Source organism: Cupriavidus sp. C3SS-1 (genome assembly GCF_057073755.1).
This window is the reverse complement of the sequence record NZ_CP172700.1, coordinates 2370480-2484083: the sequence shown is the minus strand read 5'-3', so window position 1 is coordinate 2484083 and position 113604 is coordinate 2370480. Positions and strand designations below refer to the sequence as shown.

The 113604-nt window shown below is 65.7% G+C and carries 106 protein-coding genes, 2 tRNA genes and 3 rRNA genes (2 of these 111 running past the window's edge); 75 read left to right on the top strand and 36 right to left on the bottom strand.

Going from position 1 to position 113604, the window contains the following annotated elements; all coding sequences use genetic code 11:
• On the bottom strand, positions 1-1649 hold the 5' portion of the coding sequence (fusA, locus tag ACIGJC_RS27440) for an elongation factor G (RefSeq protein WP_483712648.1). Its footprint begins 460 nt before the window's first position; 1649 of the gene's 2109 nt are visible here — the first part of the coding sequence; it begins with the start codon at positions 1647-1649; the stop codon falls past the left edge of the window.
• 343 nt (positions 1650-1992) lie between these two features.
• Between fusA and ACIGJC_RS27435 the strand changes: the two genes are divergently transcribed.
• Both ACIGJC_RS27435 and ACIGJC_RS27430 read left to right on the top strand, forming a co-directional pair.
• Positions 1993-2622, top strand: coding sequence for a response regulator (locus ACIGJC_RS27435; RefSeq protein ID WP_483712646.1), 630 nt, complete (start codon positions 1993-1995; stop codon positions 2620-2622).
• Between the two features lie 129 nt (positions 2623-2751).
• Positions 2752-3723, top strand: a complete 972-nt coding sequence (locus ACIGJC_RS27430) for a DedA family protein/thiosulfate sulfurtransferase GlpE (protein ID WP_483714412.1) — start codon at positions 2752-2754, stop codon at positions 3721-3723.
• A 32-nt stretch (positions 3724-3755) separates the two neighbouring features.
• Here the strand turns inward: ACIGJC_RS27430 and ACIGJC_RS27425 are convergent, their stop codons facing one another.
• From ACIGJC_RS27425 to ACIGJC_RS27400, 6 genes are all read right to left on the bottom strand, one after another.
• Complete coding sequence (locus ACIGJC_RS27425) at positions 3756-4712, bottom strand: DUF1177 domain-containing protein (RefSeq protein ID WP_483712645.1); 957 nt, start codon at positions 4710-4712, stop codon at positions 3756-3758.
• Positions 4713-4774: 62 nt separating this feature from the next.
• Positions 4775-5938: a porin gene (locus ACIGJC_RS27420; protein ID WP_483712643.1), complete on the bottom strand. Its 1164-nt coding sequence runs from the start codon at positions 5936-5938 to the stop codon at positions 4775-4777.
• 127 nt (positions 5939-6065) lie between these two features.
• A complete protein-coding gene (pepE, locus tag ACIGJC_RS27415; RefSeq protein WP_483712641.1) occupies positions 6066-6821 on the bottom strand; it encodes a dipeptidase PepE in 756 nt (251 codons plus the stop codon).
• A gap of 39 nt (positions 6822-6860) precedes the next feature.
• Positions 6861-8045, bottom strand: coding sequence for an aminotransferase class V-fold PLP-dependent enzyme (locus tag ACIGJC_RS27410; RefSeq protein ID WP_483712639.1), 1185 nt, complete (start codon positions 8043-8045; stop codon positions 6861-6863).
• Positions 8046-8076: 31 nt separating this feature from the next.
• Positions 8077-9687 (bottom strand): OPT/YSL family transporter, encoded by a 1611-nt coding sequence (locus ACIGJC_RS27405; protein ID WP_483712638.1) that lies wholly within the window; start codon positions 9685-9687, stop codon positions 8077-8079.
• Positions 9688-9760: 73 nt separating this feature from the next.
• Positions 9761-10486: an IclR family transcriptional regulator gene (locus ACIGJC_RS27400; RefSeq protein ID WP_483712637.1), complete on the bottom strand. Its 726-nt coding sequence runs from the start codon at positions 10484-10486 to the stop codon at positions 9761-9763.
• A 200-nt stretch (positions 10487-10686) separates the two neighbouring features.
• Here ACIGJC_RS27400 and ACIGJC_RS27395 point away from each other — a divergent pair, with 200 nt between their 5' ends.
• Positions 10687-13407: a hypothetical protein gene (locus tag ACIGJC_RS27395; RefSeq protein ID WP_483712635.1), complete on the top strand. Its 2721-nt coding sequence runs from the start codon at positions 10687-10689 to the stop codon at positions 13405-13407.
• 15 nt (positions 13408-13422) lie between these two features.
• Here the strand turns inward: ACIGJC_RS27395 and ACIGJC_RS27390 are convergent, their stop codons facing one another.
• Positions 13423-14178: an IclR family transcriptional regulator gene (locus tag ACIGJC_RS27390; protein WP_483712634.1), complete on the bottom strand. Its 756-nt coding sequence runs from the start codon at positions 14176-14178 to the stop codon at positions 13423-13425.
• Positions 14179-14409: 231 nt separating this feature from the next.
• Between ACIGJC_RS27390 and ACIGJC_RS27385 the strand changes: the two genes are divergently transcribed.
• The 7 genes from ACIGJC_RS27385 to ACIGJC_RS27355 all read left to right on the top strand — a co-directional run bounded on the left by ACIGJC_RS27385 (position 14410) and on the right by ACIGJC_RS27355 (position 22985).
• Positions 14410-15423, top strand: coding sequence for an LLM class flavin-dependent oxidoreductase (locus ACIGJC_RS27385; protein WP_483712633.1), 1014 nt, complete (start codon positions 14410-14412; stop codon positions 15421-15423).
• Positions 15424-15661: 238 nt separating this feature from the next.
• Positions 15662-17632: a sigma-54-dependent Fis family transcriptional regulator gene (locus ACIGJC_RS27380; RefSeq protein WP_483712631.1), complete on the top strand. Its 1971-nt coding sequence runs from the start codon at positions 15662-15664 to the stop codon at positions 17630-17632.
• Between the two features lie 227 nt (positions 17633-17859).
• Positions 17860-18933 (top strand): ATP-NAD kinase family protein, encoded by a 1074-nt coding sequence (locus ACIGJC_RS27375; RefSeq protein WP_483712629.1) that lies wholly within the window; start codon positions 17860-17862, stop codon positions 18931-18933.
• Between the two features lie 40 nt (positions 18934-18973).
• Positions 18974-19972, top strand: a complete 999-nt coding sequence (locus ACIGJC_RS27370) for a thiamine pyrophosphate-dependent dehydrogenase E1 component subunit alpha (protein WP_483712627.1) — start codon at positions 18974-18976, stop codon at positions 19970-19972.
• A gap of 42 nt (positions 19973-20014) precedes the next feature.
• The gene (locus ACIGJC_RS27365) at positions 20015-21031 is read left to right on the top strand and encodes an alpha-ketoacid dehydrogenase subunit beta (RefSeq protein WP_211950366.1); all 1017 of its coding nucleotides are present in this window, start codon (positions 20015-20017) and stop codon (positions 21029-21031) included.
• Complete coding sequence (locus tag ACIGJC_RS27360; RefSeq protein WP_483712626.1) at positions 21031-22143, top strand: acetoin dehydrogenase dihydrolipoyllysine-residue acetyltransferase subunit; 1113 nt, start codon at positions 21031-21033, stop codon at positions 22141-22143. Before ACIGJC_RS27365 ends, ACIGJC_RS27360 begins: the two co-directional genes overlap by 1 nt.
• A gap of 95 nt (positions 22144-22238) precedes the next feature.
• A complete protein-coding gene (locus tag ACIGJC_RS27355) occupies positions 22239-22985 on the top strand; it encodes a lipoyl protein ligase domain-containing protein (protein WP_483712625.1) in 747 nt (248 codons plus the stop codon).
• A gap of 3 nt (positions 22986-22988) precedes the next feature.
• Here the strand turns inward: ACIGJC_RS27355 and ACIGJC_RS27350 are convergent, their stop codons facing one another.
• The 3 genes from ACIGJC_RS27350 to ACIGJC_RS27340 all read right to left on the bottom strand — a co-directional run bounded on the left by ACIGJC_RS27350 (position 22989) and on the right by ACIGJC_RS27340 (position 25505).
• Positions 22989-23759: a DUF3047 domain-containing protein gene (locus ACIGJC_RS27350; protein WP_483712623.1), complete on the bottom strand. Its 771-nt coding sequence runs from the start codon at positions 23757-23759 to the stop codon at positions 22989-22991.
• A gap of 309 nt (positions 23760-24068) precedes the next feature.
• The gene (locus ACIGJC_RS27345; protein WP_483712622.1) at positions 24069-24890 is read right to left on the bottom strand and encodes a hypothetical protein; all 822 of its coding nucleotides are present in this window, start codon (positions 24888-24890) and stop codon (positions 24069-24071) included.
• A 222-nt stretch (positions 24891-25112) separates the two neighbouring features.
• Positions 25113-25505, bottom strand: coding sequence for an OsmC family protein (locus ACIGJC_RS27340; RefSeq protein ID WP_483712620.1), 393 nt, complete (start codon positions 25503-25505; stop codon positions 25113-25115).
• Between the two features lie 564 nt (positions 25506-26069).
• Between ACIGJC_RS27340 and ACIGJC_RS27335 the strand changes: the two genes are divergently transcribed.
• The 6 genes from ACIGJC_RS27335 (at position 26070) to ACIGJC_RS27310 (ending at position 31650) form a co-directional block, all read left to right on the top strand.
• Positions 26070-27601 (top strand): 16S ribosomal RNA (locus ACIGJC_RS27335).
• Positions 27602-27665: 64 nt separating this feature from the next.
• Positions 27666-27742, top strand: a tRNA-Ile gene (locus tag ACIGJC_RS27330).
• Positions 27743-27753: 11 nt separating this feature from the next.
• Positions 27754-27829, top strand: a tRNA-Ala gene (locus ACIGJC_RS27325).
• 307 nt (positions 27830-28136) lie between these two features.
• A 23S ribosomal RNA gene (locus ACIGJC_RS27320) occupies positions 28137-31017 on the top strand.
• Between the two features lie 126 nt (positions 31018-31143).
• Positions 31144-31257, top strand: a 5S ribosomal RNA gene (rrf, locus tag ACIGJC_RS27315).
• Together the 16S, 23S and 5S rRNA genes with 2 tRNA genes alongside form the textbook arrangement of a ribosomal RNA operon.
• Before the next feature lie 120 nt (positions 31258-31377).
• Positions 31378-31650 (top strand): GIY-YIG nuclease family protein, encoded by a 273-nt coding sequence (locus tag ACIGJC_RS27310; protein WP_483712618.1) that lies wholly within the window; start codon positions 31378-31380, stop codon positions 31648-31650.
• Between the two features lie 54 nt (positions 31651-31704).
• On the opposite strand, the gene ACIGJC_RS27305 is transcribed toward ACIGJC_RS27310, so the two are convergent.
• Both ACIGJC_RS27305 and ACIGJC_RS27300 read right to left on the bottom strand, forming a co-directional pair.
• Positions 31705-32127, bottom strand: coding sequence for an organic hydroperoxide resistance protein (locus ACIGJC_RS27305; RefSeq protein ID WP_483712617.1), 423 nt, complete (start codon positions 32125-32127; stop codon positions 31705-31707).
• The gene (locus ACIGJC_RS27300; RefSeq protein WP_483712616.1) at positions 32124-32660 is read right to left on the bottom strand and encodes a MarR family winged helix-turn-helix transcriptional regulator; all 537 of its coding nucleotides are present in this window, start codon (positions 32658-32660) and stop codon (positions 32124-32126) included. The genes ACIGJC_RS27305 and ACIGJC_RS27300 overlap by 4 nt, the downstream gene beginning before the upstream one ends.
• A gap of 178 nt (positions 32661-32838) precedes the next feature.
• Here ACIGJC_RS27300 and ACIGJC_RS27295 point away from each other — a divergent pair, with 178 nt between their 5' ends.
• Both ACIGJC_RS27295 and ACIGJC_RS27290 read left to right on the top strand, forming a co-directional pair.
• Positions 32839-34305 carry a DegQ family serine endoprotease gene (locus ACIGJC_RS27295; protein WP_483712614.1) on the top strand — a complete coding sequence of 489 codons (1467 nt, stop codon included), beginning with the start codon at positions 32839-32841 and terminating at the stop codon, positions 34303-34305.
• A 266-nt stretch (positions 34306-34571) separates the two neighbouring features.
• A complete protein-coding gene (locus ACIGJC_RS27290; protein WP_483712613.1) occupies positions 34572-34895 on the top strand; it encodes a hypothetical protein in 324 nt (107 codons plus the stop codon).
• Between the two features lie 52 nt (positions 34896-34947).
• Here ACIGJC_RS27290 and ACIGJC_RS27285 read toward each other — a convergent pair whose 3' ends face one another.
• The 5 genes from ACIGJC_RS27285 to ACIGJC_RS27265 form a co-directional block, all read right to left on the bottom strand.
• Complete coding sequence (locus ACIGJC_RS27285; RefSeq protein WP_483712611.1) at positions 34948-36531, bottom strand: MFS transporter; 1584 nt, start codon at positions 36529-36531, stop codon at positions 34948-34950.
• On the bottom strand, positions 36528-37016 hold the full coding sequence (locus ACIGJC_RS27280; RefSeq protein WP_483712610.1) for a MarR family winged helix-turn-helix transcriptional regulator: 489 nt from the start codon (positions 37014-37016) through the stop codon (positions 36528-36530). Before ACIGJC_RS27280 ends, ACIGJC_RS27285 begins: the two co-directional genes overlap by 4 nt.
• A gap of 73 nt (positions 37017-37089) precedes the next feature.
• Positions 37090-39120, bottom strand: a complete 2031-nt coding sequence (locus ACIGJC_RS27275; protein WP_483712608.1) for a transglutaminase TgpA family protein — start codon at positions 39118-39120, stop codon at positions 37090-37092.
• Positions 39117-40157, bottom strand: coding sequence for a DUF58 domain-containing protein (locus ACIGJC_RS27270; RefSeq protein ID WP_483714411.1), 1041 nt, complete (start codon positions 40155-40157; stop codon positions 39117-39119). The genes ACIGJC_RS27275 and ACIGJC_RS27270 overlap by 4 nt, the downstream gene beginning before the upstream one ends.
• A gap of 5 nt (positions 40158-40162) precedes the next feature.
• The gene (locus tag ACIGJC_RS27265; protein WP_483712607.1) at positions 40163-41080 is read right to left on the bottom strand and encodes an AAA family ATPase; all 918 of its coding nucleotides are present in this window, start codon (positions 41078-41080) and stop codon (positions 40163-40165) included.
• 189 nt (positions 41081-41269) lie between these two features.
• On the opposite strand from ACIGJC_RS27265, the gene ACIGJC_RS27260 reads away from it, so the two are divergent.
• Positions 41270-42082 (top strand): phytanoyl-CoA dioxygenase family protein, encoded by an 813-nt coding sequence (locus ACIGJC_RS27260; RefSeq protein ID WP_483712605.1) that lies wholly within the window; start codon positions 41270-41272, stop codon positions 42080-42082.
• A 28-nt stretch (positions 42083-42110) separates the two neighbouring features.
• On the opposite strand, the gene ACIGJC_RS27255 is transcribed toward ACIGJC_RS27260, so the two are convergent.
• A complete protein-coding gene (locus tag ACIGJC_RS27255) occupies positions 42111-42941 on the bottom strand; it encodes an IclR family transcriptional regulator (RefSeq protein ID WP_483712603.1) in 831 nt (276 codons plus the stop codon).
• A gap of 158 nt (positions 42942-43099) precedes the next feature.
• On the bottom strand, positions 43100-44635 hold the full coding sequence (locus ACIGJC_RS27250) for an MFS transporter (protein WP_483712602.1): 1536 nt from the start codon (positions 44633-44635) through the stop codon (positions 43100-43102).
• Between the two features lie 120 nt (positions 44636-44755).
• Between ACIGJC_RS27250 and ACIGJC_RS27245 the strand changes: the two genes are divergently transcribed.
• The gene (locus ACIGJC_RS27245; protein ID WP_483712601.1) at positions 44756-45682 is read left to right on the top strand and encodes a LysR family transcriptional regulator; all 927 of its coding nucleotides are present in this window, start codon (positions 44756-44758) and stop codon (positions 45680-45682) included.
• 40 nt (positions 45683-45722) lie between these two features.
• On the opposite strand, the gene ACIGJC_RS27240 is transcribed toward ACIGJC_RS27245, so the two are convergent.
• Both ACIGJC_RS27240 and ACIGJC_RS27235 read right to left on the bottom strand, forming a co-directional pair.
• Positions 45723-46046, bottom strand: coding sequence for a hypothetical protein (locus ACIGJC_RS27240; protein WP_483712600.1), 324 nt, complete (start codon positions 46044-46046; stop codon positions 45723-45725).
• A 159-nt stretch (positions 46047-46205) separates the two neighbouring features.
• Positions 46206-46769: a YggT family protein gene (locus ACIGJC_RS27235; RefSeq protein ID WP_483712599.1), complete on the bottom strand. Its 564-nt coding sequence runs from the start codon at positions 46767-46769 to the stop codon at positions 46206-46208.
• Between the two features lie 233 nt (positions 46770-47002).
• On the opposite strand from ACIGJC_RS27235, the gene ACIGJC_RS27230 reads away from it, so the two are divergent.
• Positions 47003-47458 (top strand): MarR family winged helix-turn-helix transcriptional regulator, encoded by a 456-nt coding sequence (locus ACIGJC_RS27230; protein ID WP_483712598.1) that lies wholly within the window; start codon positions 47003-47005, stop codon positions 47456-47458.
• 134 nt (positions 47459-47592) lie between these two features.
• Entirely contained in the window at positions 47593-48246 is a 654-nt protein-coding gene (locus tag ACIGJC_RS27225) for an outer membrane lipoprotein (protein ID WP_483712596.1), read from the top strand.
• A gap of 89 nt (positions 48247-48335) precedes the next feature.
• On the opposite strand, the gene ACIGJC_RS27220 is transcribed toward ACIGJC_RS27225, so the two are convergent.
• The 3 genes from ACIGJC_RS27220 to ACIGJC_RS27210 form a co-directional block, all read right to left on the bottom strand.
• Entirely contained in the window at positions 48336-49880 is a 1545-nt protein-coding gene (locus tag ACIGJC_RS27220; RefSeq protein WP_483712595.1) for an acyl-CoA synthetase, read from the bottom strand.
• Between the two features lie 114 nt (positions 49881-49994).
• Positions 49995-50708 carry a dienelactone hydrolase family protein gene (locus tag ACIGJC_RS27215; RefSeq protein WP_483712593.1) on the bottom strand — a complete coding sequence of 238 codons (714 nt, stop codon included), beginning with the start codon at positions 50706-50708 and terminating at the stop codon, positions 49995-49997.
• Positions 50709-50784: 76 nt separating this feature from the next.
• On the bottom strand, positions 50785-51453 hold the full coding sequence (locus tag ACIGJC_RS27210) for a phospholipase D family nuclease (protein ID WP_483712592.1): 669 nt from the start codon (positions 51451-51453) through the stop codon (positions 50785-50787).
• A gap of 205 nt (positions 51454-51658) precedes the next feature.
• Between ACIGJC_RS27210 and ACIGJC_RS27205 the strand changes: the two genes are divergently transcribed.
• Complete coding sequence (locus ACIGJC_RS27205; RefSeq protein ID WP_483712591.1) at positions 51659-51865, top strand: dodecin; 207 nt, start codon at positions 51659-51661, stop codon at positions 51863-51865.
• A 42-nt stretch (positions 51866-51907) separates the two neighbouring features.
• Here the strand turns inward: ACIGJC_RS27205 and ACIGJC_RS27200 are convergent, their stop codons facing one another.
• Both ACIGJC_RS27200 and ACIGJC_RS27195 read right to left on the bottom strand, forming a co-directional pair.
• Positions 51908-52150, bottom strand: coding sequence for a YgiW/YdeI family stress tolerance OB fold protein (locus ACIGJC_RS27200; protein WP_483714409.1), 243 nt, complete (start codon positions 52148-52150; stop codon positions 51908-51910).
• Positions 52151-52192: 42 nt separating this feature from the next.
• A complete protein-coding gene (locus ACIGJC_RS27195; protein WP_483712590.1) occupies positions 52193-52441 on the bottom strand; it encodes a hypothetical protein in 249 nt (82 codons plus the stop codon).
• On the opposite strand from ACIGJC_RS27195, the gene ACIGJC_RS27190 reads away from it, so the two are divergent.
• The 3 genes from ACIGJC_RS27190 to ACIGJC_RS27180 all read left to right on the top strand — a co-directional run bounded on the left by ACIGJC_RS27190 (position 52418) and on the right by ACIGJC_RS27180 (position 57919).
• Positions 52418-53608, top strand: a complete 1191-nt coding sequence (locus ACIGJC_RS27190) for an FIST signal transduction protein (RefSeq protein ID WP_483712589.1) — start codon at positions 52418-52420, stop codon at positions 53606-53608. The two genes, ACIGJC_RS27195 and ACIGJC_RS27190, sit on opposite strands and share 24 nt — an antisense overlap.
• Before the next feature lie 106 nt (positions 53609-53714).
• Positions 53715-54860 (top strand): exonuclease SbcCD subunit D, encoded by a 1146-nt coding sequence (locus ACIGJC_RS27185; protein WP_483712588.1) that lies wholly within the window; start codon positions 53715-53717, stop codon positions 54858-54860.
• Positions 54857-57919 (top strand): AAA family ATPase, encoded by a 3063-nt coding sequence (locus tag ACIGJC_RS27180; RefSeq protein ID WP_483712586.1) that lies wholly within the window; start codon positions 54857-54859, stop codon positions 57917-57919. The genes ACIGJC_RS27185 and ACIGJC_RS27180 overlap by 4 nt, the downstream gene beginning before the upstream one ends.
• 33 nt (positions 57920-57952) lie before the next feature.
• Here the strand turns inward: ACIGJC_RS27180 and ACIGJC_RS27175 are convergent, their stop codons facing one another.
• The gene (locus ACIGJC_RS27175; protein WP_483712584.1) at positions 57953-58183 is read right to left on the bottom strand and encodes a hypothetical protein; all 231 of its coding nucleotides are present in this window, start codon (positions 58181-58183) and stop codon (positions 57953-57955) included.
• A 505-nt stretch (positions 58184-58688) separates the two neighbouring features.
• On the opposite strand from ACIGJC_RS27175, the gene ACIGJC_RS27170 reads away from it, so the two are divergent.
• The 10 genes from ACIGJC_RS27170 to ACIGJC_RS27125 all read left to right on the top strand — a co-directional run bounded on the left by ACIGJC_RS27170 (position 58689) and on the right by ACIGJC_RS27125 (position 67782).
• Positions 58689-59348 (top strand): 3-oxoacid CoA-transferase subunit A, encoded by a 660-nt coding sequence (locus tag ACIGJC_RS27170; protein WP_483712583.1) that lies wholly within the window; start codon positions 58689-58691, stop codon positions 59346-59348.
• Between the two features lie 18 nt (positions 59349-59366).
• Entirely contained in the window at positions 59367-60005 is a 639-nt protein-coding gene (locus tag ACIGJC_RS27165; protein ID WP_483712581.1) for a 3-oxoacid CoA-transferase subunit B, read from the top strand.
• A 36-nt stretch (positions 60006-60041) separates the two neighbouring features.
• The gene (gene pcaF, locus ACIGJC_RS27160) at positions 60042-61244 is read left to right on the top strand and encodes a 3-oxoadipyl-CoA thiolase (protein WP_483712579.1); all 1203 of its coding nucleotides are present in this window, start codon (positions 60042-60044) and stop codon (positions 61242-61244) included.
• Between the two features lie 90 nt (positions 61245-61334).
• Positions 61335-62066, top strand: coding sequence for an SDR family NAD(P)-dependent oxidoreductase (locus ACIGJC_RS27155; protein ID WP_483712577.1), 732 nt, complete (start codon positions 61335-61337; stop codon positions 62064-62066).
• Between the two features lie 193 nt (positions 62067-62259).
• Complete coding sequence (locus tag ACIGJC_RS27150; protein ID WP_483712576.1) at positions 62260-63267, top strand: Bug family tripartite tricarboxylate transporter substrate binding protein; 1008 nt, start codon at positions 62260-62262, stop codon at positions 63265-63267.
• Between the two features lie 409 nt (positions 63268-63676).
• Positions 63677-63817 (top strand): hypothetical protein, encoded by a 141-nt coding sequence (locus tag ACIGJC_RS27145; protein ID WP_483712575.1) that lies wholly within the window; start codon positions 63677-63679, stop codon positions 63815-63817.
• Positions 63818-63879: 62 nt separating this feature from the next.
• Positions 63880-64626, top strand: a complete 747-nt coding sequence (locus ACIGJC_RS27140) for a radical SAM protein (protein ID WP_483712574.1) — start codon at positions 63880-63882, stop codon at positions 64624-64626.
• A 53-nt stretch (positions 64627-64679) separates the two neighbouring features.
• On the top strand, positions 64680-65141 hold the full coding sequence (locus ACIGJC_RS27135; RefSeq protein ID WP_483712573.1) for a hypothetical protein: 462 nt from the start codon (positions 64680-64682) through the stop codon (positions 65139-65141).
• Positions 65138-66373, top strand: coding sequence for an MFS transporter (locus tag ACIGJC_RS27130; RefSeq protein WP_483712571.1), 1236 nt, complete (start codon positions 65138-65140; stop codon positions 66371-66373). Before ACIGJC_RS27135 ends, ACIGJC_RS27130 begins: the two co-directional genes overlap by 4 nt.
• A gap of 344 nt (positions 66374-66717) precedes the next feature.
• A complete protein-coding gene (locus ACIGJC_RS27125) occupies positions 66718-67782 on the top strand; it encodes a LysR family transcriptional regulator (RefSeq protein ID WP_483712569.1) in 1065 nt (354 codons plus the stop codon).
• 39 nt (positions 67783-67821) lie between these two features.
• Here ACIGJC_RS27125 and ACIGJC_RS27120 read toward each other — a convergent pair whose 3' ends face one another.
• Positions 67822-68478, bottom strand: a complete 657-nt coding sequence (locus tag ACIGJC_RS27120; RefSeq protein ID WP_483712567.1) for a dienelactone hydrolase family protein — start codon at positions 68476-68478, stop codon at positions 67822-67824.
• A 181-nt stretch (positions 68479-68659) separates the two neighbouring features.
• Between ACIGJC_RS27120 and ACIGJC_RS27115 the strand changes: the two genes are divergently transcribed.
• On the top strand, positions 68660-69145 hold the full coding sequence (locus ACIGJC_RS27115) for a SixA phosphatase family protein (RefSeq protein WP_483712565.1): 486 nt from the start codon (positions 68660-68662) through the stop codon (positions 69143-69145).
• Positions 69146-69284: 139 nt separating this feature from the next.
• On the opposite strand, the gene ACIGJC_RS27110 is transcribed toward ACIGJC_RS27115, so the two are convergent.
• Complete coding sequence (locus ACIGJC_RS27110; RefSeq protein ID WP_483712564.1) at positions 69285-69509, bottom strand: hypothetical protein; 225 nt, start codon at positions 69507-69509, stop codon at positions 69285-69287.
• Positions 69510-69825: 316 nt separating this feature from the next.
• On the opposite strand from ACIGJC_RS27110, the gene ACIGJC_RS27105 reads away from it, so the two are divergent.
• Positions 69826-70416 carry a PadR family transcriptional regulator gene (locus ACIGJC_RS27105; protein WP_483712562.1) on the top strand — a complete coding sequence of 197 codons (591 nt, stop codon included), beginning with the start codon at positions 69826-69828 and terminating at the stop codon, positions 70414-70416.
• Between the two features lie 28 nt (positions 70417-70444).
• Here the strand turns inward: ACIGJC_RS27105 and ACIGJC_RS27100 are convergent, their stop codons facing one another.
• Both ACIGJC_RS27100 and ACIGJC_RS27095 read right to left on the bottom strand, forming a co-directional pair.
• Positions 70445-71443: an NAD(P)H-dependent flavin oxidoreductase gene (locus ACIGJC_RS27100; RefSeq protein WP_483712561.1), complete on the bottom strand. Its 999-nt coding sequence runs from the start codon at positions 71441-71443 to the stop codon at positions 70445-70447.
• Between the two features lie 37 nt (positions 71444-71480).
• Positions 71481-71915, bottom strand: a complete 435-nt coding sequence (locus ACIGJC_RS27095; protein WP_483712559.1) for a nuclear transport factor 2 family protein — start codon at positions 71913-71915, stop codon at positions 71481-71483.
• 199 nt (positions 71916-72114) lie between these two features.
• Between ACIGJC_RS27095 and ACIGJC_RS27090 the strand changes: the two genes are divergently transcribed.
• Both ACIGJC_RS27090 and galE read left to right on the top strand, forming a co-directional pair.
• The gene (locus ACIGJC_RS27090) at positions 72115-73137 is read left to right on the top strand and encodes a tyrosine-type recombinase/integrase (protein ID WP_483712558.1); all 1023 of its coding nucleotides are present in this window, start codon (positions 72115-72117) and stop codon (positions 73135-73137) included.
• A gap of 145 nt (positions 73138-73282) precedes the next feature.
• Positions 73283-74302: a UDP-glucose 4-epimerase GalE gene (gene galE / locus ACIGJC_RS27085; protein ID WP_483712556.1), complete on the top strand. Its 1020-nt coding sequence runs from the start codon at positions 73283-73285 to the stop codon at positions 74300-74302.
• Positions 74303-74410: 108 nt separating this feature from the next.
• Here galE and ACIGJC_RS27080 read toward each other — a convergent pair whose 3' ends face one another.
• A complete protein-coding gene (locus ACIGJC_RS27080; RefSeq protein WP_483712555.1) occupies positions 74411-74719 on the bottom strand; it encodes an H-NS histone family protein in 309 nt (102 codons plus the stop codon).
• 531 nt (positions 74720-75250) lie between these two features.
• Between ACIGJC_RS27080 and ACIGJC_RS27075 the strand changes: the two genes are divergently transcribed.
• The 25 genes from ACIGJC_RS27075 (at position 75251) to ACIGJC_RS26955 (ending at position 104013) form a co-directional block, all read left to right on the top strand.
• Positions 75251-76951, top strand: a complete 1701-nt coding sequence (locus ACIGJC_RS27075) for a methyl-accepting chemotaxis protein (RefSeq protein ID WP_483712554.1) — start codon at positions 75251-75253, stop codon at positions 76949-76951.
• Between the two features lie 110 nt (positions 76952-77061).
• On the top strand, positions 77062-79044 hold the full coding sequence (locus tag ACIGJC_RS27070) for a putative bifunctional diguanylate cyclase/phosphodiesterase (RefSeq protein WP_483712553.1): 1983 nt from the start codon (positions 77062-77064) through the stop codon (positions 79042-79044).
• Positions 79045-79257: 213 nt separating this feature from the next.
• Entirely contained in the window at positions 79258-79626 is a 369-nt protein-coding gene (locus ACIGJC_RS27065) for a response regulator (protein ID WP_483714408.1), read from the top strand.
• Positions 79627-79792: 166 nt separating this feature from the next.
• Positions 79793-80269, top strand: a complete 477-nt coding sequence (locus ACIGJC_RS27060; protein WP_483712552.1) for a chemotaxis protein CheW — start codon at positions 79793-79795, stop codon at positions 80267-80269.
• Positions 80270-80425: 156 nt separating this feature from the next.
• Complete coding sequence (locus tag ACIGJC_RS27055) at positions 80426-82072, top strand: methyl-accepting chemotaxis protein (protein WP_483714407.1); 1647 nt, start codon at positions 80426-80428, stop codon at positions 82070-82072.
• 48 nt (positions 82073-82120) lie between these two features.
• On the top strand, positions 82121-83950 hold the full coding sequence (locus tag ACIGJC_RS27050; RefSeq protein ID WP_483712550.1) for a methyl-accepting chemotaxis protein: 1830 nt from the start codon (positions 82121-82123) through the stop codon (positions 83948-83950).
• Between the two features lie 57 nt (positions 83951-84007).
• Positions 84008-84775 (top strand): DUF4088 family protein, encoded by a 768-nt coding sequence (locus ACIGJC_RS27045; protein WP_483712548.1) that lies wholly within the window; start codon positions 84008-84010, stop codon positions 84773-84775.
• A gap of 371 nt (positions 84776-85146) precedes the next feature.
• Positions 85147-85464, top strand: coding sequence for a flagellar transcriptional regulator FlhD (gene flhD / locus ACIGJC_RS27040; protein ID WP_211950543.1), 318 nt, complete (start codon positions 85147-85149; stop codon positions 85462-85464).
• Positions 85461-86069, top strand: coding sequence for a flagellar transcriptional regulator FlhC (gene flhC / locus ACIGJC_RS27035; RefSeq protein ID WP_483712546.1), 609 nt, complete (start codon positions 85461-85463; stop codon positions 86067-86069). The genes flhD and flhC overlap by 4 nt, the downstream gene beginning before the upstream one ends.
• 121 nt (positions 86070-86190) lie before the next feature.
• Positions 86191-87054: a flagellar motor stator protein MotA gene (gene motA, locus ACIGJC_RS27030; protein ID WP_483712544.1), complete on the top strand. Its 864-nt coding sequence runs from the start codon at positions 86191-86193 to the stop codon at positions 87052-87054.
• An 18-nt stretch (positions 87055-87072) separates the two neighbouring features.
• Positions 87073-88032 carry a flagellar motor protein MotB gene (gene motB, locus ACIGJC_RS27025; protein WP_483712542.1) on the top strand — a complete coding sequence of 320 codons (960 nt, stop codon included), beginning with the start codon at positions 87073-87075 and terminating at the stop codon, positions 88030-88032.
• 61 nt (positions 88033-88093) lie between these two features.
• Entirely contained in the window at positions 88094-90115 is a 2022-nt protein-coding gene (cheA, locus tag ACIGJC_RS27020) for a chemotaxis protein CheA (RefSeq protein ID WP_483712540.1), read from the top strand.
• Positions 90116-90143: 28 nt separating this feature from the next.
• Entirely contained in the window at positions 90144-90638 is a 495-nt protein-coding gene (locus ACIGJC_RS27015) for a chemotaxis protein CheW (protein ID WP_483712538.1), read from the top strand.
• Between the two features lie 62 nt (positions 90639-90700).
• A complete protein-coding gene (locus tag ACIGJC_RS27010; RefSeq protein WP_483712537.1) occupies positions 90701-91612 on the top strand; it encodes a CheR family methyltransferase in 912 nt (303 codons plus the stop codon).
• The gene (cheD, locus tag ACIGJC_RS27005; protein WP_483712535.1) at positions 91612-92265 is read left to right on the top strand and encodes a chemoreceptor glutamine deamidase CheD; all 654 of its coding nucleotides are present in this window, start codon (positions 91612-91614) and stop codon (positions 92263-92265) included. The genes ACIGJC_RS27010 and cheD overlap by 1 nt, the downstream gene beginning before the upstream one ends.
• Before the next feature lie 21 nt (positions 92266-92286).
• Positions 92287-93360: a protein-glutamate methylesterase/protein-glutamine glutaminase gene (locus ACIGJC_RS27000; RefSeq protein ID WP_483712534.1), complete on the top strand. Its 1074-nt coding sequence runs from the start codon at positions 92287-92289 to the stop codon at positions 93358-93360.
• A 129-nt stretch (positions 93361-93489) separates the two neighbouring features.
• On the top strand, positions 93490-93831 hold the full coding sequence (gene cheY / locus ACIGJC_RS26995) for a chemotaxis response regulator CheY (protein WP_483714406.1): 342 nt from the start codon (positions 93490-93492) through the stop codon (positions 93829-93831).
• A 17-nt stretch (positions 93832-93848) separates the two neighbouring features.
• Positions 93849-94481 (top strand): protein phosphatase CheZ, encoded by a 633-nt coding sequence (cheZ, locus tag ACIGJC_RS26990; protein WP_483712533.1) that lies wholly within the window; start codon positions 93849-93851, stop codon positions 94479-94481.
• Positions 94482-94780: 299 nt separating this feature from the next.
• A complete protein-coding gene (gene flhB / locus ACIGJC_RS26985; protein ID WP_483712532.1) occupies positions 94781-95923 on the top strand; it encodes a flagellar biosynthesis protein FlhB in 1143 nt (380 codons plus the stop codon).
• Entirely contained in the window at positions 95920-98001 is a 2082-nt protein-coding gene (flhA, locus tag ACIGJC_RS26980; protein WP_483712530.1) for a flagellar biosynthesis protein FlhA, read from the top strand. Before flhB ends, flhA begins: the two co-directional genes overlap by 4 nt.
• A gap of 10 nt (positions 98002-98011) precedes the next feature.
• The gene (flhF, locus tag ACIGJC_RS26975) at positions 98012-100447 is read left to right on the top strand and encodes a flagellar biosynthesis GTPase FlhF (RefSeq protein ID WP_483712529.1); all 2436 of its coding nucleotides are present in this window, start codon (positions 98012-98014) and stop codon (positions 100445-100447) included.
• 11 nt (positions 100448-100458) lie between these two features.
• Positions 100459-101250, top strand: a complete 792-nt coding sequence (locus ACIGJC_RS26970; RefSeq protein WP_483714405.1) for a MinD/ParA family ATP-binding protein — start codon at positions 100459-100461, stop codon at positions 101248-101250.
• Positions 101251-101348: 98 nt separating this feature from the next.
• Positions 101349-102065, top strand: coding sequence for an RNA polymerase sigma factor FliA (locus ACIGJC_RS26965; protein WP_483712528.1), 717 nt, complete (start codon positions 101349-101351; stop codon positions 102063-102065).
• Entirely contained in the window at positions 102065-102514 is a 450-nt protein-coding gene (locus tag ACIGJC_RS26960; protein WP_483712527.1) for a flagellar protein FlhE, read from the top strand. The genes ACIGJC_RS26965 and ACIGJC_RS26960 overlap by 1 nt, the downstream gene beginning before the upstream one ends.
• 269 nt (positions 102515-102783) lie before the next feature.
• Positions 102784-104013, top strand: a complete 1230-nt coding sequence (locus tag ACIGJC_RS26955) for an NAD(P)/FAD-dependent oxidoreductase (protein ID WP_483712526.1) — start codon at positions 102784-102786, stop codon at positions 104011-104013.
• A gap of 12 nt (positions 104014-104025) precedes the next feature.
• Here ACIGJC_RS26955 and ACIGJC_RS26950 read toward each other — a convergent pair whose 3' ends face one another.
• The 3 genes from ACIGJC_RS26950 to flgA form a co-directional block, all read right to left on the bottom strand.
• Complete coding sequence (locus tag ACIGJC_RS26950; protein WP_483712525.1) at positions 104026-104487, bottom strand: flagella synthesis protein FlgN; 462 nt, start codon at positions 104485-104487, stop codon at positions 104026-104028.
• Between the two features lie 11 nt (positions 104488-104498).
• A complete protein-coding gene (flgM, locus tag ACIGJC_RS26945) occupies positions 104499-104807 on the bottom strand; it encodes a flagellar biosynthesis anti-sigma factor FlgM (protein ID WP_483712523.1) in 309 nt (102 codons plus the stop codon).
• A gap of 146 nt (positions 104808-104953) precedes the next feature.
• Entirely contained in the window at positions 104954-105703 is a 750-nt protein-coding gene (gene flgA / locus ACIGJC_RS26940; RefSeq protein ID WP_483712522.1) for a flagellar basal body P-ring formation chaperone FlgA, read from the bottom strand.
• Positions 105704-105942: 239 nt separating this feature from the next.
• Between flgA and flgB the strand changes: the two genes are divergently transcribed.
• The 10 genes from flgB to flgK form a co-directional block, all read left to right on the top strand.
• The gene (gene flgB / locus ACIGJC_RS26935) at positions 105943-106350 is read left to right on the top strand and encodes a flagellar basal body rod protein FlgB (protein WP_483712520.1); all 408 of its coding nucleotides are present in this window, start codon (positions 105943-105945) and stop codon (positions 106348-106350) included.
• 15 nt (positions 106351-106365) lie between these two features.
• Complete coding sequence (gene flgC, locus ACIGJC_RS26930) at positions 106366-106773, top strand: flagellar basal body rod protein FlgC (RefSeq protein WP_483712518.1); 408 nt, start codon at positions 106366-106368, stop codon at positions 106771-106773.
• A 24-nt stretch (positions 106774-106797) separates the two neighbouring features.
• Entirely contained in the window at positions 106798-107478 is a 681-nt protein-coding gene (gene flgD / locus ACIGJC_RS26925) for a flagellar hook assembly protein FlgD (RefSeq protein WP_483712517.1), read from the top strand.
• A 67-nt stretch (positions 107479-107545) separates the two neighbouring features.
• Complete coding sequence (gene flgE / locus ACIGJC_RS26920) at positions 107546-108802, top strand: flagellar hook protein FlgE (RefSeq protein ID WP_483712516.1); 1257 nt, start codon at positions 107546-107548, stop codon at positions 108800-108802.
• Between the two features lie 28 nt (positions 108803-108830).
• Positions 108831-109574, top strand: coding sequence for a flagellar basal-body rod protein FlgF (gene flgF, locus ACIGJC_RS26915; RefSeq protein WP_483712515.1), 744 nt, complete (start codon positions 108831-108833; stop codon positions 109572-109574).
• Between the two features lie 75 nt (positions 109575-109649).
• A complete protein-coding gene (gene flgG / locus ACIGJC_RS26910; protein WP_483712513.1) occupies positions 109650-110435 on the top strand; it encodes a flagellar basal-body rod protein FlgG in 786 nt (261 codons plus the stop codon).
• A 10-nt stretch (positions 110436-110445) separates the two neighbouring features.
• On the top strand, positions 110446-111144 hold the full coding sequence (gene flgH, locus ACIGJC_RS26905; RefSeq protein WP_483714404.1) for a flagellar basal body L-ring protein FlgH: 699 nt from the start codon (positions 110446-110448) through the stop codon (positions 111142-111144).
• Complete coding sequence (locus tag ACIGJC_RS26900) at positions 111128-112297, top strand: flagellar basal body P-ring protein FlgI (RefSeq protein ID WP_483712511.1); 1170 nt, start codon at positions 111128-111130, stop codon at positions 112295-112297. Before flgH ends, ACIGJC_RS26900 begins: the two co-directional genes overlap by 17 nt.
• Complete coding sequence (flgJ, locus tag ACIGJC_RS26895) at positions 112297-113343, top strand: flagellar assembly peptidoglycan hydrolase FlgJ (protein ID WP_483712510.1); 1047 nt, start codon at positions 112297-112299, stop codon at positions 113341-113343. Before ACIGJC_RS26900 ends, flgJ begins: the two co-directional genes overlap by 1 nt.
• A 131-nt stretch (positions 113344-113474) precedes the next feature.
• Positions 113475-113604: the beginning of a flagellar hook-associated protein FlgK gene (gene flgK / locus ACIGJC_RS26890; RefSeq protein ID WP_483712509.1), read on the top strand. It continues 1766 nt past the right edge of the window; only the first 130 of its 1896 coding nucleotides appear in the window; the start codon lies at positions 113475-113477; its stop codon lies beyond the right edge, outside the window.

The following is a 113604-nucleotide window of genomic DNA, read 5'->3' as shown; positions in this document are numbered from 1 at the left end:
TTGTCAACCGCCGGGATGAACTCGCGCGGCACCACGCCACCCTTGATGGCGTCGACGAACTCGTAGCCGCCGCCGTGCGGCATCGGCTCGATGTTGAGCACCACGTGGCCGTACTGGCCGCGTCCGCCCGACTGCTTGATGAACTTGCCCTCGACATCCTTTGCCGCCTGGCGGATAGTCTCGCGGTACGCCACCTGCGGCTTGCCCACCGACGCTTCCACGCCGAACTCGCGCCGCATCCGGTCGACCAGGATCTCCAGGTGCAGCTCGCCCATGCCGGAAATGATGGTCTGCCCGGATTCCTCGTCGGTCGTCACGCGGAACGACGGGTCCTCCTGCGCCAGCCGGTTCAGGGCGACGCCCATCTTCTCCTGGTCCGCCTTGGTCTTCGGCTCCACGGCCTGCGAGATCACCGGTTCCGGGAAGCTCATGCGCTCCAGGATGATGACCTTGTTCGGGTCGCACAACGTGTCGCCGGTGGTGGCTTCCTTCAGCCCCACCGCCGCGGCGATATCGCCTGCGCGCACTTCCTTGATTTCCTGGCGCACGTTGGCGTGCATCTGCAGGATGCGCCCCAGCCGCTCGCGCTTGGACTTGACCGGGTTGTAAACCGTGTCGCCGGAATGGACCACCCCCGAATACACGCGGAAGAAGATCAGCTGGCCGACGAACGGGTCGGTCATGATCTTGAACGCCAGCGCCGAGAACGGCTCGTCGTCGTTCGGGTGGCGCTCGGCCTCGCGGTCGTCCTCGGTATGGCCCAAAATGGCGGGCACGTCGGCGGGCGAGGGCAGGTAGTCGATCACCGCGTCGAGCATGCTCTGCACGCCCTTGTTCTTGAACGCGCTGCCGCACAGCATCGGCACGATCTCGTTGGCGATGGTGCGTTTGCGCAGGCCCTGCTTGATCTGCGCCTCGGTGAGCGGTTCGCCCGACAGGTATTGCTCGAGCAGCGTCTCGTCGGCCTCGGCCGCGGCTTCGATCATCTTGTCGCGCCATTCCTGCGCGATGGGCAGCAGCTCGGCGGGGATGTCCCGGTACTCGAAGCGCACGCCCTGGCTCTCGTCGTCCCAGACCACGGCCTTCATCTTGACCAGGTCGACCACGCCCTGGAAATGGTCTTCGGCGCCGACCGGAATCTGGATCGGCACGGCGCGGCCCTTGAGCCGGTCGGCGATCTGGGTCTGCACGCGGAAGAAGTCCGCGCCGACGCGATCCATCTTGTTGACGAACGCGATGCGCGGCACGTTGTACTTGTTGGCCTGGCGCCAGACCGTCTCGGACTGTGGCTGCACGCCGCCGACCGCGTCATAGACCATGCACGCGCCGTCCAGCACGCGCATGGAGCGCTCGACTTCGATGGTGAAATCGACGTGTCCCGGCGTGTCGATGATGTTGATGCGGTGCTCGGGGTAGTTGCCGGCCATGCCCTTCCAGAACGCCGTCGTCGCCGCCGACGTGATGGTGATGCCGCGCTCCTGCTCCTGCTCCATCCAGTCCATCGTCGCGGCGCCGTCGTGCACTTCCCCAAGCTTGTGGTTGACGCCGGTATAGAACAGGATGCGCTCCGTCGTCGTCGTCTTGCCGGCGTCGATATGGGCACTGATGCCGATATTGCGGTAGCGCTCGATGGGGGTTTTGCGGGACACGGCGATCTCTCCAGGATGACCTTAGTTAAGTAGAGTAGCACCTGCCGCGCAACCCCGTTTGTCCCTGCGCGCGGAAGGGGCAGCCATCGGGGCGCGCCGCGCGCCGTCCGTCGTCCGCGCGCGGCAAGCCGGTGGATCCGGCTTGCTGGCGGCCTATAAGAGCAAAGAAATTGCTTCGTCAGATGCAGATTCATCTGCATTGCGGTTCCACCGCATTTCAGCGCCTGAGCGCCTGCCTATACTTGCCCCTTCATGTCCCGCGTCTACCTCCTGCGGGTGACAGTCTTCCGGCGCCCGGGCGCCTACCTGACCCATTCCTATACAGAGAGACAGACAGGCAAGCATGGCTAGCGTCCTGATCGTTGATGATCATCCCGCGTGGCGGCTGGTGATGAGATCGCAGCTTTCCCAACTGCTCGGCGTGGAGCATATTCTCGAAGCCGACAATGGCCAGTGTGCGATTGAATCGGTGCGCCAGCACAAGCCGGACCTGGTGATACTCGACCTCGACATTCCGCGCATCGGCGGCCTCGATGTGGCTGCCCGCGTGCGCGACGTCCATCCGGCGGTGCGCGTCCTTGTCGTGACCGCGCTGGATCCGGCCGTCTTCGTGTCGCGCGCGTGGCAGGCAGGCGCGCAGGGCTTTGTCAGCAAGACCCAGGACATCCAGGAGATCCTGCGGGCGGTGGAGTCCGTGCTGGCCGGCTATACGGTTTTTCCGGCACTGCCGCGGCGTGGCGCCTACGGGCCGGCGTTGTGCGGCGACGAGGAAAACCTGCGGCGCCTCTCCGACAAGGAACTGGGGGTGCTGAAGATGCTGGCGCGCGGCATGACGTACAAGGACATCAGCCGCGAACTGTTTATCAGCAACAAGACCGTCAGCAGCTACAAGGCACGCATCATGGCCAAGCTGCAGATCGGCTCGCTGGTGGAGCTGGTGGACTTTGCCCGGCGCTGCAAGCTGATCCAGTAAGGCCGGCCGCGGGCAGGCCCAGGCTCAAGGAATTTGAAGGTCCCATGCAGTCGGCGCACGTGCACGCTGGCGGCAGCGCTGGCAAACTGTCGGTCTATCCAAATGAAAGACCAAGGCGGGGGGACGGCTGTGGGCGAGTTGCAGACCATGCTGGAAAACCATGGGCTGATGCTGGTGTTCCTCAACGTGCTGGCGGAACAGGCGGGCCTGCCGATTCCGGCGTATCCGATGCTGTTCGTGGCCGGCGCACTGGGCGTGCAGGAGACCGGCCCGTCGATCGGCGCGGTGCTGGCGACCGTGATCGTGGCTTGCCTCATCGCGGATACCGCCTGGTATTTTGCCGGCCGCCGGCTGGGCCAGCCCATGCTGCGCACCATCTGCAAGGTGTCGATGTCGCCGGATACCTGCATCCGCCAGACCCAGTCGCTTTACCTGCGCGTGGGGCCGCGATCGCTGGTGTTCGCCAAGCTGCTGCCCGGTGCCGGCGCGCTGTCCACGGCCATGGCCGGCATGACGGCCACGCCGCTGCCGGTATTCCTGTTCTATGACGCCGTCGGCGCGCTGGTCTGGGCCGGCGCGGCGCTGCTGGTCGGTGTGGTGTTCAGTGACTTTGTCGATGTCATCCTGGCCGGCTTCAGCGAGTACGGGCACCTGGCGGTGCTGATCTGCGTGGGCGCCTTCGCGCTGTTCCTGGCCTGGCGCATCTGGTGGCGTTTCCGGCTGTTGCGCCGGACGCGGCGGGTGCCGCGCATGACCGTCGATGAACTGGAGGCCCGCCGCCGCGCCGGTACGCTGCCGCTGGTGCTGGACGTCCGCGCCCATGGCCCAGCACCGATCGAGCGCATCCCGGGGGCCATGGTCGTCGACATGCATGGATCGCTCGACACGCTGCGCGACCAGCTTGCGTCGCGCGACATCGTCGTCTACTGCGCCTGTCCGCACGAGATTTCGGCGGCCATCCTGGCCGAGCGGCTGCGCGCCGCCGGCCATCCGCAGACCTTTGCCCTGGCGGGCGGCTTCGACGAGTGGAAGCGCCTGCACGGCGGCACCGAGACGCCGCCGCAGGCCGCGGAAGCGGCCAACGATGCGGCAGCCGGCTGATCCGCTTGCCCCGGGGTGACGGGGCGGAAGTCTCAGCGCTTGCCGGTAGTCTGGAACACCGTCAGGTCCGGGTAGACCGCGCGGATCTTCTCCCACTCGGCGGCGTTGAAGAACTGGCACTTGCCCGCGCCAAAGCGCTTACCCACTTCCACGCAGAAGCGCACGGCCTCGGCAATGTCGATCTCGTGGTTGGCCGACGTGGCGCTGCCCGATACGACCGATTGTGCCGTCACCGCTACCCCGACCACCGGCGCGGGCGTGGCCACGTGCGGCTGCATGATGCTGTTGAAGTGGTACAGGCCGTTGTGATACGGCGTGATGTCCTGCTGCGAGATCGGGAACGTGACGGCCGGGCAGCCGGTGGTCGATTCCATCGTCGCGACCAGGTCCGGGCTCACGCGCAGGATGTAGCCCTGCATGGCCGTCGGCGAAATCGCGAAGCCGCGATGCTTGATGATGCTGTTGCCCTTGGACGCATCGATCGACAGGATGGCGTCCATCTCCGGCAGCACCTGGTGGTCGTTCATGGTGTCCGACGACACCGGCATGCCCATGAACGGCACCGGATCGTGTGGCTGCATCGACACATTGGTCGACAGGTGCGTCGTGACGATGACGTCGCCGGCCAGGTGATCGCCGCGCGACTTCATCTGCGCGAGCTTGAGCGCCACGGCCAGGCAGCCGATCGGGCCATCCGCGTCGGAGACCAGGCCCACCAGCTCGGGCCGCGCGCCGATGGCGCCATTGCGCCCGATCACGCCCAGCGTGGGCGCCCGGCCGCCGCCGCTCTTGCCGGCGCTGCCGGGAATCACGATGGTGATGAAGTCGCTCGTGTTGGCGGTGTTTTCGGGCGGTGCGTTGTGCACCGTGGTCACTTCGACCGTCACGCCGGCCGCGGCGTAGGGCGCGAACAGTTCCCGGACCACAGCACCGTTGGCGTTCGGGCTGTCCAGGGCTTCATGAATGACCAGCGTCTGCTGCAGGGCCATGGTTTTTCTCCAAGTGGAAGGGCGAGGGTTGCCGCGCAAGCGCGCGCGGCGTGGAATATCGATCAGAACTGGTGGCGCAGGCCGACCATGACGGTGGTCTGGTTGTCGTTGCCGTCAAGGCGGCGGCCGCTGTCGCCGGTCCAGTTGGTGGTGTTGTTGCCGAACAGGCCGGACCAGTCGCCGTGCACCCAGTCGTAGGCCACGGCCAGGTAGGCGTCGGTACGCTTGCTGAACGCGTAGTCGGCCACGGCGTAGGCGGTGGTGCGGTTGCCGCTGAAGTTGTCGGCGCGCGTGCGGTTGTGCATCACGCTGCCGGTCAGCGTCACGTTGCCGGTAATGGCGTAGTTGGCGCCGACGGTGAAGAAGTCGTCGCGGCGGCTGCCGTTGAAGACCGAGTTGATGGCCGCGCGGTTGGTCGGCGTGGGCGCGGTCGACATGCTCGTGATGGTGGCCGTGTCGGTGCCGCCGCGCGACGAATCGAAGCCGCCGTCGCGGTCGCTGTAGATATAGTTGGCAAAGAGGTTGCCGCGGCCGACCGATGCCTTCAGCCCTGCCATGTAGATGCGGGCCGCACGGCTCTGGATATCGCGGGTTTGCTGGAAGTCGCCGATCGCCGTGATCGGGCCGGCCGCGTACTTGAGGCCCAGCGATACCGACGAGCTTGCCGAACCTTTGCCTGCCGTTTCACCGAGCGCATATTCGGCGATTACGGAGACCGGGCCGAAGTTGCCGGTGTAGCTGACCCCGTTGTCGTAGCGCTGGCCGGTCAGGTAGACCATCCAAGAGTTCGACGGCGCCGCGCCAACGCCGAGCGGGTCGACGTAGTACAGCATGGTGTTGGCCGTGGTGTACTGCCGGCCCATGGCCAGCTCGCCCCAGCGGTTGCCGATCCTCACGTAGGCCTGGCGGCCGAACAGCTGGCCCTGCTGGTCCAGCTTGCCGGTATCGGTCAGGAAGCCGTTCTCCAGCACGAAGCCGGCCTTGACCCCATCGCCAAGGTCTTCGCTGCCACGCAAGCCGAAGCGGCTGCCCGACAGGAAACCCTCGCCGCCCTGCTGCAGGCCAAGCACGGCGTCACCGGCCGGGTTCGAATGCGTCTGGTACGTCAGGCCACTGTCGATGACGCCGTACAGCGTCAGGCCGGACTGTTGCGCCATGGCGGCGGCAGGCAGGCTAAGCAGCAGAGGCATGGCCGCGCGGGCGGCGCGGCGGACGGGGTGGCTCATTGTGGTTTCTCCTCCAGTGGGTAATAGGGTGTCCGCGCGGGGGCGCATCAGCGCAGCCTGCGTCGGTGGTTGTCTTGTTCGAATTGGCCGGGCACTGCCGGCCCGGCGGCGTCAGCGAGGCCTGCGCTTAGCAGGCAAAGCCCGGCCAGTCCTGCATTCCTGCCGGACCATGGATGCGCGACAGCGCAAAGGTCTCGCCTTCGCGAATGGTCTCGACCTGGCCTTCGGCCGGGAACCACAGCGCATGGCGCTCGCCCAGCACGGTGCCGTTAGTGCCGTCGCTGTACAGCGCCGAGCCTTCCGGCAACGCAAACACCTGCTCCGGCGCATTGATATTCAGGAACTCGGCCAGCCGCTCTTCACGGCTTTCGCCGTTATGGCCGGCCGGCTTGCCGCTGATGAAGTGCGGGTTGATCTGGAACGGCACCAGCCCGAGCGCGCGCAGGGACGGCGGCTGCACGATCGGCATGTCGTTGGTGGTGCGGATGGTCGGGCAGGCCACGTTGCTGCCAGCACTCCAGCCCACGTACGGCGTGCCGGCGCGCACCTTCGCGCGGATCGCGTCGACGATGCCGGCTTCATACATGCGCTTGAGCAGCGCGAAGGTATTGCCGCCGCCCACGGCGATGGCCTCGGCCTCGTTCACGGCGCGCAGCGGATCGGCGCTGTGGTGGATCGACTCCAGCGCGTAGCCCAGCCGTTCGAACACCGGCTTGACCATGCCCTCATAGGTGTCGAAACTGAACGTCACGCCGGCGAACGGCACGAACAGCACCTTGCGCGGTTCCTTGCGCAGCACGGTGTGGATCTGCTCGCCGGCGTGCTCGAGATAGCCGAGGTTGTCCTTGCGCGAGCTGCTCATCAGGAGGATGCGTTGGGTCATGTCTGGGTTTCCTTCAGGGATTCGGTTCGGGGCTCGGGCTCAGGCCACGGCGGCGCGGATCAGCGCGGCCACGCGGTCGATTTCCTCGTGGGTGTTGAAGTAGTGCAGCGACACGCGCGCCATGGTCGACACGCCATAGCGCGCCAGGATCGCGTCCGCCATGAAGTTGCCGGCTTCGATGATGCATTGCTGCGCTTCAAGCGCGGCGACGATGCTGGCCGGGTCCACGCTGCGCACATTGAACGGAACGATGCCGATGCGGTCGGCCACGTTGGCCGGGCCGTACAGCTCGAAGCCCGGGATCGAGGAGAATTTCGCCACGGCGTATTCGGTCAGGTCACGCACGCGTGCCTCGATCGCGTCGATGCCGATCTGCATGGCGTAATCGATGGCCGTGCCCATGCCCAGGATCGCCGGCACGATCGGACAGCCCGCCTCGAAGCGGCGCGCGCCGGCGACGAACGACAGCGCGCCGGTTGCGCGGTCATAGGCGCCGTTCCACCAGCCGGCCAGCGCCGGCTCGATCTGTTCGATAAGCGCGCGGCGCACATACAGGAACCCCGAGCCCTCGGTCGCGCGCAGCGCCTTGCGGCCGCAGCCGGCCAGGAAATCGCAGTCGAGTTCGCCCACGTCCGAGCGCAGCATGCCCACGCTTTGCGCGGCATTGACCAGCGACAGCACGCCGTGGCGGCGCGCCACGGCGCAGATCTGCGCGGCGGGCTGCACCGCGCCCGTGGAGTTGGGCAGGTGCGAGAACGTCAGCAGGCGCGTGCGCGGCGTGATGGCCGCGTCAAAGGCTTGCGGCGACAGCAGGCCTTCGGCATTGGCCGCCACCATCTTCACCACGATGCCGTGGGTTTGCTCAAGGCGGCGCCACGGCAGCAGGTTGCTGAGCATCTCGGTGTCGGCCACCAGCACTTCGTCGCCGGCCTGCCAGGCAATGCCGCGCGCGATCAGCGAGATGCTTTCGGTCGCGTTCTTGGTGAAGGCGATCTCGTCGGCGGCCGCATTCAGCAGTGCGGCGAGCTTGCCGCGCACGGCGTCCACGCGCGCATAGGTCTGCTTGCGGAACGCCGGCAGGTAGATGCCCACGTGTCCGGTATCGAGCAGGTAGCTGCGCACGGTGTCGAGCACCGCATCGGGCGGCAGCGATGCCGCCGCCGTGTCGAGGTAAATGGTGGAGGCCGTCAGCGGGGTGCCGGCACGGATCGCTTGGATATCCATGGAACGTCTCAGGTAATGCAGGGGAAGGGTGTTACTTGCGCAGCTTGGTGACCGAGCCGACGAAGCTGAACAGCGCATCGCCCGCGATCACGCCGCCGGCAAAGGCGCTCATCTCGGCTACATGCTTGTCGCCGCGCAGGCGCTGCACGATGAAGCGGATAAGCAAGCCGGCCAGCACTGCCCATCCGGCCAGCGGCGAGGCGATCAGCATGCCGGTCGAGAGCAGGATGCCGAGCTGGCGCTTGGACCCGCCGATCAGCTGCAGCAGCGCGCCGGGAATGGCCCAGATCACCAGGTTGCGCGCGATTTCCGCCGACGAGCCGGCCTTGATCGACGCCGCGTAGACGCGGTCGACGGGCGGGATCAGGTTCTGCGCGAAGAAGCTGCCGTGGAACACGAGCACCACCACCGCGGCCACGGCGAAACCGATCATCGCCGCCAGGAACTGCTGCTTGCGGCCGGCCAGTTCGGCTTCCATGTCGCGGCCTTCGCCGCGCAGCAGGTAGCCGGTCTTGAGGTCGTAGCCCATGTCGGCGAAAGCCGGTCCGGTCGCGGCCGAGAAGCCCACCAGCACCGCCAGCGCCGTCGGCGGGAAGCCGATCAGGATGCCGATGGTCAGCGTGATCAGCGCCACCGCGAAGGCCGGGAACCAGCCCGAATGCATCGCGGCGATGCCGACGATCAGCTCGTGCACATAGGCGGCGAACGCGGCGTAGAGCACGAACACCACCAGCATGCCCGGCGACATGTCGGACACATGGCCGGCCAGCACCGAGATCAGCAGCGCGATCGCCAGGTAGATCAGGAAGCCCCCCGACAGGATGCGGCTGGCGCGCGAGGCCGGCACTTCGATCGTGCGCGCATCGGCCGCCGGCGCGTGGCGTGCACGGCGGATTTCGAAGGCGACTTGGAACAGCGCCACGATGCCCGCGCCGATCATGAGGCCGTGCGGGATGTAGGCCTTGGCAATATCCACACCGGTCAGCGCCACCGAGTAGCCGCGCACCAGCAGGCCGATGCCGAACATTGTCAGCGCGGCCAGGTTGCCGAGGAACGCTGCGCCGAACGCGGACATCGGCACGCCGAGCCACGCGCCGCCGACGCCCACGGCAATGCCCAGGCCCAGGAACGCCGCCTTGCGGCCGCCGCGGTCGCCGGCCCAGATGGCTTCGGCGGTGGCAATGCCCGCGGGCCACGTACCCGTAGCCGGGAAGATCTTGCTGCCGAACAGGAAGTACAGCATGGCGCCATCGACGAACATGGCGATCACTGCGCCAATCAGCATCGGCGAGGCCAGTTCCGGCATGCCCATGGCGTACGGCACGCCGATCGGGATCATCAGCGAATTGGCCGCGCCGAACGTGGCCGACGAGATCGCCGTCTGCACCAGGTTCTGGCGCTCCAGCACGCGGAAGCGCCGCGTGACCTCGAGCGGGATGCGCGAGAACACGATGGCGATCAGCGCGCCGATGATCGAGGTATTGGCGGAGATGCCCAGCGACACGATCAGCTGCATGCCGATCATCGCGCCGAACACGGACAGCACGACGGAAACCAGCAGCAGGAGCGGCTCCATGAAGCGCGTTCTTGTCGCTGGTTGCGCCACCCCCGGCGCGTTCAGTTCTGTTTGCATAGGCGTCATGTCTACCGTTCCTCCCTAGTGTTGTCTCGTTTCGCGCGCCCCGCCAGTTCCGCTGGCCGCCCGCTGTGTGTTGTCAGCGCAGGAACCCTGTCACCGGCCCGATGGTGTCGCGTGCCGCCCGCAGCGCATCGAGCAGGCGCGGCAGGGCGTGTTCATCGAGCCGCTGCAGCGGCCCGGCAATCGCGAGCGAGCCGATCACGGCGCGCGTGTCGCGGCTATACAGGGGTACCGCCAGTCCGGCCACGGTCGCCGTAGATTCCTCGCAGGTGTAAGCCCAGCCTTCGGCACGGACCCGCACCAGGCGCGCTTCGAGTTCTGCCTCGGCCAGGCCAGCGCGTTGTGCCACGCGCTGGCGCAGTGCTTCCGGCTGGAAGGCCAGGATTGCCTTGGCATGGGCGCCCGCGTCGAGCGCGAAGCGCTGACCCACCTCGATCGAAAAGCGCAGCTGGTGCTGGCTCTGCGCGATGTCCGTGCACAAGCCTTCGTCACCGTCCAGCCACGACAGGAACACGGTCTCCCCGCTCTGGCGCGCCAGCGCTTCGAGCGCGGGCTGCACGACCTCGGCCGGCGAAAAGGTCTTGCGCATGACTTGCCCAAGTTCGAACCAGCGCAGACCCAGGCCATAGCGGCCCATGGCGTCCTGCACCAGGAAGCCGTTGGCGGCGAAGGTGGCGAGCACGCGATGGACCACGGCGTGATGCACGCGGCTTTCACGCGCCAGTTCGCGCACGCCCCAGCTTGGCTGGCGCGCATTGAAGTGAGTCAACAGCGCCAGTGCGCCGTCGAGGGTCTTGAGCATTTCGATTGCCTTGTGTCTCTTATATAGAGACAACGTCTCTGATACAGAGAAATGCTAGGCCTCGGTGACCCTCTGCAACAATCAGGGTTAACGCGCATACGACGGGATACGGTCGGGGCGCGAGACGTTGGCGTCTCATGCGAGGGAGGCGCTGGAGAGCGTCCTATACTTGGCACGGACCCTTCGCCAGGGAGGCGTGCATGCCTGCAGAAGACCCCGGATTCAGCGATGAAGCCGCCCGGATCGCGCAAAGGCGCCGGCAGCTTGGCCTCTCGGCGCGCCCCGGCGCGGACACGCGCAACTGGGCCATGGCGCTGTCCGGCGGTGGCATCCGCAGCGCGACGTTCTGTCTCGGCGCGCTCCAGGCTCTGGCCAGCACGCCGCTGAAACCAGCGGCGGAGCCTGACGACGCGCCGCCAGGGGCGGCGGTCCCGCCAGCCTCGATGCTGCCGCAGTTCGACTACCTGTCCACGGTCAGCGGCGGCGGCTTCCTCGGTGCCTTCTTCGCCAGCCTGTTCGTGCCGGGCCGCCTGCGGCGCGGCACGAACCCGGTACAAGCGGCGGCCGACGCGTACCACACGCTGCAGTGCGAGCCGCCCGGGCGCATCCGTACATCGGTGTCCTATGCAGCCGACCCGGGCCGCGGCGCCGTGGCGTGGCTGCGAGAAAACGGCCGCTACCTGTCGCCTACCGGCGCCGGAGACAACCTCTACGCCGCCGTGCTGGTCCTGCGCAACTGGCTGGCGATGCATTACGTGATCGGCAGCGCGCTGCTGCTCGTGCTGGCCTTGCTGGCGCTGGGCCAGTACATGGCCACGGGCATGTCGTACAGCCTCGGCCGCTACGAGATGGACTTGCTTCATGACGCGCGCCAGGCGTTCAACCAGGGCGAATGCATGGTCTGGTGGAGCACCTTGCTGTGGTTGCCGCTGGGCTCGGCGCTGCTGCTGGCCGTGCCGCCCGGGCTGGCCTACTGGATGGTGTATCCGCGTGCCAGCGACCCGCAGTCGGCGGCGCGCTTCCTGAGCCCCGGCCCGATCGTCGCGACGATCGTGGCCATCCTGCTGCTGCTGGCGGCGCGGTGGGTCGTGTGGCTCGGCCCGGGACTGGTGCTGGCCTGCATCCTGGCGGCGGCTGGCGCCCTGACGCTGCTGGCCGTGCTGTGCTGCCTGGCCCTGCTCGTGCCGGCGCCGCGCGCGGTATCGGACTATCGCGTGCGCGCCACGCGCGCCTTGCGCAGCGCGGTGGCGTTGACGCTGTGGCTGCTGGCGCTCGGCCTGGCCGATACCATCGCGCGCACGACCTTCCTCTATGCGTCCATGACGGCGTCGGCATGGCGCGCGGGCGTTCCCGCCGGCGTGTTGGCCGCGCTGGTCTGGCTGGTGCGCTACGCTGCTGGCCTGCGCGACGAAGGCAAGCGGGACAGTGCCGATACGCCGTGGCGCGCGCTGCAGGCGCACCTGCCCGTCTCGCTGATGGCCGGGGCACTGGCTGCGCTGCTGGCGCTGCTGGTGTACGTGCTGTGGTCGTGGCTGGTGCTGGTCGTGCGCTGGAACGGACGCGAGCCGGTGGACTGGCTCGTGTTCGGCAATGCCTATACAGGCCCGGTGCTCGTCGTACTGGTGCTGGTGGCGCTGTTGCTGGCGATGGTGGCAGGGCGCTTCACGGGCTTCCTGAACCTGTCGACGCTGCAGCCGTTCTATGCGGCGCGGCTCACGCGCGCCTACCTTGGCGCATCGAACGGCGAACGCTTCGTCCCGCATCCGGCGAACAGGCAGGGACGCGAGCGCTTCAGCGTGGCCGAGCCGGTGCCCGGCGACCAGCTCAGCCTGAACACCTACTACGATCCGCGCGTGCTGGCGCCGCTGCATCTGATCAACGTCACGCTGAACCAGACCGTCGATCCGGCCGAGCAACTGGTGCAGCGCGACCGCAAGGGCAAGCCGCTGTGCGTCGGCCCCGGCCCCAGCGTAGTCCAGCCGGGAACGGCGCAGGCTGACAGCTATGCGCGCTTTCTTGTCGACGGGCGTCCTTGTTGTCCGGATCTGTCGCATCCGGGAACGGCCCGGGTCGCCGATTCCCGCACCGTGGGCGACTGGATCGCGATCTCCGGCGCGACGCTGGCCACCGGCATCGGGCGGGCCACGACGCTCGGCACGTCGCTGCTGATGGGCTTGGCGAACCTGCGGCTCGGTACATGGTGGCCGTCTTACCTGCATGACGGTCCGCGCCACGCGGGCCGCGTGCCGGCCGCGCAGCGCCTGCCCGAGCGTGCCACGCACCCGGTGCTGGCGCGCTTCAGCGCGTTGTTCCGTACGCAGTATTGTCTCGCTTGCGAACTCGCCGCGCGCTTCCACGGCATGCATCGCGGCTGGCAGTACCTGTCTGACGGCGGTCACTTCGACAACACCGGCGTGTACGAATTGCTGCGCCCGGGACGCGATGTGTCACTGATCGTGCTGTGCGATGCCGGCGGCGATCCCGACTACCGCTTCGGCGACCTGGCCAACCTGATCCGGCTCGCGCGGATCGACCATGGCCTGGAAATCGTGGTGGATATCGAGGCTGCCACCACGCATCCGGTACTGAGCACGGTGTTCGGTACGCCGGAAGATTTTGGTGCGCAGGCCAATAGCGCGGCGGCGGGCAAATGCGCGGTGCTGCTCAATGTGTACCGCGCGGGTCCGGCTGCGGGGCGGCAAGATCCGGTCTGCCGCATCGTGCTGCTCAAGCCGCGCCTGGCGGACTGGGCGCCAGCCGATGTGCAGCAGTACGGCGCGGACCATCCGGCTTTTCCGCAGGAGGCCACCTCCGACCAGTTCTTCGACGAGGCGCAGTGGGAAAGCTATCGCGCGCTGGGCCACGCCATCGGCGCGCGCGTCTTTGGCGGCGCGGTGGGGCAGGCGCTACTGGCAGGCTGAATGCGGGAACCCGGCTTAGCGCACGAAGCCGATCACCTCCTCGAGCCGGCCGCTGGCATCGCGCAGGGCCTCCAGCAGGCGCGGCACCGCATCGTCGCCGAGCCGCTGCTGCGGGCCGGCAATGGCCACCGAGCCGATCACCGCGCTGTGGTCGCGCGACCACAGCGGCAGCGCCAGCCCTGCCACGCTCGCGGCGGCTTCCTCGCGGGTATGCGCCCAGCCGTGCTGGCGCACCTCGGCCAGCTGGGCTTCGATGGTGTCGCGGTCCAGCGTGGTGTGCGGCCCCATCTTTTCCATGCCCTGCCGGTAGACCTCGCCGCGGAACGCGTCGTCCTGGAACGCGAGCATGGCCTTGGCGTGCGCCCCGGCATAAAGCGGAAAGCGCTCGCCCAGTTCAATCGAGAAGCGCAACTGGTGCTGGCTCTGCACCAGGCCCACGCACAGGCCCTCATGGCCGTCAAGCCACGACAGGAAGACCGTCTCGCCACTTTGCGCGGCCAGCTTTTCCAGTACCGGGCGCACGATCTCGTCAGGCGAGAAGCTTTTGCGCACGACCTGGCCGAGCTCGAACAGGCGCAGGCCGAGCGAGTACTTGCCGGTGGCCGCGTCCTGCACCAGGAAGCCGTTGGCCGCGAAAGTAGCCAGCACGCGATGCACCACCGCGTAGTGCACGCCGCTGTGCTTGGCGAGTTCGCGCACGCCCCAGGTGGGCTGCCGCACGTTGAAGTGGGTCAGCAAGGCCAGCGCGCCGTCCAGTGTCTTGAGTGTCATACCGATTTCCTGCTTCGCATGGGGCAGCATGGTACGGGACAAGCGGCGCTGCGCTCAATCTTTACCCCACCCAACGCACTCCGATCGATGCCGGCGCCGATAACCACGCCACTGGTAAGGCCGCGTGGCGGCCGCCAGCACGATTGCCCGGGGCTTACTAAGATAGCGGACGCTTTCGATTCCCGCGCGCATCGGCCGGCACAGGCCCGCCGACGCGCCAAGGCAGCTTCCATGACGACCTCCATCCCGTATTCTGTTCTCGACCTGGCCCCCATTGCGCAGGGCAGCGATGCCGGCCAGGCCATGCGCAACGCGCTCGACCTGGCGCAGCACGCCGAGCGCCTGGGCTACCGCCGCTTCTGGCTGGCCGAACACCACAACATGCCAGGCATCGCCAGCGCCGCCACCGCCGTGCTTATCGGCTACGTGGCCAACGGCACGCGCACGATCCGCGTGGGCTCGGGCGGCGTCATGCTGCCCAATCATTCGCCGCTGGTGGTGGCCGAGCAGTTCGGCACGCTGGCCTCGCTGTTCCCCGGCCGCATCGACCTTGGCCTGGGTCGCGCGCCCGGCACCGACCAGGCGACGGCGCGCGCGCTGCGCCGGCAATTGTCGCAGGACACGGCCGACTCGTTCCCGCAGGATGTGGAAGAACTGCAGGCCTATTTCGATGACGTGCGCCCTGGGCAGCGCCTGCGCGCCGTGCCCGGCGCGGGCCTGAAGGTGCCGCTGTGGCTGCTTGGCTCCAGCCTGTTCAGCGCGCAGCTGTCGGCGGCGATGGGCCTGCCGTTCGCGTTTGCCTCGCATTTCGCGCCGGGCTTCATGCGCCAGGCCGTGGACCTGTACCGGCGGACGTTCCGGCCTTCCGCGCAGCTGGAGCGGCCCTACGTGATGCTCGGCCTCAATGTGTTCGCGGCGCAGACCGACGCCGAGGCCCGGCGCCTGTTCAGCTCGCTGCAGCAGCAGTTTCTGGCGCTGGTGCGCGGCACGCCGGGGCAGTTGCGCGCGCCCGTGGACGATATCGAGGCGCTGTGGAACGAGAGTGAGGCAGACCATATCCGCCGTTCGCTCGCGTGCTCGGTGGTGGGGAGTCCGGAAACCGTGCGCGCCGGCATGCAGCGCTTTGTCGATGACCTGCGCCCGGATGAACTGATGCTGACCGGCCAGATCTTCGACCACGCCGCGCGCCTGCGCTCGTTCGAGATTGCCGCCGACACGGCGCGTGCGCTGACGCCGGCGGCCTGAAGCGGGAATCGCCTTCGAAGGCCCGGCCGCGCAAGGGGCCGGGGCAGTCCTGTCCCCACCGTACTGGAATGCCGCCTGGCGCACATGGCTGCGGCGGCGATGATATCGGTTTGCACCGTCCCGACCGCGTCGGATACAGTAGGCAGCCAGTACAGAGTCGCGCCATGACGCGACCGGTTCGCCAGTCCGCCAATGTGCCCTCCGCGGCGCACGCCGCGGAGACGACAAGGAGACAGCGATGGACCTGCGGCAACGCGAGCACATCGAGACGGTAGTCCACGCCACCACCTACCTTCCGCCGCCAGCCCTGCCCGCGGACCGGCCCACGCACGATGCCGTGATCGAGAATTCGTGGCGGCGCTGCGTGCACCAGTACGGGCTGGACCCGTCGCGCATGCAGGAAGCCCGCATCGTGCCGCAGACGCGGCTGCGCGAACACCAGCAACGCATCGACGATTTCGCGCGCATTGCGCGCCATGGGCTGGAGAGCTTGTATGCGCAGGTCGCGGGCCTGGGCTACGTGGTGCTGCTGACCGATGCGCAGGGCGTGACCGTCGACTACATCGGCGATGCGCGCACCGATACCGACCTGCGCCATGCCGGCCTGTACCTGGGCGCGGAATGGAGCGAGTGCGGCGCGGGCACATGCGCCGTCGGCACGGCCTTGTTCACGGGCGAAGCCCTGACCGTGCACCAGGCCGATCATTTCGACGCCACCCACATTCCGCTGACCTGCACCGCCGCGCCGCTGTTCGATACGCACGGCAACCTGCACGCGATCCTGGACATCTCCGCGCTGACGTCCCCGAATGCAAAGGACAGCCAGGGGCTGGCGCTGCAGCTGGTGCGCATCTACGCGGCCCATATCGAGAACGCGAATTTCCTGCGCGCGCATCACCGCGACTGGATCCTCAAGCTGAACGTCGCCCCCGAGTTCGTCGACGTCAACCCGGAGTACCTGCTCGCACTCGATGACAGCGGCCGCATTGTCGGACACAACCACCGGGCGCGGCGGATGCTCGAAGGGGAACTGGCCACCGGCACGGTGCTGGGCCAGTCGTTCGAGACGCTGTTCAACGCGCGGCTCGAAGACCTCGGCCGCTATGTCTACTCGCGTCCGAGCGAGCAGCGCCTGGTGGCGCTGAACCGCAGCGGCGGCCTGCTGTACCTGAGCGTGATGCCGCCTGCCTTGCGCTGGCAGGCCAGTGGCGCGCAGGAGCGCCCAACGCCGCTGCCGGAGCCTCTGGCGGCGTTGTGCGGCGGCGACCCCGCGCTGCAGCAGCAACTGCAGCGCGCGGCGCGGCTCGTGGATTCCCCGATCAACCTGCTGATAAACGGCGAGACCGGCAGCGGCAAGGAGTACCTTGCCAAGGCGCTGCACCTGGCCAGCGCGCGCCGCGGGCAGCCGTTCGTGGCGGTGAACTGCGCCGCCATTCCGGAAACGCTGATCGAGAGCGAACTGTTCGGCCACCTGCCCAACAGCTTTTCCGGCGCCGGGCCGCGCGGCAAACGCGGGCTGATCCAGGAAGCGGACGGCGGCACGCTGTTCCTCGACGAGATCGGCGACATGCCGCGCGAGCTGCAGTCGCGGCTGCTGCGCGTGCTGGCCGAGGGCGAGGTGCTGCCGATCGGCGCGGCGCGTCCGGTGCCGGTCCGGCTGCGCGTGATTTCGGCGACCCATCACCGGCTGGAAGACCTGGTCGCGCAGGGGCGCTTCCGCGAGGACCTGTTCTACCGGCTCAACGGTGCCCGGTTCGCGCTGCCGCCATTGCGCGATCGCACCGACTTCGAATGGCTCGTGCAGAAGATGCTCGATGAAGGCGGCCAGCGCGGCATCACGCTGTCGCCGCAGGCGCGCGACCTGCTTTGCCACCACCGCTGGCCTGGCAACCTGCGCGAGCTGCGCAACGTGCTGGAGTACGCGCGCGCCGTCTGCGCCGGCGGGTATATCGATGCCCATGACCTGCCAGATGGCCTGGGCGCCCTGATGCCAGTGTCCGCCGTGCCGGTGCTGCCTCCGCAGCCGGAGGACGCGCCGGAACTGCCGCCCGAGGCCATGCTGCTGATGCAGTACCTGCGTGCGTCAGGCTGGAACCTGAGCGCTGTCGCGCGGCAGATCGGCGTGAGCCGCATGACGCTGTACCGCCGCATGGAGCGCTACGGCATCCAGTCTCCCAACCGCCGCGACGGCGACCCGCCCCAGCCATAACAGCCATAAAGCTGCCAACGATACAGCTGTCCAGCGCTGTACACCTGCCCTGTGACACCTGTCACGCCATGAACGCCGCCGGCACTGCCCGCGCGGCGGCCTGACCCGCGTTTCCTGCGGGTTATCCCGCAACTTTTCCGGTCCCCTGCGTGGCTACAGCGCGCCGTGCGTGCTGGCACAGCCATTGCAATCTGCCTGTCAGCACAACGACAGACAGGAGACAGGCCATGCAAGCACGGTCCGACGGTGCGCCGCTGGTAGGCATCATCGCCAACCCGGTGTCGGCGCGCGATATCCGCCGCGTGATTGCCAATGCCAACAGCCTGCAGTTGTCCGATCGCGTCAACATCGTGCTGCGGCTGCTGGCCGCGCTGTCGGCCTGCGGCATCGACCGCGTGATGATGATGCCGGATCGCGAAGGCCTGCGCGTCATGCTGGCCCGCCATCTGACCCGCCACCAGGGTCCGGACGCCGGGCTGCCGGCGGTCGAGTACATCGACATGCCGGTCACGGCGCGCGTCGACGATACGCTGAATGCGGCGCGCCACATGGCCGATGCCGGCGTGGCCGTCATCATCGTGCTCGGCGGCGACGGCACGCACCGTGCGGTGGTGCGCGAATGCGGCGGCGTGCCGGTCGCCGGCCTGTCCACCGGCACCAACAATGCGTATCCGGAAATGCGCGAGCCGACTATCACGGGGCTGGCGGCGGCTTTGTATGCGACGGGCCGGGTGCCGGCCTCGCTGGCGCTGGCATCGAACAAGCGGCTCGATATCGTGATCCGCGATGCCGACGGCGGCTTCCGGCGCGATATCGCGCTCGTCGACGCGGTCATTGCCCATGAACACTTCATCGGCGCGCGGGCGCTGTGGAAAGCCGACACGCTGGCTGCCGTGTACGTAGCCTTCGCCGATCCGCAGGCCATTGGCCTGTCCGCCATCGCCGGGCTGCTGGAGCCGTTGGGCCGGCGCGAGCCGGGTGGCCTCGCGATCGAGCTGGCCGCGCGGGGGCAAGGCGAGTTCGAGCTGCGCGCGCCAATTGCCCCGGGCCTGCTGTGCCCGGTTGACGTGGCGGGCTGGCAGTACCTGGAGCATGCCCGCCCGCATCGCGTGCGCCAGCGCTCCGGCATCGTCGCGCTCGACGGCGAGCGCGAACTGTCCTTCGGCCCCTGCGACGAAGTCAGCATCACCCTGCACGAGCACGCGTTCCGCAGCATCGACGTGGCCGCGTGCATGCGCTATGCCGCGCGCGAGCGGCTGATGCGCAGCGTATCTGTCACGCAATCAGCAAGCACGTATTGAGGCAGCCGTACCACCACAACTTCAACCCAAGGAGACAACCATGAGCGCCAGTGCCATGCAAGCCGGCCCCAGCGGGCTCGACAAGGAGACCCTGCTGACGGTGTATCGCAAGATGCGCACCATCCGCGATTTCGAGGAACGCCTGCACGTGGACTTCGGCCGCGGCGACATTCCGGGCTTCGTGCACCTTTACGCAGGCGAGGAAGCCGCCGGTGTCGGCATCCTGCACCACCTGCATGACGGCGACCGCATCGCCAGCACGCACCGTGGCCACGGCCACTGCATTGCCAAGGGCGTCGACCCCGTAGCGATGATGAAGGAGATCTACGGCAAGAAGGGCGGCTCGTGCAACGGCAAGGGCGGCTCCATGCATATCGCCGATCTGTCCAAGGGCATGATGGGCGCCAACGGCATCCTGGGCGCGGGCGCGCCGCTGATCTGCGGCGCCGCGCTGGCCGCAAAGTTCCGTGGCAAGGGCGAGGTCGGCATTACCTTCTGCGGCGACGGCGCCTCGAACCAGGGCACCTTCCTTGAGAGCCTGAACCTGGCCGCCGTGTGGAATCTGCCGGTGATCTTCGTGATCGAGAACAACGGCTATGCGGAGTCGACCTCGCGCGACTACGGCACCGCGGTGGACAGCTATGTGGATCGCGCGGCCGGCTTCGGCATTCCCGGCGTGACGGTGGACGGTACCGATTTCTTCGCCGTCCATGAGGCCGCCGGCGAAGTCATCCGTCGTGCGCGCGAAGGCGGCGGCCCGGCGTTGCTCGAATGCAAGATGGTCCGCTTCTACGGCCACTTCGAAGGCGATGCGCAGACTTATCGCGCGGCCGGCGAGCTTGACGATATCCGCGCCAATCGGGATTGCCTGAAGCTGTTCACGCGCACGGTGACGCAGGGCGGCGTGATCTCGCGCGAGGAGTTCGATGCGATCGACCGTGAAGTTGCCGCGCTGATCGAGCACGCCGTGCAGGAAGCCAAGGCCGCGCCGCTGCCCGGGCCGGAAGATTTGCTGACCGATGTCTATGTGAGCTACTAACCGCCAACCCGACGCAGCTATCCAATCATCAGGAGACAGAACATGGCTCGCAAACTGAGCATCAAGCTGGCGATCAACGAGGCGATCGACCAGGAAATGACGCGTGACCCCAGTGTAATCATGCTGGGTGAGGACATTGTCGGCGGCGCCGGCGCGGACGGCGAAAAGGACGCCTGGGGCGGCGTGCTCGGCGTGACCAAGGGCCTGTATGCCAAGCATGGCGACCGGCTGCTCGATACGCCGCTGTCGGAATCTGCCTATGTGGGCGCGGCGATTGGCGCGGCGGCCTGCGGCATGCGGCCCATCGCGGAGCTGATGTTCATCGACTTCATGGGCGTTTGCTTCGACCAGATCTTCAACCAGGCCGCGAAGTTCCGCTACATGTTCGGCGGCAAGGCCGAGACGCCTGTGGTGATCCGCGCGATGGTCGGTGCGGGCTTCCGCGCGGCCGCGCAGCACAGCCAGATGCTGACGCCGCTGTTCACGCATATCCCGGGCCTCAAGGTCGTGTGCCCGTCCACGCCGTATGACACCAAGGGCTTGCTGATACAGGCGATCCGCGACAACGACCCGGTGATCTTCTGCGAGCACAAGAACCTGTACGGGCTGGAGGGCGACGTTCCCGAGGGCGCCTATACGATTCCGTTCGGCGAGGCCAATATCGCGCGCGACGGCAAGGACGTGACCATCGTTGCGTACGGGCTGATGGTGCATCGCGCGCTGGACGCGGCGGCGACGCTGGCAAAGGAAGGCGTGGAAGCGGAAGTGATCGACCTGCGCACGCTATCGCCCTTGGACATGGACACGGTGCTCGAATCGGTCGAAAACACCGGCCGCCTCGTCGTCGTGGACGAGGCGAGCCCGCGCTGCAATATCGCAACCGATATTTCGGCGCAGGTGGCGCAGCAGGCGTTCGGCGCACTCAAGGCCGGCATCGAGATGGTATGCCCGCCGCACACGCCGGTGCCGTTCTCGCCGACGCTGGAAGACCTGTATATCCCGAGCGCCGCGCACGTGGTGGCAGCGGTGCGCAAGACCATGAAGGGAGGCAAGCACTGATGGCCACAGCAATGACTCCGATTGTGATGCCCAAGTGGGGCCTGTCGATGAAGGAAGGCACCATCAATGCCTGGCTCGTCGACGAAGGCGCCGAGATCTCGGTGGGCATGCCGATCCTCGATGTGGAAACCGACAAGATCGCCAACGCCGTCGAGGCGCCCGACGCCGGCACCCTGCGCCGCAAGGTGGCCGGTGTGGGCGACGTGCTGCCGGTCAAGGCATTGCTTGGCGTGCTGGCGTCAGCGGAGGTGAGCGATGCGGAAATCGATGCCTACATTGCGGCTTATGAAACGCCGGCGGACGACGGCGGCGAGGAGGAGGCCGGACCCACGTACCAGTATGCCGACGTCGACGGCATCCGCGTCCGCTACGCCCGCAAGGGCAACGCGGAGCAAGCGGTGCTCTTCATTCACGGATTTGGCGGTGACCTGGACAACTGGCTGTTCAACCTCGACGCCCTCGCCGACGCGTACACCGTGGTGGCGCTTGACCTGCCCGGTCACGGACAGACGTCGCCGCGGCTCGCGGGCACGACGCTGGCGGAGATGGCCGGCTTTGTAGCGCGATTCCTCGACACGGTGGGCATCGACGCGGCGCACGTGGTGGGCCACTCCATGGGCGGCGGCATTGCCGCGCAGCTCGCCGTCGATGCGCCGCGGCGCGTGCGCTCGGTGGCGCTGGTGTCGCCGGCGGGCCTCGGCGATGAGATCAACAACGGCTATACAGAGGGCTTTGTCAGCGCGCAGTCGCGGCGCGAACTCAAGCCAGTGGTCGAGCTGCTGTTCGCCAACCCGGAGCTCGTCAGCCGGCAGATGCTGGACGACCTGCTGCGCTACAAGCGGCTCGACGGCGTGCAGGAATCGCTGTCCACGCTCGGCGCGAGCCTGTTCGCCGAGGGCCGCCAGCGGGAACTGCCTGGTCAGCGGCTGGCGGATACGGGTACGCGCACGCTGGTGGTGTGGGGCGCGCAGGATCGCATCATTCCCAGCGCGCACGCGCAGAACGCGCCGGCTGGCGCCACGGTGAAGGTGTTCGGCGATGCCGGGCACATGAGCCAGATGGAAAAGGCCAGCGACTTCAACGCGCTGCTGCGCAAGCACCTGGCCGGCTGAGGTGGTTGGCGCGGGCGGACCGTAGCACCGTCCGCGCCGCGCCTTGTCTCGCGCGGCCTGCTATCGTGTGGCAGGCCACTGCCAGGACGAATTCCATGCCATTTGCGTTCATCGAAGCCGATCCAGCCGAAGACGATCCGTTGCAGGCCGAACTGGCGCTTCTCGAACTGGCTGCGCAAGGGGAGCCGGTTGCCCAGTTGTGGGAAGCGCCGGTCTCGCTGGTGGTGCCGCGCAGTTACCTGCGATACGAGCCGTTCGAAGCGGCGCGCGCCAGCTTCGCGCGGCGCGGCTGCCCGGTCTGGTTGCGCATGTCGGGCGGCGGGCTGGTGCCGCAGGGCCCGGGCATCCTGAACCTGAGCCTTGCGTACCGCGTGGACGGGCCCCCCGGCGCGTTGAGCGAGGCGGTGTATCTACACCTGTGCGAGGTCGTCGGGCAGGCGCTGCGCCGGCTTGACGTCGAGACCCACTGGCAGGCGGTGGACGGTTCCTTCTGCGACGGCCGCTTCAACCTCGCCTGGGGCTCGCCGGGGCAGGCGCGCAAGATCGCCGGAACGGCCCAGTACTGGCGCCGCGAGCCCGCGGCCGTGCAGGCGCCGGATGGCCAGCGCCACCTGGTGCTGGCACATGCGGTGCTGCTCGTCAGCGCGGATCCGGTCGCGATCACGCAGCGTGCCAATGATTTCGAGGCCGAGGCAGGCACCGGCCGGCACTACGATGCCGACAAGGTGGTCAGCGTGCAGCAGGCCATCGGCAGCGCAGCCCCCGGCGGAACGAGGCTGATGGCGCAGGTCGTCGAGGCGCTCAGGGCCAGCGCGGCGGCCACGCCGCCGCCGCATGCCTAGTGCCTAACGCGCAGGGAGGAAGCGCAGGTCGCCGTACCAGGCGCGCGTCGTGGCGCCGGTATTGTCGGTATCCGTCAGCAGTCCATAGGCGGAGATCTTGCCGGGCGGTTCGTGGAACGCCTGTTCGTAGTCCTGCGCGATATTGCGGCGCAGGTTCTGCCACTGGCCTGCGTCGCCAGGACGGCCGGAGACCACGATCATCTGCACGCGGCCCGTGTGCGGATTGGGGATGATGCTGCCGGGCGCCGCCGAGGTCGACCAGATATACATCAGCGTCGCGTAGGGCAGGTCTTCGCCGCCGAAGCGCTTGGCCAGATCAATGCTGGCGCGGTCGCCGAAAGCGAGCTTCTCCTTGTCGCCCTCGAAGAAGAACACCAGCCGCGCGGGAGCGTCTTCCTTGCTCCCCTCATGGTTATTGGCGCCTTCTATGGGGGCTTGCGCTTTCCAGCGCCAGGCGACGACCGGCGTGCGGCCCAGGTCGATATTGCCCTCGTGCATCAGCGCCGAGGCCGCGGCGCTGGCGTCGGCCTGCAGGACAGTGGTGGCGCCATCCTTCACCAGGCTGTAGCGAGTTTCGGCCTTGCCGTGGACGACTGGCAGGTTCTTCCAGTCGGCCGGCAACGGCGCGCCGGGACGCAGGGCGGAGAACGCGATGCCGGGCTGGTCGTCCTGTGCTGGCAGCGCCGGGGTTGCGAGCAAGGTGGCACTACACAGCAGGGCGCGCAGCAGCGATCCCGTCTGCATGTGTGCGCGCCAGTTGGACGGGGTAGGCATGGCGGTATCGCTCCGGTTGCTGGGCATTGCTGAATTGTAGTGAGATGGCGCACTTTCCGTTGCGCCAGGCAATGCCGGGATGGGGTGCGAGTGGGGGCGAGGCGCGGCAGTCGCTGGCATCGCGCGGACAGGACTGGCCGCCAGGAAAACTGGCGTAGCGCTGCGCACAGCGTAAAAAAAATCGCGGCCCGCACAGGGGCCGCCAATCGGGAATGCGAGGAGGTCAGTTTCCTCAAGAGGCTTTATCGGCGCAATGGCGCGCATCGAGACCCCTCTTTGGTAGGGGCAGTGTCCTGGCTCGCGTCCCGATCATGCGATCAGGTAATTTGGGCCCGTGGGGGGAACGGTGGCGGCGCGCCGCTTCTGGACATTCGCCATCAGTTCCGCGTGGGCGGCGTCGAGCCATTCGACGCGGTGGCGGACAGGGTCGTTCGGCGAGAGGTCGCGCGCGGGAATCTCGCGCAGGAAGTAGCGCACCATGTTTCCAGCGCGCGCGGGGACCGGCATCATCCCCAGCAACTGGTGCCGGGCCAGCAGGCGCCGGCTCACCGCATGGCGCAGCCCGGCCCACGCGGTACGGCCCAGCGCAATGTACAAGGCGTCGGGGCGCATCTGCCGGATCGCGCCGAGGAAGCGGGTGTCGAACGCGGCGCTCAGCATCGGTGTTGCGAGCAGGTCTTCCAGCGTGCCGTCGAAGGCAAGCCCGCGGCGCGTGGTGGCGAACGGCAGCAAGGCCAGCGGCTGGAACTGCTCGAAGCCTTCGTTCCACAGCGCCGCAGCGTGCGGCAGTCCGACCAGTTCCGGCGCGCGGAAATGATCGAGCATGCGGATCAGGTTAGGCCGGACCAGTTGGCCCCCCAGTTCGACGCGGCGCTTGTTCTCGCGCTGAATCACGCGGGCAGGCGTGCGGGCCTGCACCAACTCCTCCGTCACCGCCGCCGCGAGCCGCACATGGGCGTGTCCGGGCGTCGTACTGACCAGCACCAGGCGGGCGCCGGAGTTGTGATGCTCGTGCGGCACGTACGTCATCGTGTATGTACCGTCCTGGCCGACCAGAATGGGCTTGGCAATCACGCCAGCAGCGCCCGTGCGCCGGATCTGGGCGCAATATTCTTCGATGTAATTCGTCAAGGTGTCCCCGCTCCACAGCGATAAAGGTGCTGCCTTTTTCTTTTTTAATCATGGTAAGACGTGCGGCTCGCTGCCTACAAAACAGCGAGCGGCGTTCTCGGCGCTCAGCACCATCAGCTTGGTGGGGCAGCGCACAAACGCGGCACATCCGGACTTCAGCGCTGGCGCCGGCCTGCTCACCTGCTACCGTACCGCGTGGTGTGGGTCAGGACGATGACGCGATCAGCTGGAGAGCGTGGTGTCGATGACAATCTCGGCCGACAATGACTTGTGCACCGGGCACTTGTTGGCCACGCGCAGCAAGTCCTCCAGGACCTTGGCGTCGAGGTCGCCGGTGACATGGACCTCGCGTTTCATCGCGTAGCGGCCGTTGCTCTCCTCATGGGTCACGGAGGCATGGATGGAGGCCACGGCATAGCCCTTGCGCTTGGCATAGAGCTGGAGCGTAAGCACGGTGCACGCCGCGAGCGCCGAATCCAGCAGGTCATGCGGGTTCGGATACTGCGGGTTGCCGCCGGCGGAGTGGTCCAGGTCGGCTTGCCAGTTCGCCTCGCCATTGCTCAGGTTGCAGAGTGTATTGCCCTGGCTCGGCTGCCACGTCGCTTGGATAGTCATCGAACTTCCTTGTCCTTATTAGGGGCCGGAGTTCGGCCCGGGAGTAACGATTCTATACAGTCATCGGCGGCAGGACCGTATTAGTGTCTAAAGCGTTACTTTTCGAGCTTCTCGAATTATTTCGCTGAATGGCTTGCCAAAGCCGGCGGGCCGCCGTAATATTCGCCCCCTCGCAACACAACGCGGCGCTGCAAAGCAGACGTAGCAAGGGTTGCGGGGTTGACCGGGTGGTTCGGCGGCGCGAAGTTAGCGCGACGAACGGAGCAAAAAAGATTGCTGGCCTGGTTGACGAAACGAAGAAAGTGCTACATAATCTCGTTTCTCTGCTGCAGACAACGCAGCGCGCTGAACGGCAAAGCCGGCAGCGAAGTTCTTTAACAACCAAACAACCGATAAGTGTGGGCGCTGGGTAGCGGACGCACGAAGTCTTCGACTTCGGAGCTTCACAAGTTATACAGTGCTCGCACAGCAAAACGTGACTGGATTTTCGGATCTGGTCAGTCAGTTTTCTGAGAGTGAGCGACCGCTCGAAAGAGCGAGGACCTTCGGGTCCACACAGAGATTGAACTGAAGAGTTTGATCCTGGCTCAGATTGAACGCTGGCGGCATGCCTTACACATGCAAGTCGAACGGCAGCACGGGCTTCGGCCTGGTGGCGAGTGGCGAACGGGTGAGTAATACATCGGAACGTGCCCTGTCGTGGGGGATAACTAGTCGAAAGATTAGCTAATACCGCATACGACCTGAGGGTGAAAGCGGGGGACCGCAAGGCCTCGCGCGATAGGAGCGGCCGATGTCTGATTAGCTAGTTGGTGGGGTAAAGGCCTACCAAGGCGACGATCAGTAGCTGGTCTGAGAGGACGATCAGCCACACTGGGACTGAGACACGGCCCAGACTCCTACGGGAGGCAGCAGTGGGGAATTTTGGACAATGGGGGCAACCCTGATCCAGCAATGCCGCGTGTGTGAAGAAGGCCTTCGGGTTGTAAAGCACTTTTGTCCGGAAAGAAAACCTCTGCCCTAATACGGCGGGGGGATGACGGTACCGGAAGAATAAGCACCGGCTAACTACGTGCCAGCAGCCGCGGTAATACGTAGGGTGCGAGCGTTAATCGGAATTACTGGGCGTAAAGCGTGCGCAGGCGGTTTGATAAGACAGGCGTGAAATCCCCGAGCTTAACTTGGGAATGGCGCTTGTGACTGTCAGGCTAGAGTATGTCAGAGGGGGGTAGAATTCCACGTGTAGCAGTGAAATGCGTAGAGATGTGGAGGAATACCGATGGCGAAGGCAGCCCCCTGGGACGTCACTGACGCTCATGCACGAAAGCGTGGGGAGCAAACAGGATTAGATACCCTGGTAGTCCACGCCCTAAACGATGTCAACTAGTTGTTGGGGATTCATTTCTTCAGTAACGTAGCTAACGCGTGAAGTTGACCGCCTGGGGAGTACGGTCGCAAGATTAAAACTCAAAGGAATTGACGGGGACCCGCACAAGCGGTGGATGATGTGGATTAATTCGATGCAACGCGAAAAACCTTACCTACCCTTGACATGCCACTAACGAAGCAGAGATGCATTAGGTGCCCGAAAGGGAAAGTGGACACAGGTGCTGCATGGCTGTCGTCAGCTCGTGTCGTGAGATGTTGGGTTAAGTCCCGCAACGAGCGCAACCCTTGTCTCTAGTTGCTACGAAAGGGCACTCTAGAGAGACTGCCGGTGACAAACCGGAGGAAGGTGGGGATGACGTCAAGTCCTCATGGCCCTTATGGGTAGGGCTTCACACGTCATACAATGGTGCGTACAGAGGGTTGCCAACCCGCGAGGGGGAGCTAATCCCAGAAAACGCATCGTAGTCCGGATCGTAGTCTGCAACTCGACTACGTGAAGCTGGAATCGCTAGTAATCGCGGATCAGCATGCCGCGGTGAATACGTTCCCGGGTCTTGTACACACCGCCCGTCACACCATGGGAGTGGGTTTTGCCAGAAGTAGTTAGCCTAACCGCAAGGAGGGCGATTACCACGGCAGGGTTCATGACTGGGGTGAAGTCGTAACAAGGTAGCCGTATCGGAAGGTGCGGCTGGATCACCTCCTTTCCAGAGGCGCGCGTTCTGCGTGTCCAGTGCCCACACTTATCGGTTTGTTTGCTGTTACAGCCAAGGGTCTGTAGCTCAGGTGGTTAGAGCACCGTCTTGATAAGGCGGGGGTCGTAGGTTCAAGTCCTACCAGACCCACCAAGTTATCCGAGGGGGGATTAGCTCAGCTGGGAGAGCACCTGCTTTGCAAGCAGGGGGTCGTCGGTTCGATCCCGTCATCCTCCACCATCGCTCTGACGAGTGAGTTGCGGAAAACCTGGAATTGGTTGTCAAAGGAAAGCATTTATTGAGTGCTTCCCTTTGGCATTGCCAAGCGATCGCGGGTCTGCCCTGCGAATCGGCTGTTCTTTAACAATATGGGATGTAGTAAAGGTGTCGCGCGAGCGTTGATGAGACGCTGCAGTAACCAACGCGATACCGGGTTGTGATTGTATCAACCAAAATGTATTTAAGTGATCGAAAGATGACTTGGAATACGGCACAAATGCGAGAACTCACCTGTAGCGACTGTCTCACTGAGACACACTCGTTATAGGGTCAAGCGAACAAGTGCATGTGGTGGATGCCTTGGCGATCACAGGCGATGAAGGACGCGGTAGCCTGCGAAAAGCTTCGGGGAGCTGGCAAACAAGCTTTGATCCGGAGATGTCCGAATGGGGAAACCCGGCCCGCATGGGTCATCCCTGGCTGAATACATAGGCCAGGGAAGCGAACGCGGCGAACTGAAACATCTAAGTAGCTGCAGGAACAGAAATCAACCGAGATTCCCAGAGTAGTGGCGAACGAAATGGGAAGAGCCTTGTACTCTTTAGCAGTGTTGTTAGCAGAACGGGATGGAAAGCCCGGCCATAGCAGGTGATAGCCCTGTATGCGAAAACAGCGTTGTGGAACTAGGTGTACGACAAGTAGGGCGGGACACGTGAAATCCTGTCTGAAGATGGGGGGACCATCCTCCAAGGCTAAATACTCGTGATCGACCGATAGTGAACCAGTACCGTGAGGGAAAGGCGAAAAGAACCCCGGGAGGGGAGTGAAATAGATCCTGAAACCGCATGCATACAAACAGTCGGAGCCTGGAAACGGGTGACGGCGTACCTTTTGTATAATGGGTCAGCGACTTACATTCAGTGGCAAGCTTAACCGATTAGGGCAGGCGTAGCGAAAGCGAGTCCGAACAGGGCGTTCAGTCGCTGGGTGTAGACCCGAAACCAGATGATCTATCCATGGCCAGGTTGAAGGTGCGGTAACACGTACTGGAGGACCGAACCCACTAACGTTGAAAAGTTAGGGGATGAGCTGTGGATAGGGGTGAAAGGCTAAACAAATCTGGAAATAGCTGGTTCTCTCCGAAAACTATTTAGGTAGTGCCTCGTGTCTCACCTTCGGGGGTAGAGCACTGTCATGGTTGGGGGGTCTATTGCTGATTACCCCGCCATAGCAAACTCCGAATACCGAAGAGTGCAATCACGGGAGACAGACATCGGGTGCTAACGTCCGGTGTCAAGAGGGAAACAACCCAGACCGCCAGCTAAGGTCCCCAAATATAGCTAAGTGGGAAACGAAGTGGGAAGGCTAAAACAGTCAGGAGGTTGGCTTAGAAGCAGCCACCCTTTAAAGAAAGCGTAATAGCTCACTGATCGAGTCGTCCTGCGCGGAAGATGTAACGGGGCTAAGCTATATACCGAAGCTGCGGACGCACAGCAATGTGCGTGGTAGGAGAGCGTTCCGTAAGCCTGTGAAGGTGTCTTGTAAAGGATGCTGGAGGTATCGGAAGTGCGAATGCTGACATGAGTAGCGATAAAGGGGGTGAAAGGCCCCCTCGCCGTAAGCCCAAGGTTTCCTACGCAACGTTCATCGGCGTAGGGTGAGTCGGCCCCTAAGGCGAGGCAGAGATGCGTAGCTGATGGGAAGCAGGTTAATATTCCTGCACCGTCGTATGATGCGATGGGGGGACGGATCGCGGAAGGTTGTCCGGGTGTTGGAAGTCCCGGTCCCTGTAGTGGAGAAGGCGCTTAGGCAAATCCGGGCGCGTAATTCAAGGCTATGGGGCGAGCGGCCTAGTGCTGCGAAGCAATTGGAAGTGGTTCCAAGAAAAGCCTCTAAGCTTCAGTCATACGAGACCGTACCGCAAACCGACACAGGTGGGCGAGATGAGTATTCTAAGGCGCTTGAGAGAACTCGGGAGAAGGAACTCGGCAAATTGGTACCGTAACTTCGGGATAAGGTACGCCCTGGTAGCTTGACTGGCCTGCGCCAGAAGGGTGAAGGGGTTGCAATAAAATGGTGGCTGCGACTGTTTAATAAAAACACAGCACTCTGCAAACACGAAAGTGGACGTATAGGGTGTGACGCCTGCCCGGTGCCGGAAGATTAAATGATGGGGTGCAAGCTCTTGATTGAAGTCCCGGTAAACGGCGGCCGTAACTATAACGGTCCTAAGGTAGCGAAATTCCTTGTCGGGTAAGTTCCGACCTGCACGAATGGCGTAACGATGGCCACACTGTCTCCTCCCGAGACTCAGCGAAGTTGAAGTGTTTGTGATGATGCAATCTCCCCGCGGCTAGACGGAAAGACCCCATGAACCTTTACTGTAGCTTTGCATTGGACTTTGAACCGATCTGTGTAGGATAGGTGGGAGGCTTTGAAGCGTGGACGCTAGTCTACGTGGAGCCGTCCTTGAAATACCACCCTGGTTTGTTTGAGGTTCTAACCTTGGCCCGTGAATCCGGGTCGGGGACAGTGCATGGTAGGCAGTTTGACTGGGGCGGTCTCCTCCCAAAGTGTAACGGAGGAGTTCGAAGGTACGCTTGGTACGGTCGGACATCGTACCTAAAGTGCAATGGCAAAAGCGTGCTTAACTGCGAGACCGACAAGTCGAGCAGGTGCGAAAGCAGGACATAGTGATCCGGTGGTTCTGAATGGAAGGGCCATCGCTCAACGGATAAAAGGTACTCTGGGGATAACAGGCTGATACCGCCCAAGAGTTCATATCGACGGCGGTGTTTGGCACCTCGATGTCGGCTCATCTCATCCTGGGGCTGTAGCCGGTCCCAAGGGTATGGCTGTTCGCCATTTAAAGAGGTACGTGAGCTGGGTTTAAAACGTCGTGAGACAGTTTGGTCCCTATCTGCCGTGGGCGTTGGAATCTTGACGGGGGCTGCTCCTAGTACGAGAGGACCGGAGTGGACGTACCGCTGGTGTACCTGTTGTCTCGCCAGAGGCATCGCAGGGTAGCTATGTACGGAAGAGATAACCGCTGAAAGCATCTAAGCGGGAAACTCGCCTGAAGATGAGGATTCCCTGGCGGCTTGACCGCCTTGAAGGGTCGTTCGAGACCAGGACGTTGATAGGCTGGGTGTGGAAGCGCAGTAATGCGTTAAGCTAACCAGTACTAATTGCCCGTAAGGCTTGATCCTATAACCAGTGTGTTTTAGCCTGGTGAGAGAATCGCCTGTGCCGTGCGTTGACAAGCACAACCCAAGACTACAGAACTACATCCCGAATTGGTGAGGTTGACCGCGTCAGCCTCACAACCCCTTATGCCTGGTGACCATAGCGAGTTGGAACCACCCCTTCCCATCCCGAACAGGTCCGTGAAACGACTCCGCGCCGATGATAGTGCGGATTACCCGTGTGAAAGTAGGTCATCGCCAGGCTCTTACAACGCAAAACCCCTCGACAGCATGTGCTGCGAGGGGTTTTTGCTTTGGCGGCTGCGTTCGTGCATGGCGAACCGGCTTAATATCGCATGATCGTGTTTTTCGAATCAGAATCTCATGGCGATTGAGCGCCCGTGGTACCTCTATCTGCTCGAATGCGCGGGCGGCTCGATCTACACCGGCATTACCACCGACGTGGCCCGCCGCTTCGCGCAGCATCAGGCCGGCAAAGGCGCGAAATACACGCGTTCGCGCAAACCGTTACGGGTACTGGGACAGATTTCATTTCCATCGAAATCCGAAGCGTTGAAAGCGGAATTGGCGACGAAGCGCATGAGTCCGGCAGAAAAGGTGGCTTTTTGCGCGACGCTGGAGCAGCACGGCTCCTGAAAGAAAAAAGGCGTACGCCGCAAGGGCGTACGCCTTTTTGCCGGTTCTGGAAGGTCAGACTACCGTCAACGTCACTTCAATATTGCCGCGCGTCGCATTCGAGTACGGGCACACCTGGTGCGCCAGCTCGACCAGCTTTTCCACGGCTTCGCGCTCGAAGCCCGGAACGGAGATCTTCAGTTCAGCCTGGATGCCAAAACCCTGAGGGATCGGACCAATTCCGACCGAGCCTTCGATTGACGTATCCGCGGGCAGCACGATCTTCTGCTGGGCAGCCACATGTCGCATGGCGCCAATAAAACAGGCTGAATAGCCGGCCGCGAACAGTTGCTCCGGATTCAGGCCATCGCCCTTGCCGCCCATTTCCTTGGGCAGGGCCAGTTTGGCATCGAGCTGGCCGTCGGACGTCACCGCGCGGCCGTCGCGGCCTCCGGTGGCGGTGGCATGGGCGGTGTACAGGACTTTTTCGAGTTTCATGGAAGCTCCAGGGTAGGGTTGCCCATCTGGGCAAGTGAGCCGCCGCTCTGATCTTCAGGCGGCTGCTCAGGGATCGTTCGCGCATGTTCCAGCGTCGACCGTAATGCATGCAGGCGCTGCGTCAGTGCCTGAATTTCAGTGATCGGACACTGTGTCGCGCAGAGCAATTTTTCCGGGATGCCGACCGCGGACTGTCGCAGCTTGCGGCCTGCATCCGTCACTGCCACCAGCACGCGGCGCTCATCGTCGGCATCCCGCCTGCGACTCACCAGCCCAGCGCCTTCCAGTCGCTTCAACAGCGGCGTCAGCGTGCCGGAGTCCAGCGCCAGGCGGCCTCCGAGTTCAGATACCGTCTGCCGCTCGTGCTCCCACAGCACCAGCATGACCAGATATTGCGGATAAGTGAGTCCGAGCTCATCCAGCATCGGCTTGTACGCCTTGGTCATCGCAAGCGATGTCGAGTAGAGAGCGAAACATAGCTGCCGGTCGAGCAGCAGCCAGTTTTCCTTGCGTTCGTTGATCGTGTCATCCATGTCGATATATTAGACGCAATTAGATTGCGCGCAAGGTAAATTTGAAATTTACGGAAAGTGACGCATTGTGGCGGCCACCGCTTTAAGGGTGTCTTAAGTCTCGCTGGTTAGTATCAAACCGTCGCGCCACCTCGCTCACCCGCACCGGCGCCCGCATATCGCTGCGAAAGGAGATTCCATGATTCGCCAGACCATTGCACGTACCGCCATTGGTTTTGCCGCGCTTGCCGCGATCGGTGGTGGCTATGCTTACCTGCAGAAGGAAGTCATCACACCGGGGTACGCCGCGTCCGCGCCTGCCACGGTAGCCACGCCGGGGCAGTCCGTCGCGGTGGCCTCGCCGATGGATTTTTCCGGCATTGTCGATCAGTACGGACCCGCCGTCGTCAACATCAGCGTGACCGCGCGCGCGCAGCGCACGGCCATGCAAGCCCCGTCCGGAATGGATCCTGACGATCCGCTGTTCCAGTTTTTCAAGCGGTTCGGCCCGCAGTTCCAGGGTCCGCAAAGCGGCCAGCAACTGGTAAAGGGCCTGGGCTCCGGTTTTATCGTCAGCCCTGACGGCCTGATCCTGACCAATGCGCACGTCGTTGACGGCGCGCAGGAGGTCACAGTGAAGCTGACCGATCGTCGCGAGTTCAAGGCCAAGGTGCTGGGCACCGACCCGCAGACCGACGTGGCGGTGATCCGCATTGATGCCAAGGACCTGCCGGTAGTCCGTCTGGGCGATCCGTCGCACGTGAGGGTTGGCGAGCCAGTGCTGGCCATCGGCTCGCCCTATGGATTCGAGAACACCGTGACCGCGGGCATTGTCAGCGCAAAATCGCGCTCGCTGCCCGACGATACCTACGTCCCATTCATCCAGACCGACGTTGCCGTGAACCCGGGCAACTCGGGCGGCCCGCTGTTCAACCAGCGTGGCGAGGTGATCGGCATCAACTCGCAGATCTATAGCCAGACCGGTGGCTACCAGGGTCTTTCGTTCGCCATTCCGATCAACGTGGCAACGAAAGTCGAGCAGCAACTGGTGGCGCATGGCAAGGTCACGCGTGGCCGGCTTGGCATCTCGGTGCAGGAAGTCAACCAGGCCCTGGCGCAGTCCTTCGGCCTGCCCAAGCCTTCCGGTGCGCTGGTCAATTCGGTCGAGGCGGACAGCCCGGCGGCCAAGGCCGGTCTCAAGCCTGGCGATGTGATCGTGCAACTCGACAATGAGGTCATCGACCATTCGGGCGACCTGCCCGAACACGTCGCGGATATCAAGCCGGGCACCGACACGTCGCTGAAGATCATCCGCAAGGGCCAGCCCATGACGCTGTCGGTGAAGGTGGGCGCCGCCAAGGAGGAGTCCGTCGCGCAGAAGGGCGGCGACAACCAGGCGGGCGGCCGGCTCGGGCTGGCCGTGCGTCAGTTGACGCCCGCCGAGAAGCGCCAAAGCGGGATCGAGGGCGGCCTCGTGGTGGAAGACGTTGCCGGTCCCGCCGCGCGCGTGGGCATCCAGCCCGGCGACGTGATCCTGTCGCTCAACGGTACGCCGATCGGTTCGGCCGACCAGTTGCGCGCGCTGGTGGCCAAGTCCGGCAAGCAGGTGGCACTGCTGGTTCAACGCGACGAAGCACGCATCTTCATTCCGCTCGACCTTGGCTGACATCCGCGCAAGCGTTTACCGACAAGGCTTCCGGGTCTTTCGGTCGCCGTATACCGGGGGTATACGGCGACGTTTACGGGCGGTATACGCACCGTATACGAACCGGGTATACCACCCGCGAAGCCTTGCCGGAAGCGGGTTTCGGCGCAAGGAAGGGCTTACAGAAAGCGCGGCAGCAGGTATGATCTCGACTGCGATGCACGAAGCATGCGGCGGCACGGCCCGCCGACCTTGGTTCCTGCTCATTCGACAGAACAAGGAAGTCTATGCAGTTGGATTTCACCCGAGCCATTACACCGGGTCCCGAGAGAGCGCGGCGCCTTGCGCCCACCGCTCAATCTGCGCCGAGCCCCCGGCGGCGCAAGAAGGAAGCGCCCCCGCACTGGGAGCGCGGTTACCGTTCGCATTTTTACCGCAACGAGCGCGGCGAGAAGCTGGGCGAGGTTCGCCTGTCCGACCGCGGCGACGTGCCGGTGGTCTATCACTGGGCGGCGGGCAACTATTCCGGCGCTGAAGGATCGCTGGTCCATGCGCGTGCGCGCGTGGAAGAGACGATCGGCTTTGGCATGCGCCAGCTTTCGCTGTTCTGAGTTCTGATTTTCCTCCGGTCGCCACGTCGATGGCACCGCCCTACGTAGCGCCTTAGTCCAGGCGGCGCTGCAGCAGCATGTACACCGCAGCGGTCAGCGCCAGCACCGCAATCAGGCGGTAGAGATCCTCGCAAGCAATCAGACGGGACTGTTGTTCCACTATCCCGCCAAGCTGAGCCAATGCGCCGTGGCGAGCCTGCGCTTCATCCAGGCCTCGAGACACCAGTGCGGCCTGTACCGACTGTATCCAGAGCTGAGCTTCCGCGGTCCGTTGCCCCAACGCATGCACCAGGCTGTCATGCACGGCGAACTGCCGGTTTTGCAGCAACACAGCGCCAATGGCCGAGGCAAAGGAACTGGCAATCTGCCGCATCAGGTTCTTGCTGCGGTAGCCGTGCGCAAACTCTTCGCCGCTGAGTGAGCGGAAAGTCAGACCCGCGATCGGGATGATGACCAGCACGCCGAACAGTCCCTTGCCGACCAAGCCCCAGGCTAGCGTAGGCGGTCCGGCATCCGGCGGCATGCGCGAAAACCACCACGCGGTAGCGGCCATCAGCAGCAAGCCTGTCACCATCAGCGGCTTCTTGCGCGTCATGCGTGGTGCGTACCGCAGGTAGGCCATGACCCCGGTCAGGCTCACCAGCGCGGCAAACGTATTGAGCCATCCGGTCGTGGCGAGCGGAATTCGCAGCGCTTGCTCCGCGTAGATCGGAAACACGTAGGCGCTGAGGTTGTTGATCATGTAGTACACGAAGTACATCCCGATCCCGGCCAGGTAGACAGGGTTGCGCAGTGCCCGCAGGTGCAGCACCGGCGCCTCATGGTGCCACTGATGCCACAGGAACACGGTCAGCAGGCCCAGGCCCGCGGCGGCGATCAGCGCCAGCCGGATAGGGTGGGAAAAGACGTCGAAGCGCGCCTCGGTCATGGCGGCCTGAAGCGTGACCACCGCCGCTCCGAACAGCAGCAGCGGGCCGAGCGCGGGGCTCGGGGCAGGGCGGCGCGGTTCCGCGTCGGGCAGCAACACCCAGGCGCCGAGGGCGGCCAGCGCGGCAAACGGCAGCGCGCCGTAGAACACGTCTTGCCACACGCCGCGATCGACCAGTTCGGCCGCGAGCGCAGGCCCGAGCGCGCTCGCCACAAAGATGCCCATCATGAAGATGCGGCTCGCGCGCGGCCGGTCAACAGGGCCAAACAGCACGGCCACCAGGATGCGGCAACTCGTGAATAGTGCGCCGCCGCCGAATCCCTGCACGAAGCGCGCGCCAACGAGTTGCGTGAGCGAGTGGCTGGTGGCCGCGGCGAGCGTGCCCGCCATGAAGATCAGCAGCGCGCCGGTCACGTAGTAGCGGTAGCCGAAGCGGCGCGACAACCATTGCTGCTTGAGGATCATGAGCATGCTGCCCACCGCGTAGGCGGCTTGCGCCAGCGCGAAGCTGCGTGGATCCGCATCGACACCGCCCATGATGTGGCTCGATGCGAACACGAACATGATGTTCTCGAGAAACTCCACGCCGGTGGCCAGGGCCAGCAGCATCATCAGCAAGGTCTGGCGCTGCCGGTGGCTGAGCCACCGCAGCCAGCGCAAGCTCAGGCGCAGTTGCCGGAGCGGTTGCCAGCGAGATCCCGGATTCATGGCTGCAGCGCCTGCAGGCTCTGGTGCAGCCGGTTCAGTACGCGCGTGCTTGCAGCCACGCTGCTTTCGCCCACCGGTGCCCAGGCTTCGCCATAGGCCGTGTGAACCAGCGGCAGCGCTCGCTCCAGGAGCCGCCGGCCGGCCGGTGTGAGGGTCAGCTCCAGCGCGCGGCGATCTTGTGCGGAAGCCTGGCGACGAACGAGGCCGCGCGCTTCCAGGCCGTCGAGCAGCCGGGTCATCTGCGTGCGCGTGGCGTCAATGGTTGCGCCAAGCTCGGACGGCATGCTCGGTTGTCCCTCGTCGACGGCAAGCATGCTGAGCACCAGGTACTGGCTCATGTCGAGCTCAAACGGGGCCAGCGTCCGGTTGATGTGGTCGCGCAGCAGGCGCGCGGTGCGAAGCAGCAGGCGGGATGCCAGGATCAGGTCGCGGGGCGCGTCCGGATGGGCGGCGCTGAAGCGCTCGATACGTTGCTCGAAGGACATGGCGGGGAGGGCACCCAGTCGCGGATTTTCTGCCTGAGTGCTTTCATCTGAAATAGTTACGGATGAAATTATATCAGGTGCGATAAATCTCGCCAGTCACGGTGTTCTGGCCATGCCGCAAGCGAAGGCTGGCCGACAAGTGGCGCGCGCCAGTGCGCAGCTTTGCGAGTTCCGCCGTCCGCCGTGCTTCTGGCATCGCGCCATACCGCAGGCCGATGTAGATGCCGATGAAGGCATGAATGGCCGACGCCGCGTGCGGCAGCCGGGCCGCCGCGCGTTGGGCGAATGCCTGCGGACCCTCTGCCGCGCCGCGCTCGCAACCGTGCCGCGCGAGCATGCGGCAGACTTGCGCGTAGCTCGCTTCGACCGGGTCGAGCCGGCGGCGGCGCAGCCACAGTGGCACCAGTGCCAGCAAGCTCAGGGCGGCCAGCCCGCAGGCGAGCCCTTGTGCCACGCTGATGCCAGGCAGCCATTCTCCGAAGAGCCGCTCCTGCTGGCGGTGATCGTACTGCAGGACCCAGCGCTGCCATGTGTAGGTCAGCCCGTCGTAGGCCCAGCGCAGGTTGCGCAGCCAGCCGGCTTCCTCGCCCGGCGACCAGACCCCGGATTCCTGCCCGCCCAGGGCGGCATCGAGCCCCTGTTCGACACGGCTGGGGGCCACCGCGCTGGTCGGGTCCACGCGTACCCAGCCGCGTCCGTCGAGCCAGACCTCGGCCCAGGCGTGGGCGTCAGCCTGCCGCACGATGTAGTGGCGTCCGATGGGGTTGTACTCCCCGCCCAGGTAGCCGGCCACCACGCGCGCCGGCACCCCCGCCGCGCGCATCAGGAAGACGAAGCTGCTCGCGTAGTGTTCGCAGAAGCCGCGATGCGTCTCGAACAGGAAGCTGTCGACCTGTTCCGTGCCGAGCGGCGGTGGCCGCAGCGTATAGCCGAACGGCGCCGAGGCGAACAGGCGCAACGCGGCCTGCACGCGCTGTGCCGGGTCGGCGTAGCTGCCGGCCCAGCGCGCGGCCAGCTCGCGTGCGCGCGGGTTGCCCGGCGGCAGGCTCAGGGCCAGTGACCGCGTGCGCGCCGACAGGGGTTCGGGCGCGGACATCAGCGCGGAGCGTGCCCGGTAGCGGATGCGCTGGTCCACCGGCGTGGCCAGGAAGTACTCGCCATCCGCGGAGACCCGCGCATTGACGTTCGATGACACCGCCACGCCGCGGTCCAGTGTGAACAGCCAGCGCTGCTGGCTGGGCTCGAGCGTGACGGTGTAGTCGACGTTGCCGGGTTGCCGTGCGCCGACCGGTGGCGAAGGCGCGGCGGGCGTCGTGGACTGCTGGCGTTGCGGCATCGGAAGCCAGCTTGCGCCGTCGAACTGCCACAGCACGAGGGCGCGCCAGTAGAGCGCCCCGGACGGTGGCGCATCGCCATCGATCTCCGCGCGCAAGGCGACTTCCGTCGAGCGTACGAGCTGCCCGACGCTGCCCGGACGCATCACGTCGCTGATGCCGGTCCGGGACATCGGCGCCGATGGCGGCAATTGCCACAACGGACGTTCCAGGCGCGGGAACAGGACGAACAGCACGAGCGCCCAGGGCAGGCCGATCAATGCCATGCGGCCCAGCAGCGGCCAGATGGCCAGCCGGCCACGCGCCTCGGGATGGTGCAGCAATAGCCAGTTGCGCAGGACCCATGCACCGATCGCCACGCTGTACAGGGCCAGCCAGAATGGCTGGTCGGACAGGTAGAGCGTCAGCAGCAGGTAGAACGACAACTGCGTGACCAGTGTCGCGTCCGCCAGGCTGTGGCACTCGAGCAGCTTGAGCACGACAAAGGCGCCCAGCATGGCGACGGCGAGGTCGCGCATGGTGCCGCCGCCATCCTGCCAGATCAGCGCGGCGGCGATGCCAAGAACCAGCACGGCCGCCGCGGCAAGGATCGCCCGCGAGGGCAGCGGCGCACGCCTGCGCCACAGCAGCCAGCGCCAGCCCAGCAGCGCGAGCAGCAGGAGGCTGATCGACACCGGCAGCATGCGCGCCTGCGGCGCGAGTACCAGCGCGAGCTGGCCGAGCAGGATGCCGTGATCCTGGTGCGCCAGCGGACGTGCCGGCGTGCTCATGCAGCACCGCCGTGGCCCGGCGCGCGCCACAGTGCCAGCGCCTCCAGGCAGGCGCGGCGATGAACCGCGCCGTGGGCGGGCCGGACCTCAACGCCTGGCAGGCGCAGGCCGACTTCCGCCTCGTCGCCGGCCGCCAGCAGCCACGCGCACAGCCGCGACAGCCGGGCCTCGGCCGGCATGCCAGCCGGCAGGGCGTGCCAGTCCAGCCAGCGCATCGGCCGCGCGGGTGGCTCGCCGGCGCGGCTCATCCAGCGGCCGGTGCGCGCGCTGTGCTTCCAGGCAATGCGATGCAGCGGATCGCCGCTGCGGTACTTGCGCAACTGGTCGATGCCTTCGTCGGTGGCATGGCCGTTGGTGTTGCCGTCTTCACCGGCGTCCAGCGCGGCCATCGGGGGCAGCGGCGGCGCGGCCGGCTCTGGCGCCGGAAAGACCAGCACCGACAGGCCCAGGTCCGCATATCCCCAGACCCGGAACAGCCCGAACGGAAAGCGGCTGGACACGGTGACGCGGGGCAGGCGCAGCCAGCCGCGTCGCGTAGCCGGCACCAGCAGTGTCAGCGTGCCGTCGCTGGTCGCATCCAGCGTGACGCTGGAAGGCGCAGCTGCGGGCATGGCGGCGATGCGGCCTTCAATGCCGATGCGGGCCTGCGTGTCGGTATTGGACAGCCGCAGCGCGAATGCCGCGTCCTGGCCGGCGAAGGCATCCCTGGCCGGCACACCGGGTTCGGCCGTTACGCACAGGTCGAGCAGGTTCCGATACGCCGTCCACATGCATGCCATGCCGATGCCCGCCAGCAGGAACGTGAGGCCGAAGCCCAGGCTGATGTTGTAGTTCAGCGAGGTCACCAGCATGGCCAGCAGCAGGACGGCGAAGCCGAGGCCGCCGCGCGTGGGCAGGATATAGAGGCGCGTGCGGTCCAGCCGCACCTCGCGTTGCTCGGGGACTCGCGCAAGCCGGAACCAGCGCCGCTGGTATGGCGCGGCGCCGGGCAGCGGCAACGCGGCATGGCGGGTGCCCCCTGCCCGGTCGCGCGGCATGGCCATCAGGGGATGGGCACGCCGGCCAGCAACGTGGCCACGCTGTCCGTGCCGGTCCGCGCGCCGACGGGCGCCAGGCGATGTGCGGCCACAGCGCCAAAGACTGCCTGCACGTCTTCGGGCAGCACCATTTCACGTTGATCGAGCAACGCCCACGCCCGGGCACAGGCCAGCAATGCAAGTCCCGCGCGTGGCGACAATCCGGCCGCAAACGCGCTGCTGGTGCGCGTGGCCTGCACCAGCGCCAGCACGTAGTCGACCAGCGCGGGGCTGGCGTAGACCTGCGTCGCGGCGTCCTGGAAGGCCAGTACCTGCGCCGCGTCCATGACCGGATCGGCCTGCGGCGGCGTGGAGCCGCCCAGGTACAGCACGCGTTCGAACGCGGCGTCGGGGTAGCCCAGCGACAGCCGCATGGTGAAGCGGTCCAGCTGCGATTCGGGAAGTGCGTGCGTGCCGAGCTGTTCGAGCGGATTCTGCGTGGCGATCACGAAGAACGGCGATGGCAGGGCGTGCGTGGCGCCGTCATGCGTGACCTGGCCTTCGGCCATGGCTTCGAGCAGCGCGCTCTGCGTCTTGGGCGGGGCCCGATTGATTTCGTCGGCCAGCACCACCTGCGCGAAAACCGGCCCCCGATGGAAGCGGAATTCGCCCGAGTCGCGCACGAACACCGAAACGCCGATCAGGTCGGCGGGCAGCAGGTCGCTCGTGAACTGGACGCGCTGGTACTGGAGCCCGAGCGTGCGGGCCAGTGCGTGCGCCAGCGTGGTCTTGCCCACGCCGGGCAGGTCTTCCAGCAGCAGGTGGCCGCGCGCCAGCATGCACGCCAGCGCCAGGCGGATCTGGCGCGGCTTGCCCAGCACGATGCGGCCAAGCCGGGTCTGGGCTTCGGCGAGCGTAGCGACGATCCGCGGGCGAGCAGTCACGTTGGCCTCGGCTGGAAGACTGGGAATTCGCGCATTGTAGCGGGGTGCGGCTTGCACGGCACAGTCTGTTTCCGCACGGAGACAGCATTTGCCGGGGCGCACGCGCCCGCCAGGCCGGGCGAGGTCCGGCCGGTTCTGGCATCATCGTCGTGTCGGCCGTGTCCTGGCCTGAATTTCCCTCCTGCCGCAATGACCTCCCCGCTGGACGCTTCCCCCTTTCCGTCTGCCACTTCCAACGAACCCGATCCCGCCGCTCTGCGGCGCCTGGCCGAGGCATTCCATCAGGATGGCTTCATCGTCCTGCGCGGCTTTGCCCCCGAGCACGCGTGCGCGGCGCTGGAGGCGGTGACGCGCGCCCACCTGAACGCGGCCATCCCGCCCGTGGAGTTCGAGGCCGATCTGGGCTATCCGGGGGCACCGGCCCATCGCGATGCCGCGGGCGGCGGCACGGTCAGGCGCCTGCGGCAGGCCTACGGCCGCGACCAGGTGTTTCGCGACTGGGCCACCGACCCGCGCCTGGTGGCCGTGGTGCAGTCCCTGCTTGGCGAACCCGCGCGCATCACGCTGGCGCACCATAACTGCGTGATGACCAAGCATCCGCACTACGGCAGCCAGACCGGCTGGCACCGGGATACCCGCTACTGGTCGTTTATCAGCCCGGAACTGGTGACGGTGTGGCTGGCGCTGGGCGACGAGGACGAGCGCAACGGCGTCCTGCGCGTCATCCCGGGCTCGCACAAGGCGCGGCTGGAGCCGGGCCAGCTTGACCCGGCCGAGTTCCTGATCGAAGCGCATCCGGCCAGCGAACCCTTGCTGCAGGGCGCCGCGTCGCTGGCGCTGCATCGCGGCGACGTGCTGTTCTTTGACAGCCGGCTGTTCCATGCCGCGGGGCGCAACAGCTCGGATGCGGTGAAGCTGTCGGTGGCGTTCGCCTACTTTGGCGCGAGCAATCGCCCGGTCGAGGGCACGCGCTCGGCGGAGTTCGGCAGCGTTGAACTGTAGCGCCGGCTGCGGGGCGAGCCTGTGCCGCTCAGGTGCGCAGGCCCACCAGTCCCGAAATCTTGCCGGCCGCTTCCAGCAGCGGAGGCAGGAAGCGCTCGAGCATTTCCGCGGCGCTGGTGCGGTTCGCCTGCCCGCTGATATTGAGCGCGGCAATGGTGTGACCAGCGCGGTTGCGGATGGGCGCGGCCAGCGACACCAGGCCCTCTTCGAGCTCCTGGTCGTTCAGTGCCCAGCCACGCGCGCCGATATCGGCGACAACGGCCTTGAGCGCGGCAGGATCGGTGACGGTGCGGCTGGTGTGCGCCCGCAGTTCGCTATTGCGCAGCACCCCATCCAGTTCGTCATCGGCCAGGCCGGCCAGCAGCACGCGTCCCATGGACGTGCAATAGGCCGGCAGCCGGCTGCCGATCGACAGGTTGATGGTCATGATCTTGCGGGCCGGCACGCGCAGCACATAGACGATCTCGGTGCCGTCGAGCACGGAGATCGAGCAGCTTTCATGGACCTGCTGCGACAGCGTCTCCATGATCGGCTCGGCCAGGTTCCAGAACGGCATCGAGGTCAGGTAGGCGAAGCCGAGATCCAGGATCCTGGGCGTCAGGCGGAACAGCCGGCCTTCCGCCTGCACATAGCCAAGACCTACCAGTGTCAGCAGGATGCGGCGCGCGCCGGCGCGCGTCAGGCCGCTGGCCTGGGCGATTTCCGTCAGGGTCTGTGCCGGGTGTTCGGCGTTGAAGGCGCGGATCACGGACAGCCCGCGTGCAAAGGACTGCACATAGCTGTCGCTGGGCTTTTCCGGCGTGGTGGCGGAGGTGGCGGCGCTTTCCGCTGCGGGTCGGGGGTCGGCGGGACTGGCCATCTGTCAGGCACCGGCAGGTCGCCGGATGGGCACGCAAAGGCCGAAAGGGTAGAGGAAATACGGCGATTTCGCCAGTGCAGGCCGATGCACGCGCGGGCGGCGCCCCGTCGGAGCGCCGCCGCCATGCTGTCTCCTGCACCGTTATGCCGTGCGCCGTATCAGCGGAAGCTCTTCTGCAGCAGGACGAAAACGGCCATCGCCACGCACAGCGCCGCAAAGCCGTGCAGCATGTCCATGCCGGCCAGCAGCGTGGCTTGCCGGTCGATTTCAAGCGAGATTTTCGCCAGGCTGGACGGGGAAAGCGCGTCCGGCGTCTGCAGCGCGGGGGTGAAGCGCGTGACGTGCTCGACCAGGTGCGTCCGATGCGCTGCCAGGCCGTCCTGCATGAAGACGCTGGCAAGGCCCGTGCCGGCGGCCGAGGCGATTTGCTTGCAGACGTTCTTGAACTGGTACGCGTGCGAGAAATCCTCTACCGGGAGGTCGAGATACGTCATCGAAGCGACCTGAACCATCAGCAACACCGGTGTCAGCCCTTCGAGCAGCACCACCGGGACCAGCGCATAGTCCGGCGCGCCCGGCATCAGCTGATAGGACAGCAGCATGGCCGCGCATGCATAGATGATGAAGCCGATGGCGATCACGCGGCGCTTGCGAAAGACCAGCGCCATGCCCAGCGTGATGATCACCGCGCCGATGGCGGAGATGGTGCCGCTGGTCGAGAGCAGCATGCAGGTGGAGCGGAAGGTCAGGCCCAGCCCGCTTTGGGTCAGCGTCGGCAGCAGGAACGCCCAGGCCGACGACAGCAGGTAGTACAGCGCGTAGAACCCCAGCCCATACAGGTACTGGCGTCCGGCCAGGCGCGAGAAGTCGATCCATGGGTCCGGATGTCGGTACAGGCGCCAGCCGCTGAACGCGAACAGGCCCACGCCGAGCAGGGCGGCCAGCGGCATCTCCGGCGAGCTGAAGAAGCGGGTGTAGCGCATTTCCTGCAGCGTGTGCAGGAACACCAGCGCGCCTAGCGCGGCGGCGATGGCGGCCGGCCAGTCCAGCGTGGACACCGGCGGATGCGGATCGCGCGGCGCGCGCGTGGGATAGGTGGCGATCACCGACAGCAGTACCGGCAGCGCGATCGCGGCCTGGAACAGGAACACCGCGCGCCAGCCGATATCGTCCAGGAAGATGCTGGTCAGCCAGGGGGCGATGGCCAGCATCGCAAACGAGCCGCCGCCAAAGCGCAGCATCAGTGGCGCGCGCTCGGCCGGCGTGGACACCAGTTGCACCAGGATGCGCGACGCCGCGAACAATCCGCCCGCGCCGAGGCCTTGCACGGCCTTGCCGGCGATCAGCCCGCTCGGGCTGGCGACTTCGGCGCACAGCAGCGAGCCGAGGATGAACACCAGCAGCGATGCGATGGTGAAGCGCTTGTACGTGGTCCGGCGCGCGATCTGGTCGAGCACCATGTTCATCAGCACCGCCGTGGCGGCATAGGCCGAGACGGCGTACAGGTAGTCTTCGGGCGCGGCGCCCACGCCGCCCTGGATGTGCTGGCTGGCGACGCCCATCATGAGCGTGGAAGAGAAGTCGATGCCGGTGACCAGCCCGAGCGTCAGCCCGAACAGCGACAGCCGCCAGTGGCCCATTTCCGGGTGGCTGGCAATCTGCATGCGAGGGCGTTGGGGGGCGGCGGCAGCCATGGTGACCTGGCCTTTGGCGTCAGGGGCGCCAGATACTGCGGAGACGGACGTTTGTTGCATCGCTAAAGCATAATGTTGCCTTCCGTCTGGAACCACAGCTTGTCAGGGAAACTTTGTCCGGTGAATGAAACAATCCAGTGGAATGATTGGGAGGCGTTCTGCTGCGTAGTCGAGCAGGGCACATTTACGGCAGCGGCGGAACAGCTCGATTGCCCGAAATCGCGCGTCTCGGCGGCCGTGGCGCGCCTGGAGACCGCCATCGGCGCCAAGCTGCTGGAGCGCACCACGCGCCGCATGCGGCTGACCGACGCCGGCAGCGCGGTCTATCGCGACGTGGCGCCGCTGTTCGCGCGCCTGCGCGAAATCCGCCAGGAAACGCTCGCCCGCGAAGAGCGCGTGCAAGGCGTGTTGCGCATTGCCACGCCTTACGAATTCGGCGCCCAGCAGTTGGGCGGCATCATCTGCCGCACGCTGGCGGCCCATCCGGCGCTGGACGTTTCGGTCGAAATCACGCAAGGCCTGGTCGATCCGATCCGCGACGGGTTTGACGTGGCGTTCGTGATCGTCGACGCCGACCTGCCGGATTCCGGCACGGTGGCGCGCCGCATCTACCACGTGGAGCGCGGGCTCTTTGCGGCGCCGGCCCTGGCGGCCAGCCTGCCGCCGCTGATGCGACCCGAGGACCTGGCCAATCTGCCGACGCTGACCACGCCGGGCGATACCGTCTGGGAATTCCAGCGCGACGACGAGTGCTTCACGGTGCCGATCCGGCCGCGCATGCAGACCTTCAACGCGGAACTGCGGCTGCAGGGCGCGCTGGCGGGACTGGGCATTGCCAAGTTGTCGGTGAATTATTGCGAGGCGGAAATGGCGCAGGGCAGGCTGGTGCGCGTGCTGCCCGAATTCCCGCTGCCGCCGCTGAGGGCGTTTGCGCTGCTGCCAGACCGGCGTCTGCAGCCGCGCAAGGTGCGGGCGTTCATGGAGGCGATCGAGTCGATGCTGGAGCCCGAACTGGGCCAGGACGCCATGGCCGGCCCGGTCTTGTGACCGGGCGGAGATGCGGGGACTTTCCGTTCAGCGAGGGGGCTCAGGCGCCGTCGGTGAAGGCGCTGCGGGCTTCATTGACCGCGCGGGCACCGTCCGTGTAGGGGTCGCGCTTGCCGAGGTTGGCACCATCGGTGAACGGATCCACCTTGCCCAGCTTCGCGCCGTCGGTGTACGGGTCGCGCTTGCCGTTGTGGGCGCCGTCCAGGAACGGGTCGACGTTGCCCACGCGGGCGACGCCGCCATCCAGGCGGGCCAGGTCCGAAACCGGCTCGGCGGCGTGCGCGCCCGCAGCGGCGGCCAGCGTCAGGCCGAGCGCGCAAAGAACCGAAGTGGCAAGGTTGCGGCGTTGTGCAAGGGTCTTCATGATCGTGTCCTTCTTTGTCAGGGTTTGTGGCGTCCGCCACGTTGACCTGTAATGTAGGACCTCGAAGACCGGGGAAAAAGGGTCAATCCTCGACACACTGTCCTGCTGCCTGAACAATGTCATCACGGCTTCATGAGGAAGCCCTATGGGCGGCCTGGCTCAGTAGCGCATGCCGAACACGCCCACGCTCAGCCGGGCGATGATCATCAGCAGGATCTGCGCGACCAGGAACAGCACCAGTGGCGACATGTCGAAGCCGCCCAGGCGCGGCATGACGCGCTGGATCGGGCGCAGCAGCGGCGCGGTGAGGTGGTTGATGGCCGGCGTCACGGGCGAATGCGGGTTCACCCACGACAGGATCGCCATCAGCAGCGTTACCCACATCACCAGGCTGATGCCCCACTTGAGCACGTAGAGCAGCGCAGCCAGCAGCAGCATCGGCAGGAAGGCGAACAGTTCGCCGCCGGTCAGCGTGGCGACCAGCAGCAGGAATGCCAGCGCGGTAAGCCAGGCGCCGATGACCGTGGCCCAGTCGATGCCGCCCACTCCGGGAATGACCCGTCGCAACGGCCGCACCAGCCAGTCAGTGACCTGAAAGACACCCTGCGAGACGGGGTTGCGCGTGGGCATGCGCGTGAACTGCATCCACACGCGCAGCAGCAGGGCCATGCCGAACAGGGTAAAGACGGTATCGAACAGGAAGAGGGCGATTTCCGTGAACATCGGTCAGGTTTCCGTGGCGGAGGTAAAGGTGTCTGCAACCGCACAGATTCTGCCATAGCCGGATGCCCGGACGGCGTGGCTTCTCATCAGGCGTTGTGGCGGGTCACTCCGTGACTTGCCCCTATAATTGCGTCGATCCGATTTCTGCCGCCAGCCGCCCCGTGCGCGGACGCGCGGTTGTTCCGTCTTACCTGCCGTCTCACCTGCCGTCTTACCCGTCGTCTTACCCGCCTATGCCCAGCAAGTCCGCCTCCGCGAAACCGTCGCCGCTCAGCAAGCCGGACTTCGAGGCACTTTCCGACTTCCGCTACCAGCTCCGGCGCTTTCTCCGCTTTTCGGAAGACGCGGCCCGCGATGAAGGCGTGACCGTGCAGCAGTACCTGCTGATGCTCCATATCCGCGGCAGCGCCGGCAAGGACTGGGCGTCGATCGGCGAACTGGCCGAGCGCCTGCAGGCCAAGCAGCACGGCGTGGTGGCGCTGGTGAACCGCTGCGAGGCAGCCGGCCTCGTCAAGCGCAAGCTCAATAGCGAAGACCGTCGCGTGGTTCAGGTGCATCTGCTCGCGAAAGGCGAGCGCTGCCTGAACCGGCTGGCTGTCCTGCACCGGACCGAACTGGAATCGTTGCGCGGGGCCTTCCGCGTGGCGCGTATTACCGCATTCAACGACGACGAGGCCGAGCGCGACTGAAGCCGTCGCGCCGCGGCGGTTGGCCGTGCGGTTACAGCCAGTTACCAATCACAATTCGTGGTGACACCCGCCGGGCGCCGCTGGCCCTAGACTCGCGCGCATTCCCAACACGCGAATTCGCAGGAGTCGTTTCCATGTCCATCCCCTTTCGTTCGGTTGTGCTTGCGGTGCTCGGTGCCGGCGCGCTGGCCGGTTGCGTGACCGCGCCCTATGGTGGTTATGCGGGCGGGTACTCGGGAGGTTATGGTTCCTACGGTGGCAGCACCGCCGCCACGCAGGCGGGCTATCCCCAAGCCTCCTACCCGCAGGGCGCTTATCCGCAGAGTTCATATCCTCAACAGGGCTATCCGCAGGCAAGCTACCCGCAGCAGCAGGGCTATCCGCAACCGGGCTACCAGCAGGGCTATCCGGCCGACAATGGCTATGGCAACAACGGCGTCGAACAGTATGGCGTACGTTATGGCTGGGTGGAGTCGATTGAAGTCGTGCAGGGGCAGGCAGCGTCCACGAGCGGCGCCGGCGCGGTGGTGGGCGGCGTCGTGGGCGGGCTGCTGGGGCACCAGGTTGGCGGCGGGCGCGGCAACACCGTGGCCACCATCGGCGGCGCGGTCGTCGGCGCGCTGGCCGGGAATGAAGTGGAAAAGCGGGGGAGCGCCGTGCCGCCGGCGTATCGGGTGCGGGTCAGGACTAATGACAATGGGTACCTGACGGTGACGCAGGCTAATCCTTACCAGCTTCGGAATGGGGATCGCGTGCGGGTGGAGAATGGGGTGGCGGTGCCTTATTGATGGCAGGCTAGAGTAAGTCGCCGGCTACGCCGGCGAAACAGCCGCACCTGCCAAGAACAGCGTCCCCGCAATTCCGCGATGAACCAGATTTAACCCCCCTCCCCAAACAACCCCACATAATCCTCCCTCAACTTCCGCTTGAGCAGCTTCCCGGCCGTATTGCGCGGCAGGTCCGCCACGAACACGACGCGCTTGGGCACCTTGAACGGTGCCAGCGCATTGCGCGCGTGGGCCACGAGGGTTTCTTCGCTGGCCGTGGCATCGCGCTTGAGCACCACGCACGCGGTCACGGCTTCCACCCATTTGGGATGGGGCAGCGCGAACACCGCAACTTCGGCGACGGCCGGGTGTGTGTACAGGCATTCCTCGACTTCCCGGCTGGATACCAGCACGCCGCCCGAGTTGATCACGTCCTTGATGCGGTCCACGACATACAGGTAGCCCGCTTCATCCATATAGCCGAGATCCCCGGAATGGAACCAGCCGCCAGCAAAGGCCTCGGTGGTCTGCTCAGGCTTGTCCCAATATTCGGTCAGCAGCTGCGGCGAGCGGTGCACGATCTCGCCGAGCGTGCCGGGGGCGACGTCGTTCATCTTCTCGTCGACGATGCGCGTTTCCACATTGAGGACCGGCCGCCCTGCCGAGGCTGGCCGCGCGGCATGCTCGTCGGGGCCGAGCACCGTGGCGAGCGGACCGATCTCGCTCTGCCCATAGCAGTTGTAGAAGCGCAGCCCGGGCAGCTTCGCCTGCAGTTCCAGCAGCACCGGCACCGGCATGATCGACGCGCCGTAGTACGCCTTGGTCAGCGTACCCAAACGCGCGGGGTCGAAGTCGACGTGCCGCAGCAAGGCGATCCACACCGTGGGCGGCGCAAAGAAGCTGGTGATCCCTTCCTCATGGATGGTGCGCAGGCAGAAGCCAGCCTCGGGGCTGTCGGCGATCAGCGTGGTGCCGCCGCACAGCAGCAGCGGCATCAGGAACACATGCATCTGCGCCGAATGGTAGAGCGGCAGGGCCGCCAGCGAATAGTCGCCGGCCCGCACGTCGCAGGCCGCGATGGTGCTCACGTACTCGGCCAGCAGCGCACGATGCGTAAGCACGGCACCCTTGGGGGACGACGTGGTGCCGGAGGTGTACAGGATCTGCGCCGGCATTTCCTCGGCGAGATCGGACAGCACCGGTGCGACAGGGCCGTGCGAGGCCGCCAGCAGGACGTCGCGCTCGCCGCCCCCATGCAGCGTGCCGCTCACGCGGCAAGGCAACCCTAGCACGCGTTCGGCGAGCGACGGATCGGCGAAGATCGCGCTCGCACCCGACTGCGTGACGATGTACTCCGCCTCGGCCCGCGTCATCGAGAAATTCACCGGCACATGGATCAGGCCGGAACGAAGACAGGCCAGCCACAGCAGCACGTAGGCGTCGGAGTTCTTGCCGAAGGCCGCGACGCGATCGCCAGGCTGCAGCCCCCACTGCGCGAGCGCGCCCGCGACGCGTGCGGCGGCCTCATCGAGTTGCTGGTAAGTCCAGCTGCGCGCGCCGAAGCGGATGGCGGTCTTGGTGGGGTGGCGCCGCACGGCACGGGCCACGGCATCGGGGATGGTGTTGCGCAGGGCGCGCTGCTGCTCTGACTGCATGGTGGTCTCCGTCGTCTTGGTTTGGATCCAGCAAGTCTTGAAGCTCAGCAGCGCAGCATACGGTTGCGGCGCGCCCATGGCAAGGCAGGCCCCTCGGCGAGGGGCCGGGGTCGCTTACAGCGACTGGGCCAGGAAGGCCAGTGCGCGGCCGTGTGCCAAGGCCGCGCTGTGCTGGTGGTAGCTCGCGCGCGCCCAGCAGTTGAAGCCGTGGTCGGCTCCTTCGTAGACAAAGACCTCGGTGCCGCGCTTGCCGGCCACCGCGGCGCGCACGTTGGCGACGGCATCGGGCGTGATATGCGCGTCGAGCGCGCCATAGTGGAACTGCACCGGCACGTTCAGCGTGCTGGCTTCCTGCAGGTTGTTCTGGATGCCGCCGCCGTAGTACGGCACGGCGGCATTGACCAGGCCTCGCGCCGCGCTCAGGTAGGCGAGCAGGCCGCCAAAGCAATAGCCCACCGCGGCTACCTTGCTGCCGGCACCGGCACGCGCGCGCAGCGCGCGTACGGTCGCGGCGATGTCCCGCACGGCGGCTTCGACATCCACCGACTTGCGCAAGTCCATGGCTTGCTTCATGTCGTCGCCGGCGTAGCCGAGTTCGACGCGCGGGGCATCGCGCCAGAACACGTCGGGGGCGAGTACGGTGTAGCCGTCGGCCGCATACTGGTCCGCCACGGCGCGGATATGTTCGTTGACGCCGAAGATCTCCTGCAGCAGCACGATGGCGGGGCCGTCAGGCTGCACGCCGGCGGGCGGGAGGCTCAGGTAGGCGTCGAAGCTGCCCGTGTCGGCGTCGACGCGGATCCACTTGCTGTCGGGAATGGCTGGCATGATGGCGGGTTCCAATTGGATTGATGTGGGCAAACCGCAAGTTTGCCACCGCTCGCCGATTCATGCCGCGGCCGCGTCAGTACGCCGACGACTGCTGGTAGCGCGCTTTCCAGTTGTCGGTATAGGCCTTGACCACAGCCGCGTCGCCGCGGATCAGCATGCCGTTCTCGGCGTTGCGTTCCTGGGCCGACTTGGTGAAGTTGAACGAGCCGGTGAACACGGCCTGGTCGTCGAACACCATGACCTTGTTGTGCGCGATGGCGGGCTTGGTGTCGATGACGACCGGGATGCCCGCGTGCTTGAGGAACGTGGCGCTGGTATAGCGCTCGCTTACCTGGCTCTTGTCGAGGATCACGCGTACGTCCACGCCGCGCTTGTGCGCCTGCGCCACGGCCTCGGCGATCGGCTTGCTGGTGAAGGAGTAGGCCTGGATCAGCAGCCGCTGGCGCGTGCCGCGGATGGCGTTGACGAGCAGGTCCTGGCAGCTTACGCCGTCCGGAACGAAGCACAGGGTGTAGCCGCTGCCCGAGGCAAACGGCCGGGCGTTGACGGGCCGTGCCGAAGCGTCCGGCCTTGCGTTCTGGCCAGGCGCGGCCGGCAGCTTCGCGATGGCCTCGTTGAAAGTATTGCTGAGGGAGTCGGTGATGCTGTCGAGTGCCGAAGTGGAGCGGGCCTGGGCCAGGCCGGTTGCGCAGGCGGCGAGCAGCAGGGCGGACAGGGCCGCGCGCTTGAATCGATGGTTCACGTTGCTATTCGGTTCGGGGACGGAGGCCCCGCATGCCACGCCGCGCGGCAATGCGGGCCCGCAGCGTAGCAGCCCGCTTCACACGGGACAAGCGGCCCGTGTGTAACAGTCCCTTTCGCCGCATGCGTCTACTGGGCTTTCGCCGTGGGCGTGCCTATGATGGATGGAACCGCGCCCGGTGCCAGCCGGCCAAGGAGAATGGGACATGAGCGACCATACCTACAAGCTCGTCGAGATCGTCGGCTCGTCGCCCGACGGCTGCGACGCTGCCATCCGCAATGCCATCACCAAGGCCAGCGAGACCATCAAGCATATCGACTGGTTTGAGGTCGTCGAAACGCGCGGCCATATCGCGGACGGCAAGGTCGCGCATTTCCAGGTGACGCTGAAGATCGGCTTCCGCGTGAGCTGAGCGCGCCGCGGCGCACCCGTGCACGCTGGCAGGCCGCGCCGTTCAGGGCAGGCGAATTTCCTTCACGTCGAAGTGCGATTCGCCGATCAGCTCCGTGTCGTATTCGCCGAGCAGCTCGACCGTGGTGTTGGCGTCGACAGGCTTTTGCGCGGGCCAGCGCGAGGCCTTGATCTTCACCTGCATCTGTCCCGTGCCATCCGCGAACAGGTAGCGCTCGTGCCCGACGTGGCTGACGATCTTGCCGCGCAGCACGGCATGCTGGTCGTCCTTGCCACCCTGCTGCAGCGACTTGACGGTGGCGGCGGGGATAGCCGAAGGGCCGGTGTATTAGGCGTGGGCGGCAGCGGCTGCCATGGCAAAGGCGGTGGCGATGAGGATGCGTTTCATGGTGCTCGTCCTTGATTGTTCGAAGTTCTGGGGGCGACGGAAACGATGATGCGCCGGCATGGCTGAACCGACGCTGAACAGGCTGCCTACCTCGCACTGCATCTGCGCGCACGCGACTTGTGAGTGATCGCCGGTCGGCCGGCGCGGGCTGCCAAGGGGGATCTCATGCACGACGCGGCCTTCGTACACGCCCACGCCGCCCATGCGCGCTGGCAGGAAGCACTGGGCGACTGCCGCTCGCAACTGGAAGCCCAGCTTGCCGTGCAGCAGGCGCAGCACGGCAATGCCGTCGCGCTGACGCTGGGCTGGTGCTACCTGAGCGATTACTATGCCCCGGCGGCCGAGCGCATTCTCGATGCGCTGCAGCGGGAGTGGCCTGGCGTCGCCTGGGTCGGAACCTCCGCGGTCGGGGTTTGCGCCTGCGGCGTCGAGTACATCGACGAGCCCGCCATGGTGCTGATGGCGGCGCCGCTGCCGCGTGATGCCTTCCGGCTGTTCTCGGGCCGCAAGCCGTTGCCGGCGGCCTCATCCGGCTTCACGCCTCATGCTGCGCTGGTGCATGCGGAAGCCTCGACGCCCGACCTGCAGGACCTGCTGCACGAACTGAGCGAACGCATCGCCACCGGCTATCTGTTCGGCGGCTTGTCGTCGGCACGCAACCGGACGCTGCAGATGGCCGACGGCATCTACTCGGGCGGCTTGTCGGGGGTCTTGTTCGGCCCGCGGGTCGGCCTGATCTCGCGCGTGACGCAGGGATGCCAGCCGATCGGGCCCGCGCGCACCGTGACACGCGTGGACCGCAACCTGCTGTTCACGCTGGACGACGAGCCGGCGCTCGACTGCGTCCTGAAGGACCTCGGGCTCGGGCGCGACGCGCCCCCGCAGGAGATGGCCGAGGCCTTGTCGGGAACACTGGCCGGCCTGAGCGCGGGGGCGGACGACGCGCCCCGGCTGCCGGGCAGGTTCGGCGCCGAGACCATGGTGCGGCATTTGATGGGACTTGACGTGCAGCATCGCGTACTGGCGCTGGCAGACGTTGCCGAGCCCGGCATGCGGCTCGCCTTCTGCACCCAGAACCCGGGGGCGGCGCGCGCCGACCTGATGCGCATCGCCACGGAAATCCGCGCCGAGATCGAAAGCGGCACGGTCGGGCGGGTGCTGGGCGGTCTTTACATCAGTTGCTCCGGACGTGGCGGCCCGCATTTCGGCGCCCCCAACGCCGAGCTGCAGCTGGTGCGCCGCGCGCTCGGCGAATTGCCACTGGCCGGGTTCTTCGCCAACGGCGAGATCGCTCGCGACCACCTGTACGGCTACACGGGCGTGCTGACGGTGTTCACCGGAGCGCCAGGGGCCTGAAGCGGCCGGCAGGACCGGTGGGCGGTCCGCGCAGTTATGATGCCGGCTGTACTGCGTGCCGCCGTGGCGGACACGCCACCCTCACCCCGCAGACCAGGTATCCACATTGCGCTTCCTGCACACCGCCGACTGGCATCTCGGCCGGCTCTTCCATGCCCGCAGCCTGATCGAAGACCAGGCCCATATCCTCGACCAGTTTGTCGAGCTGGTGCGCGCCGAGCGCCCCGACGCTGTGCTGATAGCCGGCGACGTGTACGACCGGGCCGTGCCGCCGCCGGAAGCGGTCGCGCTGCTGGACGACGTCCTGGCGCGGATCGTCCTGGATGCGGGCGTGCCCGTGGTGCTGATCGCTGGCAACCATGACAGCGCGCAGCGGCTGGAATTTGGCGCCAGGCTGATGCAGTCGCAAGGCCTGCACGTGGCCGGCTGCACGTCCGCCACGCCCGCCAGCGCGGCGCTGCACGACGCGCATGGCGAGGTGCGCATCTATGCGCTGCCCTATGCCGAACCCGCCGTCGTGCGTGACGCGCTGGGCGCCGAATTGCCCACGCATGAAGCGGCGCTGTGCGCGCAACTGGACGCCATCCGTGCAAACCATCCGCGCGGCATGCGGTCGGTGGTGGTGGGTCATGCCTTCGTCGTCGGCGGCGCGGTCAGCGAGTCGGAGCGGCCCTTGTCGGTCGGCGGCAGCGGCGCGGTGGCGGCGCAGGCGTTCGACGGCTTCGACCTGGTGGCATTGGGCCACCTGCACCGGCCGCAGACGATCGGCGGGCGGGTGCGCTATGCGGGCTCGCTGCTGAAGTATTCGCTGTCGGAGTGCAGCCACGAAAAGTCCGTGTCGATGATCGAGCTTGGCGCCGACGGCAGCGTACAGATCACGCCCAGGCCGTTGCGGCCGCTGCGCGACTTGCGCATCGTCGAAGGCGAGCTGGCGGCCCTGATCGCTGCGGCCGCCATTGACGCGCGGCGCGATGACTATGTCTATGCGCGTCTCACCGACACCGGCGCGCTGCTGGACCCGATGGCAAAGCTGCGCCAGGTCTATCCCAATGCGCTCGCGGTCGAGCGCACCGTACTGTCCCGTGCCGGAGCCGCTGGCGATGCCGCGCGGCGGTTGCGGGAACAAAGTACCGGCGAGCTTTTTGCGAGCTTCTTCCGCGAAGTGGCCGATGCCGAACTCGATGATGGCCAGCGCGCCGCGCTGGAGCAGGTGCTGGCCGGCATGGCCGCCGCGCAGAGGGAGTCGGCATGAGGCCATTGCTCCTGACGATGCAGGCCTTCGGACCGTTTTCCGGCACCGAGGCGATCGATTTCACGCAACTGGGCGAGCAGGCCTTCTTCCTGATTCACGGCCCGACCGGTGCCGGCAAGACCACGCTGCTCGACGCGATCTGCTTTGCGTTGTATGGCGACACCTCGGGCGGCGAGCGTTCCGCGCAGGCCATGCGCAGCGCCAATGCGGCGCCCGGGCTGCGCACGGAAGTCGTGCTCGAGTTCGGCCTTGGCGCGCAGCGCTTTCGCGTCGTGCGTTCGCCCGCGCAAGAGCGGCCGAAGCAGCGCGGCGAGGGCATGGTCACCGAAACCGCCAAGGCACAGCTCGATGCCTGGGAGGGCGAGGGCTGGGTCAGCAAGGCCGGGCAGCCAGCCAGGGTCAGCGATGCCATCCGCGAGTTGTTGGGGTTCGACAGCGCGCAGTTCCGCCAGGTCATCGTGCTGCCGCAGGGACGCTTCCGCGAATTGCTGACGGCCAGTTCGCAGGCGCGGCAAGGGATCCTGGAGCGCCTGTTCCGCACCGAGCTGTACCGGCGCGTGGAAGAGCTGCTGAAAAGCGAGGCGGCCGGCATCCGGCGCGATGCCGAGCGCATCCTCGACCAGCGCCAGGCGCTGCTGCGCCAGTTCGACATGGAGTCGACCGATGCACTGGCCGTCGGTATCGCGCAGCTCCAGCAGGCACTGCAAGACCTGCAGCAACAGGAGCAATCCGCACGCGTCGGCCATGCCGCCGCGCAAACGGCCTTGCAAGGCGCGGAGCAGGTAGCGGCACGGCTGCGCGAACGTGCCGACGCGCACGCAGCCCATGAGGCCTTGCTGGCCCGCAAGGCGGCGACCGACGAACAACGCATGCGGCTGCACGCTGCACGACGTGCCACCCAGGCGTGGCCTGCCATCCAGCATCTGGAAACAACGGCACGCGACCAGCAGGCCGCGCACGCAGCGGTGGAGCACGCGGCCAGCGCGTTGCGGCAACAGCAACAGGGGGCCGCGCAGGCCACCGAGCGGCTGCAGGCCGAGCTTGCGCGCGGCGAGGTGCGCGAGGCTGGCCAACGCCGCGTGATGGAATTCGAGGCCCTGCTGCCCCGCGCGCGCCAGCTTGGCAACCTGCGCCAGTCGCTGGAGGCCGCCGCACGGCAGCAGGCCGATGCGGTTGCCGCGCGCGACCGGGCCGCCCAAGTGCTGGCGCAGAGGCAGGTGGAACTGGCCACTGCCGAAGCCGACCAGCGCCAGGCGCAGGTGCTGGCTGCGCAGCTGCAGACCTTCGGCCTGCAGCTGCAGGCAGCCCAGGCGCGCGCGAAGCAGATCGCCCGCTACCGGCAGACCGCACAGGCCGAGGCGAAGGCGCGCGAGACACTGGCGCGCTGCGATGCGGCGGCGGCCCGTGCAACCATGCACCGTGACACGCTGCGCTCGGCCCTGACGACGACGGAGTCCGCCTGGCGGGCCGGGCAGGCCGCGCGCCTTGCCGCCGTGCTGGCGACGGGCGAGGCGTGTCCGGTCTGCGGCGGCACCGACCATCCGGCGCTCGCGCAGCACACCGCGGAACTGGTTTCGGACGATGCGCTCGAGCAGGCGCGTGGCGCCTCGCGCGAGGCCGATGATGCCGCGCTGCGTGCCGTCACCATCCGGCACACCGCGCAGGCCGATCTCGAACGGTGGGCCGTGCAACTCGCGGAGGCCGCGGCGGATATCGGCGGCGCCGCGCTGCAGGCGTTAGATGCCACGGCACAGGAACTGACCGTGCAGACCGCCGCGCTCGAGCGGGAGCTTGCTGCCGCGCAGGCATCGTCTGACCGGCTGGCCCGGATGCCGGCGGTCATCGAAGAACGGCGCGCCGTGCTCGCGGCCGCGGACGATGCCCACCGCACGGCGTGCGCCACGATGGAATCCACGGGCCAGTCGCTCGCGCAGTTGCAGGGGGAGTGGCGGGCGGCGTGCGCACAACTGCCCGAAGACGCGCGCGATCCCGGGGCGATCGAAGCCGCCCTGCGACAGGCCCGCGCCCAGTTCACCGCGCTTGGCGCCGCGCTGGAGGCAGCGCAAGACGCCGACAAGCAGGCCGGCGCGGCGCTGGCCCGGGCCGAAGCGGCCAGCCAGTCGGCACAGGCCGTGCTGGCCCGCGCGGGCGAGCGCCTGCTGGAAGCGCGAACCGCGGCGGACGCCATGCTGGCCGCGTCGGGCTTTGCCGACCTGGCGGCCTTTGGCTCGGCCCGGCTGGACGCCGCGGCGATCGAGGCGCTGGACGATGCGGTACGCCTCTACGATGAAGCCCTTGCGGTGTCCGCGCATGGCCTGTCGCGCGCCATCGCGGCGGCCGAGGGGTTGTCGGTGCCGGACCTGGATGGCGTGCGCCTGGCCGCGTCGATGGCAGCGGCTGCGGTGGAAGGCATCGTCCGGCAGCAGGCCGACCGTGCGCGCATGCGCGACAACCTGCTGCAATGCCAAAGGCAGCTCGATGCCCTGGCCGCGGCCAACCGCGAGATCGAAGCGCGCTACGCCATCCTCGGACGGCTCGCGGAAGTCGCCAACGGGAACAACCCGCGCCGCATGACGTTCCAGCGCTTCGTGCTGGCCACGCTGCTCGACGAGGTGCTGGAGGCCGCCTCCGTGCGCCTGCTGGCCATGAGCCGTGGCCGCTACACTTTGCAGCGCGTGCGCGAGCAGGCCGACCAGCGCACGGCCGGCGGGCTCGACCTGGAGGTGTTCGACTACGACACCGGCGCGGCGCGGCCGGCCAATACGCTGTCAGGCGGCGAAGGGTTCCTGGCCTCGCTGTCGCTGGCGCTCGGGCTGGCCGATGTGGTCCAGTCGCGCTCAGGCGGCATCCAGCTCGATACGCTGTTCGTCGACGAAGGCTTTGGCACGCTCGATCCGGAAAGCCTCGACTTTGCCATCCGCACACTGCTGGACTTGCAGCAGGCGGGAAGGCTGGTGGGGATCATCTCGCATGTCGCGGAACTGCGCGAACGCATCGACGTGCGGCTGGAAGTCCGGCCTGGCACCGCGGGTAGCCGCGCGGTGCTGCAACTGCCCTGAGCGTGGCGCGGTTGAGGGTTCGGGGTTCAGGGTTCAGGCCGCGAATACCTTCTGGCAGCGGATGGCCATGATTTGCGCCTCGAAGGCCCGGGCGGCCAGGCGCGGCAGCGGCAAGCGCGGGCGGGCGGGGGGTGCTTGCCGGGCGGGCTCGGAAGGCAGAATATCCAGCATCCAGTCTTGCCGCGTGGTGCGCAGGATCCGGTCGAGTGCGGCCTGATGCTTGCTTGTCCGGGAAGGATTGGGGCTGGCGAAGGCGCGTGCCATGATTTCCGACTCCTCTTTCTGTTCTGGTCCGGCCACGTCGTGCCGGACTGGTTCTGGTGCAGACTTGCCGTGGCGTGCCGGGTGGTCCGGTGGCGGTCGTCTTGTGGCTGGTCTTGATCCAAGCATAGGCAGGCGCGGGCCGCGGCCGTATCGCCACCGGGCCGATTGTGGCGTCGGCTCAGTCCTACACAGGGGAAGCGAGCAGGGGCGGAAGTCCCGCGGTGCAAGGCATGGCTGCATGCGCGGCCGATTACCGGACAAGCTCTTTGCCGTTGCCTTGACCCGTGTTTGGCGCGGGGTGTACTCTGTTCAGATTGCGAATTCAAGTTCGCAATAAGAACAAATTCGTTTATTTCTGTTGGAACCCGTCATGGCTAGCGCGCCGTCGCCCGGTGCTTGCGCCAGACGCCCGTCCGGCAGGGATCGCCCGGAGACAGTTTTTGCGTGCCGCGCCTTGCGGCCGGTCCCGGCACCTGCCAGACCCTCATCCCGGACTGGAACGCAAGTGATCAACAAGATATTTGACTCCGTGGAAGCGGCGATGGCCGGCATCCACGACGGCGCCACGATCCTGATCGGCGGTTTCGGCATGGCAGGCATGCCGGCGGAACTGATCGACGCGCTGATCGCGCAGGGCGCGCGCGACCTCACCATCGTCAACAACAACGCCGGCAACGGCGACACCGGCCTGGCCGCGCTGCTCAAGACCAAGCGCGTGCGCAAGATCATCTGCTCGTTCCCGCGCCAGTCGGACTCCTATGTCTTCGATTCGCTGTACCACGCCGGCGAGATCGAACTGGAACTGGTGCCGCAGGGCAACCTGGCCGAGCGCATCCGTGCCGCCGGCGCCGGCATCGGCGGCTTCTTCACGCGCACGGCCTACGGCACGCCGCTGGCCGAAGGCAAGGAAACCCGCATCATCGACGGCCAGGGCTATGTGTTCGAAAAGCCCATCCAGGCCGACTTCGCCCTGATCAAGGCCGACAAGGCCGACCGCTGGGGCAACCTGACCTACCGCAAGACCGCTCGCAACTTCGGCCCGATCATGGCCATGGCTGCCAAGTGCCCCATCGTCCAGGTGAGCCACCTGGTGGACCTTGGCGAACTGGATCCGGAGCACATCGTGACGCCGGGCCTGTTCGTCAAGCGCGTGGTGAAGGTCTGAGCGAGAAGGAGAGCGAACATGCAAAAACTGACCCGCGACCAGATGGCCGCCCGTGTGGCCAAGGACATCCCCGAAGGTGCCGTGGTGAATCTCGGTATCGGCCTGCCCACGCTGGTGGGCAACCACCTGCCGGCCGACAAGGAAATCCTGCTGCACAGTGAAAACGGCCTGCTCGGCATGGGCCCCGCGCCCGCACCGGGCCAGGAAGACGGCGACCTGATCAATGCCGGCAAGCAGCCCGTGACGATCAAGGCCGGCGGCTCGTATTTCCACCATGCCGACTCGTTCGCCATGATGCGCGGCGGCCACCTCGACTTCTGCGTGCTGGGCGCGTTCCAGGTCTCCGAGAAGGGCGACCTGGCCAACTGGCACACCGGCGCACCGGGCGCCATCCCCGCCGTGGGCGGCGCGATGGACCTGGCCATCGGCGCCAAGCAGGTGTTCGTGATGATGGAGCACCTGACCAAGCAGGGCGAAAGCAAGATCGTGCCGCAGTGCACCTATCCGCTGACCGGCATCGGCTGCGTGACGCGTATCTACACTGATCTGGCCACCATCGACGTGACCGCCGACGGGCTGGTTGCGCGCGACCTGGTGGAGGGGCTGGGCTTCGACGAGCTGCAGCGCCTGACCGGCGTGACCCTGATCCAGGGCTGACCACTGACATCCTGACATCAAGACCGAGAGAGAGACATGAACGAAGCCTTTATCTGCGACGCCATCCGTACCCCCATCGGCCGCTATGGCGGCAGCCTGTCCGCCGTGCGCGCGGACGACCTGGGTGCCGTGCCCCTGAAGGCGCTGATGGCGCGCAACCCGAACCTGGACTGGTCCGCCATCGATGACGTGATCTACGGCAACGCCAACCAGGCCGGTGAAGACAACCGCAACGTGGCGCGCATGTCGGCGCTGCTGGCCGGCCTGCCGCAGGACGTGCCGGGCGCGACGCTGAACCGCCTGTGCGGCTCGGGCATGGACGCCACCGGTACTGCCGCGCGCGCTATCAAGGCGGGCGAAGCCACGCTGATGATCGCCGGCGGCGTGGAAAGCATGAGCCGTGCCCCGTTCGTGATGGGCAAGGCCACCAGCGCGTTCTCCCGCGATGCGCAAATCTTCGACACCACCATCGGCTGGCGCTTCATCAACCCGGCGATGCGCGCGGCCTATGGCGTCGACTCGATGCCCGAGACCGCCGAGAACGTGGCCACCGACTACAAGATCGGCCGCGAAGACCAGGACCTGATGGCGCTGCGCAGCCAGGAGCGCGCCTCGCGCGCCCAGGCCGACGGCACGCTGGCGCAGGAAATCACGCCGGTCAGCATCGCGCAGAAGAAGGGTGATGCGATCGTCGTCGACCGCGACGAGCACCCGCGCGCCACCAGCATGGAAGCGCTGGCCAAGCTGCGCCCGATCGTGCGCGCGGACGGCACCATCACCGCCGGCAACGCCTCGGGCGTGAACGACGGCGCCTGCGCGATCCTGCTGGCGAGCGAAGCCGGCCTCAAGCAACACGGCCTGACCCCGCGTGCGCGCATCGTCGGCATGGCAACTGCCGGCGTGGCGCCGCGCGTGATGGGGATCGGCCCGGCACCGGCCACGCAGAAGCTGATGAAGCAACTGGGCATGACGCTGGACCAGATCGACGTGATCGAACTGAACGAAGCGTTCGCCGCGCAAGGCCTGGCCGTGCTGCGTGAACTGGGCATCGCCGACGACGACAAGCGGGTCAACCCGAATGGCGGCGCGATCGCGCTGGGCCACCCGCTCGGCATGAGCGGCGCGCGCCTGGTGACCACCGCGATGTATCAGCTGCATCGCACCGGCGGACGCTTCGCGCTGTGCACCATGTGCATCGGCGTGGGCCAGGGCATCGCCATGGTGATCGAACGCGTTTAAGCGCATTCGGTTGCACCACGACTTGTTTGCTCTCCTCTCCCGCTCGCGGGAGAGGGCGTAGTGCAGCGGTCTTTCTTAAGTGAGTTGAAGATGTCCCACCCCAACGCCACGATCGTCACCGGCGCCAGTTCCGGCATCGGGCGCGCCATCAGCGAAATGCTGCTGGCAGACGGCACCACCCGCGTAGTCAATATCGACTACACCGAGCCGGGCTGGTCCCATCCCAACATGACGTTTTTCCAGGCTGACCTGACCAATGCCGAGGCGACACGCGCCGTGGCGCAGCAGGTCACCTCGCAGTTCGCCGTCACGCGGCTGGTGAACAATGCGGGCGCGACGCGCCCCGGCACCGCCGACACGGCCACCGTGGCCGACCTCGACTATGTCGTTGGCCTGCACCTGCAGGCGGCGATGCTGCTTACGCAGGCCTGCCTGCCGGCCATGCGCGCCGCCGGGTTTGGCCGCGTGGTCAACATGGCTTCGCGCGCGGCGCTGGGCAAGCCCGAGCGCGTGGTGTACTCGGCCACCAAGGCCGGGCTGATCGGCATGACGCGCACGCTGGCGATGGAGCTTGGCGGCGACGGCATCACCGTGAATGCGGTGGCGCCGGGCCCGATCGCCACGGAGCTGTTCCGCAAGAGCAATCCCGAAGGCAGCGAACAGACGCGCCGCATCCTGGCGAGCATCGCCGTGAAGCGCATGGGTACGCCGGAAGACGTGGCGCGCGCCGCGCTGTTCTTCCTGTCGCCGGATAATGGCTTTGTCACGGGCCAGGTCCTCTACGTCTGCGGCGGAACCACGCTTGGCGTGGCACCGGTCTGATCCCGCGGACTTCAGGCATTCACAAGAACAGACGTTAATAAAGCGTCATATCAGGCTGCGATCCTTGCGGTCACAGCCGGCACGAAGACAGCGTCACCGCGCTGTCTTCTTCCAGGGCAGCAATCACGCTATCCAGCATTCGCCCGCGACAGACACGCTGCGCGCGGGCAACAAGGACAACCGGAGCAAACCGATGAGACTCGATTCCCAGACCTCCACGACCCGCCGCCGCCTGCTGGCCGCAGGCGTTGCGCTGGCCACCACCATTGCCGGCTTTGCCGGCGCGGCGCATGCGCAAGGTGGCTACCCGACCAAGCCGATCACGATGATCGTGCCGTTCTCGGCCGGTGGCACCACCGACATCCTGGCCCGCATCGTCGGCCTGCAACTGGGCAAGGCACTCGGCCAGCCCGTGGTGATCGACAACCGTCCGGGCGCGGGCGGCAACATCGGCGCATCGCTGGCCGCCAAGGCGCCGGGCGATGGCTATACGCTGTTCATGGGCACCATCGGCACCCACGCCATCAACCAGTCGCTGTATTCCAAGCTGCCGTATGACCCGGTCAAGGATTTCGCGCCGATCAGCCGCGTGGCGATGGTGCCGAACCTGGTGGTGGTGAACCCGAAGGTGCCGGTGAACAATATCAAGGAACTGATTGCCTACGTGAAGGCCAATCCGGACAAGCTGTCCTACGGCTCATCGGGCAGCGGCTCGTCGATGCACCTGTCGGGCGAGCTGTTCAATTCGATGACCGGCCTGCACATCCAGCACATCCCATACAAGGGCAGCGCGCCTGCCGTGAACGACCTGCTGGGCAACCAGATCGGCCTGATGTTCGACAACATGCCGTCATCGTATCCGCACGTGAAGGCCGGCAAGCTGCGCGCCATCGCCGTGACCTCGGCCAAGCGCTCGCCGGCGCTGCCGAACGTGCCGACCGTGGCGGAATCGGGCGTGCCCGGCTATGAAGCCACCTCGTGGTTCGCGCTGTACGCCACCGCCGGAACCCCGCAACCCATCATCGACCGCCTGAACGCCGAAGTGGTGAAGATCCTCGCCATGCCGGAGGTGAAGAAGCAGATGGCCGACCAGGGTGCCGAGCCCAATCCCGAAAAGCCGGCCCAGCTCGCCGCGTTCATGAAGACCGAGACCGCGAAGTGGGCGAAGGTGGTGAAGGCTTCGGGCGCGACGGTGGATTGATTACTGTCTGACTCTGTTGCTTTTGCGATGGTGGAAAGCCGGTTCCTTGGGGGACCGGCTTTTTTGTTGTCTGGGGAGCCAAACGAGACAAAACTGCGGACGAGGATGCAGATATCTCGGCAATGTCCGCAATCAAAAGATGTGAAGCCGGAGCTTTGCTGATCTCTTCGGATGCTAGCCTCGACATTGTCACTACCCGGAATTTCTCTGCCCCGGCCTGTCTCTCTTCGCGATGTAGCTGGGATAGCTTTCGCCATCAATTCCATAAGGAAGCAAACACTGCAGGGCGGGATATCGATAACGCCGTTAGCTCGGGGCTAAAAGCGACTGGTACCAGGATCTTGCGCTCCCTAAGCTGAAGTTGGGCGGTGTGGACTAGCCCATTTCTCAGTCAACAAGGAGTCTTGAAATGATCCATGAGTCGTGCAATACCCCTGCGGGAATCGAGTCGCAGGCCGGCTTCCGTCTCGATGACTTTACCTTCGAGGTTGAATGGGATTCTGGCCATGATCCGGAGCGCGCCATGTGGGGAGAAGCCATTCAGTATTGAGCGCGGTGAGTGAGGTGAGATGGAAATGACTCCATCTCACCCTTCCGGATAGGTGGCCCGACATGGAATTCTTCAAAGTAGAAGCCGATGGCGAGGTGATATACGCAACAAAGAACCCACAAGCGTGGATGAAAATAAGCAGCGGAAGGGCGGCAGAACTCGAGAGTTTGCTAGCGGATGATGACCCAGCTCTTATGCGATCGCTAGAGGGCATTTCAAAAACGTCAAAGTTGGCAGGCAAGGAACATCTGGCACTGTATCCCGTTGTCAAGCTCACCAACCGTTGCAACTTATCGTGCCCCCACTGCTACATTGAGGCTCCAAGCAGCATGCGCCGGGGAAAGTTCGACCTCGAATACCGAGAGGTAAGGGATTTCATCGATTACGTCATCGGGCTAGGTGGTGCAATGAACAATCCTACAAGGACGCTTCAACTCTTCGGTGGTGAACCAACAATAAATAAGGACTTCGCAGACATTCTCGGTTACGCCAGAGAAAGAGGCTTGATGGTCCGGGTGTCAACAAATGCGGCAAATATCAAAAAATTCCAATCGGGAGCGTTCTTAGATTTTTATCAGGACAAGGGGGTTGAATGGCGTATTTCCTTGGATTCCCACGTGCGAGAGGTGCACGATCAGTTCCGACCCAGAAGCTTTGATCAGGTCGTGTCCAATGTGCGATACATGGCGGATATGGGAGCCTTCATCTCTATCAAGGCTGTAGTGGGGGCGCATAATTTCTCGTCCTTCATTGATACCATCTATTTTGCACGCGAACTTGGGCAACACAGTTCCTGTACTCACCCCTAAGCCTGACGGGATCGGCGGCGCGTATCAAATTGCTGAACAAGGTGACGACAAGGATGATCACCGAAAAGATGGTTGCTGCCATCGAAGGTGACGCAAGGCTGGGTCCTTTTGTGCAATCGTCACCAATTGCTCGTTATCTCAAACTGATCTATATGCGCGATGCTGGGGTTCTGCCACGAGTGCAGTTCCACATTAATCACGATGGTCGCGTATGCCCTCAGGACAATCTGTTTGAATTCCCTGAGTACCATTTTGGTGACATCCTGTCGGGCGACTACGCATTCGACAAGCTATGCGAGTACCAGGCAATGCTGGAAGAGCCGGTGGCGTGCAAGGAGTGCCCAGTCTCTCACTATTGCCCGCGTGCAGACTATGCGGATCTGGCGTCAGGAGACTTGGGATTCGCAAAGGAGTTTTCTGTTTGTGATGATATTCGCGACAACGTCTTCTACTTGATGTCACTTGGGCAGCGCGGAGCTGCATTGACGCGGGCCGTCTTCGGGCAGTCCAAATGACAGTGCAGAATATAGAAACGCAAGACCTACCCAAGCCATTTCTGTGGCTGGCTGTCGTCGGGTTTCTCGTCCCAAGTGCCACAATTCTGCAAACGTTCACGATCACGTGGTACCTCGCGCAGCACGCCGAGCTTGCCTCACTGCTCCCGCTGACCATCGGGGGCGGTGCCGTGGCGCGAATTTTCAGTGGCATCCCACTGACCTACCTGATCCAAAGATCAGGGGCACGCAACGCCTGCATTGTATGCCTGCTGTCTGGTGCCGCCATCTTACTCGGAACGATTCCAGTGCTTGCGCGGCTAATGCCGCTTTGGCTATTGATTCCCGCTGAGATTGGGATGGGAGTTGCAATAACCGGCTATTCGATTTCGCGGCAGATTCTGATCAAGGACATGCTTCACGGCCAGGGGAAAGGCTTGGCTGCGGGTCTCTCCCGCAGTACGGGCTACCTGAGCAAGCTGGTAGTTCCACTGTTTGGTGGTCTGCTGTTGATAGCACTGGAGGCTGTCTATTCTACGCTGGTGTGCTGCGGCACTCTGCTGGTCAGCGCATGGGTAGTCTGTACGTTGGATATAGATTCGCCAGCCTCCCGTACTGCCGCGGTGAAGGCATTGCCTTTGACCGAACGCTTTGCAACGGCCTTTGTGTTCTACAAAAGCGACGACATGCTAATGTGTGAACTTGGTTTTACTGCGATACTTAATTTTGTGCTGTCCCCCCTGGTAATTATCATGCCACTCTTCATAACAGGCATCGACGGATCTAACAGCGCGTATCTCGGATTTTCGGAGTCCTGCTTGGGTGTGGGCGCAGTTGGCGGTGCTTTGGGTTACGCAAAGCTGAGGCGGTGCCATCTTCCGTCATTGGCTGTAATGACCGGTTGCGGCTTCTTGCTGATCTGTGTCTCAACGGGGTTGACGAGTGCATGGCGATATCCGGTGTTTAACGTTGCCTTGCTGTTGATCGGAGCCAGTGTCGCGTTTTCGGGAAGCGCGGCGGATGCGCTGTTGATGAGGCTGGCGTCGCGCGATTCATATGGCCGCATCTTGGGCGTGCAAACGTTGATCGTGGGGTCTGCTTTTCCGGCGGGGCTATTTGCGGCTGGCACGTTTCTTCAGTTTACCGACGCTTTTCAAATCATTGCCGCATACAACGCTGGGCTGTGCATTACTGTGGCTTTGCTGCTTCATCGGAAACTGGTGAAATCCGGCGCCGAGAATGCGCCTGACTGATACAACAGCTTAGGTCAAACGAAACAGCGCCCATCGGGATGCCCCGAGCCCGTTGCTCACGCATACCTGCGGCCGCTGATTGTTCCGAGCGGCGCGAACGCATGTCGCGCGCACTATCTCCGACTGAATGTGTGCAAGATTGAGATGGATCATTGCAACTGGTATCGCATACTGGAACTGTAATGGCTCAAGCAGTTCGGGCATGCCATGCTAGCTCGCTCAATGGCATCGCGGCTACAGAGACTGTTGCTGGTATCGCTTGTGGTAGATGGAGCCTGGCGTATGGTCCTGCTGTTTGCGGTCCCCTCCCTTGGCAAGCCTGACGGCACAGCGAGCGCTTTTCCGTGAAGAGCTCGACAGATCAGTCCGTTCCGGTTGACGGCGGAGCGTCTGTACTTTCGGGGGCCGCAGCGCCCCTGCTCGCAAAAACCCTCTTTGGGCGGCTGATCAAGCAGGGTCGGTTGCGTCAGCTGCAACTATTGGTCATGGTCGACGATTGCGGCTGCATCGCGCGCGCGGCAAAGGAAGCTTGCATGAGCCAGTCGGCCGCAACTCAGTCGCTCGCCCAGCTCGAACTGTTGGTCGGCATGAAGCTGTTCGAGCGCCACGCGCGTGGAATACGGCCGACGGCATGCGGACGAGGCATGATTTCTCATGCGCGTGAAGTCATGGTACGGCTTCAGCAATCTGCGGAGTTTCTGGCTGCGAGCCAGCAGGGTGATACCAGGTCACTGCGCATCGGGTCCATTCCCGCTGCTTCCTATGCGTTGACGGCGTCAGTGCTGAGCACTTTCCATCAGGCGTACCCGGAAGTCCGTCTCGAACTTCAAGAAGACTTCGGCGTGCGCCTGATGTCATTGCTAAGTGCGGGCGGCCTGGACGTCGTGTTCTGCAGGATGCCGCGGCGATTACCCAATGTGTTGCACTTCGAGCCGGTCCTGGACGATGAAGCCATGATTGTCGCTTCGTCTTCGCACCCACTGTGCAAGCGGGACGCGCTTCCCATCCAGGCGCTTCGGGGGGCGAACTGGGTATTGCCCGTGGCCAGTGTTCATCTGCGGGAGATGTTTGATAGCGTCGTGCTTGACGCACTGCCCGACGCCAAGTTACTACCGCTTGCAACCGTATCGCTGCCGGTCCTAGAAACTTTCCTGCAGTTGCCGGGATCCGTTGCGTTGATACCGCGAAGCATATCGACAGGCATGCTGGCTGGCGGGCGTGTGTGCCAGTTGCAGGTGGCAATGCCAGCCGGGCTCGCCCCCCTTGGCGCCGTGCATGTCGCGGAGCCTGTTCCCGATCTCGTGCAACGGCTTTTAGCGATTGCCAGGCGGGAAACTGCTGCAGGCGGACGCGCTACGCATGGTACGGGGGCCATGGGTGCGGTGTCAGGAAGTAAGTATCCGAACTGACTCTTTCCGCGTGTTGCGAAAGGAATCCGCAGGCGCCAGTCAAGGCAAGGCCTTCCCCAGATAACGCTCAAACCACTGCGCCGCCAGACGAGCGACCGATTCCAGCGCGCCGGGCTCCTGGAACAAATGGGAGGCGCCGGGCACGATCACCAGTTTCTTCTGGCAGGTCAGCTGGGCAAAGGCCGACTCATTCCGTTCCAGGACACTGACATCGAGCCCGCCGATGATCAGCATGGTCGGCGCAGCCAGCTGTGTAAGCGCGTCGGGGCCCGCCAGATCGACCCTGCCGCCGCGCGAGACGATGGCGCCGATCGGGATTTGCGACCGGCTTGCCGCACGCATCGATGCGGCCGCACCAATGCTGGCGCCGAAATAGCCCAGCCGTGGCGGCGTGCCTGGCTGCCGTGCCACCCAGCTGGTCGCCTGTGCCAGCCGCGAAGCCAGAAGGTCGACGTCGAAGCGGATGGACTGCACCTGGTCTTCCTCCGGCAGCAGCAAGTCCATCAGCAGCGTTCCAATGCCGCAGCGATTGAGTTCGGCGGCCACACGGCGATTGCGCGGGCTAAGCCGGGAACTGCCCGTACCGTGCGCAAACAAGACCAATGCGCCGGCGCCCGGCAGCAATGTGAGGATGCCTTGCAGGGCCACGCCGCCGGCTGGGATCACCACCTCGGTGGTATCTGAACTGTCTCGCATGCCGCTGCCCTCCAGCAGATGGCGCCTTGCGGTGCATCGCGTTGCAATCGGCCCCATCCCAGTCCACTATAGGGCGGGCGTGGTGGCGAGGCCAGCGTCCAAGTGCCGGTCTGCCGAGGCGCGCCATCGACAAACACCCCGACAAACACCCCATAACGATCCCGATGGATCAGGAGGGACTATGAAGACTCTGTTTCTGGTGCGGCATGCCAAGGCAAGTCACGATGACCCGTCCTTGCCCGACCGTGAGCGACCCCTGGAGGACCGTGGCAGGCACGACGCTCCGGAGATGGGCAAGCGCCTGGCGGGCCGCAAGGTAAAGCCCGACCTGCTCGTGTCGAGTCCGGCCCTGCGCGCGCTGACGACGGCGCAGCTGATGGCCGACGAACTCGGCTATGAGCGCAAGGACATCATGGTTGACGACCGGCTGTACGCCAGTAGCGCCGCCAGCCTGCTGGCCGTCGTTCGTGAACTCGACAAGTCGGTTGGCAGTGTGATGCTGTTCGGTCACAACCCTGAGTTCACGGAACTTGCGCATCGTCTGTCGGCCGAGATCACCAACATGCCCACCTGCGCGGTCGCCAAGTTCCGCTTCGACACGCAGACGTGGGAGGATGTCGGCGAAATCACTCCCGCTAAAGTCTCGCTGAACTCGCCACGGAAATAGTCCGATATTGACCGCTGCCGGAGCAGTCAAGTTGGCTGAACGGCAGAAAAAAACCCGCAAAGAAACTCGCGGGTTCAATCCATGGCCGCAGATGGGCCTGGAGGAGACAACCACAGAAGAACTTGCTGGCCCGACGTGCTCAGCCCAGGCAGTATTTGACGACCTGCTCCTCGACACCGACAAAGCGCACGAGCTGGCGCAGGCCGCTGGCATATTCCTTGATATGGTGGCCGTCCGGCGTATCCGGCAACCGGTAGTAGACCGGTGCGCGGGCCGGCAGCACCGCGATTTCGCTCGCCGGGTCCTGCCCGGCATCAGCCTCCCAGGCGACGTCACGGTCTTCTGCAAGATCGTGTCCTCTCATTTCCATTGGCTCCGGTGACAAAGCACGAGCAGGGTGGGGGCGATGCCCGTCTCGCGCAGACAGATCGTATTGTTTGCAATGTATGCCATGCTCCCCAAAAATGCCATTCAGCATTTTTTAATTCTGAGAGGCATGTGTTTTCAAAATTGTCGGTTTTGTCGGTTCACCCGAAATGTCGTCTCGCCGATGCATCAGCCGGGAGCGGCGCCCGCGGCTATCGCGCAAAGCCTTGCGCTACCATAGCGCGGTCCCCGAGAAGCTTGCCGTCGCATGCTTTCCGGCCTTCAATCGCCAGCATGGCTACCCTTCCAGCCGAATGTCGACACAGCACGCCCTGTTGATTTCCCTGATCGAGAAACCGTCGTCCGGTTATGACCTGGCGCGCCGGTTCGATCGTTCCATCGGCTATTTCTGGCACGCCACGCACCAGCAGATCTATCGCGAACTTGGACGCATGGCCGATCACGGCTGGATTGCCGCCGAGGAAACCGACCCGAGCGTCGACGCCGACGGCAACGCCTCGCCCAATGGCGAAGAGAAGAAAAGCCGCAAGAAGGTGTACCACGTGCTGCCAGCCGGGCGCGAGGAACTGGTGCGATGGGTGCTGGAGCCCGGCGCGGGCCTGGACCAGCGCGAAGAGATCCTGGTCAAGCTGCGCGCGGACGCGGCGATCGGCCCACTGGGCCTGGCCGATGAAATGCGCCGGCTGATCGCGCTGCACCAGGCACGGCTGGAAACCTACCAGGCCATCGAGCGCCGCGACTTTGCCGACGGCCGCCGGGACCGTGCGCAGCAACTGCGCCTGGCATTGCTGCGCCGGGGCATTCGTTTCGAACAGGACTGGGTGGCCTGGGGCAACGATCTGATGCCCCTGCTGGCGACACCTGCGGGCGATCGCCAGGACTGAGCCCGTTCCCTTTCCCGTTCCTGCTGCGTCAGGCGATGTCCGCGGCCTGTGCCTGCGACGCACCGGCGGCATCGGGCAGGCCGAGGCGGCGGCGGGCGAGCGCATACTCTTCGGCAAAGCGGCGCACCAGTTCGGCGGCAGGCACCACGCGCTTGATGGCGCCCACACCCTGGCCGGCACCCCAGATATCCTTCCACGCCTTGGCGCTGGCCGAGCCGAAATTCATCTTCGACGGATCCGATTGCGGCAGCGCCGCCGGGTCCAGGCCCGCGCGCTCGATGCTGCCGCGCAGGTAGTTGCCATGCACGCCGGTGAACAGGTTCGAGTAGACGATGTCATTCGCGCTGCTGTCCACGATCATCTGCTTGTAGCCGTCCTGGGCGTTGGCTTCCTGCGTGGCGATGAAGGCCGAGCCGATGTAGGCCAGGTCCGCGCCCGCGGCCTGCGCGGCCAGGATGGCGTCGCCGCTCGAAATCGCGCCCGACAACAGCAGCGGACCGTCGAACCACTCGCGGATTTCATGCAGCAGCGCAAAAGGCGACAGCGTGCCGGCATGGCCGCCCGCGCCTGCCGCCACGGCCACAAGCCCATCGGCACCCTTTTCGATCGCCTTGCGCGCAAAGGCGTTGTTGATGACATCGTGCAGGACGATGCCGCCATACGAATGCACCGCCTCGTTGACTTCCGTGCGCGCGCCCAGCGACGTGATCACGATGGGCACCTTGTAGCGCACGCACATTTCCAGGTCATGCTCGAGCCGGTCGTTGGACTTGTGCACGATCTGGTTGACAGCGAACGGCGCGGCCGGGCGGTCCGGGTGCCTGGCGTCGTGTTCCGCCAGTTCCGTCGTGATGCGGTCCAGCCACTCTTCCAGCTTCGGTGCCGGCCGCGCATTGAGCGCCGGGAACGATCCGACCACGCCAGCCTTGCACTGGGCGATGACGAGGTCGGGGTTGGAGATGATGAACAGTGGCGAGCACACGACCGGCAGCGAAAGCCGGTTCTTCAACTGGGCGGGAAGGGACATGCGAAAAGCTCCTCGGTGGAATCGGGCGGTGGTGGCTTCAGAGCGCCCCGGTAAGTACTTGCTTCTGGCTGGACAGGCGTGCGCCCATGGCGGCGCCAAGTGCCTGCAGGCCGCTCAGCGGGCGGATCATGACTTCGAACTCGGCGATCTTGCCGGCGGCGTCGAAGCGGATCATGTCGATGCCCTTCAACTGCTTGCCGTCCACGTCGGCGCTGAACTCGAGCACCACGCTGTGTCCGTCGTCACCGACGAAGCTGCGGTGATAGCGAAAGTCCTGGAAGACCTGGTTCACGGTCGTCAGCACCAGCACGATGGCGGCGCGGCCCGGGTACGGCGTGTGGGCCACCGGCGAGCGGAACACCACGTCGTCGGCCATGATGTCTCCGAGCCGTTCGAAGGCATGCGTGGCAAGGATCTCGTGCCAGGCGGCAAGCGTGGGACGGGCATTCGGAATCAGCGCAGCGGCATTCATGGATGGTGGTCTCCTCGTTCTTCGTGGTCAAAGCTATCGTGCAATTTTGTACTATGCAACCAGTTGCATGAATGAGCAAAAGGTAGCATGCCGAAGACCCGCTCGCAAGCTCGGGCTGCATGACGCCCGCGCCGGGCGCCCGTCCAGTGACGCCTTGTCTACAATATGCGCATTGCCGTTACCATTTGCCGGAGAGTCAGTGACCACTCAGCGCAGCCAGCCCAGCGCGGACGGACCGCAGGCAGCCCTGTTCGATGCCGACCTGGCGAGCTGGCGCAGCCATCCCGAGCGCGCCTTCGATGGCTGGCTCGCGCGCAACGGCTTCCGTCACGGCACCAGCGTGGTCTATCGCGCCATGTGGGGAAAACTTCTGCGCTGGTCGGCAGAACGCGGGCTGGCGCCGCTATCGTGGTCGGCCGGCCAGATCGGTGAATTCCTGGATGAACAGGATCTCCACAAGTCACATCGCTATCGATATACCCGGCTGATCGAGCGGATCTATAACCATCTCTCCCATCTTGACGAAGGCCTGCACAACCCGGCCAGCCAGGCGGTGCGCGCGCATCTGGCCGAGGGCGAGAATGATCCGACCGCCTTCCTGCTGCCCGGCGAGCGCGACCTGCTGATCGCGCGCGTGCTCGGGCCGGCCGGCGAGAGCGCAGCGGATGGGGCCGACGCTTCGCCCACGGCATGGAAGCGCGCGCGCGACGCCGCGATGGTGGCGGTGCTGCTGGGCGCAGGGTTGAAGGTGGGGGAATTGCGCGGATTGCGGACCCGGGCCATCGACAGCGGCCATGCTGGACGCGTGGTGCTGCGCATGGCCAAGCCCGAGAGCGGCCGAACCTACGAAGCGCCGCTGTTTGCCTTTGCCCACCGGCCGCTGAGCGCATGGCTTTCGCTGCGCGAGGCGTCGGGCACGCTGGGCGAACTGGTGTTCCCGGCCATGCCGAGCGGGCGGCCCATGCATGCCGCCTCCGTGTATCGACGCGTGGAGCTGCTGCTCGACCAGGCCGGCGTGCTGTCGGCGCGCAGCGAACGGGCATCGCCGCAGACGCTGCGCAATACCTGCGGCGCCATGCATTTCGAGGCCGGCGCATCGCCGGCCACGGTGTCGCAATGGCTCGGCATGCGCGATTTCGAGTCGGGCTGGAGGCTGCGTGCCGCCCATGAGGCATGGATTGCCCGGGCTGGCTTGCCTCCGGGCGGCGGCTCGGACGACTGAACCCGGACTGCCGGGACGCCTGCCTTTGTGCCGGTGGGCGATAATAGCCGGTGTTCCGGCGTAAGCGTCGCCTCTCGCACCGGTCCGTGGCTGCATGCCATGGCCGATGTTCGCCCATCTTCTTTCGATGAATTACCGAATTCCAATGTCCCAGACTTTGCTTCTTACCGGTGCCACTGGCTATATCGCTTCACATACCTGGGTGGCATTGCTCAATGCCGGCTATCAGGTGATCGGCCTCGATAATCTGTGCAATAGCAGCCGGGTGGTGGTGGACCGGATCGCAACCATTACCGGACAGACCCCGAATTTTGTCGAAGGCGATGTCCGCGACCGCGCCTTGCTGGATCGCCTGTTCGCCGAGCATCGCATTGCCGGAGCTATCCATTTCGCGGCGCTCAAGGCGGTCGGTGAATCCGTCAGCCAGCCGCTCGAGTATTACAGCAACAATCTGGACGGCCTGGTGACCTTGTGTGCCGCCATGCGTGACGCGGGCGTAAAGCAACTGGTGTTCAGCTCGTCGGCGACGGTGTATGGCAATCCGCATACGGTTCCGATCCTCGAGGATTTTCCGCTTTCGGCAACCAATCCATATGGACAGACCAAGCTGATGGGCGAGCAAATCCTGCGCGACCTGGAAAAATCGGATCCGACGTGGCGCATTGCCTACCTCCGGTATTTCAACCCGGTCGGGGCACATGAAAGCGGCCTGATCGGCGAAGACCCGCGCGGCATCCCGAATAACCTCATGCCCTATGTCGCCCAGGTGGCCGGCGGCCGTCGGGAAAAACTGATGGTATTCGGCGGCGACTATCCGACGCCGGATGGCACCGGCGTACGCGACTACATCCACGTCTGCGATCTTGCGGACGGACACCTGGCCGCACTGGTCTGCCTGCGTGATCGCGGACAGAGCATGACGGTCAACCTGGGCACGGGCCGCGGCTACAGCGTGCTCGAGGTAGCGGCCGCCTACGAGCGGGCCAGCGGGCGCCCGGTGCCCCACGAGATCGTGGCGCGCCGGCCGGGCGATATTGCATCTTGCTATGCCGATCCGACGCTGGCGCACCAGTTGCTGGGCTGGCAGGCGCGCCATGGCCTTGACCGCATGTGCGAGGACTCGTGGCGCTGGCAGTCCACCAATCCGAACGGCTTTGACGCCTGAGATCCTGGGCGTACCCGTTTCTGCGTGGCCGCGATGAGCGGATGGCGCGCCAAGCAAAAACGCCACGGAGATTGCCGTGGCGTTTTTATTGCGACTACTGCGATTGCATCAGCGGATCAGGAAATCGTCCACCGATTTGCCGGCTGCCAGGGCCTGGGTCAACCAACCCGGGCGCTTGCCGCGGCCCGTCCAGGTGTTGCCGGCGCTATCGCGATAACGCACCGGCACCTTGCGGTTGGCGACCTTCTTGCCGGCCGCGGCCTTCACGCCAAAACCGAGATCTTCCGCCGTCAACCCATATTGGTCGATTTTTTCGCGAATATCGGCAATCACTGCAGCCTGCTCACGTGCCTTGATTTCTTCGGCCTGCTTTTGCAGTTCGTTGATTTTCTGAACGATTTCCTGATAAGTCGCCATTTGATCCTCGTGTATCGGGTTGGTGCGGAATGTCGAAAAGCATTATATCGGGCTAACGCGTCGCTGCAAATCTTTCATGCCGATTGAACGGCAAAATTAGGAAGATTCTCTAGCGATATTGCCCTGAACTTTTGTGATCGCACCTGGTCAGCCCGCGGTTACCGGCGCTCGGTATCGAGCGGGCGAATGGCCGGTTGCCGGTTGGGGCTCCGGAACCAGTCAAATCGATCATTTGTTTTGGATCCCACTTTGCGGGCTGAGACGAAGAGCTTTGCCGATTTCCAAAAACACATAATCGATAACGACGTCGAAGAACTGGCGAAAATGCCATTTTCTTGAAGTGTCCGATGGCGCGGAACGCCTGCTCATGTGGCGTCTATCCGACATTTTTTATGCTGCACTGCAAATATCTGAGCTGGCTCAAGAACCGAATGGGCAAGCCGTTATCCGGGCAGGGCGGATCGCCGGGTGTCGGACCGCCGTACCAGGACCAAGAGTGTGTCCTGTGAGTTGCCTACCGTCGCGTTCATCATGCCATTCGAAAACAATATTCAGATCAAGACCCTGCTCAAGGGCGCCATGGCCACGCTGTCACTGCTGTTGATCCTTCTGGGCGGCGCGGGGCTGCACGGCATCTCGCAAAGCAATGACGCGCTGAAGGAAACCTACTCGAACCAGCTGGCTTCGACGGTGGCGCTCAGCGACGCCATGCTGGCCACGACGCGCATGCGCCTGGCGCTCGACCGCAGCGTAATGCAGGGCGAGCTGGATGATCCGAAAATCAGCGTCGACCGCTCGAAGGTGTTTGTCGAGGCCGGGGACGCCGCATGGAAGCGGTATATGAGCCTGCCGCAAGACGAGCAGGAAAAGGCGCTCGCCGCCGACCTCGAACGCAAGCGCGCCGACTTCATGGCAAAGGGGATCGAACCGCTGCAGCAGGCGGCCCTGGCTGGCAACCAGGAAGAGGCAGTGCGCCTGGCCAGCAAAGTCATGCCCCAACTGCAGCGCACCATGACTACGGCGCACGAGACCCTGCAAAAATTCCAGATGACGACCGGCCAGGCCAGTTTCGAAGGTTCGCAGACGCGCTTCGCGCGCACCCGCATGCTGTCGGTCGCGCTGATCGCCGTCGGCCTAGTGCTGGCGGGCTTGTGCACGGTCACGCTGAACCGCGCCATCGTCCGCCCGGTGGAAGAAGCGCTGAAGGTGATGGAGCGGATCGCGCGCGGCGACCTGACCTCGCGCATCACCGCGGTGTCCCGCAATGAGGTCGGCCGCATGATGCAAGCGCTGGCCGCCATGCAGGACAGCCTGCACAAGATCGTGTCCGATGTACGCGTGGGCGCGGATTCCATGGCTTCGGCCACCGAGCAGATCTCCAGCGGCAACCTGGACCTGTCCCAGCGCACCGAGGAGCAGGCGTCGTCGCTCGAGCAGACCGCGGCAAGCATGGAGGAACTGACCACGGTGGTGCGCCAGAATGCCGACAATGCCCGTCAGGCCGGGGTGCTGGCCGGCGAGGCTTCGCAGATCGCCCTCAAGGGCGGCGATGTGGTGGGCCGCGTGGTCGAGACCATGAACGAGATCAACGGCGCCTCGCGCAAGGTGGTCGAGATCATCAGCGTGATCGAAGGCATTGCCTTCCAGACCAACATCCTCGCGCTCAATGCCGCGGTCGAAGCGGCGCGCGCGGGGGAGCAGGGCCGCGGCTTCGCGGTGGTGGCCGGCGAGGTGCGCAGCCTGGCGCAGCGCTCGGCGTCCGCGGCCAAGGAGATCGAGGCGCTGATCAGCGAATCCGGACAGCGCGTCGAAAACGGGACGCGACTGGTGGCCGAGGCGGGCCAAACCATGGGCGAGATCGTGCAGGCCGTGCGCCGGGTCACTGACATCATGAACGAGATCGGCGCCGCCTCGCAGGAGCAGACCAGCGGCATCGAGCAGGTGAACCAGGCTGTCAACCAGATGGATCAGGTCACGCAGCAGAATGCCGCGCTGGTGGAGGAAGCGGCCGCGGCGGCCGGCTCGCTGGATGAACAGGCCCGCAAGCTGAAAAACGTGGTGTCGGTCTTCAATCTGGGCAGCGCAACCGGTACAGTCTCGCAGCCCGTCGCGCGCGTACTGCCGGCAGCCGCGGCCAGGCCAGACGCGGCGGCCGCGTTGGCAAGGCCGGCCCGGGTGGCCCCTGCCGTTGCCGTATCGCGTGGATCGGACGATGACTGGAGCGCTTTCTAGCATGGCTGTCGTCTTGCCCTGTTCACATCGCGACCGCAAACTGCCATGATTCCGGGTTTGTTCCGCATCGTCCCAACGTTCGCGCATTCTTCTCATCACAGCGCAATCGCATGATCGCCTTGAGTACCGCCCTTTTGCTGCTGGCCGCCCTGCTCGGCGTGGCCGCCGTTCTCGGCGGCCGCCAGGCACGCCCAGCGGCCGACGGCGGCGGCCCGATGCGCGCGCTGTCCTGGTCTGCCACGTTGTTGTCGCAGCTGACGGTGGGTTTGCCCTTCGTGGTGGTGGTCGGCTCCGGCGGCGTGCCGGCGGCCAATGAGACGGCGCAGATGGCGGGCGCCTTCGCCGTCGCGGCGGTGGCGACGTCGGCAGGCAAGATGCTGTTCGGCTGGCTCAAGCAAGGCGTCCGGCTCTGGCGCGGCGCGGCGATTGCCTCGGCGCTGGCTGGTGCGGGGCTGGTGGCCGTAGCCGGCACGCGGCTTGGGAGAGTCTGCGGCACGGGTTCCATGACCGCGCGCGCCTGCATCGATGCCGCGGGATTGCCGCATCCGGCCTGGCTGGCAGGTGGGCTGACCGCGCTGTGCGTGTTGATGTTCGCGTTCCATCAGGCGCAGTCGCGCGGCTGGATGGCCGGCCCCAGGCACCATGGCGCCGGCCTTGCCGATGACCTGTCGGACGACGCCCCGAGCGCGCTGCGCGTGGCCGAGTCGCGGCAGATCCGGCGCAGCGGCCGCATACCTGGACGGCTCGTCGTCCGCCCCGGCGCACGGGGCCAGGGCACCGTGGCCGAGTACAGCGTGGCCACCGCCATGCCGGACCGCATCGCCTTCGGCCGCTGGCTGGACCAGGCTGTCGCGCAGGCGCGCCTGTCCGAAGGCAACTGTGCCGTCCTGCTGATCCACGTCGCGGACTTTCGCGAAGTCGACGAAGTCTTCGAAGTGCGTGCCGACGACATCCTGGCGCAGGACGCCGGCGCGCTCGCACAGGCCGCGCTGGAGCCCCACGATTTCCTGGCCAGGCTGGCACGCGACGAATTCGCGGTGGGCGTGCCTGAAATGGTCCACCATGGCCGCGCCCAGGAACTGGGGTCGCGCGTCCTTGGGTCGCTGGCCGAATTCGTGGCCGCGCGCGGCCTGCAGATGCAGATCGGCGTGAACATCGGCATCGCCGTCTATCCGCGCGATGCGCAGACGTCCGAGTCCCTGATGCAGGCGGCCCGCGTGAGCCTGACCGAGGCCCGCGAAAGCGGCTCCAACCAGGTGCGCCTGTTCAACAGCGCGGCCGGCGAGCGCGCCCGCCGCACGCGCGTGATCCGGCGCGATCTCTGGACCGCGATCCAGGACGACGCGCTGTCGCTGCAGTTCCAGCCGAAGTTCGACGCGCGGCGGCGCCTGCTGGTCGGTGCCGAGGCGCTTTGCCGCTGGCGCCACCCGGCACTCGGCCAGGTCAGTCCGGCCGAGTTCATTGCGGTGGCCGAGCAGTCAAGCCAGATCGACAAGCTCGACGACTGGGTCATCTCGAGCGTGTGCCGCCATGTGCGTCAGTGGCAGGACGCCGGGCTCCCGCTGGTGCCGGTGGCCATCAACGTATCGGGGTTGCGCTTTGCCAGCCGCAATTTCCCGCAATACCTGCTCGAGCAGATTCACCAGCACGACATCCCGCCCTCGGCCATCACGCTCGAAATCACCGAGACCGCGGCCATGAAGGACATCGGCAAGTCGCTCGAAACGCTGGCCGAACTGCAATCGCTCGGCATCCAGGTGGCGCTCGACGACTTCGGCAGCGGCTATTCCAGTCTCGGCTACCTGAAGCGGCTGCGCGTGGGCACGCTGAAGATCGACCGGACGCTGATCGGCGGCCTCGATGCCGACGCGCAGGGCCAGGCCATTGTCGGCTCCATGGTGGCGCTTGCCCACGAGCTGCGCATGAAGGTGGTGGCCGAAGGCGTCGAATCGCTGTCGCAGCTCGAGATCCTCAACGCGATGGGCTGCGATGAAGTGCAGGGGTTCCTGCTGTCCCTGCCGCTGGACGCGGCGCGGTTCGCCGAAGCGCTCGAGCAAAAGGCCTCCGCCAGGGAAGTGCAGGCGGTGCGCTGAGACGCTGCGCCGCACTGGCCGTCTGTCCGGAAAGCCGCCGTTCCCCCGCCGTCCCCCTCAAGCCCGTGCACCGGCCTGCCGATAATCACTTCGGCAGGCTGCCGGCGCCCGGATGGCGATCCGTGCAGTCCGCGCCGGCTTGTCCGCCGCCGGCAGCGCCATGCCCCCGGTCGGATCCAGCCGCCATGCGCTTTCGGAGCACCCATGCCTCCCATGTCCGTCCCCAGCATCCTCGTCGTCGATGATTCGCCGTCCCTGCGCCGCATGATTGCCGCGTGCCTGCGGGCCGGTGGCTATGCGGTGACCGAGGCCGCCGACGGCGACCAGGCGCGCGCACTGGCCATGGAGACCGGCTTCGACATGCTGCTGACCGACCAGGTCATGCCGGGCACGGACGGATTGACGCTGATCCGCACCCTGCGCGCCACCGAGCGCTATGCGGGCATTCCCATCCTGATGCTGACCACGGAAGCCGACGAGCGTATCCGCGAACAGGCGCGCGAGGCAGGGGCTTCCGGCTTCCTGCCCAAGCCGTTCGATCCCGGTCAGCTGATGGCCGCCGTGGCCGCGTTGGCTGGCTGAATGGCCATCCCCCTCCAACGAAGGGGGTGGTTTATCGCGAGTCGCCCTTCAGGCACTCGCCGCGCTGCCGTAAATAACGGGGGACAAAGTGAAAGTCCCCGTGCCGCTGCCGCCTGCATGCTGTCGGCGGCACGAGTCACAGCAGCCAACCGGGGGGCAAGCAACCATGAAGCATATCGACAAGGTGGAAGGCGCCGGCGAGGAATTCCTGACCTTCACGCTCGGCCGCGAGGAATACGGCGTTGACATCCTGAAGGTCCAGGAGATCCGCGGCTACGAGTCCGTGACGCAGATTGCCAATGCGCCGGACTACATCAAAGGCGTGATCAACCTGCGCGGCAAGATCGTGCCGATCATCGACCTGCGCATCAAGTTCCGCCAGGAAAAGGTCAGCTACGACCAGTACACCGTCGTGATCATCGTCGACCTGAGCGACCGCACCACCGGCATCGTCGTCGATGGCGTGTCCGATGTGCTGACGCTGGCACCCGACCAGATCCGGGCCACGCCGCATTTCACCAGCGAGCTTGCCACCGACTATATCCGCGGCCTCGGCTCGGTCGACTCGCGCATGCTGATCCTGGTGAACATCGAAAAGCTCCTCAACACCGACGAGCTCGCCGCGCTCGAAGCGCTGTCCTGAGTCCGCCAAAAACCCCGGTTGTCCCGGCCGCGGGACCCAAGCCCGCCTGGCCGGGCCAGTGTCACCGGCACGTACCACGTGCCGTCGCCCCAAAACCGCTTTGAGTTGTGCCGCCGTCGTAGCCGCAGTGCCCGAAGCAAGCCGTTAATGTCATACATGCGAAACAACCAACCCGTCACGCAAAACGAGTACGCCCTTTCTCCTGACGATTACCTGATTTCGCGCACGGACCTGAAGGGCCGCATCACCTTTGCCAACCGCACGTTCATCGAAGCCAGCGGCTTCAGCGCGCAGGAACTGCTGGGCGCGGCGCACAACCTCGTGCGACATCCCGATATGCCGCCGGAAGCGTTCGCCGACCTGTGGCAGAACATCCAGGCCGGCCGTTCGTGGGTGGGCGTGGTCAAGAACCGCCGCAAGAATGGCGACTACTACTGGGTCAGCGCGACGGTGACGCCGACCCATATCGATGGCCGGCTGGCGGGCTACACCTCGGTGCGTTCGATGGCGACGCGCGAGCAGATCGAAGCCGCCAGCGCTGCCTATGCACGCTTTCGCGAGGGACGCGCGAATGGCCTGGCCATTCGGGAAGGCGCCGTGGTACGCACCGGCCTGGCCGGCCTCTTCGGTCGCGCCACGCGCCTGAACCTGCGGCGGCGCATCCTGTGGTCGCAAGCCGGCGGGCTGGTCTGGTTCCTGGCCGCGCTGCTGGCCTCCGAAGCCTTTGGCGGTGCCGCCATCGGCTCCGTGCGCCCGTGGTTGTGGGGTGGCTTTGCGCTGGCCGTGGCCACTGCCTTTATCACCGGCACGATGCTGTTGTCGCGCGTGCATCGTCCGGTGAGCCGGATGCTCGACTTTGCGCTGCGCATGGGCGCGGGCGATCTCACCACCAGCTTCGAACACCGCGCGCGCGATGAAGTGGGCGCGCTCGCCCAGGCCATGCAGACCATGCAGCGCAGCCTGTTGTCGGTCGTGCATGAGATCCAGGAAGGGATGGCCAGCATTTCGTCGGCAACGCACCAGGTGGCCGCGGGCAACAACGACCTGTCGCAGCGCACGGAACAGCAGGCCGCGTCGCTGGAAGAAACGGCATCGAGCATGGAGGAGCTGACCAGCACGGTGCGCCAGAACGCGGACAACGCGCGGCAGGCGAGCGGGCTGGCGGCGAACGCGTCGGAAACCGCGGTGCGCGGCGGCGAAGTGGTCAGTCGCGTGGTCAACACGATGGAAGAGATCAACGATGCGTCGCGCAAGATCGTCGACATCATCGGCGTGATCGAAGGCATTGCGTTCCAGACCAACATCCTGGCGCTGAATGCCGCCGTGGAAGCGGCGCGGGCCGGCGAGCAGGGCCGCGGCTTTGCGGTGGTGGCGGGCGAAGTGCGCAGCCTGGCGCAGCGCAGCGCGAACGCGGCCAAGGAGATCAAGGGGCTGATCGGCGACACCGTGGCGCGGGTGGACAACGGCACGGCGCTGGTGGGCCAGGCGGGCACGACGATGGACGAGATCGTGCAGGCGGTGAAGCGCGTGACCGACATCATGGGCGAGATCAGCGCGGCGTCGGCCGAACAGAGTTCGGGCATCGAGCAGGTGAACCAGGCCGTGGCGCAGATGGACGAGGTGACGCAGCAGAACGCGGCACTGGTGGAGCAGGCCGCGGCCGCAGCCGGTGCGCTCGAAGAGCAGGCCGAGCGCCTGCGCGACGCGGTGGCTACATTCCGCGTCAGCATGCAGGCAGAGGTGCGTCCGCAACGGCCGCGCCGCGCCGACATGGCGCAGGCGCCGTTCCTGGCGCAGACCTGAGACTGGCAGCCGGGCGTACCGGATCATTGGCTTTAAGGGGGAGTTTCTATGCATTGGTTCAATCAACTGCGGGTCACGACCAGGCTGGTTGGCGGGTTCCTGGTGGTCGCCGTGATCGGCGCTTTCATGGGGCTGCTTGGCGTCGTCAACATGGGGCGCATGGCCGACTGGACAGGCAAGATCTATAACAACGACTTGCAGGCGCTGAAGGCCGTGCAGGACGCCAATATCAATCTTGTCTATGCCAGCCGCGCGCAGATCGCGCTGCTGTCGGCATCGACCATGGGCGAACGCACCACGGAGAAAGAGCAGATTGCCAAGTCGCTCGCGACCATGGAGGAGCGCATCAAGCAGGTGGCCGGCATGTTCGAGAAACCGGAGGGCCAGGCGCTGGTCAAGCAATACCAGACCCTCGCGCCGGCGTTTCGCGAACGCATGGGCAAGTACACCGAGCTGGTCAGCAAGCAGCCGCTCGATACCTCGCAGTTCGAAAGCACCGTCTTCAGCGAAAGTGCCGACCTGCTCAAGGACAGCCACGCGCTCGAAGAAGTCATGGCCAAGATGGTGAAGCGCCGCGATGACCGCGCGCGCAGCAACATGGAAGAGGCCCGCAGCGTGTACACCAGCACCCGCCTGTGGATGCTCGGCCTCGTGCTTGGCGGCCTGGCGCTGTCGGTGCTGCTCGGCGTATTCCTGGCCCGCGCACTGTCGCGCCAGCTCGGCGGCGAGCCCGGCGATGCGGTGGCCATCGCCTCGCGCATTGCCGAAGGCGATTTCTCCGCCGAGGTGAAGACGCGCGCCGGTGACCGCGAGAGCCTGGTTCACGCGATGAAGCAGATGCAGCAGCAGCTCTCGGGCATGGTGCGCGACTTCAAGGAGTCGGCGGAATCCATCGCCACGGCGTCGCGCGAGATTGCCGCGGGCAACAACGACCTGTCGCAGCGCACGGAACAGCAGGCCGCGTCGCTGGAAGAAACGGCATCGAGCATGGAGGAGCTGACCAGCACGGTGCGCCAGAACGCGGACAACGCGCGGCAGGCGAGCGGGCTGGCGGCGAACGCGTCGGAAACCGCGGTGCGCGGCGGCGAAGTGGTCAGTCGCGTGGTCAACACGATGGAAGAGATCAACGATGCGTCGCGCAAGATCGTCGACATCATCGGCGTGATCGAAGGCATTGCGTTCCAGACCAACATCCTGGCGCTGAATGCCGCCGTGGAAGCGGCGCGGGCCGGCGAGCAGGGCCGCGGCTTTGCGGTGGTGGCGGGCGAAGTGCGCAGCCTGGCGCAGCGCAGCGCGAACGCGGCCAAGGAGATCAAGGGGCTGATCGGCGACACCGTGGCGCGGGTGGACAACGGCACGGCGCTGGTGGGCCAGGCGGGCACGACGATGGACGAGATCGTGCAGGCGGTGAAGCGCGTGACCGACATCATGGGCGAGATCAGCGCGGCGTCGGCCGAACAGAGTTCGGGCATCGAGCAGGTGAACCAGGCCGTGGCGCAGATGGACGAGGTGACGCAGCAGAACGCGGCACTGGTGGAGCAGGCCGCGGCCGCGGCAGGTTCGCTCCAGGACCAGGCGGGGCGCCTGCAGACGGCGGTTGGCACATTCCGCCTGGGAGCGGACGGCACGCATGCTCCGGCCCGCTTCGAGCCGGCCGCTTCGGTCCGGACCGCCGTGCGGCCGTCCGGCAAGGCCAGGCCGCAAGCCGCGCGCAAGACCGCGCGGGCCGGCAAGCCGGCGCAGGACGTTGCTCCGGCGGTATCCGCGGCAGCAGATGCCGCCAGTGAACCGCTGACCCAGCCAGCCACGACCGTCCGCGCGGCCCCGCGGGCGGCCGTGCCCGCCACTGCGGACAACGGGGACTGGAGCGCGTTCTGAGTCCCGGCGGCCGGCAACCGTTGCAACGGGTTTCCGGCCGCCTTTGCCTTCGATGCCATGAATACCAATATCACCCTGGCCTTGTCGCCAGATGACGTGGCCAGGCTGCGCCGCGAGTTCGTTGATTTCGTCGCCCTGTCGACGAACTTCGACAAGGACTTCCTGCCGCCTGAGTTCAATGACTTCCTGCGGGCCCGGCTGCTCCAGCACGACGGTCCGCTGACGGAACGCGCGGTCATGCGACTGCTGGCCAGCGGCGAATATGGCTGGGCGCGCAAGGTGTTCGACAAGCAGTTGCCCAATGCCCTCTCGTCGCTGATGCGCGATGCGCGGCGATTCGGCTTCGGCCTGGCCGTGCAGTCGGACTGGACGCCGCAACAGCGCTTCGAGCATGCGCGCGAATGGGCGGCCCAGGTGCTGGCCGAGTGCGGCGCCGATGCCGCGTTCACCGAAGCGCTTGCCTCACAGGTTGCTGCTTCGGCAGAAGATGTCCGGGTGCTGGAGGAGCGCATGCGCACGCCGGCATGGGTGCTGGCGGAAAGCCTGCGGCAGCGCGCCTATGACCTGATGTATGCGCTGCAGACCGAGGAAAACGAGACCCTGGGGCGTTCGCGAGTCGGAGAGTTGCGGGCCACGCTGACGCTGGCGCTGCAGTACGGATCGGTGCAGGCCGAAGAAGCCAACCGCGTACTCGAACAGGCCGCGCGGGCGCGCCCTCATCTGTTCCAGGAAGCGCCCGACGACGTGTTCGCCCGGCTGGCCGCGTGGTTGCGGCGACTGTTCAGTTCGTCACATTCCGGTTCGTCAATAGTGGAATCCCGGTAAACGCCGCTAAATCAGCCCATGCAATGACTTAGACGTCGCAGGATTGCGTTACATCAAATGTTGCAGGCCGGTTTTGTTACAAAATTCGTCCAGCCATGTATCTTCCGTACGACATTACGGTTCCCCCCGCGTAAGTAGGGATTGGCACAGCGGGCAGAATGCCGATATAAACGTACCAGTTTCACTTACACTCTGTAACACTTGTAACGATTTGGTATGGAGCGAGCAAGGGAAGCCGGGCTGAAGTTCCTATTGTCGTACGTAGTACCCGTCTGATACGCATGTAAACGATCTGGTCGCCGACAGCCCTCTACCGGGCCGCCGGTAAGCGCCGGACAAGCGCAGGGCGGGTTTTTGGTAGCGGGGAAAAATTGGAAAGCAGTGAAGTTCTCCAGGAGATCAGGGAGGTTAACCTCGCCTATCTGCTGCTCGCACAACGCTTGGTGCGAGAAAACCAGGTGGAAGCCATGTTCAGGCTTGGTGTCAGCAAGGAAATTGCGGACATCCTTGCCAAGCTGACGTCGGCGCAACTCGTGAAACTGGCGGCATCGAACATGGTGCTGTGCAGGTTCCGCTTTGACGACCACGCGCTTCTGTCCACCCTCACCCATACGGCCAAGAGCCACGATATGCAGCAGATGCACGCTGCAATCCTTCTTGCCCGTCAGCCTGTGGAGTCGCTCAATTGACCGCGCTCCTGCAGGCGCCTTCCGCGCGCAGCATTGCCTCCGCGTCGGTTCCCAGCCGCAAGAGCGTACTCCAGGATGCCAACCAGACCCAGCTCGCCATCGAGCTGATCGGCCTGGGTGCGCGCCTGCAGGTGCTCGAGGCCGAAACCACGCTCTCGCGCGACCGGCTGATCCGCCTCTACAAGGAGCTGCGCGGCGTTTCACCGCCCAAGGGCATGCTCCCGTTCTCGACGGACTGGTTCACCACCTGGCTGCCGAATATCCATTCGTCGGTGTTCTTCTCCGCGTACCAGTTCATGGTGCAGGAAGGCGAGACCGTGGGTATCCGTGCGGTGGTGGCTGCATACCGCCTGTATCTCGAGCATGTTTCGCTGCTCGGCGGCGAAATTGTCTTAAGTTTCACCCGTGCCTGGACGTTAGTACGGTTCTTCGAGAGCAATATGCTGCAGCTTTCCGGTTGCACGTGTTGCGGCGGAAAGTTCGTCACGCACGCCTATGAGCCGCACGCGAACTTCGTGTGCAGCCTGTGCCGTCCGCCATCGCGTGCCGGGAAGGTGAAGAAGCAGCCCTCGAAGAACGCCGCCGCCTTGCAGACCGAAGCCTGATCCTGGTTGAGGTCCGCCAGGCTGGCAAGCTGCGCAGCACTGGCGGACCGGATGTCCCAGTCCGCCCTGTGCAACGGGCAATCGTGCGTGACAGACGCGCTTTTTTGACGGGGATCCGATCGTGCTAGTAGTTCTTGGCTATATCGTCGTGGTAGCGGCGGTGCTTGGCGGTTATGCCATGACCGGCGGCCACATGGGCGCGCTATATCAACCGGCGGAGCTTGTGATCATCGGTGGCGCCGCCGCCGGTGCCTTCGTCGCCACCAATACCACCAAGGCCCTCAAGGCGACGCTCAAGGCGTTGCCGGGCCTGTTCAAGAGCTCCAAGTACAAGAAGGAACTGTACCTGGACGTCATGTCGCTGCTGTACGTGCTGCTGTCCAAGGCCCGCCGCGAAGGCATCCTGTTCCTCGAGAAGGAAATTGCCGACCCGGCTGCGAGCAGCGTGTTCAGCCAGTATCCGCGCATCCTGTCCGACCCCGTCGTGATGGAGTTCCTGACGGACTACCTGCGCATGATGGTCAACGGCAACATGAATGCGTTCGAGATCGAGGCCCTGATGGACCACGAAATCGAAACCTTCCGCCACGAGGCCGAGATTCCCGCCCATGCGCTGTCGCGCGTCGGCGACGCGCTGCCCGCCTTCGGCATCGTGGCCGCGGTGATGGGCGTGGTGCACGCGCTGGCTTCGGCCGACCTGCCGCCGGCCGAGCTCGGCGCGCTGATCGCCCACGCCATGGTCGGTACGTTCCTCGGCATCTTGCTCGCCTACGGCTTTGTTTCGCCGCTGGCGTCGCGCATCGAGTTGCAGGTGTCGGAGAACGTCAAGGTCTACGAGTGCATCAAGGTGGTCCTGCTGGCTTCGCTCAATGGCTACGCACCGCTGGTGGCCGTGGAATTTGGCCGCAAGGTGCTGTATTCCACGGTGCGCCCGTCGTTCCTCGAGCTGGACGACCACGTCCGCGAAGTCAAGAGCCTGAGCTGATCCTGCCGAGACACCGTCATGAGCAGCGCAAACGATATGCGTCCGATCATCGTCCGCAGGGCGAAGTCGCACGCCAGGCCACATGGTAACCACAGCTGGAAGATTGCCTACGCCGACTTCATGACGGCGATGATGGCGCTCTTCCTGGTGCTGTGGCTGCTGTCCAGCGCCAACAAGAAAACCCTCGAAGGCGTTGCCGAGTATTTCCGCATGCCGCTGAAAGTCGCCATTGTCGGCGGCGAAAAAAGCAGTCAGTCGCCCAGCGTGATTCCCGGCGGGGGCCTGGACGTGATGCGCAAGGACGGCGAAGTCGCGCGTGCGCATGACAACGACCCGTCCGCGGAACAGCGCCGCAACGAGTACCAGGAAGCGCAGCGCCTGCGAGCGCTCAAGAGCCGGCTCGAAGAGATCATCGAGAACAATCCGATGCTCAAGCAATTCCGCCCGCAGCTGCTGCTCGACATCACCAGCGAAGGGCTGCGCATCCAGATCCTCGATACGCAGAACCGCCCGATGTTCCGGACCGGCCGCGCGGAGGTGGAGCCGTATATGCGCGCGATCCTGCGCGAGATCGGCCCGGTCCTCAACGAACTGCCCAACAAGGTCAGCCTGTCCGGCCACACGGACGCCGCCAATTATTCCAACGGCGAGCGCACGTACAGCAACTGGGAACTGTCCAGCGACCGCGCCAATGCCTCGCGGCGCGAGCTTATCGCCGGTGGCATGCAGGAAGGCAAGGTGCTGCGCGTGCTGGGGCTGGCGGCCACCATGCCGCTGGACAAGGGGGACCTGCTCGCCCCGGTGAACCGGCGCATCAGCATCGTGGTGCTGAACCACAAGGCCCAGGCCAGGTTCGAGGCGGAGAACGCCAGCGCGGCGGAGGTCACGGTGCAGGCCCAGGCCGGCAAGGCGGCCGGCGCGATGCAGGAAGGGCTGGCCGCGTCCGCCCCGGCGGTGCCCAAGGCAAAGACGGAATGATGCGTTGCCGCCGTGCATGGCGGCAGCGCTTAGCGCAGTAACTTAGTGAGTCAGGACGCCAATGTCTGTCGATATCGATATCACACAGTTTTACCAGACCTTCTTTGAAGAAGCGGAAGAGCTGCTCGTTGAAATGGAGCAGCTGCTGCTTGGCCTGGACATCGAGTCGCCCGACCCGGAAGACCTCAACGCGATCTTCCGTGCCGCGCACTCCATCAAGGGCGGTGCGGCGACCTTCGGGTTCGCGGCACTGACCGAAACCACGCATATCTTCGAGAACCTGCTGGACCGTACGCGCCGCCAGGAACTGGCGTTGTCCAGGACCATCATCGACACCTTTCTGGAAACCAAGGACGTGTTGCAAGATCAGCTCAACGCCTACCGAAACGGCACCGAACCCGATCCGCAAACGCTGGCGCGCATTTGCGCCGTGCTGCAGCAGCTGGCCCAGGAGGCTACCGGCGCGGCCGCACCTGCGCCTGCGCCGGCAGCCGTGCCGGCGCCCGCTGCAGCCGCCGCCGTGGGCGGTGGGCTGAAGGTCCGGCTGATCAAGGTGTCGGCCTCCGACCAGGCGCTGCTGCGTGAAGAGCTTGCCAATCTTGGCGAGATCACCGGCCAGCAGGAAGAAAACGGCGAACTGGTGATCTGGCTGAACAGCCAGTGCGACGCCGACGACATCATCGCGGTCTGTTGCTTCGTGATCGATACCGACCAGATCGTGGTCGAGGCAGCCGGCGCGTCCGCCCCGGCCGCGGGGCCCGTCGCAGCGCCTGCCGCCGCACCGGCACCCGCTCCCGTTTCGGCGCCGGCGCCGGTAGCCGCCGCGCCGTCTGCACCGGCTGCACCGGCGGCCAAGGAAAAGACCAAGCCGGCGGCAGCTGCCGCGCACAGCCAGGAATCGGGCTCGATCCGCGTGCCGACCGAAAAGGTCGACCAGATCATCAACCTGGTGGGCGAACTGGTTATTACCCAGTCGATGCTGGCGCAGACGGCGTCCTCGCTCGACCCGGTGCTGTTCGACCGCCTGTTCTCCGGCATGGGGCAACTCGAGCGCAATGCGCGCGACCTGCAGGAGTCCGTGATGTCCATCCGCATGATGCCGATGGACTATGTGTTCTCGCGTTTCCCGCGCCTGGTGCGCGACCTGGCTGGCAAGCTCGGCAAGCAGATCGACCTGGTGACGTTCGGCAAGGCCACCGAGCTGGATAAAAGCCTGATCGAACGCATCATCGACCCGCTGACCCACCTGGTGCGCAACAGCCTGGACCATGGCATCGAGACGCCCGACAAGCGCGTGGCCGCGGGCAAGGACCCCACCGGCCAGCTGATCCTGTCCGCGCAGCATCATGGCGGCAACATCGTGATCGAGGTCAGCGACGACGGCGGTGGCCTGAACCGCGAACGCATCCTGGCCAAGGCGATCCAGAACGGCCTGCCCGTGTCCGAGAACATCAGCGACGAGGAAGTCTGGCAACTGATCTTCGCGCCGGGATTCTCGACGGCCGAAGTGGTGACCGACGTGTCGGGCCGCGGCGTGGGCATGGACGTGGTCAAGCGCAACATCCAGGAGATGGGCGGCCACGTGGAGATCAGCTGCCGTCCGGGCCTGGGTACCACCATCCGCATCGTGCTGCCGCTGACGCTGGCGATCCTTGACGGCATGTCGGTCAGGGTCGGCGAGGAGACCTTCATCCTGCCGCTGAACTGCGTGATGGAATCGCTGCAGCCGAAGTCCGAGGACATCCATACCGCGGCCAATTCGGACCGCGTCATGCATGTGCGTGGCGAGTACCTGCCGCTGCTGGAGATGCACCGCGTCTTCAACGTGGCCGACGCGCTGCAAGAGCCGACGCAGGGGATCGCCGTGATCCTGCAGGCCGAAGGCAAGCGCTTCGCCCTGCTCGTGGACCAGCTCATCGGCCAGCACCAGGTCGTGCTGAAGAACCTGGAAACGAACTACCGCAAGGTGCCGTGCATTTCCGCCGCCACCATCCTTGGCGACGGCAGCGTGGCGCTGATCGTCGATGTCGGCGCGCTGCAGCGCACCGGCGTGCGCCGGCAGGAACCCGCGCTGGCGCAGTAATCGCCCAACCAAAGGAGAACTAGACATCATGGCCGGCATCGGACAGATCGATACCCCCGGAAGCGAGGCTTCGGGCCAGGAGTTCCTGGTGTTCACGCTGGGGACGGAAGAGTACGGCATCGACATCCTCAAGGTGCAGGAGATCCGCAGCTATGAAACCGTGACGCGCATTTCCAGCGCGCCGGACTTCATGAAGGGCGTGACCAACCTGCGCGGCGTGATCGTGCCCATCGTCGACCTGCGGATGAAGTTCCGCCTGGGCAACGTGCGCTATGACCACCAGACCGTGGTGATCATCCTGAACGTGGCGGGCCGCGTGGTAGGCATCGTCGTCGATGGCGTGTCCGACGTGCTGACACTGACCGGCGACGCCATCAAGCCGGCGCCGGAGTTCGGCGTGTCGGTGTCCACCGAGCACCTGACGGGCCTGGCCACGGTCGAGGGCCGCATGCTGGTGCTGATCGACATCGAGCGCCTGATCACCAGCCCGGATATGGAACTGATCGAAGCCGAGTCTGCGTAAGCGGCGCCTTTGGCGCAACAATCCGCAGCCCCCAGCGTTACCAAGCATTGCCACGCGAACCCATGATGCCCAACCGTACCGCCGCCAGCCTTGCCCCGGGCGCGATCGCCGCCAACGCGGCGGCCGCCGCCCTGCGGCGCGACGAGTCGCGCGATTTCCTGCTGACAGAGCGCGACTTCGAGAAGATCCGCGCACTGATTCATCGGCGCGCGGGCATTTCGCTGGGCAGCCACAAGCGCGAAATGGTGTACTCGCGCCTCGCGCGGCGCCTGCGGGCGCTGCAGCTCGCAGACTTCGCCAGCTACCTGGCCATCCTGGATGCCGACGACGCATCGCCGGAGTGGGAGTACTTCACCAACTCGCTCACCACCAACCTGACATCGTTCTTCCGTGAGGCGCATCACTTCCCCTTGCTGGCCGAGCATGCCAAGAAGACCGGCAGGCCGTACAGCGTCTGGTGCTGCGCGGCGTCGACGGGGGAGGAGCCGTACTCGATCGCGATGACGCTGGCCGAGGCGCTCGGCGATCGCGCGGCGACGGTGCTGGCCACCGATATCGATACGCAGGTACTGGCCAAGGCGCGCGCCGGCGTGTATTCGGAAGAACAGGTCGCGCGCCTCTCGCCAGAGCGGCTCAAGCGCTTCTTCCTGAAAGGCACCGGCCAGCGCGCGGGCTCGGTCAAGGTCAAGCCGGACGTGGCCTCCGCCATCACGTTCGAGCCGCTCAACCTGCTTGCGCCCGACTGGGGCATCCGCGAACGCTTCGATGTGATCTTCTGCCGCAACGTGATGATCTACTTCGACAAGCCGACGCAGGGCCGCATCCTGGAGCGTTTCGCGCCGTTGCTCAAGCCGGGCGGCCTGCTGTTCGCCGGCCATTCGGAGAACTTCTCCTACGTCACGCGCGCGTTCCAGCTGCGCGGCCAGACCGTGTACGAACTGGCGACGGACGCCGCCCGCGCAGGAAGGCCCTGATGCGTACGCCGCACCTTCCCGAAGCCATTGCCACGCGCAAGTACTTCGATCGCGAGTTCGATCGCCAGGCGATCAAGCTGCTGCCGAACGAGTACTACGTGACCGGCGAGGATGTGGTCCTGACCACCGTGCTCGGCTCCTGCGTGGCCGCGTGCATTCGCGACGAAAAGGCCGGCGTGGGCGGCATGAACCATTTCATGCTGCCCGATGACGAGGGCGGTACCGCGGACCGCATGCTGTCGGCGTCGATGCGCTATGGCTGCTACGCGCTGGAAGTGCTGATCAACGAGCTGCTCAAGATGGGCGCGCGGCGCGAACGCCTGGAGGCCAAGGTCTTCGGCGGCGGCGCGGTGCTTGCCAACATGACCACGCTGAACATTGGCGACCGCAACGCGGATTTCGTGTTGCGCTACCTGAAGACCGAAGAAATCCGCGTGGCCGCGCAGGACCTGCGCGGCCCGCATGCAAGGCGCGTGAGCTATTTCCCGGTCACCGGCCTGGCACTGGTGCGCCGCCTGACGCGCCAGGACGACCAGGTCTCGGTCGAACGCGACGAGCGCGCGCTGGCGCGTGCCATCGCGACGTCCGGCACGGCGCCGGCGCGCGGCGGAGAGCTCTTTGGGCGCGCGCCGGCGACGCGCGTGCCTTCCTGAACAAACCAACGCAGAACGACTATGACTGCTGCCAAGATCAAGGTGCTGTGCGTGGATGACTCCGCGCTGATCCGCAGCCTGATGACGGAGATCATCAACAGCCAGCCCGACATGGAAGTGGTAGGGACTGCGCCGGACCCGCTCGTGGCGCGTGACATGATCAAGCGCCTGAATCCCGACGTGCTCACGCTCGACGTCGAAATGCCGCGCATGGACGGCCTGGACTTCCTGGAGCGGCTGATGCGGCTGCGCCCGATGCCGGTGCTGATGGTGTCGTCGCTGACCGAGCGCGGTTCCGAGATCACCATGCGCGCACTGGAGCTGGGCGCGGTGGACTTCGTCACCAAGCCGAAGCTGGGCATCCGCGACGGCCTGATGGATTACACCGACACCATCGCGGACAAGATCCGCGCCGCGTCGCGCGCACGCGTGCGCCAGGCCCATGTGCCGGAGACCGGCACGGCCGCCGCCGCGCCGATCCTGCGCAGCCCGCTGCTGTCGACCGAGAAGCTGATCATCCTGGGTGCGTCGACCGGCGGCACGGAGGCGATCAAGGACTTCCTGATGCCACTGCCCCCGGACAGCCCTGCCGTGCTGATCGTGCAGCATATGCCGGCCGGCTTTACGCGTTCGTTCGCGCAGCGCCTTGACGGCCTGTGCCGCATCACGGTCAAGGAAGCCGAGCACGGCGAACGCGTGCTGCCTGGCTACGCCTACATCGCGCCCGGCGATTCGCACCTGCGCCTGGCACGCAGCGGGGCCAACTACGTGGCCCACCTGTCGCAGGAAGCGCCGGTCAACCGCCATCGTCCGTCCGTCGATGTGCTGTTCGACTCGGCCGCCGAACACGGCGGCAAGAACGTGATCGGGGTGATCCTGACCGGCATGGGCAAGGATGGCGCCAAGGGCATGCTGCGGATGCGTGAAGCGGGTGCCTACAACCTGTCGCAGGACGAGAGCACCTGCATCGTGTTTGGCATGCCGAAGGAGGCGATCGCCGCCGGCGGCGTGCATGAAGTCGTGCCTTTGCACGCGATGACCCAGCGCGTGATGGCGCGGCTGGCCACTTACGGGACCCGCGCGCAACGGGTCTGAGATAACGGAGCCGGACTGTTTCCGACTGGTCCGGACCCGACAAGCGAACGACATTCCACAACTGCATCTACCGGAGCCTTAAAAGTGGACAAGAGCATCAGGATCCTCGTGGTCGACGACTTCCCGACCATGCGTCGGATCATTCGCAACCTGCTCAAGGAGCTGGGCTTCAATAACGTCGAGGAAGCCGAAGACGGCGCCGCCGGGCTGGAGAAGGCCAGGGACGGCAGCTTCCAGTTTGTGATCTCTGACTGGAACATGCCCAATATGGACGGCCTGAGCATGCTGCAGGCGATCCGCGCCGACGCCGCCATCGGCAAGACGCCCGTGCTGATGGTGACGGCCGAAGCCAAGAAGGAGAACATCATTGCCGCGGCCCAGGCCGGCGCCAACGGCTACGTGGTCAAGCCGTTCACCGCCGCGACGCTGGACGAGAAGATCACCAAGATCTTCGAGAAGCTGGGCGGCTGAAGCCGACGGAGCGTCCCATGACCCCGACTATTCCGAACGATTCCGCCGAACAACTGATCCTGCGCATCGGCAACCTGACGCGGATGCTGCGCGACAACATGCGCGAGCTCGGCCTTGACAAGGAAATCGAGCGCGCCGCCCAGGCCATTCCCGATGCACGCGACCGCCTGAACTACATTGCGGTCATGACCGAGCAGGCGGCCGAGCGCACGCTCAATGCCGTGGAGCTGGCTCAGCCGATCCAGTCCGCCATCGAGCAGCAGGCCGAAGGCCTGGACAAGCGCTGGGACGCCTGGTTCGAAACGCCGGTCGAGCTGGGCGATGCCCGCGCGCTGGTGCTCGACACGCGCGCGTTCCTGACGGAGGTGCCGAAGCAGGCCCGTGCCACCGGCAGCCATCTGCTGGACATCATGATGGCGCAGGACTTCCAGGACCTGACCGGCCAGGTCATCAAGAAGATGATGGACATGATCCGCACGCTCGAGCACGAGTTGCTCCAGGTGCTGATCGAGAACGTGCCGACGGAGCGCCGCACGGAGGTCCAGGCCGCCACGCTGCTCAACGGTCCGCAAGTCAATCCCGAGGGCAAGGCGGATGTGGTGTCCGACCAGTCCCAGGTGGACGACCTGCTGGCCAGCCTGGGGTTCTAGGCGTAAAAATGGACGCGCCGTTGCCCCCTCTTCCGCTTGCGGGAGAGGGGGCAACCAACTGGTCGGGTAAGGTCCGTCGTTACCTGACGCTTCCCCGCATCGCGACCGGTGAGGTCCTTCTTCCCGGCTAAAGTCGGCCTGCCCGGTTGCCGTTAACTCCCTGCCGGTGCTCATTTCCCAAACAGCACCGAAATCTCCCGCCTTTTCCTCTGAATGCCCGCTCGGGCACGCTTCGATAATCCTCGCTGACCCATGGCGGCCATTGCGTGCCGCCCTGACCGTCCTGTCACGGAGCGTGGATGTCCGAAGAAAGCGATCTCGAGAAGACCGAACCCGCCTCACCGCGGCGCCTGGAAAAGGCGCGCGAGGAGGGGCAGGTCGTTCGCTCGCGCGAGCTCGCCACGTTGATCATGCTGACCACCGGCGTGGCCGGCCTGTGGACGTTCGGTGGCGTGTTGGGCCGCGCGCTGGATACCGTCATGCGGCAGTCGCTGCGTTTCGAGCCTGCCACGGCGTTCGATCCCTCGCGCATGCTGACGGCCTTCGCCAGCGTGGTCTGGGAAAGCCTGCTTGCCTTCCTGCCCTTGCTGCTGCTGTTCGGCGTGGCGGCCCTGGCCGCGCCGTTGCTGACCGGAGGCTGGACCTTTTCCGCCAAGGTCCTGGCGCCGAACTTTGGCCGCATGTCGCCGCTCTCGGGACTGGGCCGGATGTTCTCCGCGCATTCGCTGGCGGAACTGTTCAAGGCCATCGCGAAGTCCTTGCTGGTGGGCAGTGTCGGCGCCTGGGTCGTCTGGCACCGTCTGCCCGACGCCATCGCGCTGATGAACGCGCCGGTCCAGGAGGCCTTGCTGCACATGCTGGACATGGTCCTGCACTGCTGCCTGGCGGTGGTGCTGTCGCTGCTGGTCGTGGCCGCCATCGACGTGCCGTGGCAGTTCTACGAGCACTTCAAGAAGCTGCGCATGACCAAGGAAGAGGTAAAGCAGGAATTCAAGGAAAGCGAAGGCGACCCGCATATCAAGGGCCGCATCCGCCAGCAGCAGCGTGCCATGGCGCGGCGCCGGATGATGGCGGAAGTGCCCAAGGCCGACGTGGTGGTGACCAACCCCACGCACTTTGCCGTGGCGCTGCGCTACGAGGAAGGCCGCATGGGCGCGCCGCGCGTGGTGGCCAAGGGTACCGACGAGGTCGCCGCGCGCATCCGCGCCCTGGCGGCCGAGCACCGCATTCCGCTGATGTCCGCGCCGCCGCTGGCGCGCGCGCTGCACCGCCACGTGGAACTGAACCGGGAAATCCCGGCCGGCCTCTATGCCGCCGTCGCCGAAGTCCTGGCCTGGGTCTATCAACTGAAACACTGGCACTACTCGCAGGGTCCGCAGCCGTCCGCGCCTGTCGACCTGATGGTGCCGGATGAACTTGCCGTTCCGGAAAGCCGCGCATGAACGCTTTGAACTCCCTGCTGAACCTGCCTGGCCTGCGCAATGCCGGCCAGCTGAAGGCGATGACCGGGCCGCTGCTGATCGTCATGATCCTCGGGATGATGATCCTGCCGCTGCCCGCGTTCGTGCTGGACCTGTTGTTCACGTTCAATATCGCGCTGGCGATCATGGTGCTGATGGTCAGCATGTACACGCAGAAGCCGCTCGATTTCGCGGCGTTTCCGGCGGTGCTGCTGTTCACGACGCTGCTGCGCCTGTCGCTCAACGTGGCGTCGACGCGCGTCGTGCTGCTGGAGGGCCATACCGGTCCGGACGCCGCCGGCAAGGTCATCGAGGCGTTCGGCCACTTCCTGGTCGGTGGCAACTTCGCGGTCGGCATCGTGGTGTTCGCTATCCTGGTGGTGATCAACTTCATGGTCATCACCAAGGGCGCGGGGCGGATTGCCGAGGTGGGCGCGCGCTTCATGCTGGATTCCATGCCCGGCAAGCAGATGTCGATCGACGCCGACCTGAACGCCGGCCTGATCAACGAAGAGCAGGCCAAGAAGCGCCGCGCCGAAGTCGCGCAGGAGTCCGACTTCTACGGCGCCATGGACGGCGCCAGTAAATTCGTGCGCGGCGATGCCGTGGCCGGCCTGCTGATCATGTTCATCAACGTTGCCGCCGGCATGGTCGTGGGCATGGTCCAGCATGACCTGGACTTCGGCACCGCCGTGCACAACTACACGCTGCTGACGATTGGCGACGGCCTGGTCGCGCAGATCCCGGCATTGGTGATCTCGACGGCCGCCGGCGTGATCGTGTCGCGCGTGTCGAACGAACAGGACGTCGGCGAGCAGCTCACCGGCCAGCTCTTTACGAACCCGCGCGTGCTGTACCTGACGGCCGGCATCATCGGCATGATGGGCATTATCCCCGGCATGCCGCATATCGCCTTCCTGCTGCTGGCCGGCGGCATGGCCTGGCTGGGTCGCCATCTGGCGCCCCGGGCGGTCTCCACGGAACAGGCCAGGCAGCGCGAAGAGCGCGCGCCCGCCGCGACACAGGAATCGACCGAAGCGAGCTGGGACGACGTCACGCTGGTGGACCCGCTTGGCATGGAAGTCGGCTATCGCCTGATCACGCTGGTTGACCGCGCACAGGATGGCGAACTGCTTGGCCGCATCAAGAGCATCCGCAAGAAGGTGGCGCAGGAGATCGGCTTCCTGGTTCCGGTCGTGCATATCCGGGACAACCTGGAACTGAAGCCCCACGCCTACCGCATCACGCTCAAGGGCGTCGAGATCGGACGTGGCGAAGCCATGCCGGGGCAGTGGATGGCGATCAACCCGGGGCAGGTCAGCGGCGTGCTGCCAGGCGCGGCGACCAAAGATCCCGCCTTTGGCCTGCCGGCTGTCTGGATCGACGCCGGCATGAAGGAGCAGGCGCAGGCCTACGGCTACACCGTGGTGGACGCCAGCACCGTGGTTGCCACGCACCTGAACCACCTGATCCACATGCATGCCGCCGAGCTGCTGGGCCGCCAGGAAGTTCAGTTGCTGCTCGATCGCATCGCCAAGGAAGCGCCGAAGCTCACCGAGGACCTGGTGCCCAAGGCGATCTCGCTCACGGCGCTGCAGAAGATCCTGCAGAACCTGCTCGACGAAGGCGTGCCCATCCGCGACATGCGGACCATTCTTGACGTCATAGCCGAGCACGCCCCGAAGATCAGTGACCCGAACGAACTCACTTCGCTGGTGCGCCAGTCGCTGGGCCGGGCCATCACGCAGCAGCTGTTCCCCAATGGCGCGGACCTGCAGGTGATTGGTCTCGATGCCGGCCTGGAACGCGTGCTGTCGCAGGCGCTCACCAATGGCGGTGGCATCGAGCCGGGACTCGCCGATGCGCTGCTGCAGCAGACCCAGGGTGCCGTCGTCCGGCAAGAGCAGATGGGCCTGGACCCGGTGCTGTTGGTGCCGTCGCAGTTGCGCCCGCTGATGGCGCGCTTCCTGCGGCGCACCATGCCGCAGCTGAGGGTGTTGTCCCATGCCGAAGTGCCGGACAACCGCAATATCCGTATTACCGCAATGATCGGTGCGTGAGGAACGCAAGATGAGCGTAGCGAAATTCGTCGCGGCCAACGGCCGTGAAGCCATGCGCAAGGTGCGCGAAGCCATGGGCCCCGATGCCGTGGTGCTGTCCAACCGCACCATCGACGGCGGCGTGGAGATCGTCGCCATGCGCGATGCCGATCTCAGCGCCACATCGGCGGGCGCGCAAGTCTACGTTGCGCCAGAGCCCGTCGTGGCAGCGCCCGAGCCGGCTGCCATCGGCGACCTGCGCGGCGAGCTGCAGTCCATGCGCGCGCTGCTCGAACGCCAGCTGGCGGGGCCGGCTCCGGCCGCGGCCACCGGCGCGGTGGCCGCGGGGGATCCGCTGCGCGAGTCGCTGTTTGGCTGGATGGTCGGGGCCGGCTTCTCGGCACAGCTCGCGCGCACGCTGCTGGCACGGCTGCCGGTAGGCTGCGACCGTCCGGCGGCCATGACGTGGATTCGCGCCGAGCTGGCCAGCAAGGTGCCGGTGCTCGGCAACGAAGAGGCCTTGTTCGACCAGGGCGGCGTGCTGGCGCTGATCGGGCCTACCGGCGTGGGCAAGACCACCACCACCGCCAAGCTCGCGGCGCGCTACGTGCTGCGCCACGGCCCCGAGCGCCTGGCGCTGCTGACCACCGACAGTTTCCGTATCGGCGCGCACGAGCAGCTGCGCATCTACGGCGACATCCTGGGCGTGCCCGTGCATGCGGTGAAGGACGCCGCCGACCTGCGCTTCGCGCTGGCGGCGATGAAAGACAAGCACCTGGTGATCATCGATACCGTTGGCATGAGCCAGCGCGACCGCAACCTGTCCGAGCAGATCGCCATGCTCGCGGGCGTGCAGGCGCCGGTACAGCGCGTGCTGCTGCTCAACGGCGCCAGCCATGGCGACACCCTCAACGAGGTGGTGCATGCCTACCGCCACGACGCCGTGCCGGAGGGCGGCGGCGTCGACGGCTGCATCATCAGCAAGGTGGATGAAGCCACGCACCTCGGTTCCGTGCTGGACGTGGTGATCCGTCACCGCCTGCCCGTGTTCTACGTGTCGACCGGGCAACGCGTGCCGGAACACCTCGAACTCGCCAATGGCGCCACGATGGTCGAGCGCGCCTTCCTCACGCCGCGCCGCGGTTCGGTGTTTGCCGATGCCGACGCCGCGCGCAGGCAGGCCGGCAGCCTGGATGACACACCGGCCCGCCAGGGCGGTGCCGATGACGTGCTGCGTTCGCTGACCGACAGCGCGGACGCGCTGGGCCAGTGCGTGAGCGAACTCAATGCCGCGCAGCATGGCTTTGAACTGGCACGCCAGCTCTGGCAGCAGCGCGCTGCCGACGCGCCCACGCTGCGGCCGATGGCGCAGCAGGTGCGCGAGGCCGTCTGCCGCGACGTGAACCGCGAATGCGACCAGTTCGTGCTGTCGCTGGCGGCCACGCTGCAGGTGCCCGTACCTGGCCGCCGCGCGCCGCAGTCGATGCTGCATACGCTTTGGCTTGGCGATCGCATCGGCATGCCGCTGGCCGCCACGGTCACCCCGGCTGGCCGAGCTGGCCAGGCCATGGGCGAGGCTGACGCCGAAGCCGCTACGCTGCGCGCCACGATCGGTGCGGCCCGGCCTGTCGTCCATCTCGTCGATGCGCTGCCGGCGGCTGCCACGCTGACGCGCTGGCAGCAGGCCGGCGAACGCTGGGTGGCCGCCACGCGCAAGACAGCGCGCGTGATCTGCGGTGGCACCGCGTGGAAGCTGGACGCTCTGGCCGAAACGCTGACGTTCCACGCCGTGGGCGAAGTCAATGTGCGCGGCCGAGAAGCCGTACAGTGGCTGGCAACGACCGAGGTACGCGTGCCCGAGGGCCCCGTTCGCGGCCGCGGCGCGCCGGAAGGCGGCATCGACGCCCAGCTCGTGATCGCCAGGACGGTCGACTACGTCTCGGGCGAGCTGCTCGATACACGCTATCTGCTGTGCGATCCGCAACTGTCGGGCCACGCCGCGCATGCCGCGCGCTGGTCGCTGTGGGCGGACAACGCCGAAGTCCAGTTCCGCACGCTGCGCCATGCGCTGGACCATTTCGCGCAAGACGGCGAAGGCGCCAGCGCCGCGGGCGGCGGCCTGGCGGCGCTCCAGCTGGGCGTGACCGCGCTGCGCCTGGAACATTCGCCGACGGCTACGGCGCCGGCCTTCCTGGCCCGCCTGGCGGGCCGCAGCGGGCCGCGCCAGCCGGGCAGCGCCGCGGTGGCCGGTCCGGTGCTGAATGAAGGCATGGGCCGCCTGCTGGCCTTGCTGGACGTGCTGGAAAGCTATCCGGGCCGCCAGTCGGATGGCACGCCCGACACCGTTGATCTCCTCGAAAGCGACGACACCGCTGCTGCCATCGGTGCCGCGCGGCCCGCTGTGGCGGCGCCGGCCGGTTCGTTGTCCGGACTGCCCGAACTCATGGCTCCCGGAGTCACGTCGTGAGCACGCTGGCGATGGACCAGGCCGAGAGCCTGCGACGCATGCTGGCGCCGCGCGTCACGCGCCGCATCGCCGTGGTGGCCAGCGAACAGGGGGCGGGGGCGACCACCATTGCCTGTGGCCTGGTGCATGCCTTGTCGATGCAAGGCGAACGCGTGCTGCTCGTCGATGAGGACCGGGCCGGCCATGCCGTAAGACTGACCGGCGCGGAGCCCGCCGGCTCGTTTGCCGACGTCCGGGCAGGCCGCCTGACGCTGGAGGCTGCGCTCGGTGCGCGTCCGGCTGGCGCTGCCGCAGTATTGCCGGCTGGTACGCCACAGTCGAACGTCGCGCAATGGCCGGATTCGCTGTCCGGCTTTCGCAGCGTGCTGATCGATGCCATGACGGACGCGGATGGTGCGCTCTCCGCGCTGGCGGGCGCCGCGCACAACGTGCTGGTGGTGATGCGTCCGGAGCTGGCCTCGATCACCGCGGCCTATGCCTGCATCAAGCGCCTGCACCATCTGCACGCCTGCCGGCATTTCCACCTGGTGGTCAACATGGCGGCCACCGACGCCGCGGTGCAAGCCATTGCCGGAAACCTCGCGCGCACCGCGCGGCAGTACCTTGGCGTCGAGATCAGCAGCGCTGGCTGGCTGCCTGCCGATCCGCTGGTGACGCGCAGCGTGCAGCTCGGGCGCTGCGTGGTGGAAGCCTACCCGGCTGCGCCAGCCACGATTGCATTGCGCCGGGCCGCCAGTGGCATTGGCGCATGGCCGTTGCGCGCAGAGCGGGTCACGGCCGCGCCATCCGCCGTGGCGGCCTGAACGCATGACCGTTCGCAACGGAAGACGACCCCGCCCCTGACCCCGCCGGCCCGCCATGCGGGCAGGCTTTGCAAGCAAGCATTCACGAGAATTCCACCATGTACACGATCCAGGGAAAGCTCGAACAGGCCGACGTGGTCAAGACCCACGCGCAGCTGGTGCGCCGCATCGCGCTGCAACTGGCGGCCAAGCTGCCGGCCAGCGTGCAGATCGATGACCTGATCCAGGCCGGCATGATCGGCCTGCTCGACGCGGCCAAGCGCTATGAGGATACGCATGGCGCGCGATTCGAGACCTACGCCAGCCAGCGTATCCGCGGCGCCATGCTTGACGAGGTGCGGGCCAACGACTGGCAGTCGCGCAGCCTGCGCCAGTTCACGCGGCGCATCGAGCGCACGCAGCGCGGCCTGGAACAGAAGCTCGGCCGCGCACCGCTCGACTCGGAAGTCGCGCAGGAACTGGAAATGCCGCTGGACGACTACCAGGTCTTGCTCAACGAGGTCTATGGCTGCCAGCTCCTTCACTACGAAGACTTCGAGCGCTCGGGCGAAGAAGACTTTCTCGACCGCCATCTTGGCGTCAGCGAAGACGGCAATCCGCTCACGCAGCTGATGGAGAACGGCATGCGCGAAGCGCTGATCCGCGCCATCGACCGGCTGCCCGAGCGCGAGAAGCTCGTGCTGTCGCTGTGCTATGACCAGGAACTCAACCTGCGCGAGATCGGCGCGGTGCTCGAGGTGACCGAATCGCGCGTCTGCCAGATCCGCGGGCAGGCCATCACGCGCCTGCGCAATCAATTGCGCGGCATGCTCTGATGCGCGGCCGGTCTGGCATCGGACGGGGTGTCCAGCATGCCATGGCGGCCGTGCTGGCGGCGATCGCCACCGCAGCGTGGGCCGCGCCCGAGGCCGGCACCCGGCATGCCTGGAGCGCATCGGTCAATGGACCGGCGCTGTATGGCCGCGGCCAGCGCACCGTTTCTCCTCCGATCCTGCCAAGCGGCAACCTGCCGCAATCCGAAGGCATCATCACCTCGGTGCGCTGGCACTACAGCTTTGTCGCGACACCGCCGGTGGATCTGCAGGCTTACCTCTGCAATGCCCAGCGTTGCGTGATGCTGCCGCAGTCTGAAGGCAAGACCGACGCCTTCGATGGCGACGACGCGACCCAGGGCTTTGTGTTTGCCTTCAGGCTGCCCGGGCAGGGTGCGGTGGCGCCTCTGCTGCAGGGCAAGAGCAATCAGGTGATCGTGGGGTTCCGTTGACCGACAGCGTGCCAGCGCCGGTGTGACGACCAAACCCACATCGATATCGCCGCCTGGCACCACCGGCACTGTTCTGTTTCCACGTTTCCCTTCATTCGGTAGCATGTGGTCATACTGTCTCGCGACAGTGTTCGCGGCCCCTTGTTGCCCATTCCGTAGCGATGCCGTCGGATCCCGCAGGTCGCGATTTCCTGTGGGGAGGGGGCCGCCTCGTCACTAGCTTCAGTTGGCCATGCGCTGCGTGCGGGCTGAATGCGTTGGAGGATCAAATGGAAGATCAAGTTGCAGACGTGCTGATCATCGGCGCCGGGCCCGCGGGCTCCGTGGCAGCCGGGCTGCTGCGTCGCCGGGGTATTGGCGTGATGGTGCTCGAGAAGGAGACCTTCCCGCGTTTTTCCATTGGCGAGAGCCTGTTGCCGCAGAGCATGGAATACATCGAGGCGGCCGGCATGCTGCAGGCCGTGGTCGAAGCCGGGTTCCAGTACAAGAACGGCGCGGCGTTTGCGCGTGGCGACCGTTATGTCGATTTCGATTTCCGCGACAAATTCTCGTCCGGCTGGGGAACCACCTACCAGGTACAGCGGGCCGATTTCGATCATGTGCTGATCCGCGAAGCGGAGAAGCAGGGCGCGGAAGTCCGCTTCCGGCACCAGGTGACTGACGTGGACGTATCGGGGGCGCAGCCGGTCGTGACCGTGCGCGATCCCAATTGCAACAGCTACCGCGTCACCAGCCGCTTCCTGCTCGATGCCTCCGGCTTCGGGCGCATCCTGCCGCGGCTGCTGCAGCTCGAAACGCCATCCGGCTTTCCGGTGCGCAGCGCCATCTTCACGCATGTCGAAGACCGCGTGATGCCGGGCACCTTCGACCGCAACAAGATTCGCGTCGGGATTCATCCGCGGCATGTGGATGTCTGGTACTGGACCATTCCGTTTTCGAACGGCCGCTGTTCACTGGGCGTGGTCGCCGAGAAGGCTTTCCTTGACGGCTATGCGGGCAGTGACACGGAGCGGCTGCAGGCACTGGTGAACGAGGATCCGGCCCTGGCGGGCCTGCTGGCCAATGCCGTCTGGGATACCCCAGCACGCCATATCGCGGGCTATGCGGCAAACGTGAAATCGCTGTGGGGCAATGGGTACGCGTTGCTCGGCAACGCGGGCGAATTCCTGGATCCCGTCTTCTCGTCAGGCGTGACGATCGCGTTCAAGTCGGCAAGCCTCGCGGCCGGATGCATCGTGCGCGAATTCGCGGGCGAGACGGTGGACTGGGAGGCCGACTATGCGCGCATCCTGAAGTCAGGTGTCGATTGCTTCCGTACGTTCGTCGATGCGTGGTATGCGGGAAGTTTCCAGAAACTCGTCTTTCATCCAGATGCAACGCCCGATATCCGCCGCATGATCTCCGCCGTGCTGGCCGGTTATGCATGGGACCGTTCGAATCCGTTCGTCAGAAACCCTCAGCGGGGGCTCAGCGTGCTCGGGCAGTATTGCGACGACTGAACGCCGCCGCCTTCAGCCGCTGGCCAGGCTAACGCCGCCGACGCCGGCGGCGGCCTTGCCGTTCTTGCCGTACAGTCCGGAATCGCCGCCGCTGTGCTGGCGCAGCACGTTGATGGCTTCGCGCGTGTGGTCCAGGTGCGCGGAGACGATCGCGCCATTGATCTGGTTTTTGTCGCGTGCGCCGCGCGCGGCGAAAATGAGCTTGCGCCAGGCATCGCCCACGGCCGGCTCGATATTGCGGCCAAGCAACTGGCCCTGCGGACCGGCGCGCAGGCCGAGCGCGCCCATCTGGGCCTCGCGTGCGGCGACCTGGCGCGAAAGCGCCTGACCCAGCGCCACCTTGCGCGTGAGCAGCCCGCTCAGGGACTGGTAATCACCGTCCTTGAGGGCTTCGCGTTCTTCCGTGAGCAGTTGGCCGAACGCCGTCACGGCTTCGGCTTCTTTCTGCAGGCTCTGGATCAGGGGCTGGCTCATGGTGGCTGTTATCAGTGGACGTCGCCCTGGCCCAGTTCGCGCAACGTGGCAATCAGGCCATCGGCGATCTTGCCCGGGTCGATCTTGATCCGGCCCTCGGCAATAGCCTGGCGGATCTCTTCGACCTTGGCGGTGTCGATGTCGTCGTCGGATTCGTTGGCCAGGCGGCTACCGATTTCACGGACCTGCGCGGCCAAAGGGCTCACGCTCACGCCGCTCGCAGGGGCGGCGGGAGCACTCTGCGCGGGCTGCGGCCGCACAGGGCTGTCCGCAGCCGGGGCGTCGGCCGGCCTGGACGTAGGAGAATGGTTGATCTTCACGGGCGTTCCTTGCTGGGTTCCCTTGTCATTACGGACGCCGTGGCGAAATCTTTAGGAGATTGTCGCCCCGACGGCAGGGATTGGCACGCATTGTCGCACGCCGGCCAGCCCTGCATTCCAGTGCCCCATGATGCACTCTCAGTGGTTCATTGCAGCACGACGGTGTCGCCGCTGCGCACCAGGCCGCTGACGACCTGGCCGTTGCGCAGGCGGATCTGCACGGTATTGCCAATGGCCGCATCGGCCAGGACCTTGCCTTCGCTGCTGATCTGGAACGCGTCGCCTTCTACCGCGACGGTGACGGTCTGCCCGGACTTCACGGCAATCGACTTCTTCAGCAGGTCGCTGCGCATTGGCGAGCCCGCCGCGACGCGGTTCGCGGTGACGGCGCCCACGACCTGCGCCGGGTCGGTGATCACGGCCTTGGGCAGCGTGGACAGGTCGCCCTGGCGCACCTCCAGGTCGGCCGGCGTCACCGGCTCGCCGGGGCCGAGCGCGCGCGCGGCGACGTAGTAATCGGACAGGACCGACACGCGCGCCTGCATATAGCGGATCCAGGGCCGCTCGCCGCCGCAGCGCACGCCGACCGAGACGCGGCCCCAGGGGGAAGCGCCCGGCGGCAGGAACGGATCGGGCGACACGCACTCCGGCGCGCGGCCGCCTGACGGAGGCTGCACCTGGACGCTGGCCTTGCCCGGCAAGCCGGCCGTCTGGCGCAGCAGGAACTGCTCCACCGATGCGCGCACCGGGTCTTCCGGAAACGGATTAGGCGCCTGCGCGGCGACCGGAGCGGCTTGTGCCGGCGCGGCCATGGGTGTGCCGGCCATGGCTGACAGGACGCCTCCCGCCAGCAGGGCCAGCGCCTTCCGGGTGGCGGCGCGATCAACTTTCTTCATGTCTTCATCCCAGCAAGGACGATGTGGCAGCCACGGGAAAGATTCAGCCATCCCGCAGCCGCACGCAAGGAAACGGGTCCCATTGTAGGGAGGCGGTGCCAGGCAAGCCCTCCGAATTGCATGGATTTCCCGTCCTTATTCATCCGATTGGCGTGACAGGGGTGAACCTAAGATGCGATCCCTGAAGAAGGTCGCCCTTCGTCGTTTGCCTGAAGGTTGCTCCAAACGGAGATGCTTACATGATTGACAGACTCGACGCGGCATTTCGCTTCCAGCAGGAAGCGCTGAGCCTGCGGACCCAGCGGCAGTCGGTGATTGCCTCCAACATCGCGCACGCGGATACCCCGGGCTACAAGGCCCGCGATTTCGATTTCTCGAACACGCTGGCGCAGACCATCGAGCGCGGCCACCGTCCCGAAGGCGTGTCGCTGTCGACCACGTCCGTGCGTCACTTGCCGGCGCAGGCGCCGACCCGCGACGACGCCGACCTGGCCTACCGCATTCCGCTGCAGTCGAGCGTCGACGGCAACACGGTCGAAATGGATACCGAGCGTGTGGCGTTCGCCGACAACTCGGTGCACTTCGAGTCCAACCTGACTGTGGTCAGTTCCAAGATCAAGACCATGCTGGCTGCGATCCAGCAGTAAGCGCCGGAGAGACGCATGCCAGCAATGAATATCTTCGACGTCGCGGGCTCGGCCATGGCGGCGCAGTCGCAGCGCATGAACGTGACCGCGTCCAACCTGGCCAATGCCGATAGCGTGGTCAGCCCCGACGGGCAGGCCTACCGCGCCAAGCAGGTCATCTTCGGCATGGCACCCACGCCCGGCCAGAGCGACGTGGGCGGCGTACAGGTGCAGGGCGTGATGGAAGACCCGTCTCCGCCGCGCCTGGTGCACAACCCCACGCACCCCATGGCCAATGCCGAGGGCTACGTGGTGATGCCCAACGTCAACCCGGTGGAGGAGATGGTCAACATGATCTCGGCCTCGCGTTCCTACCAGGCGAACGTAGAGGTGCTGAACAGCGCCAAGAACATGATGCTCAAGACGCTGACCATCGGCCAGTAACGACAACGGAATTTTCGACGCGACATGACTACTACCTCCTCGGTCAACGGCACCGGCAGCACCAGCAGCACTTCGGGCATCAACGACGCCCTCAAGAGCGGCAGCGCAAGCGCGGCGGACCTGCAGAACAACTTCCTCACGATGCTCGTGACGCAGATGAACAACCAGGATCCGCTCAATCCGATGGACAACTCGCAGCTCACCTCGCAGCTGGCGCAGATTTCCACCGTGAGCAGCATGCAGACCATGAACACGACGCTGAACCAGTTGCTGGGCCAGGTCAGCGCCAGCCGCGCGATGGATTCCGCGTCGCTGATCGGCCGCACGGTGATGGTGCCGGGTTCCCACGTATCGGTCGCGGACGGCGTGGCCGGCAAGCTCGGCGTCGACCTGCCTTCCACCGCCGACGCCGTGACCGTCAACGTGCTCGACAAGGACGGCAACGTGGTGCGCACCATCGACATGAAGGGCCAGACCGCCGGCGTGCACGACGTTGCCTGGGACGGCAAGAACGACGCCGGCACTGCTGTGGCCGACGGCGACTACACCTTCAAGGTCAATGCCACGGCCAACGGCGCCTCGGTGCAGCCGGTCGCGCTGATCTACGGCAAGGTCCAGAGCATCAGCGGCGATTCGACCGGCGTACTGGTGGATGTCGGCAACGGCCAGACCGCGGGCGTGGATGACGTCCGTCGCATTCTCTAATCCTCGGCGGCCCGCGCAGGATGCGCGGCCAGCGTAACGACACTTAGCTTGATAAAGGATCTACACCATGGGTTTCGGTCAAGGGGTAAGCGGCCTTAACGCCGCCGCATCCAATCTGGACGTGATTGGCAACAACATCGCCAACGCCAACACGGTCGGCTACAAGCAGTCCGCCGCGCAATTCGCCGACGTCTACGCCGGTACCAAGATCGGCCTGGGCACGCGCGTGAATTCGGTGGTGCAGTCGTTCAACCAGGGCAATATCGAGGCCACGGGTCGTTCACTGGACGTGGCGATCACGAGCGGCAGCGGTTTCTTCCGCCTTAGCAACCCCGACGGCTCGATCTACTATTCGCGCAACGGCCAGTTCCAGCGCCAGGACGACGGACGCCTGACCAATATGCAGGGCCTGCAGGTCACCGGCTACCCGGCTGGCGTGACGCCGGGCGGCGGCGTGCAGCCGCAGCCGATCGTCATCAGCAACGCGCAGATGGCAGCGCGTGCCACCACCAGCATTGCCGCGCAGTTCCACCTGAAGTCGGACAACGTCACGCCGCCGACCACGGCGTTCGCGACGACGCCGGCCACGGGCACCACGCCGGCCGTGATGCCGACCAGCGACATGTTCAACTACAGCACCGCGATCAACGTCTATGACTCGCTGGGCAACAAGCAGCAGGTGATGGCGTACTTCGCCATGCAGGACCGCACCGCCACGCCGCCCGCCAATGCCGGCGGCACCGACTGGAAGATGTACATGACCGACATGAACGGCAATGTCCTCAGCGGCTCGCCGGTCACCCTGTCGTTCACCGACTCCGGTGCCCTGACGTCTCCGGCCGCCGGCGCAACCAGCATCGTCATTCCGGCTGCGAACGGTGCCCAGCAACTGTCGATGGCGCTGAACCTGACCGGCACGACGCAATCGAGCGGCGATTTCGAGGTGTCGAAGCTGAGCCAGAACGGCTACACCTCGGGCAGCCTGCTGGGCTACTCGGTCAATTCGGACGGCTCCATCACCGGCAGCTATTCGAATGAACAGACCCAGTCGCTGGGCACGATCGCGCTGGCCGCCTTTGGCAACGTGGAAGGCCTCAAGCCCGAGGGCGACAACGTCTGGTCGGCCACCGGCGCGTCCGGCCAGGCCCTGCTGGGTACCGCGGGGGGCAGCCTGGGCACGCTGCGCTCCAACGCCGTGGAAGCCTCCAACGTGGATCTCTCTGGCCAGCTGGTCAACCTGATCGTCGCACAGCGCAACTACCAGGCCAATGCGCAGACCATCAAGGCGCAGGACACGATCATGCAGACCCTGGTCAACCTGTAACACCAACTGCCCGAGCTGAAACGCTGCCATGGACCGCATGATCTACACCGCCCTGTCGGGCGCCAAGCAGATTCTCGACCAGCAAGCCGCTGTGTCGAACAATCTGGCCAACGTCTCGACGCCGGCATTCCGCGCGCAGATCAATATGTACCGCGCGGTGCCGGTGGTGGGGCAGGAGTCGCCTACGCGCGCCTTCACGCTGACCTCGACGCCGGGCGCCGACATGCGCGCCGGCCCGCTGACCTACACCGGCCGGGCGCTCGACGTTGCCCTGCAGGGCAACGGCTGGCTGGCGGTGCAGGCGCGCGATGGCAGCGAAGCCTATACCCGCGCGGGTTCGCTGCAGGTCGCGCAGGACGGGCAGGTGCAGACCAGCAACGGCCTGCCGGTGATGGGCGACGGCGGCCCGCTGTCGGTGCCGCCGGGTTCGCAGGTCACCATCGGCAGCGACGGCACCATCACCGCGCGGGGTCCGGGCGAGGCTTCCGCCGGCCTGGCCCAAGTCGGCAAGCTGCGTGTGGTGAACCCGCCGGCAGACGCGATTGCGCGCGGCGATGACGGCTTGTTCCGCCTGCGCCCCGGCGCGCAACCGCTGGAGGCCGATCCGACCGTGCGCGTGGTGTCGGGCGCGCTGGAAGGCAGCAACGTCAATCCGACCGAAGCCATGGTCGACATGATCGCTAACGCGCGCCGCTTCGAGATGCAGATGAAGATGATCACCGGCGCAGACACGAACGACCAGCGCGCCAACCAGCTGCTCTCTACCAACTGAAGCGGCCGCGCCGCCAACCCGTGAACACATGACTCGCCGCCGCCAGCGGCGCGACGCAGGACACCAAGGAACCACATGATCCGCTCTCTCTGGATTGCCAAGACCGGCCTCGATGCGCAGCAGACGCAGATGGACGTGATCTCGAACAACCTCGCCAACGTCTCCACCAACGGCTTCAAGCGTGGTCGCGCGGTGTTCGAAGACCTGATGTACCAGAACATCCGCCAGCCCGGCGCGCTGTCGTCGGACCAGACCACGCTGCCTTCGGGCCTGCAGCTGGGCACCGGCGTGCGTCCGGTGGCCACGGAACGCATCCACACCCAGGGCAATCCGCAGCAGACCGGCAATGCGAAGGACGTGGCCATCATCGGCCAGGGCTTCTTCCAGGTGGCGATGCCCGATGGCACCACGGCCTACACGCGCGACGGCTCGTTCCAGGTCGACCAGAACGGACAGATGGTGACGTCCAGCGGCTTCGTGATCCAGCCGGCCATTACCGTGCCGGCCAACGCCACGTCGATGACCATTGCCCGCGACGGCACGGTCTCGGTGACCCAGCCCGGATCGAGCAACAACGTGCAGGTCGGCCAGCTCCAGCTCGCCACCTTCATGAATCCGACCGGCCTGGAAAGCATGGGCGAGAACCTGTACGTGCAGACCGATGCCTCGGGCGCGCCCAACACCACCGTGCCGGGCCTGAACGGCGCGGGCGTGCTGCAGCAGAACTACGTGGAAGCCTCCAACGTCAACGTCGTGGAAGAGCTGGTCAGCATGATCCAGACCCAGCGCGCCTACGAGATCAACAGCAAGGCGGTGCAGACATCGGACCAGATGCTGCAGCGCCTGACCCAGATGAGCTGACGGAGCGATGATGGCCAACATGCTTTCCCGCCTGGGCGCGCGCGTTCTGTATTGCGTGGCCGGCCTGGCATTGCTGGCCAGCGGCGGCTGCGCGCTGATGCCGCGCGAGCCGCTTGTACAGTTGCCGACCACCGCGCGCGCCGAACCGCGTCCCATGGGGCCGGCAACCGGTTCGATCTTTGCCTCCTCTTACGCCGGCAATCCGCTGTTCGAGGACCGCCGTCCGCGCAACGTCGGTGACATCCTGACGATCGTCATTACCGAGAACGTCAACGCCACGAAGAACTCGGGCACCAATGCCAGCCGTACCGGCAACACCTCGCTGGCCTTCGACGCCGTGCCCAAGGCACTGGCAGGCCTGTTCAGCAGCAGTTCGAACGCCAGCATCAATGGCGCCAACGGGCTGAAGGCCAGCGGTGGCGCCAGCGCGGCCAACACTTTCAACGGCACCATCACCGTGACCGTGCTGGAGGTGCTGGCGAACGGCAACCTGGTGGTGTCAGGCGAAAAGCAACTGGCCATCAACCAGGGTGCGGAATTCATCCGCTTCTCGGGGGTGGTCAATCCCCGCACCATCACCGGCGACAACGGTGTGCTCTCCACCCAGGTGGCCGATGCCCGCATCGAGTACACCGCCAAGGGCTACATCGACGAAGCACAGAACATGGGCTGGCTGCAGCGCTTCTTCCTCAATGTCTCTCCGTTCTGATCCGTCCATGTCCGCTCCGATGCTTGCCCGTTTCCTGTCGAGCCTGCTCAAGGCCAGTATCACGGCGCTGACCGTGGTGGTGGCGTTCGGCTTTGCCGCCAACTTCGCCCACGCGGAGCGCCTGAAGAACCTGGCGACGTTCCAGGGCGTGCGCGACAACCCGCTGGTGGGCTACGGCCTGGTGGTCGGCCTGGACAATACCGGCGACCAGACCATGCAGACGCCGTTCACCACGCAGAGCCTGACCAACATGCTCTCGCAGCTCGGCATCACGTTGCCGGCGGGCAAGAACATGCAGCTCAAGAACGTGGCCGCGGTGATGGTGACAGCCACGCTGCCGGCGTTTGCGCAGCCGGGCAGCCAGCTCGACATCGTGGTGTCATCGATGGGCAATGCCAAGAGCCTGCGCGGCGGTACGTTGCTGATGACGCCGCTCAAGGGCGCGGACGGACAGGTCTACGCGATTGCGCAGGGCAATATGCTGGTCGGCGGTGCCGGGGCCTCGGCCAACGGCAGCAAGGTACAGGTCAACCAGCTGGCGGTGGGCCGCATTGCCAATGGCGCCATTGTCGAGCGCGCGGTCGCGGCGTTCCAGCCTGACGGCGGCATCATCAACCTGGAACTGAAGGACACGGATTTCGGCACGGCCGAGCGCGTGGTGGAGGCCATCAACCGCTCGATGGGCGGTGGCGTGGCCGCCGCGCTGGACGGGCGTGTCGTACAGGTGCGCGCACCGGCGTCGCCCGCGGCACGCGTAGGCTTCCTGGCCCGCATCGAGAGCATCGACGTCACGCCGGCGAAGGCCGCGGCCAAGGTGATCCTGAACGCCCGCACGGGTTCCATCGTGATGAACCAGGCTGTGACCGTGGATGACTGCGCTGTGGCGCACGGCAATCTTTCGGTGGTGATCAATACGCAGCCGGTCATCAGCCAACCTGCACCGTTCAGCGGTGGGCAGACCGTAGTCGCGCCGGTGTCGCAGATCGACATGAAGCAGCAGGGCGGATCGCTGCAGATCGTGAAGGCGGGTGCTTCGCTGGCAGCCGTGGTAAAGGGCCTGAACGCGCTGGGCGCGACCCCCGCGGACCTGCAGACCATCCTGGAAGCCATGCGTGCCGCCGGAGCGCTGCGCGCCGAGCTGGAGATCATCTGATGGACAGCGGCATTTCCGCGCAGGCGAATCTGTCGCAGCGCTTCGCGCTGGACACGCAGGGCTTCGAGGGGCTCAAGCAGAGCGCGCGCAATAGTTCCGACCCGGGCACGCTGCGTGCCGCGGCCAGGCAGTTCGAGGCCGTGTTCACGCAGATGGTCCTCAAGAGCATGCGCGACGCCACGCCGCAGGACGGTGTGTTCGACAGCGAGCAAGGCAAGCTCTACATGTCGATGCTCGACCAGCAGCTCGCGCAGCAGATGTCGTCACGCGGCATCGGCCTGGCGGAAGTGATGGTGCGTCAACTGGCGCGGGCTACCGGCGCGCAGGATCCTCAGGGCATGATCGGCGCTACCTCCGCGCCAGGTGCCAAGGGCACCGCCGCGGCCGACGCCGAGATGGCGCAACTGCTGGACAGCCGCGGCGCCAGCGCAGCCGCCGCATCCGATGGCGATGTGCCTGCGATCGGCACCGTGGTGCCGGGCACGAGCTGGAACCCGATGGCGGGCCTGCGTCAATACCGCTCGCAGGACTATGACGGGCCGGGCCAGGGGCAGGGAGAAAGCAGCCTCGGGCCGTTGCCCGACGATGCGCCGGCTCACGTCACGGCCTTTGTTTCGCGCATGTCCGGCCCGGCGGAGGCGGCATCGCGCGCAAGCGGCGTGCCGGCAAGGCTGATCGTCGGACAGGCCGCGCTGGAATCCGGCTGGGGCCGGCGCGAGATCGCGCACCCCGACGGCAGCACGACCTTCAACGTGTTTGGCATCAAGGCCGGGGCAAACTGGAAGGGCCGCGTGGCCGAAGTCACGACGACCGAGTATGTCGACGGCCAGCCGCAGAAGGTGCGCGCGCGCTTCCGCGCCTATGGCTCGTATGACGAGGCCTGCGCCGACTACGCGCGCCTGCTGACCAACAATCCGCGCTACTCGGCGGTGGTGTCGGCAGGCTCGGCCGACGAAGCGGCGCATGGGCTGCAGCGGGCGGGATACGCCACGGACCCGGCCTACGGGCACAAGCTTGTGCAGATCATGAAGAAGGTGTCGGCGTAGGCACTCGCCTAGCCTACCCTGGCATCCGGATGGCCCTAAAGACTGCCACCCCGATTGCCGATAACTAGCACATTCCCTGCCTCCGCGCCGATGTGCCGGAGGCAACCAACAGCATCCGGGGTCAGCGCGACATGTCTCTCTTCAACATTGGTCTTTCCGGTCTGAACACTGCGCAAAACGCGCTGACGACGACCGGCCACAACTTTGCCAACGCGGCCACCGATGGCTACACGCGGCAGAACACCATCGTGGCATCGTCCG

Bases quoted from the DNA above. Each gene is read 5' to 3' on its own strand.
- cheZ (WP_483712533.1), top strand. From the start codon at position 93,849: ATGACCCCGACTATTCCGAACGATTCCGCCGAACAACTGATCCTGCGC.
- ACIGJC_RS27280 (WP_483712610.1), bottom strand. From the start codon at position 37,016: ATGTCCTTCGAGCAACGTATCGAGCGCTTCAGCGCCGCCCATCCGGAC.
- ACIGJC_RS27375 (WP_483712629.1), top strand. From the start codon at position 17,860: ATGCAAGCACGGTCCGACGGTGCGCCGCTGGTAGGCATCATCGCCAAC.
- ACIGJC_RS26965 (WP_483712528.1), top strand. From the start codon at position 101,349: ATGTACACGATCCAGGGAAAGCTCGAACAGGCCGACGTGGTCAAGACC.
- ACIGJC_RS26955 (WP_483712526.1), top strand. From the start codon at position 102,784: ATGGAAGATCAAGTTGCAGACGTGCTGATCATCGGCGCCGGGCCCGCG.
- ACIGJC_RS27350 (WP_483712623.1), bottom strand. From the start codon at position 23,759: ATGCCTACCCCGTCCAACTGGCGCGCACACATGCAGACGGGATCGCTG.
- pepE (WP_483712641.1), bottom strand. From the start codon at position 6,821: ATGACCCAACGCATCCTCCTGATGAGCAGCTCGCGCAAGGACAACCTC.
- ACIGJC_RS27305 (WP_483712617.1), bottom strand. From the start codon at position 32,127: ATGAAACTCGAAAAAGTCCTGTACACCGCCCATGCCACCGCCACCGGA.
- ACIGJC_RS27150 (WP_483712576.1), top strand. From the start codon at position 62,260: ATGAGACTCGATTCCCAGACCTCCACGACCCGCCGCCGCCTGCTGGCC.
- ACIGJC_RS27300 (WP_483712616.1), bottom strand. From the start codon at position 32,660: ATGGATGACACGATCAACGAACGCAAGGAAAACTGGCTGCTGCTCGAC.
- ACIGJC_RS27250 (WP_483712602.1), bottom strand. From the start codon at position 44,635: ATGGCTGCCGCCGCCCCCCAACGCCCTCGCATGCAGATTGCCAGCCAC.
- ACIGJC_RS27310 (WP_483712618.1), top strand. From the start codon at position 31,378: ATGGCGATTGAGCGCCCGTGGTACCTCTATCTGCTCGAATGCGCGGGC.
- ACIGJC_RS27115 (WP_483712565.1), top strand. From the start codon at position 68,660: ATGAAGACTCTGTTTCTGGTGCGGCATGCCAAGGCAAGTCACGATGAC.
- ACIGJC_RS27110 (WP_483712564.1), bottom strand. From the start codon at position 69,509: ATGAGAGGACACGATCTTGCAGAAGACCGTGACGTCGCCTGGGAGGCT.
- flgA (WP_483712522.1), bottom strand. From the start codon at position 105,703: ATGAAGAAAGTTGATCGCGCCGCCACCCGGAAGGCGCTGGCCCTGCTG.
- ACIGJC_RS27435 (WP_483712646.1), top strand. From the start codon at position 1,993: ATGGCTAGCGTCCTGATCGTTGATGATCATCCCGCGTGGCGGCTGGTG.
- ACIGJC_RS27070 (WP_483712553.1), top strand. From the start codon at position 77,062: ATGATCGCCTTGAGTACCGCCCTTTTGCTGCTGGCCGCCCTGCTCGGC.
- ACIGJC_RS27410 (WP_483712639.1), bottom strand. From the start codon at position 8,045: ATGGATATCCAAGCGATCCGTGCCGGCACCCCGCTGACGGCCTCCACC.
- ACIGJC_RS27145 (WP_483712575.1), top strand. From the start codon at position 63,677: ATGATCCATGAGTCGTGCAATACCCCTGCGGGAATCGAGTCGCAGGCC.
- ACIGJC_RS27285 (WP_483712611.1), bottom strand. From the start codon at position 36,531: ATGAATCCGGGATCTCGCTGGCAACCGCTCCGGCAACTGCGCCTGAGC.
- flgF (WP_483712515.1), top strand. From the start codon at position 108,831: ATGGACCGCATGATCTACACCGCCCTGTCGGGCGCCAAGCAGATTCTC.
- ACIGJC_RS27015 (WP_483712538.1), top strand. From the start codon at position 90,144: ATGGCCGGCATCGGACAGATCGATACCCCCGGAAGCGAGGCTTCGGGC.
- flgC (WP_483712518.1), top strand. From the start codon at position 106,366: ATGCCAGCAATGAATATCTTCGACGTCGCGGGCTCGGCCATGGCGGCG.
- cheY (WP_483714406.1), top strand. From the start codon at position 93,490: ATGCGTCGGATCATTCGCAACCTGCTCAAGGAGCTGGGCTTCAATAAC.
- ACIGJC_RS27260 (WP_483712605.1), top strand. From the start codon at position 41,270: ATGACCTCCCCGCTGGACGCTTCCCCCTTTCCGTCTGCCACTTCCAAC.
- ACIGJC_RS27365 (WP_211950366.1), top strand. From the start codon at position 20,015: ATGGCTCGCAAACTGAGCATCAAGCTGGCGATCAACGAGGCGATCGAC.
- ACIGJC_RS27340 (WP_483712620.1), bottom strand. From the start codon at position 25,505: ATGACTATCCAAGCGACGTGGCAGCCGAGCCAGGGCAATACACTCTGC.
- ACIGJC_RS27400 (WP_483712637.1), bottom strand. From the start codon at position 10,486: ATGCTCAAGACCCTCGACGGCGCACTGGCGCTGTTGACTCACTTCAAT.
- ACIGJC_RS27055 (WP_483714407.1), top strand. From the start codon at position 80,426: ATGCGAAACAACCAACCCGTCACGCAAAACGAGTACGCCCTTTCTCCT.
- ACIGJC_RS27425 (WP_483712645.1), bottom strand. From the start codon at position 4,712: ATGGCCCTGCAGCAGACGCTGGTCATTCATGAAGCCCTGGACAGCCCG.
- ACIGJC_RS27255 (WP_483712603.1), bottom strand. From the start codon at position 42,941: ATGGCCAGTCCCGCCGACCCCCGACCCGCAGCGGAAAGCGCCGCCACC.
- flgH (WP_483714404.1), top strand. From the start codon at position 110,446: ATGGCCAACATGCTTTCCCGCCTGGGCGCGCGCGTTCTGTATTGCGTG.
- flgB (WP_483712520.1), top strand. From the start codon at position 105,943: ATGATTGACAGACTCGACGCGGCATTTCGCTTCCAGCAGGAAGCGCTG.
- ACIGJC_RS27165 (WP_483712581.1), top strand. From the start codon at position 59,367: ATGCAAAAACTGACCCGCGACCAGATGGCCGCCCGTGTGGCCAAGGAC.
- ACIGJC_RS27380 (WP_483712631.1), top strand. From the start codon at position 15,662: ATGGACCTGCGGCAACGCGAGCACATCGAGACGGTAGTCCACGCCACC.
- flgD (WP_483712517.1), top strand. From the start codon at position 106,798: ATGACTACTACCTCCTCGGTCAACGGCACCGGCAGCACCAGCAGCACT.
- galE (WP_483712556.1), top strand. From the start codon at position 73,283: ATGTCCCAGACTTTGCTTCTTACCGGTGCCACTGGCTATATCGCTTCA.
- ACIGJC_RS27010 (WP_483712537.1), top strand. From the start codon at position 90,701: ATGATGCCCAACCGTACCGCCGCCAGCCTTGCCCCGGGCGCGATCGCC.
- flhA (WP_483712530.1), top strand. From the start codon at position 95,920: ATGAACGCTTTGAACTCCCTGCTGAACCTGCCTGGCCTGCGCAATGCC.
- ACIGJC_RS27390 (WP_483712634.1), bottom strand. From the start codon at position 14,178: ATGACACTCAAGACACTGGACGGCGCGCTGGCCTTGCTGACCCACTTC.
- ACIGJC_RS27130 (WP_483712571.1), top strand. From the start codon at position 65,138: ATGACAGTGCAGAATATAGAAACGCAAGACCTACCCAAGCCATTTCTG.
- ACIGJC_RS27080 (WP_483712555.1), bottom strand. From the start codon at position 74,719: ATGGCGACTTATCAGGAAATCGTTCAGAAAATCAACGAACTGCAAAAG.
- ACIGJC_RS26900 (WP_483712511.1), top strand. From the start codon at position 111,128: ATGTCTCTCCGTTCTGATCCGTCCATGTCCGCTCCGATGCTTGCCCGT.
- ACIGJC_RS27230 (WP_483712598.1), top strand. From the start codon at position 47,003: ATGCCCAGCAAGTCCGCCTCCGCGAAACCGTCGCCGCTCAGCAAGCCG.
- ACIGJC_RS27120 (WP_483712567.1), bottom strand. From the start codon at position 68,478: ATGCGAGACAGTTCAGATACCACCGAGGTGGTGATCCCAGCCGGCGGC.
- pcaF (WP_483712579.1), top strand. From the start codon at position 60,042: ATGAACGAAGCCTTTATCTGCGACGCCATCCGTACCCCCATCGGCCGC.
- flhB (WP_483712532.1), top strand. From the start codon at position 94,781: ATGTCCGAAGAAAGCGATCTCGAGAAGACCGAACCCGCCTCACCGCGG.
- ACIGJC_RS27175 (WP_483712584.1), bottom strand. From the start codon at position 58,183: ATGGCACGCGCCTTCGCCAGCCCCAATCCTTCCCGGACAAGCAAGCAT.
- flgG (WP_483712513.1), top strand. From the start codon at position 109,650: ATGATCCGCTCTCTCTGGATTGCCAAGACCGGCCTCGATGCGCAGCAG.
- ACIGJC_RS27290 (WP_483712613.1), top strand. From the start codon at position 34,572: ATGCAGTTGGATTTCACCCGAGCCATTACACCGGGTCCCGAGAGAGCG.
- ACIGJC_RS27370 (WP_483712627.1), top strand. From the start codon at position 18,974: ATGAGCGCCAGTGCCATGCAAGCCGGCCCCAGCGGGCTCGACAAGGAG.
- ACIGJC_RS27385 (WP_483712633.1), top strand. From the start codon at position 14,410: ATGACGACCTCCATCCCGTATTCTGTTCTCGACCTGGCCCCCATTGCG.
- ACIGJC_RS27240 (WP_483712600.1), bottom strand. From the start codon at position 46,046: ATGAAGACCCTTGCACAACGCCGCAACCTTGCCACTTCGGTTCTTTGC.
- ACIGJC_RS27275 (WP_483712608.1), bottom strand. From the start codon at position 39,120: ATGAGCACGCCGGCACGTCCGCTGGCGCACCAGGATCACGGCATCCTG.
- motB (WP_483712542.1), top strand. From the start codon at position 87,073: ATGAGCAGCGCAAACGATATGCGTCCGATCATCGTCCGCAGGGCGAAG.
- ACIGJC_RS27395 (WP_483712635.1), top strand. From the start codon at position 10,687: ATGCCTGCAGAAGACCCCGGATTCAGCGATGAAGCCGCCCGGATCGCG.
- ACIGJC_RS27205 (WP_483712591.1), top strand. From the start codon at position 51,659: ATGAGCGACCATACCTACAAGCTCGTCGAGATCGTCGGCTCGTCGCCC.
- ACIGJC_RS27270 (WP_483714411.1), bottom strand. From the start codon at position 40,157: ATGCCGCGCGACCGGGCAGGGGGCACCCGCCATGCCGCGTTGCCGCTG.
- ACIGJC_RS27050 (WP_483712550.1), top strand. From the start codon at position 82,121: ATGCATTGGTTCAATCAACTGCGGGTCACGACCAGGCTGGTTGGCGGG.
- ACIGJC_RS27405 (WP_483712638.1), bottom strand. From the start codon at position 9,687: ATGACGCCTATGCAAACAGAACTGAACGCGCCGGGGGTGGCGCAACCA.
- ACIGJC_RS27140 (WP_483712574.1), top strand. From the start codon at position 63,880: ATGGAATTCTTCAAAGTAGAAGCCGATGGCGAGGTGATATACGCAACA.
- flhF (WP_483712529.1), top strand. From the start codon at position 98,012: ATGAGCGTAGCGAAATTCGTCGCGGCCAACGGCCGTGAAGCCATGCGC.
- flgE (WP_483712516.1), top strand. From the start codon at position 107,546: ATGGGTTTCGGTCAAGGGGTAAGCGGCCTTAACGCCGCCGCATCCAAT.
- ACIGJC_RS27000 (WP_483712534.1), top strand. From the start codon at position 92,287: ATGACTGCTGCCAAGATCAAGGTGCTGTGCGTGGATGACTCCGCGCTG.
- ACIGJC_RS27235 (WP_483712599.1), bottom strand. From the start codon at position 46,769: ATGTTCACGGAAATCGCCCTCTTCCTGTTCGATACCGTCTTTACCCTG.
- ACIGJC_RS27065 (WP_483714408.1), top strand. From the start codon at position 79,258: ATGTCCGTCCCCAGCATCCTCGTCGTCGATGATTCGCCGTCCCTGCGC.
- ACIGJC_RS27215 (WP_483712593.1), bottom strand. From the start codon at position 50,708: ATGCCAGCCATTCCCGACAGCAAGTGGATCCGCGTCGACGCCGACACG.
- ACIGJC_RS27045 (WP_483712548.1), top strand. From the start codon at position 84,008: ATGAATACCAATATCACCCTGGCCTTGTCGCCAGATGACGTGGCCAGG.
- ACIGJC_RS27420 (WP_483712643.1), bottom strand. From the start codon at position 5,938: ATGAGCCACCCCGTCCGCCGCGCCGCCCGCGCGGCCATGCCTCTGCTG.
- ACIGJC_RS27355 (WP_483712625.1), top strand. From the start codon at position 22,239: ATGCCATTTGCGTTCATCGAAGCCGATCCAGCCGAAGACGATCCGTTG.
- ACIGJC_RS27135 (WP_483712573.1), top strand. From the start codon at position 64,680: ATGATCACCGAAAAGATGGTTGCTGCCATCGAAGGTGACGCAAGGCTG.
- ACIGJC_RS26960 (WP_483712527.1), top strand. From the start codon at position 102,065: ATGCGCGGCCGGTCTGGCATCGGACGGGGTGTCCAGCATGCCATGGCG.
- ACIGJC_RS27180 (WP_483712586.1), top strand. From the start codon at position 54,857: ATGAGGCCATTGCTCCTGACGATGCAGGCCTTCGGACCGTTTTCCGGC.
- ACIGJC_RS27220 (WP_483712595.1), bottom strand. From the start codon at position 49,880: ATGCAGTCAGAGCAGCAGCGCGCCCTGCGCAACACCATCCCCGATGCC.
- ACIGJC_RS27360 (WP_483712626.1), top strand. From the start codon at position 21,031: ATGGCCACAGCAATGACTCCGATTGTGATGCCCAAGTGGGGCCTGTCG.
- ACIGJC_RS27155 (WP_483712577.1), top strand. From the start codon at position 61,335: ATGTCCCACCCCAACGCCACGATCGTCACCGGCGCCAGTTCCGGCATC.
- ACIGJC_RS27105 (WP_483712562.1), top strand. From the start codon at position 69,826: ATGTCGACACAGCACGCCCTGTTGATTTCCCTGATCGAGAAACCGTCG.
- cheD (WP_483712535.1), top strand. From the start codon at position 91,612: ATGCGTACGCCGCACCTTCCCGAAGCCATTGCCACGCGCAAGTACTTC.
- ACIGJC_RS26950 (WP_483712525.1), bottom strand. From the start codon at position 104,487: ATGAGCCAGCCCCTGATCCAGAGCCTGCAGAAAGAAGCCGAAGCCGTG.
- ACIGJC_RS27225 (WP_483712596.1), top strand. From the start codon at position 47,593: ATGTCCATCCCCTTTCGTTCGGTTGTGCTTGCGGTGCTCGGTGCCGGC.
- flgJ (WP_483712510.1), top strand. From the start codon at position 112,297: ATGGACAGCGGCATTTCCGCGCAGGCGAATCTGTCGCAGCGCTTCGCG.
- ACIGJC_RS27190 (WP_483712589.1), top strand. From the start codon at position 52,418: ATGCACGACGCGGCCTTCGTACACGCCCACGCCGCCCATGCGCGCTGG.
- ACIGJC_RS27295 (WP_483712614.1), top strand. From the start codon at position 32,839: ATGATTCGCCAGACCATTGCACGTACCGCCATTGGTTTTGCCGCGCTT.
- ACIGJC_RS27100 (WP_483712561.1), bottom strand. From the start codon at position 71,443: ATGTCCCTTCCCGCCCAGTTGAAGAACCGGCTTTCGCTGCCGGTCGTG.
- ACIGJC_RS27095 (WP_483712559.1), bottom strand. From the start codon at position 71,915: ATGAATGCCGCTGCGCTGATTCCGAATGCCCGTCCCACGCTTGCCGCC.
- ACIGJC_RS26970 (WP_483714405.1), top strand. From the start codon at position 100,459: ATGGACCAGGCCGAGAGCCTGCGACGCATGCTGGCGCCGCGCGTCACG.
- ACIGJC_RS27075 (WP_483712554.1), top strand. From the start codon at position 75,251: ATGCCATTCGAAAACAATATTCAGATCAAGACCCTGCTCAAGGGCGCC.
- ACIGJC_RS27060 (WP_483712552.1), top strand. From the start codon at position 79,793: ATGAAGCATATCGACAAGGTGGAAGGCGCCGGCGAGGAATTCCTGACC.
- cheA (WP_483712540.1), top strand. From the start codon at position 88,094: ATGTCTGTCGATATCGATATCACACAGTTTTACCAGACCTTCTTTGAA.